This is a genomic window from Leucothrix arctica, from assembly GCF_003172895.1.
GTDB lineage: Bacteria > Pseudomonadota > Gammaproteobacteria > Thiotrichales > Thiotrichaceae > Leucothrix > Leucothrix arctica.
In genome coordinates, this window is record NZ_QGKL01000019.1 from 1 (window position 1) to 115343 (window position 115343).

A 115343-nucleotide genomic window follows, 5' to 3' on the forward strand; every position below is an offset into this window, starting at 1 on the left:
GTGTAACTAAGCTTCGCTGACCTGCTGACCCTCCACTTAGGCCAAACCAGCGCTTGAGCTCCGCGATCAGTTTAAGGCGTTGTGGTGAAACAGTTTTAGATGGTTTGCACCAGTAACGGTAACTACTTCGGTTGACCGCCAATACTCGACATAAACGGCTGACACTGTGGCTCTCTTGCTGCTGACGGATCAGCGCAAACCTTTGATTGAGTCCTGCATCAAGAGAGCTGAAGCCTTTTTTAGGATGTCGTTATCGCCTTCCAACCGTTTGATTTTACGTTCAAGCTCACGAATTTTAAGTTGATCAGAGGTCAGTGGTGCAGCGCTAGAAAGCTGACCGTTACGCGCTTGTTTAAGCTGTCTTGCCCATTTATCGACCGTCGATTTTCCTAATCCTAAACTCTCTGAGACGTCCTTAACATTGCGCCCTTTATCGACGACCTCTTGAGCAACTTCAAGGCGGAACTCGGGTGAGTAGGTTGGTCTGGTTCGTTTTGTCATATTTACACCTGCTTAGTTAAAGTGAGTTTATCACCTCTAATCAGGTGGCCAAATTTAGTGTGCCACTACAGTAGCGGTTTGTTATGCGCACTGAAGAACAAATTTAATTTTGCTCACCAGTACCAACAAATCCCACCATACGGGATACTAGGTCTCCGTCTTTTTCCACAAAATACTGACCGAGTTGAACTTGTTCTGAGCCATCAGGCCCCATTCCTCCGAATGCCACGGTGGCACGAGTGACACCCGCGACCGTATCAGTCTTAATAACTTTTGCTGACCAACCTGGGGCATTTGCGGTAAACATGCCTAAATAGTTATTTAATGCTGCGATACCATTTACAGTTTCGGATGTACGAGGATCATCGTACTGTATAGCTTCTGTCACAGAGCTATTTAATTGAGTAAGTCGTGCCTCAGTTTCCTGAATTTGCCAAGCGTCAAAAAAGATTGTGATGCAATCTGTCATATTCCTCTCCTAATTTTAGTTTGTGGGTAACACGGCAATATTACGCCTTAATAACTGGCGTGTAGGTTGGTATTATTTTTGCACCTTTTCTTTTGCAAAAATGATGACAACCGTAATATACCCAGTTGATTAACTTGTTAGTTAATTTTTTCCATGACAAAATTCGTCAGCTTTTCATCTTGAACTTCAAAATGTTTTTCCTCAACTACTTTGAAGCCAAGGTGCTCATAAAATGTACGAGCGGTAAGGCTCACTTCTGAATAAAAGCGTGAAATTCTTTCTAAACTTCCGATTGCAAAGATATGTTCCATCAATGCTCGCCCCACACCAATGCCTTGATATTCTGAATGGCAGAAAAAATGATCAATATAGCCATTATTTTGTAAGTCAGCGAAGCCAACAACTTTGCCATTCAATTCAGCTATGAAAGGATTCATATCACTTACGCGTTTCTGCCATAATTTCATATCGTAATTATCAGGAGCCCATGCTTTTGTTTGAGCAACGGTATAGTCTCGAATGTTAATATTCCGGATCGTATTGAATTTAATAGCCCACGTAATAGCAGCATCCCTAGTTTCATAATTTCTAATTTTAATCATAAATCCCCAGTGATTAGCTAACGCCCGCATTTGCGGCTGGTTTGGAGCGTAGCGGAAAACCAGTCCGGCAAAATGTCGCCTATTATATTTTTACCCACGCCTCATCTTCAACGTACTTATGAAGTTCTAACAGAATCTCCAAGTTCTCACCCCGTATATAAACTTCATGGTCTGGTGCGATATCTGGAGGCAGCTTCATTATTGATTGGATCACGGAGCTAAAATCCTCTAGCGCATGTAAGGTATTGAGGATAGCGTAAGAGATAACAGATCGAACAGAACCAAGCCCATTTGGCTTCAAATCTGCAGACTTCCAAATATGTAGATCCCTGAACGGCTCAACTTTAGTGGATATGGCAAACCCATCATTCATTATGTATAGAGACTGTATGCTATTGCCACCGTGCGAGATTTTGTCCCTATATGATCTAAGCCATGAGAAGAACATCCCATTTCGTCCGTAAAACTCGGCTAATGCCATTGGGATTTGAAACCTCTCGGCCAACTCTTCAGCAGTAGAAAGCTTGTTATCGAAGAATACCATCTTGGAAAACGTTGGTTTCAACTTCTTAGTTGTGAGACTAGTATCAATATACTTAAACCTAGACCATATCTTCATTATAACTTCTTGAAGAAGGTCAAATAGGCTCCTACAGACCTTAAAAATATACTCCATTTCTGTGGTTACAAACCTGCGTGCAACCTTTTTATTGTCACTGCGCCAAATTTCATGAAAGAGGTTTATTTTAGTAACGCTAGCAGATAAATTATTTATGTCTTCTAGAATTCCATTTTCAAAATGGACTAGATCTTTATAGTAAGCTCTCTTGATTATTAAGCTGATAAAGCCTATGTGGATATCTGTCGAACTAGCAGGCTCTTTAGAAAAGTAACACGCATCAGCCACGTCGACTACTTTCATGGGCAGCAAGCCTTTCTCAGTCGAAATCCATGCTTCCCAATTTGATTCACCCAAGTAGCATGGCTGCATTGGAATAACTCGATCATCAAAAGAGTCTACTTTTAAATATGACACTTTTTCTATGTCAGTCATTGATGCCTGCACACAATCTCCTAAAACATAACAGTTCATTAACAAGGTCTTAAACCCTTGTTTTTTTGGTAGTGCACTCTAGGAATACGCTATAAGTCATTAAACTATATCATTTTAAACGCCATAATTGACAATTAAGTGACCTATTATCAGGTTTCAAACCTCTATAATTATTCACTTTTTGTTATAATTTCAAACAACCTAAAACCTATTTCTCGGTAAAACAACTCTCTCAATTTAGCCCGCTAAATGTGGCCAAGTGGGAAGCCCCCACAAAGCCATCACCCCAGCTCATTTTACCACTGGTTATAAGCTAAAAACTTACCATTCATAGTAACAACGACACGATCACCCTTAGGGTTTTTCTCTTTATCTACACTCAACTCAAAGTCGATCGCACTCATGATGCCGTCGCCAAATTTTTCATGAATAAGCTCTTTAAGCGTGTCGCCATAAACACCCGTAATCTCATGAAAACGATAGATCAATGGATCTGTCGGTGCTTCTGTAGAAAAGTCTTTTCTAGGAATCGCCTGTAGTGCCACTGAAACATCTGGGCCTAAACCTAGAAATGCACATAATTTATCAGCAGCTGCCTCTGGCGCACTGTTCATACCAAGGCAGCAAGATGTAATAAATACCTCAGACATGCCAACAATGTTAGAAATCTCTCCCCACGTTGTGTTTTTTGCCGCCTTAGTTGCCATGATCACTTCAGTCATTTCTAGCTTATTCATCACTATTTCCTATAGGTTGGTTTTATCATTTAGACCACAAGCACCATAACCGTGCGTGCAGTTTTCACTGGATACATATTGGGATGAAGATCTTAGATAAATAGCGATCTAACAAGCTTCAACACCAGACCCTTTATCAGATGCAAGGGCTATGCCAATGAAACTGTTCCACTATTATCTTTCTGGAATACCACTAAATTATTGATACTAAATGCGTTATAAATAGAGTTATCCCATACTTATCGTTTAGGAAGTCTTTTAAGGCTTGCCGCTTCACACTGTTCCAAACACCTAAAGAGAAATTAAAATGGATATTGAAACAAATACAGCAGCGCCAAAAGCGACGGTCTACCATGACGGCGAGTGCCCTTTGTGCCAAAAAGAAGTGAAGCTGATGCAGAAAATTGACGTCTCTAAAGCGATTAGATGGGTTGATATCAACAAGGATAAACAGGCACTAGAAGATGCAGGGATCACCTTCCAACAAGCAATGGATCGGATACACGTTGCCGACGAGTCACAACAACTACATACGGGTGTCGCAGGCTTTATGACGGCATGGCAATACTTACCCTACTACCGACGAATAGTGCCCGTGATTAAACACACACCTTTATTACTGCCGTTAATGGAACGTGTTTATAACCTGTTTGCCAAGTACCGACTGCGTCTAACCCGAAGACACTCCTAAGCGGTGTTTAATGACTTATTTATTCCAATATTACCTTTCTGGAATAATGCTAAAACACTGATAGTCATTGATTTTTAATAAAACTATTACATAACTATAGTTCAGGAAGCCTCACCTTTCAGAGGTCATTTAAACTCCTTAAATCGTTAATTATTAAGGTGTACAAATGACCTCTCATACAAGCGCTAACCCTACAAAACCCAACGTCTCTTGGGCTGACCTACGTGCTTATAAGCACTGGGAAATCATTAAAGAATTATCACTACCGCTACCGTGGTTAGCCTTATCACTATGGGCGACGAGCAACGGCTGGTATCCGGTAACGATCATCGCGGCTTTCTATTTCTTTTTGACGGGGTTGCGTGTCACACACAACGCATTTCATTATTGCCTTGGTCTTTCTAAGCTCGTGACTGACTGCGTTATGTTTGTCTTGAGCGTGCTCATGTTGGGGTCACTACATGCCGTGCAATACACGCATTTGTTACACCACAGACACTGCCTAACAGCGCTAGACGTAGAAGGTGCAGTTGCAAAACAAGGCTTCTGGGAGACACTATATAAAGGCCCACTCTTCCCTATTCACACTCATAAGGCAGCGCTGGTAGGAAGTAAAGGCACACAAAAACGTTGGATCAAATTAGAGCTACTCGCCAACATACTTTGGCTGTGTACTATCTGGTTTTGGTGGGATAACGAGCTCCTTCAAGTTCACAGCGTATTGATGTTGGTGGCTTACTGCTTCTCAGCGTTCTTTGCAGTTTGGACGGTGCATCACGACTGTGACCATGAAAGCTGGGACAACTCGCGTACGTTACGCTCTCAGTGGAAGTGCTTGGTGTTTTACAATATGTTTTACCACATTGAGCATCACCTCTACCCACAAGTACCAACGTGCCACTTACCCGAACTGGCTAAACGCCTAGACGCAGCAGGTTATACAACGCACAAGCGAGTCATCTAATGAATGCGATCAAGCAATTATTGATTCAACCATTTATGACTTGGAGTCTGTCGTCGCTTCTTGTTTGTTGGATAGTCGGGATTGGCTTTCTACTCGATCAGCAGCAACACCTTAACTTATCATCGCTGTGTTACGCCTATTCACTGGCCAGTGTCTGTGGTGTATTGGCCGTGGTAATTTATAACCTGTTACGCACCGAGTGCTGGTTTAGGATAACGATGATCCTTGTGATTGCAGCGGTAGCTTGGCGAGTGAGTTTTTTTCCTATTATTGTCTTAGCAGGCTACATGACTACCTTGACTGAAAACGTGTTTTTCATGTTTTCAATAAAATCGCTGATCTACCCTGCACTACTGTTAAATGTGATGCTGCTTCATGCATTGGTTATGGTTGTTGCCATAGCCGTCGTACAAGGCTCGAGGAGTCGCCTCAAACGCTACTTACTCATACTAGTGGCACTGCCTTTCGGCTTACTCGCTGGTATCGTGTCTTTTGTAAATGATAATGACTGGGAAGTGTTGCCATTTAGCCTTGCTGGTGAGCAGTCGGTGACTGCTGAAGTCAGTTTGCCACATAGTAACCCTTATGCGCCCTTACTAGCGCAGGACGGATACAACTGGCGACAGATAACATTACTTTACGCAGCGTCAGCGACGTATAGTTTGATACCAAGCGACGGGCGTTGGACGCAGTCTGTTAAGGGTACTTTAGAGCAAGATTTACGAGGTGTTGAGGCGTTTGAAAGTCGGTATTTTACTTTGAGTCATTTCAATGCGTTTTGGTTGGCTGGCAGTGTTAACTGCTATGCCTAATACTATGCCCAAGTTAGAAGACCCATCGCATTTTTAGTTTGGCTCTCATACGCAAAGCGAGAGAGCCAAACATTAGCTTAGTGTGTTACGAGTAACTTAAGCTAACTGCTTATTTAGCAGTAATCACTTTCATTACCAGTTTACCGTTTGGCTTAATCGGGCCATCTTCTTTAGCACCTAGCGTGTATTCAAAGCGACCTGTTTTCATGCCACCTTTCTCTGCATGAACCATCAGCATTAGCATTTCACCAGGCTTCACAGTTTCAGTAAGAATAGCCACAACATCATTGTTTTTACCCATACGTAGCGGCGCGTAAGCAACCACAGGGCCCGGCTTCATCGTGCTATCTGTACGGTGTACGACTAACCAGCCGTTCTCACCTGCGACGATTTGCTTTGCGCTCACAATACCATTCGCCACTGACTGATCTTCTGCCATTACAGATGGCGTCATGTCATGCATTGCATGGTCAGTGCCTTCCTTCATAACAAGCTCAGCAGCCATTTCCATTTTATGAGCATCAGACTCACCCATTGAATGACTACCTGCTAGTGCAGATCCGCTGATAGTGATAAGTGCTGCTACGCTAAGTGTTGAGATTAAAGTTTTCATGGTGCCTCCGCGGCTTAATAAATTGGCTTACAACTTAAGGCACGAAGCGTCGGAGGAAATAGTTTCAAAAAGAATTCATTTATTTTGAATAACTTTGTTTTTTACTGATTTTGTAGCCGCCAAAAAACCAAGCCAACGCTGCACCCAACAAAATCACGGGGATGAGAACGAATACTTTCAGCTTTGAATTAATATCACTTAAACCTAGATAGCCCACAACTCCCTCAACATAGGGGAAGAAGGAAAAAGTTGCGATTAGGGTAAAAAGTAATATTACATAGACCAAAGCATTGGCTTTCAAAGCAGTATTGCAGTTTGAACAGTTAGTTTTGAAGGCACTAAGACCTTGAGCCCAAGTGATAAAGTTAATCGCCTTTATTCTACAGCTTGGGCATTTCATAATTTGAGACTCTGCTTGTGTGGGTGTTGGCTAGTTAAAAGTTAGATATAAATCTCTGTTAACATTATCCGCTAATGACTCGCCAAGCTCTCCGAATAAGCATCACTCTGCCTATACTCCCCAGGCGTCATCCCCGTCCAACGTTTGAACGATCTAAAGAACGCCGATGGCTCATCAAAGCCCATCAATCCAGCCACATCAGTAATCGATAGCTGTGGTGAGTTCATATAATCAATAGCCGATTGACGACGACAGTCATCCTTAATCTTTTGGTAGGTGGTGTCTTCTTCAAGCAAACGACGTCGCAGTGTCGACACCGACATATTCAGCGTCTTAGCGACTTGCTCAGCACTCGGTGGCGCTAAACTAAAGTCACGCCCGATCAGTGCAACGACCTGCTCTCGCAAGCTGCTGTCTTCACTCCCGACCATTACCAACAACTGGTAAGGCGCAGCTTTCAAAAAGGCGTGTAGTGTCTTTTCGTTTTGTACAATCGGGTAGTCCAAATAGCGTGATGGAAATACAATGACATTGCCATGCTGCTTAAACTTAACATCTGAGCGGAAACGTGATCGGGTATTTGACAGTGACTCTTTCTCAGAAAACTTGAAATAAGCCGCTTTCAGTATCACTCGTTCGCCAATCAACCAACTTATAAAATGATGCCACATGGACAAAGACGTGGTGATTTCTGCCGGTGACTGGCTGTTAAAAAACGCCTCAGACTTTTCAGGGTCACTGCTATTTAATGTAGAAAACGACACCTTGGCATAACGACCACGACGTACCATGTCCGGCTTAATACGTGCGCCACGACAGATCTCATGAAAGTCGCTGGCACGGGTAATCGCTTCACCCAAAGTACGACTGTGAATAATCGCTAAACACATCATGCGGAACGTACCGTTAGGTACTTTGCCCACGCTAATCATGCCGAAGTATTCGTCTTGTGCGATGTACATCACACGCAAATACAACGCACTGAATAACTCAGCAGATATGCTTTTAGACTGACGCACATCTTCAGGGTCGATGCCGACATAGGCCATCAATTCACTGGTGCTATAACCCTGCTCTCGAACTTGCGCCAACAGGTGCTTAACGTAACTTGCGGGTATTGTTGCTTGTGCCATATTACGGACGTCGCACTGGTCGAATGATTTTTGCATCGCTAACAATAACCAACATGTTGTTCTCCGCACAGTCCACATTCTCAACCGCACAGGTCGCACCTGATACACTACCAAGCTTATAAGTCAGTGCTACTTTCTTATCTAATAACTGACTTTCACGCTGACAAAAAGCACTCGACGATACTTCCGTAAAAGACTTACGTTTCTCATCTTTCAGGTCTAAGAAACACGCATTTTCACCCAGTGAAAAACCAATAATCGTTGCAATTTTAAGACCATTATCAGTGACAGCAGCTCCACCACCCGATTGCTTAGCTTTTGCGATAGCGCTGGCGTCCGGCAAGGTATCTAAGTAACTATATAGCTGCATCACTCGCGCATTCATCATCAAGCTTCGAAGCTCAACAATACGCAGATGTTCTTTACTCTGTGGCTCAACAGGCCCATAAGCGCGATCCATCCACTCATATTCGTTTTGGCGCTGCTTCTGCCATAGGTGCTGTGACTCAGTCATTTTGGCGCGCTGCGACGGTTTCATTTTCGTCATTACAAGATTAAATGCACGCTCCATCTCGCTATTTAACGCACGTTCAAGTGAGTTATAAGCAAATATCTGTGCAGGTGCACTGTCAGCACGGTCAGTAATCACTTCGCGTATTGGACTCATCCGCTCAAAGAAACCTTCCATTTCACTGTCGGCAGCACTTGCTACTTGAGCGTTAAAACTCAGTAGAGCGAGTGGCAAGATTGTTAACATTAACAGGCGACGCATAATGAATTCTCTTTAGTTATTTAGATTGGGGGATCTAGTTGTTTCCAGTATAGACGAAAAATACGTGAAAAAATTCCATAAAAAAAGGCGTCACCGCTAAAAACAGTGACACCTTTTTGAAACAACGCTCAAACAGCGTTGAATCCCTTATCTAATAACAGCTTATGAAGGCTGCTTTACATAACGTAGGTAAGGCTTAAGAGTCTTGAAGCCTGCTGGGTACTTTTCTTTAGCAGCATCGTCAGACACTGTTGGTGGAATGATTACATCGTCACCGTTAACCCAGTTTACTGGTGTTGCAACGCCGTGCTTCTCGCCAACCTGAATCGCTGTCAGTACGCGAAGGATCTCGTCGAAGTTACGACCAGCACTCATTGGGTAAGTCATCATTAGCTTGATTTTCTTGTCTGGGCCGATGATGAATACAGTACGTACTGTTGCGTTAGTTGCTGCTGTACGTGCGTCGCCTGACTCTTCGTCAGTCTCTAGCATGCTGTAAAGCTTAGCAACGTTTAGGTCTGTATCAGCGATCATTGGGAAGCCAACAGCAGAGCCTTGAGTCTCTTCGATGTCTTTAGCCCAAGCGTCGTGGTTGTCTACAGCGTCAATACTCAAACCGATAAGCTTTGTGTTTAGTGCAGCAAACTGAGGTGCTAGCTTTGCAGCGTAACCTAGCTCAGTTGTACATACTGGCGTGAAGTCTTTTGGGTGTGAGAAGATGATTGCGTAGCTCTCACCAATCCACTCGTGAAAGTTGATAGTGCCTTGAGTTGTTACAGCGTCAAAGTTTGGAGCTACATCATTAATACGTAAAGACATGTGATTTCTTCCTATAGAGCAGTTATTTCGTGGAAGCCATTCTACCGATAATTCGCATGCTGAAAAGCACTAGAATTATGATCATTCAGCAATTTAATATCTTATAAACTGATACTAAATATCGAAAACATGATTAAATTGGCTATACCATATTTAACGGCTGACCAACAGGTGTGGAAGTATCCAATGCGATGATTACAGATGAGCTAAAAGATGAAAATACCTTAGGTTTATCCCGATTAGTTGATTGTGAAAGAAGCGGCACATAGAAAGCTTGAACTGCTCTCATTAAAAGACTTTAAACATCAATTGAATGGGCCCTTATCATTAGATTTGGGCTTTTTTTGGCTTAAGCACATCACGAATAATCAACAAGCCATCACGCAACTGCTCCTCACTCAACAAAACGAAGCCCAACTTTATAAACCGTCCCCCTTGCTTATTATCCGCAAAAAACACCAGCCCCGGCTCAATCACAACACTGTACTCTCGCAGCGATTTTGCCAGCGTCTTCGTATCTATCGGTTCAGGCAGCTCAACCCACAAATTCAACCCACCGGTTGATTTTGTCACTGTCCACTCGGGTAGCAATTCTGCAATCAATCGCTGACAGGCTTGCCAACGTTGTTTTGCCACTTTCCGCATCGTGCGTATTTGCTGGTCATAGCCACCATTTTTAATGAAATGTGCCAGTGTACGCTGCTCATGACCTGATAAATTTCTCAGCTGATAACGACGAATATCTCTTAGTGCAGAGATAGCTTCCTCATGCGCTACAATAAAGGCGATACGGCAAACAGCCCCAAGGTATTTTGAAAAGCCACTAATATAAATAACATTATCCAAACCCTGTGATGCAACAGGCGGTGAAGAACGTCCAACAAACCTCATCTCTGCATCATAATCATCTTCAATAATACACGCACCTAAACGCTTAGCTAGTTGAAGTAAGCGCCCTTTTCTAGGTGTCGACATGCTGATATTGCTAGGCAGTTGGTGGCTAGGCGTCGTATAGATAAGTTCGGTATTGTCAGGAATATCTTCTAATTTAATTCCGCCTTTATCCAAACCGATTGGCGCAATCGCAGCACCCGCACGAAGAAAAGTATGGCGTGCATCAGGATAACCAGGGTCTTCCACCGCAACCGGCGTTCCCTCTTTAACTAACAACTCAGAGATGAGATACAAAGCGTGCTGAGTACCCGCAGTGAGAATGATATTCTCAGGTAACGCTACAATCCCCCTTGGCGCCAAAACCTCAGTGATAATTTTTTCTACCAAGAACGGATCATCAGCACCAAAGTTGTCATACAAACTAAATGAGCGGCTCTCAGCCTGTAAAGCTTCACGAGACGCTTTAATCCAAGCAGAGCTAGGAAAACTATCTTTTGGGATTGAGGCGGTTATAAAGGGATAAAGTAATTCTGAATCATTGGTCGAGCGCTTCACTTGCGCTGGGTTACCCGGTGTCGCTGTGTTTTTCGCACGACGCATCCAATCTTGTGATTTTCCTCGAGATGCCGGTGGCTCCGTGACCGTTTGTTGCACCGCTATCTCAGGGTTTACATAGCGACCTGAGCGAGGCTTTGTATAGACAATGCCTTGCGCTTCCAGCTCATCATAAGCCATCAGTACCGTATTTAAACTAACGCTTAATTGATCCGCGAGGTTACGTGTCGAAGGCAGCTTTGACTCTTGAAAGTATCCAGCGCTAATCGCTTTATCCAGCCCTTGCTTAATCTGCATAAACAAAGGCGTGCTAGAAGCTCTATCGGTTTGAATATAGTTTGCTACAACTTCAACACTCGGCATTAATATCTTCCCGATTCAGGTACTCATAGAAATCACTTTATACAGAAATTGAAGCGTACTTTCAGCACAGGAGTGACTAGATTAGCAATTCATGTGAAATCTGCTCAACCGCTTCCACGATCGCTAAAAGCATCCCGTCACACTCTTCAACACTAATATTCAAGGGAGGATTGATACGTATAACACCATCCGCAGCAGCCACAATACAGCCATTCTCCTGACATTGTTGCGCAACCTTCTCAGCAATATGAGGTGCGGTGTGACCATTGTACTCACAAAACTCTAACGCCCACATATGCCCAAAACCGCGTACTTCAAATATCGTTGGTTGATGAATAAGTTGCTCAAACTTAGCATGAATTAATTGAGAATTAACCGTGACCTGTTGACATAAACCATCACGCTCAACAATTTCGATCGCTTTCAACGCAATACTGCAACCAACAGGGTGCCCAGCCATGGTAATAACCATTTTAAGTGGCACTTTATGTGCCCTCAAATCATCATATATCGCTTTATCAACCGACACCGCAGCCAAAGGGAAACAACCAGCAGTTATACCCTTGCCCATTGTCACAATATCAGGTCGAATACCCTCCTGTTGAAAAGCAAACCACGTACCTGAGCGTCCAAAGCCAGTGATGACTTCATCAACCACCAACGTTATTTCATGCTTATCACACAAGGTGCGCAGTAGCTTAAGATAACCCTTAGGTGGCACGATCACACCACCCGCAAAACCGATTGGCTCAACGAATAAACACGCAATTTTATCAGCACCTATCGTGCTAATACTCTGTTCAAGCTGCTGCTCGATTTCATCTAGTGTATACGTCGCGCCAGTGTCCGCATTACGCGCACTTGAGACATGGATGAACTCAGGACTATCAGGCCTACCTTCGACGCGAAAGGCCTCAAAGCCTGTCACAAATTGCGCTTGCCCTAAATTACCGTGGTAACTACGATCCAAAGATAAACACACCGTCTTTTCAGGCTTACCCAATGCGCGCCAGCGTCGTCTAGCGATACTCAGTGCGGTTTCATTGGCAGACGAACCACTCAGTGAATACTTTGTCATGAAGTCCCCACCTAACAACTCATCTAACTTAGCTGACAAGGCAATGCTGGCTGGACTCAAATGCTCTGGCGAGCAATAAGACAATGTTTCCATTGCCTCCGTCATGCTTTTCACTAATTCAGGGTGTGCATGTCCTAAGTTTAAGCAGCTATGTCCCGACACTGCTTCATAGGCAGGCTTGCTCCCCTGAATATTGACCCAGCCACCCTTACCAGAAGTAATAATGGTTTCTGGCATTTCATTACCTTCAAAGTCCTCTATCCACTGTGACAATGCGCTCATGGTTAATCCTTACAACGTAATATTATTATGACTCTGCATGAAAATGAGAGAGAAACGCTTTAGTACGATCATCCTGTGGATTATCTATCACCTGCTTTGCCGGTCCATCTTCAACCACAACTCCATCTCTCATAAAGACCACTCGGTTAGCAACTTCTCTAGCAAAGGCCATCTCATGAGTCACAACAATCATGGTCATTCCTTCATTCGCTAGCTCTTTCATGACCGACAGTACTTCACCTACTAGTTCTGGATCGAGCGCGGATGTTGCTTCATCAAACAGCATCACATCTGGCTCCATCGCAATCGCACGGGCAATGGCAACACGCTGCTTTTGGCCACCTGATAAAGATGAAGGATACATATCAGCCTTATCACTCAGACCTACTTTCTCAAGCTGAGCTATTGCAAGCTCCCTTGCTTTGATCTTATCCATCTTAAGGGCAGTTTTCGGGCCTTCCATGACATTGTCGAGTACCGTCATGTGTGGGAAGAGATTAAAGTGTTGAAATACCATCCCTGTTTTCTGACGAAACACTGCCAAGTCTTTTGGTTTCAGTTTTGCGCTAGACTCACCAAACACCATTCGGTTTTTACCAATTTCTAAACGGCCATTGTCTGGCGGCACTAGCAAATTCAAACAACGTAGCAGCGTAGACTTACCTGAACCTGACGGCCCAATCAAAGCAACCACTTCGCCCTTTTCGATACGAAGCGTGATATTACGTAGCACCACTAAGTCATCAAATCGTTTTTCGATAGCGTCAATTCTAATCATAACTGGCATCCTTAGTGTTTTACGCCGTGCTTCGACTCTAGATGTCGAACCAGCATGGTTAAAGGAAACAGAATCGCGAAATAAAGCAATGCAACTGTCGTGTACACCTCTAATGGTCTGAAGTTTTCATGGGCAATAAGCTTGCCTTGATACAACAGATCAGGAATCGCTAATACCGATACTAACGAGGTATTTTTAAGATTAATGATCGACTGATTCATCAGTGGTGGAATCATTTTTCTTAAGGCTTGAGGCAATATAACGCGGTGTAAAATTTGTCCTGGCATTAAGCCAATCGCCTCACCCGCTTCGCGTTGACCAGGGTCAATACCTTGGATGCCCGCACGTATTATTTCTGAGTAAAAAGAAGCACCATACAAACTGATCGATAAGAACGCTGCCATCATCGCTGAAATTTCAACGCCAATTAAGATGGGCAACGCGTAGTAAAACCAAATCAACGCAACCAGCAGTGGTGTGCAGCGAAATAGCTCAATCATTGATATTGAAATAGCTCGAAATGCAAAATGGCGTGAAAGGCTACCGATTGCATTAATTGTCCCTAGTATCATGCCAGCAATGACAACTGCCACTGCTAGCATAACCGTTAGACCTAAGCCGTTGAGTAGGAGATCTCGATACTCCCAAACAGATGAAAAATCCCATTCATACATAGTCTTTAGGTCCTATAGTATTTTAAAATTTTACGTTAGAAGGAAAGTCTTCTGCTGTAACACCGACTAAAGACATATTTCGTTTAACTGTCTCATCTACGAAACCGCTTTCGCTATTTTTCGCAAGCCAATCGTTAACGTAGTCGTCAAGACTAGTCTCATCACGTTTTTGGAAGCCTGCATGAGAGGTTGTGTACTGAACCGGTGATGGTGCAACCACTGTTCCTAAACGGGAATTTTTCTTTACCGCAGGAAGACTCAACATCAATACAAAGCACTGTGCATCGGCTCGACCAGACTGTAATGCTATAGACGCTTCACTCACATTGTCAAAACGCAAAATGGTCGCCTTTGGCAGCATTTTTGTCACTGTTGCGTCATGTGCAGAACCAGCATCAACAGCGATCTTAACTTCTGGTTTATTGTAGTCTTCCCATGTTTCAAACACAGAGTCTTTGTTAGCAACTAAGGTGAATGCATTGTTAAACACAGGGCTAGAGAAATTAATGACTTTTGCGCGTGCTGGCGTTGGGTTTAGACCAAACATCAGATCAATTTTATCCGCCTGTAGGTCAAGTACTGAGTTACCCCAAGTCGTCGTGACAATTTCTAACTCAACACCAAGGTCTTTAGCAAGCGCAGTACCAATGTCGATGAACATACCTTTCCACTCGCCTGAGCGTAAGTCCTTCTGAAACGTTGGTGCAGCATCCGTCACACCGCCAATTCTCAGTTTTCCTGACTTTTTAACAGCCTCTAAGGTACTCATAGTTGTCTCTGCAAATGCACTGCTTGTGGTAAGTAGTGTTGCTGCAATCATGCTTGCCAATCCGGCTTTTAATATGTCACGTCTATTCATTTTGCTCTCCAGTAGTTAGTAGTGTTTAGGGCACTTATCAGGTGCCCTTCGGGTCTTACTTTTGCTGAATCTAAGCTTACTATAATGCAGATGTAACACTGCAAAAAGGTACAGAAACAAGTTTTTTGATGGTTACAGATTTATTTAGACAGAATCGTTAGCGCTGTTTGTTTCAGCTAAAAAATACTCTATTCCAGCACTAGCGCAACTCATGTCCTGCTGAGGCGTTCCAGAGCTTAGACCGATACCGCCAACAACCTCACCATCAACGTAAATGGGTAGTCCACCCCCCACGATACAAAGCCTTCCAGCCAGTGCCGTATGAATACCAAAGACAAGGCTTCCAGGTACACAAGCTTCGTTGTATTCATGAGTCGCTTTACGTGCTGCTGAAGCTGTAAATGCTTTATCCTGAGCAATGGTAATGCTGGTTACTTTGCCGCCATCCATGCGTTCAAAAGCAACCAAAGAGCCCGACTCATCAGTAATAGCAATACACATTGGAATACCTATTTTTGTGGCTTTTTCACGGGCACCTTGAATGAGTAGTTGTGCATCGGCTTGGTCTAAACGGTTAACAGATAACATGTCTTTTTCCTTAAAACTGAGGTGATATTATTTAAGCTTTAGTTTCACGACGCATTGCGTGAAGTAGCGGTTCGGTATAACCATTTGGCTGCTCACAGCCTTGGAAAACTAGTGCAGAAGCGGCTTTAAAGGCGATACTTGAGTTAAAGTCTGGCGACATTTTTTTGTAGTTTGCATCTGAAGCATTTTGACCATCTACCACGGCAGCCATGCGCTCTAACGACTCTGTTACTTGGCTTTCAGAACAAATACCGTGAAACAACCAATTGGCTAAATGCTGACTTGAAATGCGCAAGGTAGCCCGATCTTCCATTAGGCCCACATGGTTGATATCAGGTACTTTAGAGCAGCCAATCCCTTGATCTATCCAGCGCACAACATAACCAAGAATACCCTGCGCATTGTTATCTAATTCAAACTGGATCTGCTCTTCAGATAAATCCATCCCATTAAGTAATGGTGCTGTTAGCAATGGCGCTAAGTCTGTTTTCTCTCGTGTCGCTAACTCAGCCTGCCTATCAACAACATTTACTTGATGATAGTGCGTAGCATGAAGCGTTGCAGCCGTTGGTGAAGGCACCCATGCACAGTTTGCCCCTGACATTGGCGCAGCCATTTTAGTCTCCATCATTTCTAGCATTTCATCGGGCTTAGGCCACATACCTTTACCGATTTGTGCCTGACCTCGTAAGCCACACTCTATGCCAATATCCACATTACGATCTTCGTATGCAGTAATCCAAGATTGTTCTTTAATGAGCGCTTTAGGTAACACAGGGCCCGCTTGCATACAGGTATGAATCTCGTCACCCGTACGATCAAGGAAGCCTGTATTGATAAATACCAATCGCTCCTTAACTGCATGAATACAAGCTTTTAAGTTAACTGAAGTACGCTTTTCTTCATCCATCAAACCGACTTTTAAGGTATATGGTTCAAGCCCTAACACATTCTCAACTGCTGCAAATAAATCGTTAGTAAACGCTGCTTCTTCAGGCCCATGCATCTTAGGCTTAACGATATAAATGCTACCTTTTTTGCTGTTTTGAAATACGCTGTTTTTTTGCAAGTCATGAACAGCACAGAGCGATGTCACTAAGGTATCCAAAACCCCTTCTGGTATTTCATCATTATTACTATCAAGTACCGCGTCCGTGGTCATTAGATGTCCAACATTTCTAACGAGTAGCAGGCTTCTTCCAGATAGGTTGTACTCCGCACCATTAGCGGTTACATAAGCTCGGTCTGGGTTCAGACTACGCGTGATCATCTGTCCCCCTTTCTCAAACTTCTCTTCCAATGTACCTTTCATAAGGCCTAACCAATTACGGTAAACCACTACTTTGTCTTGTGCATCGACCGCAGCCACAGAGTCTTCACAGTCAATAATCGTACTAATGGCTGACTCAAGCAGTACATCTTTTAATGCTGCTTTGCCAGTCTCTTCTGAAGGATCAAGCAATAGCTCAATGTGAAGATCATTATTTTTAAATAACAACACCTGAGTATTATCACGCTCAGCAACACCAACAAACTTCTCTGGATCTTTAAGCTGAGTGATTGAACCATCCACTAGCTCAGCCAATATTGAACCAACACCCTGTCCCACCTTGAACTCGTAGTTAGATACATTTGCATGAACACCATCTGCCAATGGTATTGCCTTATCTAAAAACTCAGACGCCCATTGAATAACTTGACCGCCTCGTATCGGGTCGTACGCTTTGCCCGGTTTTTTATCTTTAGCGAACGGGATGACATTAGTGCCATACAAAGCATCGTACAAACTTCCCCATCGAGCATTTGTCGCGTTCAATGCAAAACGCGCATTATTCACGGGTACTACTAACTGCGGACCTGCAATAGAGGCTATCTCGTCATCGACCTTATTCGGTGAAATACTGAAGGGCGCAACCTCATCAGTGACTAGGTAGCCTATCTCTTTTAAAAATGCTTGGTATTCTTCGGTATCAATTGCCTGTCCTTGTCGCTCAACGTACCAGTTATCTAACGCTGTCTGTAGCTCATTTCGCTTAATTAATAAGGCTTTATTACGCCCGCTAAATGACTCAAGAATAGACGCTAAACCTTGCCAAACAGTCTCTTCATCGATACCTGTACCCGGCAAAACTTCACTATTTATCAGGTCATATAAACCTGCATCAATTTTAAGTCCGCCTTTGGTAACTCGCTTACTCATTACTTCTCCTACTTGCCGTTAATGGCTTAATTTTGATTAGCCTATTAGCTAAAACGTTCTGGTGAGAATCCAGCTAAATCAACCGATGGCTCAACACCATCAATTATCTCTGTTACTAGACGACCAGTAATTCCGCTCAGTGTTAGCCCGATATGGCTATGACCAAATGCTAAAACAACATTTGGATGATTTGCCATCGGGCCAATCACTGGTACTGAGTCTGGGGTTGATGGTCGGCTGCCAAGCCATTCTGAAGTGAATTCTAAATCACCACCTATCATCACTTTTGCTGATTGTTTGATATTATCAAGTTGTCGTTGCACGGGCGGTTTATCAATATCTGCAAACTCAGCAATACCCGCAATACGAAGTCCTTTGTCCATCGGTGACATAAAGACAGATTTGTCTAACCAAGCAACGGGACGGTTTAAGGGCATACTTTCATCATTATCTTTTATCATGACGTGGTAGCCACGCTCACTCACTAGGGGAAGCTTTAAACCTAACTGAGCCACCAATCGCTTTGATGCACTACCTGCCGCAATCACTAATTTATCAAAATGCTGAGCACCTTGTGTCGTATGAGCGGTTATATATTCATCATTATCACTGACCGCACTCACCTCGTCTTGAACAATCACGCCACCGTTTTCTTGGAAATATTTTGCGTAACTACGGCTAATATCGATCGGGCTAACCGTAAATTGAGTATCAGGGTAATAAACGCCGCCTGCATAAAAAGGGGCAAGCTTAGGCTCCATATCACGGATCTGAACTGCATCCATAAACTCTAGGTTTACACCTTGTTGCTGCCGCTCAAGCATATCGCCTGTTTTTGCGTTTTCGACACTTTCAGCATCCGAATACAAGGCGAAACTTCCCTCACTGCGTATAAACGATTGAGCACCTGTTAAATTCAAAATCGTCTGATCAGCATCGAAGGCTTTCATCTGTATTTGCGTCAGCGAATCACGACCTTGCTCATATTTAAAACATGACTTGTAATAATGCCAACCATAGGTACTCATATTTAAGCCGTAACTAGGTGCTATCGCTAAAGGACTTTCAGGATCCATTAGCATCTTAGGTACTTTTTTTAGCATTGAGAAACGCGTAAATGGTAAGCGAGAAAAACCAGCTAATACCCCTGCATTCCCAAAAGAAGCACCTTCTCCCGGTGCCTGCTTATCAATAATAGTCACCTTATAGCCTGCTCGTTGCAGCCATACCGCAGATGATAAACCGATGATACCTGCACCAATAACTAAAACATGAGTTCGCTTCGACATAGCTTTCGCTCTCTGTGATCAACTAACTAAATCATAGAGTTAGCGGGTCAGGAAAGACAAGTTAGTAATTCCTTTCACCCTAAAGCTTTTGGTTATACCCGAGTTTTTTTGACTTTATTTTAGGCTGAGTAAGGCTTCTCGCAGATATGCAACAAAAGTAGTTGCTAGCGTTGATAATGGCATGTGGGATGGCGTAACAATCGTAATGGAAAAAGTGACTTCAGGGCGAAATGGAAGGAAGACTACACTTGCTTGCTTAGCGCAGTTATTGCGGTAATTTTCGACAGTAATAGGGTCGATAATGGCACACGCTAAGCCATTTTCCACAAAGGTCAGTTGCGGCAAAAAATACTGTGTTTCAAACCGTTTCACCATGGTCAGTGTCTGCATTTCAAATAGATCTGACAACTGTTTAGTAATCGCATGGGACTCAGCTAATACCGCTAGCGGTTTGTTATGAAGGTCTTCGACAGTGACAAAAGGCTTAGACGCTAAAGCATCATTTGCAGGGACAGCACAGACGCATTGGTAGTCTATTCTTTCATGGTTGATTAGAGACGAGCCTGTATTTTCAGTCGGTAAAAAATCGGCAATACCGACATCATAACGCTGCGCCGACACGAGCTGCTGCACTTGCTGAGAACTATGAGAAAACAATGATACATCGACATGTTCACGCTCTTTTACAAACTGACTGATTAGTTGAGGCAGAAAGAATATTGAAGGGCTAAGCATCGCAACAACATTAATTCGACCGATTTCAAGGTTACGAATGCGTTCGACATTACTTTCTAGGTTTTCGATTTGATCTAGAATCTTCGTGGCTTCTTCAAGAATAAACTGAGCCTCTGGGACGGGATATAGACGACCATCACGTCTTTCAAACAGAGGCATGCCAACTTCTGCTTCCAAACTCGTTATTTGAGAGCTAATGGCAGGCTGAGTTCTAAATAAGTTATTAGCCGCCTTAGAAACTGAACCTGTGACTATCACTTCTTTAAAGGCACGAAGTTGCATTATATTCATCGCTATTAACCACTTAATTTAGATTTGATAATTGTATGTAGATGAGCTTAGTAATTTTCCAAACTCTCAGAATAAGCCTTGCTCTGCAGATACTCCTCAAGCGTCATCCACGTCCAGGGTTTGTACGACCTAAAAAGTGCAGAAAACTCATCAAAGTACTTACATAAAAATACTACATTCTCACTTAGCAATACATGAAATTAAAACTATTAAGTACTTTGTAAATTTTCTTAGCTTAGCAGGCATGCAGGATTTTATAGTGTGTCAATAGTCGATAAAAAAATCATCACCGTCAACCAAGTTTACTGAAGTTGCAACGCCGTGCTTCTCGTCAACCTGAATTGCTTTAAGTACGCGTAAGATCTCGTCGAAGTTACGACCAGCGCTTATTGGGAAACCAACAGCTGTACCTTGTATTTCTTCGATATCTTCAGCCCACACCTGGTGGTTGTAAACTGGGTCAATACTCAAGCCGATAAGCTTAGTATTAAGTGCAGCAAACTAAGGTGCTAGCTTTGCAGTGTAACCTAGCTCAGTTGTACATACTGGCGTGAAGTCTTTTGGGTGTGAGAAGATGATTATATAGCACTCACCAATCTACTCGTAATAGTTGATAGTTGATAGTTGATAGTGCCTTGAGCTGTTACAACGTCAAAGTTTGGAGCTACATCATTAATACGTAAAGACATGTGATTTCTTCCTATAGAGCAGTTAGTTCGTGAAGCCCTTCTACCGATAATTCGCATGCTGAAAAGCACTAGAATTATGATCATTTAGCAATTTCATATTTTATAAATTGATACTAAGTTTACTAAGCATCTTTTTATTGCTTATTAAAATTCAAAACTATCACAGCACTCTCTAACTGTTTCATTTTGAAAATATTCACTAAGTGTGTTTTTCAGTATCGAACCATGAATAGAAATGGTCGTACTTCATTCGCACTTTAGCTGGTGTTATATTGAGCTTCTTGAGGAGTTCTGTTGGTCTAAGCACTTCTACATCTATTTTAAGTTTTTTACTTTTATTTTTTAGAGAGTTTGTAAGTCTTTTTTCTAGGGTAAGAAATACATCCAAGTCATTTCTCTCTGCTGTCCAAACATGAAATGCATCAGGTAAATTTTCATCACTTTGAAGCTGATTGCAAAGGTCTTTGAAGTGCTCAATTTCTTCAAAACTCTTTTTCTCAAAATTTGTGAGACCTATTACATTAGCATTTTCTAAAATTAACTTAACTGATTCATCCCTAATAAATTTTAGATCTACAAAGAACGGAATCTGATTGAAGTTACTAACATTTTCATTTCGCTTCTTATCTTTCTTGCCACCCTTCAGAACATACTCATTAAAGTTGATTGTATGCTTAAGTTTACTTCTCTCTATCGGAGATGGACATGTTGCAATATCACAACCACGTAAAGCATTAAATTGCTCAATTGTTGGTCTTCTTCTAGACCTTTCCCAGATGAGTTCCGTTGAAGTATATGGGACTATTTTCCCTTCTTTTATCAGAAGGCCTATCGTAAAAATTGCATCTACTTCTTCCTGGAGGTCAAGATCTAAAAGTTGTGGCTTTTTCCTAAAGCCATCAATGACATCTTTAGACCCATTAAGAAAGCCTAAATCTACTTCTTGAGTGCTTCTCACTGCATATTCCGCATTACTCAGCACATTATTGTCTAATAATATTTTTATTGGCTGCTTTATGAGTGACATAAACCTTTCTCTTGTTTAGTACGTGTAATACGAGCAGAGATGCTACAACTATGGTACTTCTTAAGTTCTCACAAACTTTGTGCTACAACCAATCATATTTTGCATAAAAATCCTTCAACTAAACAAACTTGAGTAATAAAACTAAAAATACCATTCTAAGTATCTCAAAATCAATAATACACCTCTATATTCTACTTATTATCAATGATCACCAATACCTTCAAAAGGTATACGCCTAAATAAACGCTCACCTCATGATTCTGCTAATATCCGTCACAGTAAACACTTAGGAAGTCTCAATGCTACTCGTTGAAAGCAACATCTTTATTTATGCCATTTTACCCGAGCATAAAAAGCTTCTAAATTGGCTGGTGAAACAACACTTTGCCGTCGCTGAAACGACGCTAGTGGAAGTACTTGGCTTTCATCGTTTACCCGCTGAAGACGCACAGTCGCTAGAGCATCTATTTAATATTGCAACGATACTGCCAATGTCACGTGCGATTGTGGATCAGGCAATAGCGCTAAGACAACAACGTAAAATGTCATTGGGTGACTCACTCATCGCAGCGACGGCGCTAGATCATGGCATTTCATTGGTAACTCGCAACACGAGTGATTTTGAGTGGATTGAAAGTTTAGTGTTTGAAGATGTCAGTCACTTTTTTGAAAACTAGCAACACGTGTAACACTGGCCATCGAGCTTCATAGAAACGCGATAGCCAGTTTTGAGTAACCAATAGTCACGTTAAGGGCAAGCAGATACCAAGCTTAAATTACTCTCATACCAAGCACGATCACAGTGCTTACGTTCCTGCTTATTGACCCAACTCTTCCAGTTTTGTACTTCTGTTACACCTATCCGCTCCGCTGACTCAGCGTCATTCACTAAGCCTTTCACATCACCCAAAATATCCGCAGACATTTGTCTCAACTCATACAGCCCGACTCGGCTATCACTTGACTGTGACAATGCGACATTAGTATTAAAGATGATGCGCTCTACAGGGGTGACGGTGGCAACGCCGTAACTACAAAGTGCTGCAAACGCGATAAACTTGAAGACATCTTTGCGTTCTTTTGAAAAGCTTGCAGCGAGAAGATAGGCAAATACCAACAATGCAAATAACGAGGTGTAACTAGCAAAGTACTTCTCGTAGCTGAAGCCATACCAGTAAACATAAAGCCCCATGCGCCAAGCAGCTGACAGTAGCAATAACCCAGAAGCCACGATAAACACACGCAAGATAATCTGTGCAGCAGCGCCCGTGTTTTTATAAACAGCAAAGAACAACCCAGTATTTAGAATCGTTAGAAAGAACAACTGCCAAAAGCCCGACTTAACAATCTTCTCAGTAGCGGTAAAGCTTTCAGGCAAGCTGCCGATCAATAAATAGTCCAGTTGCAGCCATAAAAACAGACCATAAATCAGCAGCACTCCTCCCATCACGATACCAACCACCACGTCGTCGAGTGAAATAATGACCTTCTCTTCAGTAAACTCAAAAGGTGATTTCCAAGCGTGAAGCATGGCTAACAACAGCACACACAGGATGACAATACACAGCACCTTAGCAATCATGGCGAAGTTCAATGAGCCAAAGAAGTTGATGAATATATCGGACGTTAGCGATGCAAAATTATCATCCGCCGAGCCTAGTAATATCACCACAAATACGGCTAATGGCGCGAGTAATAACAACCCTTTGAAGATACGTTTGTTTAAGTTTTTGTCTTGCTTGCCTTTAACAAAAGCAATTCGACTTCTGCAATAATAAACCGCCTCACCGAGATGACGTAAAGGCGTGACACAACGCTTAACTAAAGTCTTTAGCAGTTGTAATCCCCAGAAGCTTTGCTTGCCATTAGTTAGTTGGCTGTATGCGTAAAAAACCCCAACTGATGCGGGTAGCACGATGCAGGTAATGATTTTTAACCACGGGTTTTCATAGAGTGAAAAACTCATCGCCATTAACGCTAATGGCACAACCCATACCCAGTCTCGTTTCCACCTTAGCAAAGGATTATTTGCCCATAACAAACCGCCGAGACCAAACCAAAAAGCGGTAGTATTGAAGCCGAGCGCATAGACACCTTCTGACCAAAAATTCCAGTGCCCTAACACTGCAAAAACAGCGATCGTCACGATGCTTAACATCGTCTGGTTATTAAATTTCATCACTCATATTTCCGATATGATTTTAGGAATATTTAGAGTAATGAACAGCTGTGCACATGCCGTGGACTAGATATGGCGATTCTTTGTATTTTTTGTGCAGACGGCTAGAAAAGCATTAATGAGTGTCACTATGATGAAGCGCAAGCACCTCAGAAACACCGGGTAAAGTTATGCCTAATGCCTTTGCGCGCTCACAACTGCACCGTAAATCCATTTGCATACCTTTGATCTCTGCACCGGATACTAAAGAAACGTTATCACCCGCTTCAATGCACCAGTGCTTCATCATCGCGAGTCCAAATACAGCGCGACTCATAACCTCATCACCCACCACATTCATCGTGCCTGTAATATCCGTAAACTCAGTGGCCAATCGACACAGTGCATGAGACAAACTATCCACCCAAACAGGCTGTCGTAATACGTCGTCAAATAAGGTTAACGGCTCCCCTCGTTTCAGCCGTTCACGAAAGCCCTGCGTGCCACGATCAATCTTATCCAGACCATAAATCAACGATGTTCTTACCGCGACTGACTCAGGCAATATTGATAATACAGCCTGTTCTCCTGCCACTTTTGATGTGCCATAAAGGTTGCTTGGATCAGGAATAGCATGATCAGAATACGGTGCCGCGTTACCGCTATAACCAGATTCGCTAGAGACAAATACAAGCCGAATACCTAATCGTGACGCCACTTCAGCCAACGTCGCTGATGCATGGTGATTCACGCCAACCATCATCTCATCACCACAGCCTGGGTTAATAGCTGCAGCGTGAATAATGGCGGTTGGACGTACTTTTTCAACTACGCGCTTGATGGCGTCTGCATCCAATAGATCAAGTGATAAAGCATCTGCGGGTTGATAAACAGACTCAGCCTTTCGTGCAGTACCCACCACTTCGCCATAGCCTGTGGCAATAGGAATTAGACGATGTGCAAGGTAGCCACTGGCTCCGGTGATTAGGATTTTATTTGGCATTCACTTAAACTTTATTTGGGTACTGGTAATGGGATTATTTTCACTTTAAGGTATAGCACTGATTGTAATTTATGCATATTAACATGCGATATATTCATTGTATAAACGCGGGTCAAACAACTGTGTGCTATGTAATTTCAAAGGGTAAAAAGGATGATTAAGCAGTTAACTACACTGAGCATGTTAGTGTTATTACTCAATGGCTGCGCGCTAAATGCAGTGCCTAAGCAGCCAGTGTCAGTGAGTAGCTTAGCGACTGCTTATGATTACCAATTGCTAGACCCTGAGTATCGTCCTATTTCCTTAGCTCAAATGACCGCGGCTGCCTCAAAAGCGGATGTCGTGTTTATTGGCGAGTACCACGGCAACCATGCTTCTCACTTACTGCAAGCTGAGTTACTAGCAGCGCCCGATGATTTTGTCGATGGAGCAGTTTGAGCGCGATCAGCAAGAAATCCTCGACTTATACCTCGACAATAAAATCGGTGAACGCCACCTCATCACTAAAGCTCCAACATGGAATAACTACAAAGCCAGCTATCGACCACTTGTTGAGTATGCTAAACAACATAAGATGCCTGTTATCGCAGCCAACGCACCCGGCGATATTATTCGCTGTATCGGTAAAACAGGGAGTAAGTACTTAGATAAACTGCCCGCTAAAAAGAGGCAACTTGTCGCAGCAGAAGCGTTTATTGACGTTGACGGCTATTCAGATAAGTTTTTTGGCGTAATGGGTCTAACGGGACATGTAAAAACGACTAGTCGCCTCTATCAAAGCTATCAAGCACAGTTGGCGCGTGATAACACGATGGCCGAGTCGATTAACCAAGCATTGAAACAATCACCAAATGCTCAGGTGATACACCTCAATGGGAGTTTTCATAGTGCTGATCACTTGGGTACGGTGGGTGCATTAAAGCGTTTAAACCCAGCGATTAATGTTGTTGTGATCACGCCCGTTCATACGGGGCAATTGGTTGACTACAAGAAAAAGCATCAACTAAAGAATGACTATTTTTACTTATTAAACCAGCAGCCAAAAGACTTTGTGAGTGTGAAGAATATGAAAGTAGCGCATAAGGCTATGTTTGCTAAGTCGGCAGAAAAGGCTAAGTTGTGTGAGTAATAGCAACGAATAAGATAAAATTACACCTCGACGCTATTCCCTAAGCTCAATAACAAGTCTCTGTCCAAGTTAGACGCCATTTTTGCGCCTATCTTTAAAAACTGAGTAAGTTCGTCATCGCTTATCCCTGCTTTCATGCCTGCTAGCATCTTTAAGTCTGAAGCTTCTAAAAGCTTAAAGCACTCCACGCCCTTTTTCGTCAACGTTAACAGCTGACTGCGCTTATCGTCGGGGTTCGGTGCTTTTGAGACTAGCTCCTGCTTGACTAACTGCTTTAACAATCGCGTTATTTGCGCTTTATCCTTTCTAAAATAAATGGCAAGTGCGTTAGGTGTGCAGTTTTCAACAGTGTGAATATTGCGCAAAACCACAAAGTGAGACGGACATAAATCCAAATCCAAGTCTTTCATCGCGTGAGTCATCGACTTTTTCAAGCTACCGACTATTTGAATAAAGGTATTTTGTAACTCTAATTCGTAATTAATCATTTTCACCCCTTTAACTAGTTATCCTGTCTACTAGGTTAGCTAAAGTTCTCACTGTAAGTAGTTGATAATATCAACTCTATCTCATAATTAAATACCGTGCTATCTCACACGGTATTTAATTCTTCACATATACACTAGTCGTCGAGCGCTGCGATCATGGCTTTTGTGATCAAGCAAATGCCACCTTCGGTACGTCTAAAGCGCTTGGCATCTAACTCAGCGTCTTCACCGACCACCAGCCCTTCAGGGATCTCAACGTCACGGTCAATCACAACATTGGTCAAGCGAGCATGGCGATTAATCACCACATAAGGCATCGCAATCACTCCTGTCAACACGGAGTAAGACCGAGCACGTACACCTGTGAAGAACAAACAACGCTCGATCTGTGCACCAGAGATAATGCAACCACCAGACACCATAGATGAGATAGCGTTACCACGACGCCCCTCCTCGTTATGAATAAACTTAGCGGGTGGGGTTAACTCAGAGTACGTCCAAATAGGCCAACTTTGATCATAAATATCAAGCTCAGGCACGAAGTCAGTCAGATCAATATTGGCTTGCCAAAACGCATCAATCGTACCCACATCACGCCAGTAAGGCTTAGGCTCAAACTCACTACGCACACATGAGCGACTAAATGGGTGAGCATATACCTTACCCTTTTTGACTAAGTCAGGGATGATATCGTGCCCAAAGTCGTGGGTAGAGTCAGGATCTGCCGCATCCTTGCGGAGTAACTCAAACAAAAATTGCGCTTCAAAGACATAAATACCCATACTCGCCAAAGCTTGGTCTGGGTCATTGGGCATTGCTGGTGGGTTTTCTGGCTTCTCGACAAAATCTAGCACGAGATCATTTTCATCAACACTCATCACACCAAAGCCACTCGCTTCTGAGCGAGGTACTTCAATGCACCCTACCGTCACGTCAGCACCACTTTGTACGTGCTGATGAATCATTAACGAGTAGTCTTGTTTGTAAATATGATCACCCGCGAGAATAAGTACGTATTTGATATTATAATCTTCAATAATATCAATATTTTGAGTGACAGCGTCTGCAGTACCTTTGTACCAGTTATTGTCATCCATACGCTGTGATGCGGGTAAAATATCGAGTGATTCATTGCGCTCTGCGCGAAAGAAACTCCAACCCCGCTGTAGGTGGCGGATCAGGCTGTGGGCTTTGTATTGCGTCGCAACACCGATACGTTTAATGCCGGAATTGACTGCGTTTGATAGGGCAAAATCAATGATTCTAGACTTACCACCAAAGTAAACGGCTGGCTTTACTCTTTTTGCGGTTAATTCCTGTAAGCGGCTGCCTCGTCCACCCGCTAAAACAAACGCCATGGTTTGTTGTGCGACACGCTGAGACTCTGTTCTCATGCTTATCTCCTCCTTGTTAGATCCGACTAGTAACCAGCTCGGCTATAAATATTGCTGCTACTTTGCATAGCAGTACAACCTCTAAAGCGCTTTATCTTGATCTATTGTCTTTCAATAATTCATAAGCTGTAGACACTTAAAGCATGAACTATGTACTTACAATAACGCCTTTTTAACTGGGAAAACAACCACTAAAAAAGATTTTAAAAATATGTACGATTTTTATCTTTAATTACTAAAAAACAAGCTATTAGCCAGAAACAGCACAATTTCGTGGCATAAAGCCTACTGTAATTTTTAAAAACAAGTCACCCAACTTATATAGTTGATAAATCTTAAATTCCATAATAAGATATATATATCTTAAAAAACGATAATTAAAAGAGACCACTATGAGACTTCTTACTTTTTCTGCCCTTCTTCTTTCAGCTGCTTTATCTGCTGGCTGCGCCAGTGAAGCCGAGAGCATTAACGATTCCAGCGCTGAAAAAGCACCCGAAGTAGTTAAAATGTCTCGTGGAAAAGAGGTTTACCAAACCAACTGTATCGCTTGCCATGTCAGTGAAGGTAAGCCGACTATTGCCCCGCCTATTTTTGCAGTAAAAAACCATGTTATGGATAAATACCCGGAGCGTGCAGATTTTGTAAAACGTGTTGCAGAGTGGATTAAAGCACCAGATGCAGACGATGTCATAATGCGTGGCGCTGTAGGAAAGTTTGGCCCAATGCCACCGTTAGCGCATCTCAGTGATGAGGATGCTAAGGCTGTAGCAGAATTTATATTCGATAGTGATATGGCGCTACCGGACTGGTATGCAAAGCACTATGAAGAAGAGCATGGTGAAGCACCAAAAGCTCATTAATTTAATAAGTTCTATTAATAACAGCTCCGTCAGGCAAGGTCTTCCTTGACGAAGCTTTTTTACTTATTCCAACCGATCAATTAGTTATTGAGGAAGCTCTTCAATAGGCTCTAGAATAACGGCATCTTTAACCAAAAGAACCGATAGACGACTGTCACTTTTGAATACATTTCTCGAAACACCATCTTGAAATAACGTCGCCCAAGCACGCCTGTTATCAACCTGACCTAAGTAAAGACGGTTAGGTGTTGACGACCATAACGTTGGAGAAATTGCTTCAATCGGAAATACGTTCAAGTTGATACTAGGGTTACCGCAAGAGTGCTCAACAATACTGCCAAGCTCCTTGATATTAGGTAAGCGCCAGCCTTCACTGACAGATTGAAGTGCGCCTTTCCAATTAACTGATATAGCATTGCCGTCGCACTGACTTAACTCAGTATTCCAGTTTTGACCTTCTAAACAACGCTTCCAAACAAGACCCGTTTTAGTGTCAAATGCTTGGTCATCGTTAATTTCAAAACGACTGCTCGGTGTCGTCACTTCAACGCTATCGTTACACATTTGTTCCGCATAACCCGTGTTGAAAGTGAGTGCTGCTAAAATTGCCACACTGATAGAATATAAAAACTTCATGTCTTTTTCCTTTGCTTATTGCGGCAAGTTAACTATGTTAATACTAAGACTCGATAGTGGCTTGCTGACTAAGCGTACTGAACTAAGCGAAAATTTCGGATGTAGCGGGGTATGTCCATCATAAAAAGCGACGGCTTTTATGTAGTTGTCCAGAGAAAAACCACTTGAACGAACGCTAATTGCTGACGTTGCATAAAGAGAATACGCCGTGTTCGGGAAGTAATCAGAGTCAATGGTCGGTACGCTACCATCGTAATTAATAATCGACTGTAAGTCAGATGGGTTAGGTAACTCCCAATTACTGATACCACAATACGATTCAGCATTTACACGGTTTGTGTACGCCTCAGTATTACAGTAAGTCTCTGGTTGGCCATCAACATATCCAAAGCAACGGTTAGGGAGTGAAGCATGCCTCAGCGAACCCGGAGTAGCTCCGCCATTTTCTGAATCGTCAGTATTGTAATAAGTATATTGATCATCTGCGCTATGTAAGCCAGCCGCACCAAAACCCGCTGACTGCCCTGCTTTGTTTTCCCAGATTAAGCCTGTCACATTATCTTTAACGCATGACCACGTTGTCGCACTCGCATCTAAGCTTTCACCCGTAGCGCTTAACTTGGTAAAACTAAACCCTGAATGACCATCACTATCGTCATTATCCGTAACATCACGACCACTAAGTGCATCTTGATTGGGTGGAATGATATCACCTTGCGCATCAGTCCCTGAGCAACTTGTCAGATCATTATTATGCTCAACAACCTCACCTTCTGGGAAGTCCCCACAAAGCACTGTACCCGTATCATTAAGCTGTCCGATAATGACTTCTGAAGGCTCAGTCACGTTTACCGTTACTTTTGCTGCATTGGTTTGCCCCAACACATTCGTCATCACATACCAAAACTCGTCCGTTCCCGTATAACCAGTGTATGGCGTGTAGTAAAGCTCATCACCTTGTATAGCGATGCGACCCCAGCCGACAGAGCTAGTGTTTACGCTTTTAATGGTTAGACCAAGCCCCGTGTCATTAGACAATACATCAATTTTTATTGGCGTATTGATCGTCGTATTAGCGCTGTCAGCAACCGACTGTGGCCAACCTTGTGATACTGGCTCACCCAAAATAACTTCTACTTTACCAGCGTTAGTGCGGCCAATAGCATCTGTAAATACATACCAAAAACTGTCTGACTCAGGCCATGTATCAGGGGTACCTAGTTTGGTGTAGCTTACTGTTTGATTGTCAGGGTTAATGGTAATTTGACCGCCATTTGTACTCCACGCATTCACAGACGTTAGCGTTAAACCTGCGCCGATGTCGTTCTCAAGTACTGAAATAGTGATTGGCTGATTATCAGACGTTGTAGCAATATCTTTTATAGCAATCGGCCATTCCGCCGGTGCTTCTTCTGCACTAGCTGTCAGGGGTGCTAAACCACAGAGTGAAGTGAGTATTGCTCGACACAATACTTTCTTAAGTAGCCTCATAGTAACGCCTTTGATTAATAATTCGGGGGTGTACTTTGAGACAATACTATTGAAGCAACTTTTACGTCGTAGGGGTAAATACCAAAGGTATGGTGAGACTGACTAGAGGTGATGGCTGATTATTTAATTATCTAGAAATACATACCGCTTATGCTTTTCTATAGATGAGCCGATAGACCACATTTAGCTCTTCATAAAACTCAAAACCTAGTCGCATATAAAAGTTATACGCAGCCGTATTAGACTTGAATACACACAGTTTTATTGTCTTTAGAGGTGTTGATTCAGCAACAGTCATTAGGTGCCTCATGATCGATGAGCCAAGACCTTGAGATTGGTATTCTGGCAAGATTTGCAGATCGTATAAATACAGATGTCTTTCCCTAAAAGCATAAGCAAAGAAACCAGCAACCGCACCTTCTCTTGTAATATGAAAGTGCTCAATAGTAGCTAATAATTCGTAGCGCTTCTGCCGCTTCCATTCTAAGTCATTCTCTTGGTAATACCCGAGCATGAGTTGCTCAGATATATTGAGGGATGTTTCGAAGTCATTGCTTGGGATGAAGCTCATGAACCTGACCTTAAATCAAAGAGATTCAGCCAAAGCTATTACTATTAAACTACACTTATAACTTAATCTTAAATATAGATACTAATGATTTTCATTAACTACTTATCAATAATGATCAACCATTTACCAAAATCTTAGCCAACTCGTTATGCCTTGATACCAACAGTCCCAAATCAACCGTCGTCAAACGCCCTTCATCAACCACCACTTTGCCATTCACAATGCTGTAATTCACCGTCGGCGTAGCGCAGAAAATCAATGCCGCCAGAGGGTCATGCAAACCACCTGCAAAACCAATCGCATTCAAATCATAAGCAATAATGTCAGCACTCATACCCGGTGCAAGATAACCAATATCATCACGGTTTAACACGCTCGCACTACCCCGAGTCGCAACAGTTAACGCTTCACGCGCTGTCATCGCTGCTGGGCCAAAACCGACACGTTGCAGTAGCATCGCTTGACGCGCTTCCGACATCATATGGCCACTGTCATTTGACGCACTACCATCAACACCCAACCCAACTTTGACACCAGCATCCAACATCTTACGTATAGGAGCAATACCCGACGCTAAGCGCATGTTAGAACAAGGACAATGCGCGACACCTGTGCCTGTGCGACTAAACAATTCAATCCCATGATCATCCAACTGTACGCAGTGCGCATGCCAAACGTCTTCACCTACCCAACCTAAGTCATCAACATATTCTGCGGGCGTCATGCCGAACTTTTCTTTACTGTAAGCAATGTCGTTGGCGTTTTCTGCAAGGTGTGTATGCAAACCAACCTTGTATTCACGGGCTAATAACGCAGCGTCACGCATTAACTCTCGGCTGACCGAAAATGGCGAGCATGGCGCAACACCAACACGTGTCATCGCATGTCGGTTTGCATCGTGATAACTCTCAATCACACGCTGAGTGTCTTTCAAAATAGCCGCTTCGTTTTCTACCAAATGGTCAGGCGGTAAGCCACCGTCACTCTCCCCGACACTCATGCTCCCTCGACACGCATGAAAGCGCATTCCGATAGTTTCAGCGGCTTCAATACTATCGTCTAGCGTACATCCGTTAGGGTAAATGTATAAGTGATCGCTTGAGGTCGTACAGCCTGACAGTAGTAATTCTGCCATTGCCGTTTGAGTCGATACATTAATCATCTCAGGCGTTAAGCCACCCCAAATCGGGTATAGGGTTTGCAGCCATGTGAACAGCTCCGCATCTTGCGCCAACGGTACTGCACGGGTCAGACTTTGATACATGTGGTGGTGGGTATTGATCAACCCCGGCAAAACAACATGGTCAGTCATGTCGATGACTTGATCAGCCTCTTGCGGTAAATCATTGGTTTTACCAACCTGCTCGATCACGTTGTCACGAATGAAAATCGAGCCTTGGCTAATCTCTCGTTGCTCATTATCGAAGGTAGCAACAAGCTCTGCGTTCTTTAAAAGTAGTGTCGACATGATTAGCCTTTTTTAAGAATTCTTTGGAGGTTTAATTATACTCATAAAGCTCAAGCGGCAAGCCATCTGGATCACTGAAAAAGGTATATTTTTTGCCTGTATATTCATCCACTCTTATCGGCTCAACAGCCACGCCACTGGCCACCAAATGATCAGCAAACTCCTCTACCGATTCAATAACAAACGCCAAGTGCCGCAAGCCCCTCGCCTCAGGGTAACTAGGTCTTTCAGGGCAACCTTGAAACGAAAACAACTCAATCTGGTTTCCATTGGGCAATTCAAGGTCTAACTTGTAAGAGTCTCGTGCTGCACGATAGTTTTCTGCAATTACCTTTAACCCCAATACCTCAGTATAGAAATGCTTAGACACTTCATAATCAGAACAAATAATGGCCGCATGATGAATACCTAATAGCTTGTTATTCGGCGATGACAGAGACATATTGAAAACTCCAACTAAATTTCAGTGGTTAGAAAATTAACATACAAACTCGGTTACATTGAGTCAAAAGAATAACTACTATAGACCGATGGACATTCTTATACGTGAATATGGTCGGATAATCTGGCAAAAACGCTTAGCAGCTTTCTTCATACTACTGGGTATTACGGGCGCTATTGGGTTGGATATTTTAACCCCGCTAATCTACAAAAATATCGCTAATGGATTGGCGCAGCCATTCACGCCTGAAATCCGCACAATGCTGATAGAAAACCTCATGTGGTTAGGTGGCATTTTCATTGTTGTCTGGCTCTGTTGGCGACTGGTTGAATTTAGCGTCATACCATTACTAGCTGGCGGCATGAAGATGCTAGACAAGCGCTGCTTCAATGTATTACTCAAACAACGCTACTCTTTTTTTGAGAGCAACTTCTCAGGAAGCATGGTTAAGCAGGCTGGCCGTTTTGTAAAGTCCTTCGAAACGATTATTGACTGGTTACTGTTTCAGTTATTCAGCAACTTACTGTCTATCACCCTCGCCTTTGTGGTTTTCTGGTATCAACAGCCAGAGTTTGCGTTGTACTTCCTTGCCTGGGCCGTCATTTTTATTAGTTGGAGTGTCGGCTTTTCTATTTGGAAATTGAAGTTTGATAAGCGCGTAGCCGAGTGGGACTCTAAAATTGGCGGCGCATTTTCTGACAGTATCAGCAATATATTTATCGTTAAAAGCTTTGCGTTAGAGCGTGAAGAGCAATCAAAGGTCAATCACTTTGCCGACGAGACCTTTTTAAAACGTCGTACTGCTTGGACAATGATGTTTATATCATTTGCCGTACAAGGGATTTTGGCGTTTTCAATCGAGTTGATTCTGATCTACTTAATGATTGGTAAATGGGAGTCAGGGGCATTCGAGATCGGTGTATTTGTGCTGTTTCAGGCTATTCTAATCAAGCTAATCCATAGCTTGTGGGACTTTGGTCGTAACTTCCAACGCTTCTTTAGTGCCTTGGCCGATGCCAGTGAAATGGCTGAAGTATTCCGCAATACCGAGCTAGATGTCGACGAGAACCAAACAGCCGCTCACCGCATCAATAGTGGTCATATTCGTTTTGAACAGCTTAACTTTAATTACTTAGGCGCTTCTGGTCAGTCAGGTGGCTTATTTAAAGGCTTCAATTTAGACATTAAAGCAGGCGAAAAGGTCGCCCTAGTTGGGCACTCAGGCTCAGGGAAAACGTCTTTGACGAAGTTACTGTTTCGTTTTATCGAGCCTCAAAATGGCAAGATCAGCATCGACGGAAACGACGTGCAAGACTTCACGCTAGAATCATTACGGACACAAATATCACTGATTCCTCAGCAGCCTGAGTTATTTCACCGCAGCATCCGCGACAATATCGCGCTGGGTAAAAACATCAGCGACGAGAAAATATTGGATGTACTTAACAAGGCTGGCGCATTGGAGTTTGTTGAGGCGATGCCTAACAAGCTAGATACCATGGTCGGTGAGCGTGGAGTCAAGTTATCGGGTGGTGAAAAGCAGCGGGTAGCGATTGCCAGAGCCTTTTTGGATGATGCAAAAGTGGTGGTGTTAGATGAAGCAACCAGTGCTTTAGACTCAATTACAGAGCAAGCGATACAGCAAGCTCTGTTTAAATTGATTGAGGGTAAAACGTCGATAGTCATTGCGCACAGACTATCGACTATTTTGCGTATGGACCGCATTATTGTTCTTGATCACGGTGAAATCATCGAACAAGGAACGCACCAAGAGCTACTGCAAAAACAAGGTCGTTATTACCTAATGTGGCAACACCAAAGTGGTGAGTTTATTGGTAGCTAATGCGAGAACGATTAATTTCTTGCTCTTGCCAACTGCTGCTGTCTAGCCTTTTGCTGAGCAAGGTATATCGCTCTTGCACGCTGGTGCTGCAATTGCTTTTGACGCACGCGTTCTTGTTGCTGCGCTAGGATTATTTGGCGTTTTCTGGCTTCAGCATTTCGCAAGTTCTGCTGTCTGATCTGCGCTTGCTTTTGCAGTTGCAACTGACGCTGCTGTGCTTGGCGCTGATTAGCGTTATTGTCATCAACCCACAGTGCTTGGTAAGCGTCTGGAGGAATAGCCATGATAGTGTCGCCAGTATTATCGGTTTGTACTGGACTAGGTGCAGCTGCTGGCGCTGCATTTTGCTGATTATCATCTGACCAAAGCGCTTGATACGATCCAGATGAGATATTCATTTTAGTTTCGCGAGTCACTGCCTGAACTGGCTTAGACGTGGTCGTCGCAATCGTATATGACTGCCCTGTTTTGAGCTTTCTAATCAACTTAAAACGTCGGTTAAAGAATTCAACCATTTGTTGGTTTTTAGCGGTCAGTACACCTGCTCCGCATTCAGACGCGGTATTCATTAGTGAAATAGTACTGTTTAAACCTGTTTCAAGCTGCTTACAATCAGTCTTACATTCTGAATACTGTTTAAGGCGAACGCTTGTGGTCTCAACGGTTTGACCGAGTGAGCCATTTGTCCATTCACAGCCAGCGTAAACGTTTGACGTTGCTGCAATCGTGATCGCACTAAAAAGTACGACTTTATTTATTTGGTATTTCATTTTAACCCCTGAAGAGAAAACGGCGTTGTTGTTGTAATTTCCGTTTATCTTAAGACATATTATGGCGCTTTATCATTGAAGGCACAACATTATACGATAATGTGTACCTTCTCAAAATAAGCCTAGATGAATGCCATTTTTTCCGATAATTACTAGCCTTTATTGCTATTTTATACCTCAATAATTAGAAGCATAGCGACAGTAAATTAATGGATGAAACCTATAAATTGACGACGTTATAGCGATTGATATAGAAGCCAAACTGCAATACCAATTAGCATAAGCCCAAAGACTTTACTTTGAACTTGAACCGCATAACTAGACGCAAACTTCTTAGCCATCCATGAGCCGCCAAACGACCACGTCATATGAGTGCATAAGTTAAGCACCAATAGCGCTAAACTCAGCGACAGCACTTCATAGATTATTGACTCATCTTTATCCAAAAACTGAGAGTACATTGTCATGACAATTGTTATTCCCTTGACGTTTAACGCTTGAGATATCACGCCATCCATAAAAGTGAGCTGACCTTCCAGTTCCTTTGTTTGAATGCCCTTTCGAATTAAAAACTTATAACCCAACCAAAGGATATACAAAACCCCGCCTATTTGGACGATGAAAAAAAGCTTGGGGTATTTCAGTACAATTGCTGACAAGCCGAAGCCTGCAAGCAACGCATAAGTCGTATAAACGAGATCAAGCCCTAGGATAAAAGGGATAGATTTTTTGAAACCATTTGACGCACCACAAACCGCGCATAAAACATTTCCCGGGCCGGCACTAAACACCAGTGGGAAGATAATCCCCAACCACAAGACAAACTCAGACAGTGAACCCATTGATCAAACCTTTAGCCTTAAAGTGACTGTCATTATTTCGGGATATCTAAGTGAACATCGACGTCAGGAAAGTGAAATTCCTCATAATTATTCCCTTCACCACCACGGTCAATCATTAACATTTTGATGCCATCAGCCAGTGGTGCCATCGGCATATGCCAGACGCTACGGTTGTAGTTGATCCCTTGCTTGCCATTGGTAATAAACGCACGAATATCGCTAGGCTCAATATGGTCTTGTGCAGGTGCTACCGCGACAATCATCGGTGTATCATCCATCGGAATAAACGCTTGGCTACCCAAAGGATGACGCTCCAAAAACACGATATGATATGGCAATGCTGTGGCTTTATTGCAGATCGCAATATTGATTAATGGACGCCCGCCCTCTGGCGTGACATCAATCGTTGCGAGATCATTAAACCGTTCAATCAATCCACCGTTGATACTAAAGTGGTTTTCACTGTTCGGGTCTGCTTCGATAACGTCGCCAAACGGGGCAAAGCCTTCAGCCGTTAATGGCTCAGCGACTAGCTGTATTTTCTTTTTTTCCATGATCAGTCACTCAAAATGGTGTTTGTTGTTTTTTCTGTTTACCAATGCAGGTGCGTCTACTCTGTATTAGCCACATGCATTGGCAATCTCGAAGCTGATGATGCAGCCGGACTAGTTAATCAGTCACAACCTTACCGAACATGCGCAAACGACTAATACCGCCATCAGGAAATGTGTTCAAACGAATGTGAGAGATTTTACCCAAGGCAATGATCTCTTTTTCAAAACGCGCAATCGCATCCATGGATAAGGACTGAGGGGGTAACAGTTCACGCCAGAAAATACTCTGAGGCACTAAAGACTCATCCGTACCATAGTCAACGAATGCCGCTTGTATCGAGCATTGATCAGGGAAATTACCTTTAAAGTGGGCGGTATCGACTTCAATCGTTTCAATTTCACCTGCACAGGCTAGTTCAAAGATAGCCCAGTCATTACCCGGCTCACGACGACGACGCGTTTCCCAACCATCACCCATATTGACACCACGGCCAGGGTTAATGATGTTTGTCGCAGCACCAAAATGCTCATCGTTAGTCACTACCGCACGGCCACCGTTGAGTGCCGACACTAAGTCAATACTGCCTTCTGCTGCTAACTTATCCCAATCATGCTGTAACTGACCGTAAACACGTAAACGTGCAATACCACCGTCTGGGTAAATATTAAGGCGAATATGCGTAAACGTAGCGTCAGTATCCAGCTCAAATTTACGTTGTGAGTTACCTTCTAATGGCGTTGAAACCACCAACTCAGTCCATACTATGTCATCACCCAACACATCATCGGTGCTTGAAGCGCAAGCATCAATAGACGCTGCCGCTGGGTAGTTACCTGTAAAATGAGACGTATCGACCAAAAACGAATGTAACGTCGCCTTACCGCCCAGTTTGATGATGCAGTAGTCATAACCTTCGTGACGCTTTCGACGCGTTTCCCAGCCGTCCATCCACTTGCCGTTGTCGTCAAACTTACCGTCAATAAATACCGCTGGCTCAGGCTTGATCAAACGGGCTTTATCCGCAAAAAAATCATCCGTAGCATAGATAACTTCAGCACCTAATCGTGGGTCAGCTAGGTTAGTGGGCTCTGAGAAAATAAGCGTATTTGTGTGTGAACTCATATTATTTTTGTCCTTCGCGGGTGTTATTCGTTTTAGCGCTTATGTGTTGGCAATATCGTCAAGTCGAAACAACGCAATCTTATTTATTTCGCTAATCGCTTGCTGATATTCAGCATCCCATTCATTGTGAATGCGTTCTTCAAAAGCCGCTAAAATGATGTGTCGGTTACTCCCCTTTACCGCTTTGATAAAAGGAAACTTAAATTTGTCTTTATAAGCTGTGTTTAATGCCTGAAAGCGCGCAAACTCTTCGTCGCTGCACTGATCAATGCCTGCACCTGACTGCTCTGAAGTCGACTCTTTAGTCAACGTTCCTTCCGCTGCCGCTTTACCCGCTAAATCTGGATGCGCATTTATCAACGCCAACTTTTGTTCTTTGCTAGCACTCGCCAACACCGTTTTAAAACATTGACTGAGTGACCCAACATCGTCTTGTTCAGCCGTGAGTCCATTTGCAAACACGGCCTCAGCAATCCATACAGAATGCTCATACACGCCACCGAATATTTCGATAAAACGCGCTTCAGTCATCAGGCTTGGTTTTTCATTAAATAGACAACTCACGATAAACTATCCTTTATACGGATGCTCTTGCATCCAGTGTTTTGCGATATCAACACGACGACAGATCCAAACACGCTCATGTGATTCGATATAATCTAAGATTCGTTGCAGCGCTTTAAAACGTCCCGGACGGCCCATCAAACGACAGTGCAAACCAATGGATAACATCTTAGGTGACTCTTCACCCTCTTCGTACAACACATCAAACGCGTCTTTTACGTACTGAAAGAACTGCTCACCACTGTTAAAACCTTGGGGTGTCGCAAAGCGCATATCGTTTGTATCAAGCGTATAAGGCACCACTAAATGCGGCACAGTTTTATCGTTACTTTTGGTGACTTTTGTCCAAAACGGCAAGTCGTCACCGTAGTTATCTGAGTCATACAAAAAGCTACCGTTATCTGCAACAAGTCGACGGGTATTCGGACTGTCACGCCCCGTGTACCAACCCTGTGGCGCTTCGCCTGTTAGGTCTTTTATGATCTGAATCGCTTTCTCTAAGTGCGCTTTTTCAGTCGTCTCGTCCATGTCTTGATAATGCAGCCAGCGATAACCATGACACGCAATCTCATGCCCTAAATCAACAAACGCTTTGGTCACTTCAGGGTGTCGTTCCAACGCCATCGCCACGCCAAAAATAGTCAGTGGCAATTCACGTTTTTCAAACTCTTTTAAGATACGCCATACACCTGCACGAGAGCCGTACTCGTAAATAGACTCCATACTCATATGACGATCAGGAAACGACTCTGCCCCAACGATTTCTGATAAGAATCGCTCAGAACCAGCGTCACCTTCTAGTACATTGTTCTCGCTACCTTCTTCGTAGTTCAGTACAAACTGCACAGCTATTTTTGCTTTATTAGGCCAGTTAGCATGCGGCGGGTTACGACCGTAACCAACTAAATCTCGTGGATATTCATTGCTCATTTCAATCAGTACTCTTCTTAATTAACGCGCTTGAGATAAAAACCAAGCATTAATAACGTCACGTTCTTCAGCCGTCATTTTCGTCATATTGGCGATCGGCATAACTTTAGTCACCACCGACTGTTGGTGTATTTTTATGGCATGAGTAGTAACTTGCTCAGCCGTGTCCATCAAGAAACCAGAAGGCGCAGAGCTAAAGCCCGCCATCGTTGGTGATGCGCTATGGCAGACCGTACAACGTTGTTGAATGATTGGCATCGCTTGGTCAAGAAGAGCCTCTGTTGACAGCGCAACAGTTCCATTCACATCAGACTTGCTCACCGCAACTGGTTTAGGTGGCGATGTGATTGCAAAACTAAGAATGAGCAAAATAGCAAATGCAATGGCTAATGGAATCAATGAGGCCGTCTTCTCTTCCCCACTCACAAAACCACGCTCAGCATTTTCTCGTGCGGCAAAGTGACGTTGCACAAAGTAAATTCGAATCAATCCACCGGCTAGCGTGATCCCCACCAATACGACCCAGTTCCACTCGTGACCAAACGTCATCGCATAGTGGTTACTGATCATGACAAACAGTACTGGCAAGGTGAAGAATGTGTTGTGTATTGAACGTTGTTTGGCACGCATACCGTGGATAGGGTCAACTGGCTCGCCTTTGCTAGCCGCTTCAACCATCGCACGTTGACCCGGCATGATAACGAAGAACACGTTACCCACCATGATTGTTCCTAAAATCGCGCCGAAGTGAATGTAAGCACCGCGACCACTAAATAGCTCGCACAAGCCCCATGAGGTAAAACATAACAGCACAAAAATTATTGCACCGAGTACCTTCTCGTTTTCTCCGAACTTTGATCGGCAAAGCACATCGTAAGTAATCCAACCTTGGACGATCACTGCAATACTTAAAACAATTGCGAAAGTTTTTGATAGGTCTGCAACAGATGAATCAATCAGGTAAAACTCAGCACCGTACCAATAGATAAGCGCGAGCATAAACATACCCGTGATCCACGTGGTGTACGCTTCCCACTTGAACCAATGCAGGTTCGCAGGCATCACCGAAGGGGCAACCTTGTACTTTTGTGCGTGGTAAAAGCCACCACCATGAACTGACCAAAGCTCACCACCGACACCTTTGTCGTTGTCACCGTCTTTTTTAGGCGACTCAAGATGGTTGTCTAACCATACAAAGTAAAACGATGCGCCAATCCAAGCGATACCAACGATCATGTGTAACCATCGGCCTAGAAGATTTAACCATTCAATAAGATGTGCTTCCACATTTCACCCTTTCAGCCCTGCTGATTTATACGTCTAACTTATTTAATAACAAATTTAAACTGCCACATCATCGTGGATGCGACTTGGCCTATTAGCTGCCGCGATACGTCGAATAACTCCACGGCGACACCAAAAGTGGCACGTGGTAATGATCTAGGTTTTGAATACCGAAGCAAATCGGTACGTCAGATAAAAATGGTGTGTCGCTGCTGTTATCTGCTGCAAAGTAGTCTGCAACTTTAAAGACGATCTTCCAGTAGCCTAGAGCAAATTCGTCTTCGTTTAATAGGGGTGTATCAGTACGGCCATCATCGTTGGTGATGACTGTTTTAACCAACTCGGCACTGGCATCATGTGCCGCACCTGACATTTTGTAGAGACATATTTCAACGCCTTTAGCAGGACAACCATTAGCCGTATCAAGTATGTGTGTAGTAAGTATGTTCATAGTCGCTCTATCATTTATAACCCTACTAGGATGGCCACTAAAACAGCGACCATCCCAATAGGAGTAAGGACTTAATTATCAGGCTTTTTCTTCGTCTGCCGCTTCTTCAGGAAGTACTAAATTAAGTATTATCGCGATGAATGCAGCAGGTAATAGACCTGAGCTTAGTAATATTTTAGCAGTAGCTGGTAAGTGCTGTAGTGCACCTGGCTCTAGCTGTAGACCTAGACCAATTGAGATTGCTAGTGCAAAAATCATCATGTTGCGCTTGTTCCATTTAACCTCAGACAACATAGAAGCACCCGCACTCACTACCATACCAAACATAACGATAACGCCACCACCCAACACTTCGATTGGGATAGATGAAATAACCGCACCGACTTTAGGAATGAAGCCACAGATGATAAGGAAGATCGCACCGATTGTTGCAACGTGACGACTCATCACACCTGTCATCGCAATCAAACCCACATTTTGTGAGAACGATGTATTTGGTAATGCGCCAAAGAAACCAGAGATCATTGTACCTAGACCATCAGCATACGTTGCACCTTTGATTTCAGCTTCTGTTGCTTCACGACCTGCACCACCTTTAGTGATACCTGTGACATCTCCAACTGTTTCGATCGCAGAGATAACACCCATCAAGCAAAAACCGATAACCGCTGCAAAGCTAAACTCAAAGCCAAACTTAAACGGTACTGGCATTGCGAAATCTGCTGCTCGGCTAACATTGTCTAAGTTAACCATGCCTAAGAAGTAAGCGACTATGTAACCAATAATCAAACCGACTAAAACCGCTGCTGAAGACAAGATGCCTTTGGCAAAAAACTTTAATCCGTAAGTACTAACGATGACAATAATCGCGACAGACCAGTTTTGTAAGCTCCCGTACTCTGGCTTACCAATCGCAGGAACACCACCCGCCGCATACTGAATGCCGACCTTAAGCAGTGCCAAACCGATCATTGTTACCACCAAACCTGTTACCAATGGCGGTAATGCAAAACGGAAGCGTCCAATGAAGGGTGCCAGTAAGGTATGAAATAAACCACCGGCTATGACACCGCACATTAAGACGCCCATCCCATCGACGCCCTTACCTGCTACTAGCGGAATCATGATTGGGATAAACGCGAAGCTAGTCCCTTGAACGATAGGCAGTCTTGCACCGACAGGTCCAAAACCAATAGTTTGAAAGAGCGTTGCGATACCGGCGAATAGCATCGACATTTGAATCATGTAAATAAGGCTTGGGAAGTCTGCGGAGTTGGACCCAAACCCGAACCCTGCTGCACCCGCAACAATAATGGCAGGTGTGACATTACTAACAAACATGGCTAGAACATGCTGTATCCCCAATGGTACGGCTTGAGCCATACCCGGAAAGTAATTGGGATCACGTAGCTGTGCTGGCGTCCCTATTGATGAATCTGCTTTTGACATAACGGCTCTCTCAAATAGTAATAAGTCTGTTAATGCTTAAGGTAAATACTACCTAAGTATCGAAATGCAAAAACCAAGCCAAAATTTGAATTTCACTATAAATGAGCAATTAACCGCTTGGGATTTAGCTGCTCACGCTAACACCATCTATCAGATACGTATATATATTAGTAACATAAAGATCAAAACAGTGCGCAACGCACCAAACAAGAGCAAAATAAATAGATTGACAATATATCTTAAGCGTTCGATATTAGGTTAAATAAATTCATTATGAAATTTTAATTTCACTATATATCAAGAGATCTTAAACCATAGGATGTCGTACAATCATCGGTCGGATTATTATTAAAGATAGCCATGACTAAAAAGAAGCACATCACTCTAGAAAGTATTATTGCGCAGCACTACGACACACTGCCAACAGCAGAGCGTAAGTTGGCTGATACTGTACTCGAGTTTCCTGGGGAGCTAGCATCCTATACGGCGACAGAGTTAGCTGAGATTGCTGGGGTTTCAAAAGCCGCTGCAACGCGCTTTTTTCAACGCTTGGGCTTTAGTAATTTTGAAGAAGCTAGACGACTTGCACGTGACTCTAAAAACTGGGGCTCACCACTCTACTTACAGACCAAAAATGAGCTGAATGAAACGACTGACCAGCACATTCCGCAGTACGTTGAAGAGGAGACCCAAAACCTCCAACAAACCTTCAACCACGCTGCGCTGAATGATCTTGATGAAATTTGTCATGCCCTTATCGGTGCAAAACGCGTTTGGTTATTAGGCTATAGAAATAGTCACTATGTGGCTGCTTATGCGCGCTGGCAGTTTATTCAGTTTAGACCCAATGTATTCTTACTACCGTCCAATGGTGGCGAAACAATGGCTGAGCATATCGCTGACATCCAAGAAGACGACATTGTCATTGTGATTGGTGTGCGCCGACGGGTTAACCAACTATTGAATATTATGCAGGCGATCAAAAACACCAAGGCCCCTATTCTGTATTTGACAGACCCTACGGCCAGCAAAACATCCGCTTATGCTAAATGGACGATTAAGATCCCTGTTTCTAGTGGTTTTCTGTTTGATAGCTACACTTCATTAATGAGTTTTACACGATTTCTAGCGATTGAGAGCTTCCGCATTTCTGGCGAGAAAGGCCGCAATCATTTAAAAAACATTGAAAACATTCACGACGACCTAAACGAATTTGAATAGGTTGATAGAGGACTAAATTATGCAAACCATCCAGAAGAACGGCTTAACCGTCGCGCAAGTACTGTACGACTTAATCAACGACGATATTTTGCCAGGTACTGATATTCGTACGGATGATTTCTGGCTGTCATTTGAGACAATAATTAATGACCTCTCCCCCATTAATAAGCAATTATTAGAGAAGCGTGAACACATACAGCAGCAAGTTGATGGGTGGCATCGTGAACATAGTGGGCAACAACACGATAGCGTCGCTTATAAGCAGTTCCTCAATGATATTGGTTATATCGTTCCAGAAGGCGACACGTTCTCTATCACTAGTGAAAACGTTGATGCGGAAATTGCCACAATTGCTGGGCCACAACTGGTAGTACCTGTAATGAATGCGCGTTACGCACTGAACGCGGCTAATGCACGCTGGGGAAGTTTGTACGACGCGCTTTACGGCACTGACGTCATTGATGATAGTAATGGTGCAGAAGTCACTAAAGCTTATAACCCTGTTCGTGGAGAGCAAGTTATTGGATATGCCAAAACATTTTTAGATGAAGCGGCTCTGCTTGTGACTGGCTCGCATAAAGATGCAACGGCTTACAGCGTCGTTGACGGCAAACTACACATTACCCTGACTGACGGCACTACAACATCGCTGACTGATGAAGAGAAATTCGTGGGTTATAACGGTGCTACAACTTCACCTAATACGGTTGTATTAAAAAACAATGCCCTACACATCGAGCTTTCAATCGACCCGAGCAAGCCGATTGGACAACAAGACTCTGCTGGCATTAACGACATTATCTTAGAGTCTGCTATTACCACTATTCAAGATTGTGAAGACTCAGTAGCGGCGGTAGACGCGGAAGATAAAGTACAAGTCTATAAAAACTGGCTGGGCCTAATGAAAGGCGACCTGACTGAGGTGATGCAGAAGAATGGCAAAACCATCACTCGTGCCTTACACCCTGACCGTGAATACCTATCACCGACTGGCGACTCATTCACTGTATCTGGACGAAGCTTGCTTTTAGTACGCAACGTTGGCCATTTGATGACTAATAACGCCATTATCGATAAAAATGGTAACGAAGTGCCTGAAGGCATTATGGATGGCATGCTCACTAGTTTGATCGCCATGCATGACTTAAAGGGTAACAGTCCTTACAAGAACTCTACCGCTGGCAGTGTTTACATTGTTAAACCCAAAATGCACGGGCCTGAGGAAGTTGCGTTTACTGACACCTTATTTACACACGTAGAAGATGCGTTAGGACTTGCCAGAAACACACTTAAAATGGGCATCATGGACGAAGAACGACGTACCACAGTGAACCTTAAAGAATGTATTCGTGCCGCTAAATCTCGCGTTATCTTCATTAATACTGGCTTTTTAGACCGCACAGGTGATGAGATTCACACCAGTATGGAAGCAGGTGCGTTCGTACCAAAAGCTGAAATGAAAGATCAGGCGTGGATTAGCGCTTATGAAGATTGGAATGTTGATATTGGTTTAGAGTGCGGCTTAATGGGACATGCGCAAATCGGTAAAGGTATGTGGGCTAAGCCTGAGGAAATGCAGCAGATGATGGAAGCGAAGATAGCGCATCCATTAGCGGGTGCAAATTGTGCATGGGTTCCCTCTCCAACGGGCGCAACCTTACACGTGATGCATTACCACAAAGTGAAAGTATCTGATCGCCAAAAAGAGCTAGCAACACGTCCGCGTGCCAGCCTAGATGACATCCTCACTATTGCGACCATGCCTAGCACAAGAATGCTAAGTGCAGAGGAAGTCCAAAAAGAGCTGGATAATAATGCTCAGAGTATCTTAGGTTATGTGGTTCGCTGGATTGACCAAGGCGTAGGTTGCTCTAAGGTGCCTGACATTACCGACACTGCACTCATGGAAGACCGTGCGACATTGCGCATTTCTAGTCAGCACATGGCTAACTGGATACACCATGGTATTTGCACTGAAGAACAAGTGACTGAAACACTTAAGCGTATGGCGGCGATTGTTGATCAGCAGAATGCCGATGATGCTGAGTACACAACTATGGCACCGGACTTTGAAAACAGCATTGCTTTTCAAGCGGCGGCGGAACTGATTTTTAAAGGTAAGGAGCAGCCTAGTGGATATACGGAGCCGATGTTGCATAAAAGACGGTTGGAGAGGAGGCAGAGTTTATAGCTAGCATCAGATGTACTAACTCAGATTTGATCTGACAGTTACCCTCTTTTATGGGTACCTGTTAGATTGGACTTAATCTAGTACAGCATAATAGTTCACGACCTTAGTGCTAGTAACAATACTATGAGTCAGACCATATTACTCACTTTAAGCCTAGTTGTTTTTATCAGGCCACTTCCACATCGGCTCATCTAACATACCTTGACCAACCACAGTGGTTTGCCCCAAGTCCTTCTCTAAAGCAATCGAGTTGCAGTCTTGTGCTTGTTCTAAGGCAGCAATCAACCTTGGCGCGTGTGACACTACCCAAACCTGAGTCGACTCAGACGCTTTGATAATGAGGCGTGCTAATGAAGGCAATAAATCAGGATGCAAACTAGTCTCTGGCTCGTTTAACACCATCAACGGGGGTGGGCGTGGCGTTAACAATGCAGCCACCCACAGCAAATATCGAAGCGTGCCGTCAGACAGCTCAAAACCCGATAACGGACGCAATAATCCATACTGGCTAAACTCAACTGAAAAGCGACCACCCTCTTGCTTCAGAACACTTAACTCCGCCCCTGGAAACGCGTCGCTAATCGCATCGGATAAGGCTTGTGAATCACCTATTTCCTTTATCGTTTGAAGCGCTGCCGCCAAATCATGACCATCACTCGCTAGTACAGGTGTCCGCGTACCCAACTGAGATTGCCGCGCAGATGCATCGACATCCGTTCGGAAGTGATCGTAGAAACGCCAGCCACGGATATTCTCTCGTAAAGTCACCACTTCTGGTGTTCTAACAGGGTCAGCTACTTGACTAAATAAGCTATCAAAGGTGTTTGCATGGCGAGTAATAACATCCCAGTTACGGCCAGATCGAGACTTGATAACTGAGCCTTCTCTCTCTATTAGCGAGCTTGCTGGACGATACGAATGGCCTGCCCAAATACACTCTTTCTTGATCTCAGGGTCTAGCGAAAAGCAGAAAGTGATGGGGTCGGTAAACCTAAAGAAATCGAATAGCCAAAATCATCACCTGAGAAGCCTAATCTCAGTCTAGCTCTATTTTTCATAGGGCCGCCCTGAACGGGCACTTCGCCGCTTTTCATTCTTTTATTGATGTTTTCAGGGCCAGCCCAAAAGGTAGAACCTAAGCCACCCTCTTGTGCTAAGGCGCTAACAACGCCACCTTGCGCGGTTTCGGCTAGTAAACGAAGGGCTTTGTAGAGGTTAGATTTTCCACTCGCGTTCGCGCCTGCGACCACGTTTAAGTTACTTAGTGGGATGACTAGGTTTAGTAGTGATCGGTAGTTGCTGATTGAGAGTGTTTTTATCATAAGGCTTGGCCGAAACAACATTTATTACTTTAATAAATATAACTTACTATGAAATCAGCTTTGCCCCTTCCAGCTTTTAATTGCTCCTATTATGAAGCTTGCGGCTGGATGGTTAAGGGCTTGACCCAGCGCATCAATACTCCCATCCTTAAGTGAACCCATAATTTTTTCAGCTAATGATCGATCATTCTCTATATGCTCAATTACCTTAGTCGCTGCTTCCATGTGAGCGAGAGATGTGGAGCTTTCTTCTGGTATCAGCTTCCTAATTTCTAATGCAATTTCATTAATTTGTTGGTTATTTGTAGTCGTATCATTTGTATGCGTAACACCACCTTGAACATTTCCGACGACAATATTTGAATTATGTACACTGCCTATTTTTACTTTACTCATTATCCGCCCTGATTTATATATTATTTACAACATCACCATCCACATTACCACCAACAAAGTTAGAGTTATTAACTGACTCAATAGTAAAGTTATTTTCCTGGATTACTTCAGTCGTTTTAAAATTATAAGTTACCGCTCTTTTTCTGCTTTCATCATCAGATATGACTTGATACAAACTTGTAACAATGTCTTTTATAAAAAGCTCATTATTACTAATAAAAGTCTGATTTTTACCGCTATTTAGTTCGATACTTAATCCATACTTAAACGTCTTTGTGTATGGCACATGGGATTTATGGCAAAGGTATGATACCAGAATGAGAATAATGCCTATAAGTCCAGCCATGAGCATAACGTAGTCGTTATATAAATCCTTGAACTTATAAACTAATAGCGCAACCAAAAATAGGATTATTACACCAAGCACCCACAATAAATTAACCCATTCTGGTAACGGGTTCTCATGGCTTTTACTACTTGAGCTTAGCTGCACAGAGGTTATATTTGAAATTTGGTATATTGTATTATCGAAGATCAATGCATTACCCCTTACCTTAAGGACATTGACCTCTAAAATACTTTCTTTATCGTGTTGATTTGACATTAGACTGTTTTTCTAACAGCTGAATTAAGCTGGGCAGTATAAGACAATACAGACAATGTGTAACCAAAGAAAACACTAACCCATGCTTTTTGGCTTACTTAACGATCGATAAAAATATATGTTTGAACACTACCCGCCCTAAATAATTGACTATCATCTAGAACAGATAAGCTGTGAAACTCTATAGAAGCATCTGTTAGATTAACTATGAGCTTCTTCTTTGGGTCTTCGTACGGTGATTTATCAAGCTCATTACTATCATCACCGTCTTTTCTATGGCTAAACTTCTCCACCAGCTTTTCCGTACCCTCATAACACAGGTAAGCACCACCAACCATTAGCACTGGCGCAATCAAGAAGGGAAGAAAAGCACTTAGCAACAATGCTAGCGGCAGCAGTATCACGACTTTGCTAAACAACGACCCCTTTGCGATACGCCAGATAATCGGAAGCTCACGTGCTGGATCAAGCCCAATAACGTAGGCGGGTGTTACCGCCATCTATCACTACGCTAGCAGATTTTGACCCTGCCCGCATAACAGCAACGCCAATATCATCGAGAGAGGCAGTAGCCAGTTTGGCTATCGCTGCTACATCGTCAAATAATGCTAAAATTCCACTGGCCATTTCTATTATTCGCCTTTGAACTAGTTATTTGTTCAAGCACATACTGACTGATCAGAGCGCATGAGTTGACGTTGTAAAACCGCAATACGATCAGCAGTACTGCTGGTGCTCCACTCTGACAGTAACCACCCATAAAGCCCCAAAAAAGCCAAATAAATTTTATGTCGCCTGTTGAGCATCAATAGTTACTAATACCTGTGAGAAAGTATTGTAGACATTAATGATACGTTATAACATATCATTAATGTCGCCCCAAAGTGCAATCAAGACAAACCATTTCGTTTATCTCAAAAAAGGACAACAACGATGTCAGCAACGAGTTCCACTATCCCAGTCACTGTACTCACAGGATTTCTAGGTTCAGGGAAAACCACCCTACTCAACCGTATTTTATCCGAGAACCACGGAAAACGAATCGCAGTCATCGAGAATGAGTTCGGTGAGATCGGTGTCGACAACGACTTAGTCATCGGCGCTGAAGAAGAAATATTTGAAATGAACAACGGTTGCATTTGCTGCACAGTCCGTGGCGACCTGATCCGCATTCTTAGTAACTTGCTGAAACGTCGTGACAAGTTCGACCACATTATGATCGAAACCACAGGAATGGCTGACCCTGGCCCAGTCGCACAAACATTTTTCATGGATGATGAGTTGCGTGAAGCAATGAGCCTTGATGGCGTGGTGACCTTAGTTGATGCTAAACATGTTTTACTCCACATTGACGACAGTGACGAAGTCAAAGAGCAAATCGCCTTCGCTGACGTGATCTTGTTGAACAAAGTTGACCTCGTTTCAACGACAGAGCTAGATCAATTAGAAGCGCGTATTCACGCGATGAATTCGGCTGCAAAGATCTATCGTACACAAGACGCAGCCATAGATATGGATAACGTGCTGAACCTCGGAGGCTTCGATCTAGATCGTGCCCTTGAAGTCGACCCTAAGTTTATGGAACCCGAATATCCGTTTGAATGGAGTGGATTGTATGCGCTTGAGGCCGGTGACTACCGATTTCTTCTGGGCGCAGGTCCAGACCCAGCAATGAATATGAATTTTCGTTCCGCAGAAGCCGCAAGCGAGACTGCGATGCGAGAAACAGTCGAGAAAGCCGTACTCGTTTTCTCCGATAATGAAGTCGAGCTGCAAACAGGTGCGGTGATCGAACCCAGCGAACAATTGAGTCAAATCAATCTAGAAGGCGATCAACTAGAGTACATACTGCGCGTACCCGCAGCTGGCGCTTATACCCTGTTTACTGAGCATCATCCTGATGAATTTGAAGCCTACATTACAGATGCTCAGGGTAATCGAGTAGAAGCGAGTTTTGAGCGTGAGTACAAGCCAGACCATGAACATGATGAAGACGTTACATCCGTAGGCATTAATACACAGGGTGATTTAGACCTAGACAAGTTTCAAGAATGGTTGCGAGTATTACTGGCTGAGCAAGGCGCTGATATCTTTCGCATGAAGGGTATATTGTCTTTTTCTAATTCAGAAAAACGTTACGTATTTCAGGGTGTTCATATGTTGTTCGATGGACGCTCTGACCGTCCTTGGCGCGAAGGCGAGCGTAACAATTCACTCATATTCATTGGGCGAAACCTAGACCGCGAAGCGCTAAATGCAGGGTTCAATTCATGTCTGACATAGATCTTTCAGAATATGATAGCGAGTTGGTCTCAGAATTGTGGAGTATAGAATTAGACGATTACATTATCGACCTAGCGATATCGCCTGATTCAAACAAACTGGTCGCAGCGACCGTCGAAGGCTCGGTTTTTCTAATCGATAATCAGGGTGATTCTGCTCAGTCGACGTTGATTGGACAACATGCTAATGGCATCAACTCGGTATCTTGGCGTAGTGATGGCGCCGAGTTCGCAACAGCAGGACAAGACGGGCTGGTAAAAATTTGGGATGGCATTTCAGGAAAAGTACTCAGCACCCTCGAGGCTGGCAACAGTTGGGTTGGGAAAGTTGTTTACAATCATCATCGCAATATATTAGCCACAGCTGCTGGCAAGCACCTGAAGTTATGGGATGAACAATATGAAATCATCTACGAATCTTCTGATCACGCGAGCACTATTGCTGATGTCGCATGGAGCCCTAATGGGTCAGAAATAGCAGTCGCAGCATACGGTGGCGTTACTCGACACAAACCTGACCAAAAGAACTCGATAAAAAAGTACACGTGGAAAGGCTCAAGCCTTGCGATGGCTTGGAGTCCTGATGGAAAGTACATTTCCACTGGCGAACAAGATTTGACCGTTCACTTTTGGAACGTTAAAACCGGAGAAGATGCTCAAATGTCTGGGTTTAGCAGCAAAGCACTTGAGTTAAGTTGGAGCACCAATGGCCGATGGTTAATAACCGGTGGTGGTATAGATATCTGTTTGTGGGACTGTAGTGGTAAAGGGCCTGTCGGTCGAACACCTCGCCAATACGCTGGACATTACAACAAAGTCACTCAGCTAGGTTTTCAACCTGATGGTGATTTGCTGGCTTCGACCGATGCCGATTCGTTTCTCTTTATGTGGGATCCAATTAAACACGAAAAAATCATTGGAGGCGCTAAGTTTTCAGCCCCCGCAAGCTCCTTGCAATGGTCCCATGAGGGCAAGCTTGCCATAGGGCATGAGAATGGCAAAGTTAGACTCCTTGAGGTCAATTCGATCGCTGAAAAATAGCATTTATCCCAACCACTGCTGACACACAAATACTAGGTTATACCCTATGCTAAAAATACCCTCTAAAACCTCAAGTGTAAGTATTGAGTCAGCCGCTACGCTATCGGTTGAAAATGTCAGTTGGTCATCCGCAAAAAGCGAGCGGATGATCCTTTCTCCGATCAGTTTCAGTTTGGAACCGGGCCGTATTCTTGGGGTGACAGGGCCTAACGGTGCGGGTAAATCAACACTACTTCGGCTGCTCTACCGTTACCACATGCCCAATACAGGCTCTGTAAAGATCAATGGTGTAGACATTTGGTCTATACCCGCACGTGAAGCTGCGCGTACCGTTGCGGCTGTTTTACAAGAACAACCAACAGACTTTGCTTTAACGGTACATGAAATCGTTTCACTGGGTCGCATACCTCATCGTAAAGGTTTTAGTGCTGCACATGGAGCGCACGATACCAACATCGTACTCAACACCTTGGACCGATTAGAACTAAGTCATTTTGCAAACCGTCAATTCGGCACACTATCGGGTGGAGAGCGTCAGCGTGTCATGGTTGCTAGAGCATTAGCGCAAGAGCCAAAACTGATGGTTCTGGATGAGCCGACCAATCATCTTGATATACGCCACCAACTAGAAGTACTGGAACTCATCCGTGACTTGCCATTGACCATCGTGACTTCACTACACGACTTAAATATGGCCACCTCAGTCTGCGACGATGTCTTGATTTTGAAGGATGGCCGCTCATTAGGTTTCGGCACACCAGAAACCGTTTTCTCAGAAGAAACAATTTCAAACGCATTCCGTGTCACGGCAAAGCGAGACCGTCTTGTCTCTAGCAATGCCAAACACCTTAGCTTCAATCTTTAAATAAATAGGAAAAACTTATGAAACGCTTAATGATAGGGATGATTTCATCCCTCGTTGTCTGTGCAGATTTAGCGATGGCAGCGACAACTGTCAATAGCTGTAACCGAACGGTGACATTCGAGGAACCACCTAAGCGCGCCATCTCAAATGATGTAAACCTTACTGAAATGATGCTGGTGCTAGGCTTAGCTGATCGTATGGTGGGCTATACGGGTATTTCAGGCTGGAAAACACTGGATGAAAAAATGCGAGCAGGCGTTAAGGCACTCCCCGAGCTATCGGCCAAGTACCCTACAAAAGAAGTACTAATAGGCGCCGATGCAGACTTTTTCTTTGCAGGTTGGAATTACGGCATGAAGGTCGGCGGTGAAGTCACGCCTGAAACGCTCGCGCCTTTTGATATCAAAGTGTATGAGCTGACAGAAAGCTGCACACACATCATGGAAAAAGGTAAAGCGACTATCGATGATATGTATGCCGATATCACCAACCTCGGTGCGATTTTCGATGTAGAGGAGAAAGCGGCGGAATTAGTGAAAGGTTATAAGTCTGAGATTGCGTCATTCACTGACAGTCTTGAAAAAGCAGACAAGCCACCACGCGTGTTTGTTTATGACAGTGGAGAAGATGCCCCCTTCACCGCTGGACGATACGGGATGCCAACGGCGTTAATCGAGGCCGCTGGGGGACGTAACATCATGCAAGACTTTGACAAGAGCTGGGCAACCGTTACTTGGGAAGAAGTGGTCGAGCGTAACCCCGAGATTATTGTGATTGTTAATTATGGCAAAGTGACCGCTGAACAAAAACGCAAATACATGATGTCTAACCCTGCCTTTGCAGAACTAGATGCAGTTAAAAATGATCGTTTCGTGACACTTGAATATGTGGAAGCGACACCAGGGCCTCGTAACATTCAGGCCATTAAAACCTTAGCAAAAGCGTTCTCGAGTAAATAACCCATGACTGAGAGAGCAATAGAAACAAATAAATCCACTCGACCCATACTTGCTATTGCTGGGGTGCTAATACTATTGATCTCTCTCTCCATCGCTGTGTCTGTGGGAGCCGTTTCAATCTCTACGGGCACAGTGTGGGGGATTTTTCTCAATAAAATTTCTCCAGAACTGGTCGAGCAGACATGGAGTAAAGGTCGAGAGTCTATCGTGTGGGAAATTCGTTTTCCACGTGCGCTATTAGCCGTGATGGTGGGAAGTGGGCTTGCTTTAGTGGGTGCAAGCCTACAGGCTGTGAGTCGTAATTCTTTGGCTGACCCTCACCTGCTTGGCATATCCTCAGGCGGTGCCTTTGGGGCTATTTTCGCACTGTTACATGCTGGAATGTTTTTAGGGTTATTGACTGTTCCACTGATGGCGTTTGTTGGCGCGCTATTAGCCACGCTTATTGTATTTAGCGTATCAAGGCTAGCTAATGCCTCCAGCGCTGATCGATTAGTACTGGCAGGTGTCGCTGTGTCCTTTATTGTCATGGCGGGCGCAAACGGCCTTATTTTTCTAGGTGATCCAAAAGCAGCTCATACCGTCATTTTCTGGATGCTGGGTGGTCTTGGTCTCGCACAATGGGATCAATTGATGTACCCACTGGTCATATTGATTGCTAGCGGCGCATGGCTAACGAGTCGTGCTAATTCACTCAATGCAATGACCGTTGGTGACAAGACAGCAACGACGCTTGGCATCTCTGTGGCACAGTTCCGTATTACCGTCTTCGTGGTTGGTGCATTGATTACAGGGGTGATGGTGGCCTTTTCTGGGATTATCGGCTTTGTAGGTTTGATGGTGCCTCATGCCGCTCGGATGTTAGTAGGGGGTGACTACGCACGAGTGCTCCCTGCATCAGCATTGATCGGTGCAATCTTTCTCCTTTGGGCAGATATTATCGCACGAACGGTGATGGCTCCCGAAGACATGCCAATAGGCATTGTCACAGGACTTATCGGTGGTGTGTTTTTTGTTTGGTTACTAGGACGACGAAAGGCCTAATCGCCAAACAAAACACTTTACCGTCTTATCGAGAACATATTCTAGGTTGATGTAGGGGAAATTTTAAGGCCAAAAAACAACCCAATAGTTATACTGCGTCGCTATGACACAACAACTATTAGATAATGAAAAAGCACTTAAATAAATATCCACTTTCATTAGACATCTAAGTAGTTCATGATTTGTATAACGCCCATATTGTTAGCTAATTGGTACCCTTAAAATGAAGCAACCCGAATATTGGAATGATGTTCTTGTCTCTTTGCGGCAAATTATCAGAGCGACAGACATTCATTCGAAACAAATGATTAAGAAATCGGGACTCACCATCCCTCAGATCATGGTACTTAAAGCGGTCGATGAACTAGGTGATGTTACTATCAAACGCATATCTGCCGAGGTTTCACTGAGTCAGGCCACTGTCACAACCATACTAAATCGCCTAGAAGAGCGTAAAATCGTTGAGCGTGTTAGAAGCTCTATAGACAAGCGCATAGTCAATGTCAGACTTGCAGAGAAAGGCTCACTGGCTCTGGTTGATGCTCCCTCGCTACTGCATGAAAAGTTTATTGAAAACTTTGAATCACTTGCGCAATGGGAACAAACCCAGATTGTATCCTCACTACAAAGGGTCGCGAGCATGATGGATGCCGAAGAAATTGACGCTGCACCGATGCTTGATATAGCAAATTCAGACAAGTTAAGCGCACAATAATCAATTTTCATACGGGTTTATAAATTATATCATGTTGAACCAATAGATTAATTTGAACACTAATGATTAGACCTGTAACCTACAGAACAATTTTGATCAAAATGGAGTTCTTATGCGAAATAAGCTTTTACTTTCGATTTCACTAATTTCAATGCTTTCTTTTTCTGGTGCATACGCAGCAGACACTGAAAAGAAAACAGCTACAGAATGTGGTGATGTAACGATTGCTGAAATGAACTGGAAGTCCGCTTCTTTAACTGCTCATATCGATAAATTCATTTTGACTAACGGTTACGACTGTAAAGTTGAAATGGTTCCTGGTGGAACTGAAGCAATCGGTACATCTATGGTTGAGAAAGGCGAACCAGACATCGCACCTGAGCTTTGGGCTAACGCGATGAAAGAAGCTATCGACAAAGGTGTTGCTGAAAAACGTCTTCGCTACGCAGGTAAGTCTCTATCTGACGGGGGTGAGGAAGGTTTTTGGGTTCCAAAGTACATGGTCGATGAAAACCCTAAGATGGCAACTATCGAAGGTGTTATCGAAAACGCTAAGCTATTCACTCATCCAGAAGACAAAAGTAAGTCAGCATTTTATGGCTGCCCTGCTGGTTGGAACTGTGAAATCTCAAGCGGTCACTTATTTAAAGCGCTTAAGCTAGGTGATGCTAACTTTGATCTAGTTGATCCCGGTTCTGCTGCTGGCTTAGACGGTTCTATCGCAAGAGCATTTGAGCGTAAAATTCCTTGGTTCGGTTACTACTGGGCACCGACAGCTATCTTGGGTAAGTACGAGATGGTCAAAGTTGACTTCGGTTCTGGCATAGATAAAGAAGAATTCTTAAACTGTACTTCTTCTAAAGATTGTAAAGACCCTAAAGTAACAATGTACCCACCATCTTTGGTTACTACTGTTACTACTGAAGGCTTCGCAATACGTGCACCAGAAGCATTTGACTACCTTAGCAAGCGTTCATTCACTAATGCTGACATGAACGTTGTACTAGCTTGGATGGAAGAGAACCAGGCAGATGGTGAAGTTGCAATGGAGCACTACCTAGAAGAAAATGAAGCGGCTTGGACTGCTTGGGTTTCTGAAGATGTTGCTACAAAAGTAAAGAAAGCACTTAAAGCACTTTAAGTAACAATGAGAGCCGGTGATTATTCACCGGCTTTTTTGTTTCTAAATTTTGGTCTTTTCAATCACTGAATTAGACACCTATATATACCTCTAAGGATTACGTTTCATATGGCTGAAAAATCTTGGCTTACTGACTTCCCTCAAATGGATCGCGATGATCTTGTTGCTATTAGAAAATCCTTAGACGGCACCTACCGCGATTTTTCTCGTGAATATGGTGAAATGATAGAAGGGTTCTTCGACCCTCTCCTACAGTTTCTAGTTGCGTTTGAAAAGCTACTCGTCAACTCACCTTGGTGGGCTGTCCTAATCGCTATTATCGGACTTGTGTATTTGGTGAGTCGTTCTTGGAAACTAAGCGTCGGTATTACTGTTGCTATGTGCGCAGTCGGTTACTTTGGTATGTGGGAAGACACAATGCGTACCCTGAGTATTATTACCGTCTCCACCCTAACCTCTATTGTATTAGGTATCCCCATCGGCATACTGATGGCGCGGTCAAACCGAGTACAATCGATCGTGACCCCCACTCTGGATATCATGCAAACCATGCCCGCGTTCGTTTATCTCGTTCCAGTGGTTATGCTATTAGGTATCGGAAAAATTCCGGGCCTGATCGCTGTTGTTATCTATGCGATTGCCCCAGTTATTCGCCTAACCAATCTTGGTATTCGAATGGTTGACTCAGAAGTACTGGAAGCCGCTACTGCTTACGGTGCTACACCTTTTCAACGCTTGATACGTGTACAGCTTCCACTGTCTTTGCCTAATATTATGGCGGGTGTTAACCAAACGATTATGATGGCACTGTCTATGGTAGTTATCGCGTCGATGATCGGTGTTAAAGGTCTTGGCCAGCCGGTACTTAAGTCGATTACAAACCAGTACTTCACAATGGGTCTACTGAATGGTCTAGCCATTGTTGTTTTGGCTATTATGTTTGACAGAACGTCGCAGGCTTATGCAAAACGTACTAACAACCGAGTGAGCAGCCACTAACATGACTCAAGCAACTGAAGTAAAACCACTGATTCGTGTTAAAAACCTTTACCAGCTTTTTGGTAAGGATGCTAAAAAACACATACACCTTGTCCATGAAGGTAAGAGCAAAGACGAGATCTTGGCGCAAACTGGCCACACGCTAGGGCTTAAAGATATCAACCTTGAGATCAACAAAGGCGAGACTTTTGTGATCATGGGCTTATCTGGCTCGGGTAAATCAACATTGATTCGTCACTTCAATCGTTTGATCGATCCTACTGAAGGCAGTATTTTAATTGATGATGATCAGGATATTTTGACACTATCAACTAAAGAACTGCAGCACCTAAGACGTAAACGTATGTCTATGGTGTTTCAGCGCTTTGGCCTAATGCCTCACCGCACGGTACTTGAGAACAGTGCTTACGGCCTGTCCGTACAAGGCGTAAGCAAAGCTGAACGCAACAAGAAAGCGACAGAATGGTTAGAGATCGTTGGCCTTAAAGGCTACGAGAAACAGTACCCGTCACAGCTATCGGGTGGTCAGCAGCAGCGTGTTGGCTTAGCGCGAGCATTTTGTACCGATGCTGACATTCTACTAATGGATGAGGCTTTCTCAGCACTTGACCCCCTGATTCGAAGCGAGATGCAAGATCAGCTGGTAGAGCTACAAGAGACGTTGAATAAGACCATTATATTCATCACTCATGACTTGGACGAGGCGCTACGCCTTGGTGATCGAATTGCTATATTGAAAGATGGTGAGCTGATTCAAGTCGGTACGCCAGAGAAGATCTTACTTGAGCCAGCAACAGACTATGTTGAAGCGTTCGTTAAAGACGTTAACCGTGCACGTGCATTAACCGTAGAAACGGTTATGAAGCCTGCAAAGCATCGTATTACTGAAGAGTCTATTGCTGGTGCATTGGCTCAGATGAGAAAGATGCCTGAAGATTATGGTTACTACTTTAATGATGATGGTTATCAGGGTGTCATTCTTCAAGAGACCCTTGAAGCAGCAACTAAAGATGGTAATACGGGTAACGTTAGTGATGAGTTTATGGAAGATATCGACAACATCTCACCTAGCGACATTTTAGAGTCGGTTATTCCTGAAACGTTGAATACTGACTACCCACTTCCGGTAGTTGATGACAAGGGCAAGCTACAAGGCCAGTTATCTCAGTCTAGTGTTGCGGATGTTTTATCTAATCCGTAAGTGATGTTTGGGCAGTAATAATTTGTTCGTTGCTGCCCTACTCATCAAAAAAAGCCCGCAACTGCGGGCTTTTTTATACCTTTATTTTTAACAGCTTAACTGGTTTGTTTGATGCTGTGCAAAGTAACTTGAGGGTCATTACCCACACTGTGCATAACCTTTCTGGCATGTAGGTCTAACTGAATATTTACATTGCGCGAGCTATCTTGCAGGTAAATAGACCAGTCATCTCGGGTTATTTCTTTGTAGGAGGAAATATTTTCCCCTTGTTCATTTTTTTCAATCCAGACTTGGTTTCTGGTTTCTCGAAAGGTCCCACTTTCAGTACGCACCAAATTGACATTTTGGCCAGTGACTATCTCAGTACTGGCAGGAAAGTAGATCGTACCGAAAAAAGCGTAATTTGCAGGAAAAGCATTCATAATGTTTACCTCAATAGTTTGATTTCAGTGATCAGCGTTGTTGGCTGATATGTCCATATTACGAGGCAGCAGAATTCAGCCACAGAAAAGTAATAAGGCTCTAGTAAAGGTAACATACCGCAAGTTACATCTTCATTTAATTAAGACATTTAATATTTAAATATTTATAAAATAGTATATTAATACAACAAAAAAAACATTAATAGTAATTTATCCCCTATTATCTATAATTAACCTGAACACACTCTTAAACTGAGTAAAAAGGTTGCTGAATGAAATGATCAAGCTATTTAGTGTGACTTCAGTATCCAAGTAATTAACGACCTGGATCAAGCAACAATACTTAGCAATTCCGAAAATGAAGTAATCATAGTGACGTCTGAGTGCTGAGTAGCACGCCCATGAAGGTTATAAAATATAGGTCGCATATTTGCTGCCTTAGCCGCAGAAATCCCTGTATCACTGTCTTCTACAACGATGCATTGATCAGGCGAGTAGCCTTCTGTAGCTGCTGCATGAAGAAATAACGTTGGGTCAGGTTTCCAAGCATTCACATCGTATGCACTATAAATACGGTCATCGAAATAACCCGACAGTCCACAACTTTCAAGAGACCGCGAGGTTTTAGCTTTAGGTGCGTTGGATGCGATACAACTATGGTTTTTTAACTGCTCGAGAACATCAGCCACTTCAGGGTTAACCGTGATCAAAGAGCCTGACAACTCAGTCTCACGCTGTCGAAACTGATCGACGATATCAGCAGGTAATTGTAGATTATAACGTTTACCAATATCAGCAATAATGAAGGCTAGCTTCATACCACGGTATTGATTGAGTATTTGCTTGGGAGATATAGCGGTCGTTTGAATGACATCATGAATAGCTTGAGCAACACAGTGTTCGCTATCAACCAAGGTGCCATCCATATCAAAAATAACAATTTTCTTATTCATGCAAAAACCTAGTGTGGTGAATGACTATTCTCATAGACGAATCACCACTCTACCAAACTTTCCACCATTTTTTTTCACTAGGTAAACAAGCTATCAAAGGAGCGGTATCAACATCATCTATTTTAAAGTTAGTCCACTCAGCGGGTGAGTTTTGGTAAACCTCAACGCCTAAACCCAGCTTATGGTTATATAGATCCATATCATCTGCTCCAAAGACATAACACTCTTCTTCACCAGCCTCAGAAATATCAGTGCCAATTTTGTCTGCTTCAAAGTCAAACTTCACACCCGAATCAATGGAAATCTCTCCGTCACCAAACTCAATTTCTCTTAACAGCTCACCCTTGTCGTGACACAACCAAGACCCTGCGGAGGCTGTACTCTGATAGATATTGACGATAACGATTCCGTTAATTTTTTCAGAAAGAATAGCGGATAGTTTTTTCATTTTATTAAAACTATTGAAATGTATTTCTGTTGTTTTATAGGTAGCTTGAGTACACGAAAAAATCGATGGGTGTTCAACACCCACTAAAAAGCTGTCACGTTCGATCTGAGTGAGAGCTTGGCCTGTAACATTGATGGTGAACTCATGATCCATGTCGAATAGAGTTTCTTCTAAAAAAGTGACGATATCATCTTCTTTAGCTTTTACGCAGATCTTACATACCGTTGACATAAGGTAAGTCCCAATAGTTTAAGCTGAGGATATTTCCACCACTTACTACTAAGTTAAGTGATGTCCTAAGAATAATTTGGGCTTTGTAAAAGGCGACTAAGTTCGCGTCAACCCTACCCATAAAACCCTATTCATGAAAAGCTGGATACTATCATTACAATATGACTTAATCAGGAAGGTGTAAGTAAAGCTTTGTAAAGGCTTAAACTTTTAACTGTCACGCTAGTCGCGCTATATTTAGATAATTAAAAATGCCACGGCAAGCACACCACCAATGCATTGAGACCTACTTACTTTTCCCCAAAAATACCTTAGATGGATCAACCAAAAACTGCGAGCCTAGTGCTTCTCGACCAAACAACATCAAATTACTCATATCCGAGCGATCGGTCAGCGTAATCTCAATAGACCACTCAAGGTCACTAAGTACTACTAGCGTTTCAATCACATAACGCTGCTCAGTCTCACCATTAGACGACTTTACCTTTCTAATATCGCTAATAGGCGCTTGGCAATTAATAACCGTCTCGACATTGTGAACATCAGGATGAAGGTCAAAGCTCACAAATGGCTTCCCATCCTTCACTGTTTTAACAATATTATCTGCATGTAAAGACGATGTTTTAGCGCCCGTATCAACACGTACCTGTAAATCTGAAATATTAAGTGCAGGCAAGCCAATTGACTCTAATCGCCCAATGATTATTTTATCTTTAGATTTCATATTAAGACCTATTATCACCCGCATCAGGCAACAGTAACTCCTGAACGTTTTCTATATGCTCTGCGATCTCTTGATCACTTTCATCAAAATACGCAATATGGAACATCGCTTCCCCTTCTTGAACAAGAGGAATGTTTTGTTTACCGATCAATATACCTGAACGTGATGCAATCACTGAATCAAGCACCTCACCATACGGGCTGCCAATTTCAGCTAGCACCTGCCCTTTCGTAATTTGATCACCCAAGTCCACGATATTATTCACAATACCACTGGCGTTAGCTCTCACCCACTGACTGCCGTTAGCAATAAAAGGCGTTCTCTTTTTCTTAGCGGTACTTTTTCTCTTCATGCCAAGGTGCTGCAAGATATTAACAATCCCCTTCATACCCGCTCGAATAGAAAACTCATCAAAACGTAATGCTTCACCTGCTTCATACAGCAAGATTTTTGTTTCATTCTTCACCGCTGACTCTCTCAGTGAGCCATCAACAAGATTAGAATTTAACACTACTGGTACACCAAAAATCTCAGCCAATTCCTTAGTCTCAGAACAGGACATATCTGCTCTGATCTGAGGTAGGTTGGAGCGATGAATCGCACCAGTATGCAAATCAATACCGTAATCACAGTGCTTCACAATTTCATTCAAGAAAATATGAGCCACCCGCCCCGCTAAAGAACCTTTAGCGGAGCCAGGGAAGCAACGATTTAAATCACGTCGGTCTGGCATATAACGACTTTGATTAACCACGCCATAAACATTCACCATTGGCACTGCAATAAGCGTACCGTTAGAAATTTTCAGCTTATTTTGGCTAATCAATCGTCTAATAATCTCAATACCGTTGAGCTCATCACCATGAACCGCAGCACTAATAAAAATAGTAGGCCCCGGCTTTTTAGCACGAATAATATGAACAGGGAGAGACACCTCAGCATCTGTGTACAACTTCGCTACAGGTAGCTCAATTTTTCTTTGTTCCCCCGGTAATATTTCAAACTCACCAATACGTAAAATGTCCATCATTCAATATCCTGTTATTAACCTGTACCGCGAGTTTTTGTGCTGTGTGGCTTTGCATTCTTTTCTAAGAACTCAAACACCATTTTAGCCACATCTTTACCCGTCGCTTTTTCAATACCTTCCAAGCCTGGAGAAGAGTTAACTTCCATCACCATCGGACCATTTTGCGAGCGAAGTAAGTCTACACCACATAAATTTAGCCCCATGATTTTAGCAGCATTAACCGCTGTTTCACGCTCTTCTTTAGACAACTTAACAACTTCTGCAGAACCACCACGATGTAGGTTTGAACGGAACTCACCTTCAGCACCTTGACGCTTCATCGCAGCAACAACCTTACCGCCAATAACTAAACAACGAATGTCTGCACCACCTGCTTCTTTAACAAACTCTTGAACCAAGATATTCGCCTTTAAGCCCATAAATGCTTCGATGATTGCCTCTGCTGACTTAGCAGTATCAGCCAATACCACACCGATACCTTGAGTACCTTCTAATAGCTTGATAACGACCGGCGCACCACCTACATTCTTAATCAAGTCTTTAACGTTGTCAGACTTACTAGCGAAACCCGTACGTGGCAAACCAATACCTTTTCGAGACAACAACTGCAACGAACGAAGCTTGTCACGTGAGCGACTGATTGCCACAGACTCGTTGATATTAAACGTACCCATCATCTCAAACTGACGTGCAACGGCAGTACCGTAGAAAGTCACTGACGCGCCAATACGAGGAATGATTGCATCGTACTCAGGTAGTTCTTTACCGTGGTAACGTACTGTTGGACGACTACTTGTGATGTCCATGTAGCAACGTAATGTATCGATAATATCAACTTCATGACCCATTGCTTCACCTGCTTCTTTCAAACGGCGAGTGGAGTAAAGGTTCTTGTTTCTAGATAAAATTGCGATTTTCATAACTGCGTCCTTGTTGGGGTAGTGGAAGATTTGCGCGCAGTGTATAGTCGAGATCATGATCAGTAAAACGCTATATTTCGTTAAGTTTGATAGAATTAATCGATTAGACTACCTTAAGGATTTTTGATGAAAATTGAGCTATTGCAAACCTTTTTGGAAGTGAGCAGGACACTGCATTTTCGTCATGCGGCTGAAAATCTATTTATTACACAATCAGCAATCAGTTCGAGAATTAAGCTATTAGAAGAAGACCTTGGCGTACTTCTATTCGACCGTAGCAAGAAGCATCTCAAGATCACTCCCGAAGGCCATCGCCTAATCAAGCATGCCAACGAGATGCTACTCGTCTGGCAAAAAGCCAAGATGGATGTTGGGATGGCCGACCACGATTCACATCAGTTAGTGATCGGTTCAATCATGTCTATCTGGGATATTGTGTTGCAGGACTGGCTGAAGAAGATTCATCGCAATTACGATGATATTAGCCTATTTACCAATACCTACTCGCCTATCGAGTTACGCAAGAGCGTATTGAGTCGAGTGATTGACGTGGCGTTCCTGTTTGACCCACCCTTTGTAGAAGACTTAATCACCGAGAAAGTAGCGACCGTACCGCTGCAATTGGTCACAACGGACGAGAAGCTGGCGTCGACGCTATCGTCGCAAGATAACTACATTATGGTGGATTATGGGGAATCAATAAATGCGCAATATAGACGTGACTTTCAGAGTGAAGTCGCGTCAAAACACTATATTAGCCAACCCCGCATAGCGCTAAACTTCCTGCTAGATGCGGGGGGGAGTGCTTACTTGCCTCGACAAATGTCGTTTGAATATATCCAAAGTGGTAAGCTGTTTGTCGTAGAAAATGCACCAAAATACGAACGGGAAGTGTTTGCCGCGTACCTTGAGAAAAGTCATAAGGTGGAGCTGATAGAGCGGACTATTCAGCTGTTTCCTCATGTAGCGGTTTAATCTTAACAATCTTAGTCAATTTCAACTTTTTCTCAAGCCCAGTGAAGCTTTTCGGTAGTTTAGCAATGATTTTTTCGACCTCCGATAAGTCAGATATCCCTTGATGGGACCTAAACTCATCGCTGTCCTTTATCTTGATCGGCATATCAATCGTGACAAGATCAAATTCATCGACAATAAACTGAATGGTTTGACCTTCGCTATCCACTAAACCAAAAAAATCATCTTTTTCTACCAACACCAGTCGTGCAATTTTAGATGCGGCATACGGATTAACAACGATATAGTCAGGGGCAGATACATCTTCGTCCGTTCCGTAATTGCAGTAAAAACAATTCAATTTCATACCGTACCTCTCACATCTTTAAGGAGTCATTAATGAGTGTAAATCCGCTGTTAGTTTAGCACTCTATCAGAACTAGATTGACGCCTAACGCGTGTTTGCTTCTCGTTGTCTAGAATCGCCTGCGACTCTAACCCAGACAGTGGCACTCTATGATCACGTATAATCTCACCATCTGCGATTAACGACAAATAGCGAGAACAACATACTCTTAAAAAAGATGTAAAATTACCAATATCATGATCAGCATCCAATGACTCAAGGTATAACTTAGTAATCATTTGGTTGACGGTCATGTGGTCGCGACCTGCCATTTCTTCCAATGTTTCCCAGAAAAACTCTTCTAAGCGAATTGACGTTACTACACCCTCTATTCGTAACGATTTAGTTCGACTCGTCCAAAGGTAACTGTCTGCATTGATAAAAAGTTGACACATAACGACTCCATAATTGATTAAAACAAAGCAACAAATTGTCTAAGCATAGCAGGATGAGCAGGCCATGCGGGAGCTGTCACTAGATTTCCATCAGTCACAGCGCCATCCATTGGCAAAACGACATAGATTCCACCCGCCATTGTTACTTCAGGTTCACACGCTGGGTATGCTGATACTTTCTTACCTTCAATCACTTTTGCCGCAGTCAATAACTGTGCACCATGACAAACTGCCGCAATAGGTTTGTTATGAATTGAAAAGTGCTGAATAAGCTCGATCACTGCGGAGTTTAAGCGAAGGTACTCAGGCGCACGACCACCGGGGATATACAGTGCGTCGTAATCATCAACTAAAATATCATCAAATGTAGCGTTTAATACAAACTTATGACCTGGTTTTTCAGTGTAAGTCTGGTCGCCTTCAAAGTCATGAATGGCTGTTGAAATAGTATCGCCCGTTTTTTTGTCTGGGCAGACTGCATCAACATCATGACCCATCGCAAGCAAGGCTTGAAACGGCACCATGTTTTCGTAGTCTTCAACAAAGTCACCCGTAATCATTAATACTCTAGCCATGTTCCTCTCCTTGTCAGTAAAACTATTCCTAGTAAATAGTAAAACATAGACGAAGATTCACTGGGTATTAGTGGGCTACTACTCGACTAATATAATCACTTCTTACCGATATAAAACAAAATTTCGGCACGCTTCGGGTGATCTTTAACCCAAGCCTTTATATCGTCCAACCTTGCCATATCCGTCTCTCCAAAAATCGTAGTGAAGCGATCTTTTAGGATATTGGCACTGACTTCTTTGCGCACTTTACGCTGCCATGAATCGGTAAATACTGACGGGATTTTCTTCGATAGCTTGAGTGACTTAAGCAACTCCCATTCCCCACCATCCACCCATGCTTCATCACAACTACTACAAAGATCTAGACGATTTTTACTGTGTCCAGAAATCTTGTATTTAGTCATCAGTTTCGAACACTTAGGACATGACATAGCCGCAAAACTATCTGAGTCTGGTTACTTATCGTCAACGTAGTATAACAACTTACACCATCAACCCTTCCGCTTTGAGCCACTCCATTGCCTTAATTGATCCTAGCGAGCAACGGTGTCTATCTTCAAAAGCAATAAATGCGATCTCTTCAATCTCAGCATCGGCTACAAGTTCGCCAGTATAGTCAGCGTAATAGCAGGTCAGCTTAACGTCGATATCCGTATTTTTCCCATCCGCAGGTGCTTTAAACGTTTCAGCATATGTAATGGTATCGGTAACCAGATCTACCGTTATTTCTTCTTGAATTTCACGCACCAGTGCTTGCTCATCAGTTTCACCCTGCTCTCGCTTACCACCGGGAATATAAAACAATGTTTTATCTTTTGAACGCGCAGTCAGTAATTTGCCATCACGAACATACAACCACGCTAACTTATCTATTTCCTTTTTCACAAAAACGCCCTTTTATAAATATGTGGTTTGTTATAGTTCGTTAAACTCAGCGACATCACTATAAATAACCTCCCATTCGCAGGCTGACATTTCAGCATACAAGTCAGTACTTGGAGATAATTTGCTATACAACTTAGGTTGATCAACCTTCATTCGCTCAAACAGCACTTGTTCAGACTTCTTAATCTTGTCCTTCGTAACGGCCAATAATTTTTCAGTGGATACTGCGATACCAAAAGCACTAAAACCCGAAGCACAATACAGCGTAAAGGCGTAGAGACCGTCCTTGTGCAGTGTGTCTTTAACCTCGTTATATTTGTTCTCTAACCCAGCCGCAAGACACTCTACAAACTGAACTTTAACTTGTTCAATGTTCATGACATGCAGCCGCCGCAATACTCAAAGACTTCAATCGACTTTGTGTATCGTGAATATCACATGCCAACATAAACTCATCCGCACCGGTCAAATCCAACAAATTCTGCAACCCTTTACGCACCGTCTCTGGACCACCAATTACCGCTGCTGCTAAAAAATCATCAATAGCCGCTTTGGCTTGTGGCGGGATACTCTCTGCAAAATTTTCCACCGGCTTAGGCAGTGAACCTAACTGTCCCGTCAATAAATCAAGAATTCGCTGGTATGTACTGCTGGCTAAAAACTCGGCTTCTTCATCAGTATCAGCCGCAATCAACGGTACACCAATAATCACATAAGGCTTGGCTAAGGTAGCCGAAGGTTTAAATGACTTACGATATAGCTCTACCGCTTGAAGCAACATACGCGGTGCAAAGTGTGAGCCAAAGGCATAAGGAAGACCACGCTCTGCGGCCAACTGAGCGGAAAACAAACTACTGCCCAATAACCAAATCGGAACATTCGTCCCTGCACCCGGCATTGCAATAATGCTCTGCCCTGGTTTTGGCTCTGCAAGTAGCTGCTTTAACTCACTCACTTCACGAGGAAAGTCTGCGTCCGTTTCTACTTTGTTACGACGCAACGCGCGCATCGTATTCTGATCTGTTCCCGGTGCACGCCCAAGTCCTAGGTCAATACGGTCAGGATATAGCTCTGCCAATGTACCAAAGGCCTCAGCCACCACTAAAGGCGCGTGATTCGGAAGCATGATGCCGCCCGAGCCAACCCTCATGGTGTTAGTTTTGCTGGCAATATGCCCCACCAAAACAGCCGTTGCTGAGCTAGCAATACCGCGCATATTATGGTGTTCAGCTAACCAATAACGTTTGAAACCAATGCTCTCTGCATGTTGGGCTGTTTCTACACTCACTTGTAACGCTTGAGCCACAGTGCCACCTTCACGAATGGTGACTAGGTCCAACATAGACAGCGATGTATTTGATAATGAATTTGCCATGCGTTACTCCAACCAAGACCAAAAAAAAATCCCCACACTGTATTAACAGTATGGGGACATTTGAGCGTTTAACTAGAGCGGTTTATGCTAGATCAAAACGATCCGCATTCATCACCTTAGTCCATGCTGCAACAAAGTCTTTTACAAACTTTTCTTTGTTGTCGTCTTGCGCATAAATCTCAGCGTAAGCACGTAGGATTGAGTTAGAACCAAACACTAGATCAACACGTGATGCAGTGAACTTAACTGCGCCAGTGGCACGATCACGGATCTCATAAACACCCTTACCAGAAGGAACCCATGAATAGCTCATGTCCGTTAGATTAACGAAGAAATCGTTAGTTAACGCGCCTTCGTTTTCAGTGAATACACCCAACTTAGTGCCACCGTGGTTAGTACCGATAACTCGCATACCACCAACAAGAGCCGTCATCTCAGGTGCTGTTAGGCCCATCAACTGTGTACGGTCAAGTAGCAACTCTTCAGCACTTACTGAGTAGTCAGCTTTCAACCAGTTACGGAAACCGTCATGAATAGGTTCAAGTACTTCAAATGCGTCAAAGTCAGTCATCTCAGCAGTCGCGTCACCACGACCAGGCGCGAATGGTACCGTTACGTCAACACCAGCCGCTTTTGCAGCCTGCTCGATACCCACACTACCTGCTAGTACGATAACGTCTGCAACACTTGCACCCGCATCTGCCGCAATAACTTCTAGTACAGCAAGTACCTTCGCAAAACGTGCTGGCTCGTTACCTTCCCACTGACTTAGTGGCGCAAGGCGAATACGTGCACCGTTAGCGCCACCACGGTTATCAGAACCACGGAACGTTCTAGCGCTATCCCATGCTGTTGTTACCATTTCACTCGTCGTTAAGCCACTGGCAGCGATCTTCGCTTTAACAGCATCAACATCGTAGCTAGTGCTTCCAGCACCGGTAGGATCTTGCCAAATCAAATCTTCTTGAGGCGCATCAGGACCGATATAACGAACCTTAGGACCTAAGTCACGGTGAGTTAGTTTGAACCAAGCGCGAGCAAATACTTCAGAGAAATAAGCAGGATCTGCATAGAACTTCTCAGAGATCTTACGGTAAGCAGGGTCAACCTTCATCGCCATGTCCGCATCAGTCATGATCGGGTTAAGACGCGTCGTCATGTCTTCAACATCAACTGGCTTCTTATCTTCCGCAATCTCAACTGGCTCGTACTGCCATGCTCCTGCTGGGCTCTTCTTAAGCTCCCAATCAAGGTTTAATAGTAGGTCAAAGTAACCGTTATCCCACTCAATTGGGTTTGTTGTCCAAGCACCTTCAATACCACTAGACACTGTGTCACGACCGTTATTACCCATCCAGCCAAAACCTTGCTCGGCTATATCAGCACCTTCAGGAACAGCACCCAGTGCTTTAGCGTCACCATTACCGTGACACTTACCAACCGTGTGACCACCTGCTGCCAATGCAACTGTTTCTTCGTCGTTCATCGCCATACGTTCAAACGTTACACGAATGTCGTTAGCTGTTTTTTGTGGGTCAGGGTTACCGTCAACCCCTTCTGGGTTTACATAGATAAGACCCATCATTACTGCTGCTAATGGATTTTCTAGGTCACGCTCACCAGAGTAACGACTACCTTCTCCACCACTTGGTGCTAGCCATTCCTTCTCAGAACCCCAATAAATATCTTTCTCTGGGTGCCAAATGTCTTCACGACCAAACGAGAAACCAAATGTCTTCAAGCCCATTGACTCATAAGCCAAAGTTCCGGCATACGCTAAAATGTCAGCCCAGCTTACTTTGTTACCGTATTTCTTTTTGATAGGCCAAAGGATACGACGTGCTTTATCAAGGTTAACATTGTCAGGCCAGCTGTTTAGCGGCGCAAAACGTTGGTTACCTGTGCTAGCACCACCACGACCATCAGCCGTACGGTAAGTACCTGCTGCATGCCATGACATACGAACCATTAGAGGACCATAGTGTCCCCAGTCAGCAGGCCACCATGGCTTGCTGTCAGTCAGAATTGCGATCATGTCTTTCTTAAACGCTTCAACGTCTAAGCTTTTTACTGTTTCACGGTAATCAAAGTCTTCACCCATTGGATTAGTCTTTGTATCGTGCTGGTGCAAAATATCTAGGTTAAGTGACTTAGGCCACCATTCCATGTTTGACATACTGCTTTCTGTTGCACCACCGTGCATGACTGGACACTTACCACTAGACATATTTGAATCTCCTAAATGTGTTGAAAGGACGTTGCTAGCTACTCAACGTCCTAAGGTGTGACTACTATTAACTATACGGCGCTATTTGTGAAACAGTTGCCTTGTATCGTTACAATAGACCTTATCTATCAAGGTAAGTATTGTGATAGATAAATCATTTATCTGTCGTGAACGAAGCGCTATTTACCGGAACAATTAACACATCACAACGACTATGGTTTTGAACATAGTGCGTGGTAGAACCCATTAGCTTGTTTAAGCCCTTCTTTTTCTTCGCCCACATGATCACTAAATCAGACCGGTGTGCTTCAAGAAAAGAAACGATGCCAGAGTCTGTATTACCTGAAATCACTTTAGTTTTTAGTGCAAAGTCAGTCTCTAGCTCACTCACAAATAATTTCATCTGTGCTTCAGCGGCGTCGATATGATGCTGGCTTTGCTTCTCAACGATGTCTTCACCAATGAGTGAACTACCAATCGCATCACCGTATAGTGCCAATGCACTGTCTTCTTGAACAACATTTAATAACGTCAATGTCGCGTCGTAGTTACCTGCCATTTCGATGGCACGCTTACAGGCATGTGCTGAATACTTAGAAAAATCGACTGCAACTACAATATGTTGATAAGGCAGTAATTTGTCAGCCGCCACCTCGACGTCTTCTTTATTACGAAGCCAGTCCCATGCATCTTGCAGGTTTTCACGGTTAAAATAACGAACTTCGCCTGGCGCTATGAATGGTTTAGCAAACCAAGCCATCCAGTGCTCCCACGACTTATCACCAACAAGCGCAATACGCTCAAAGCTGGTTGAGTGCTCCATACCAAACTTGTAGTCATCCTTTGCTGCCGCCAGATCCCAACCTCTAAAATTTTCAAACTCGAATAAAATGGAGACCTTTTCAAACTCATTAATTTGCGCTTCTAATTTTGGTAAAAAGTTCTGATAATCTTCATGACTTAACCTACCTGAAGCACGAACCGCAATGGTGTTGTCGTCAAATACAGGGATAAATTGCAACATACTAATACTTCCTTAAATCGTTAATAATTAGAGAGCGTTGTTATCTGAACAACGATGTAGTTTAACTACATATTGAACCTATTATTCGATATGTGTAACTGTTAGCGTCTATTGCAGCGATAGACATTTCCTATCAAACTTGAGGTCATCTAAAACTTATATAAAGGATTACAAGCACTTCATGTGGCTCGCATTGGCATGGTATCGACTACCTAATCAGGGCATAATATTGCACATTCTAAAATCATTATAGTTATCTAAAACAGGGGAAAACCATGGGTTTAAAAGGACTTCGTTCAACTACAGCGCTTATCTCAGTAGCCGTTTTACTAACTGCTTGCGGTGGTAATGGAAGCAATGACACTAAGTCAATGGAAGCGGCTGCACTGGCGGCCACTCAAGCTGACGTTAGCTTTCAAAAGATTGATACTGTTGTCGGTACGGGCGCTACAGCTACGGCTGGTCAAACAGTAACAGTACATTACACCGGTTGGTTGTATGACACGTCTGCGCCTGAGAACAAGGGTAAGAAATTTGATAGCTCGGTTGATCGCGGTCAGCCGTTTGTATTCCCATTGGGAGCTGGCAAAGTGATTAAGGGCTGGGAAAATGGTTTTTCAGGGATGAAAGTTGGCGGTAAACGTACGCTAATCATTCCATCTGAAATGGGCTATGGTTCACGTGGTGCGGGAAGCTCTATCCCAGGTAATGCGACGTTGTTATTTGATGTTGAGATGCTAGGCGTTAAGTAACACCCAGATCTATGGAGCTGCACACTGTGTACGCTCCATTTTTTGCCGCTTGTTAGCGCCTGCTAACATTGGTGGCAAAGGTTGTGCCGTAAAAGACATGTGCTGCTAGTAAGCAAAGCCCCAGAGTGCCTATAGAGGTTGATGTCGCCCATAAAAGATATATGGCATACACGTGACCGATGACAAGTACAAACCAGAGGATGAGTCCAATATCGCCTAGCAGCTTGCTATGCGTCTCTCTGAAGTTACTGATCCCAAAACCCCAAGCTAGGAACGTCCACATGATTAGCCAACCAATGACCATGGTGAAAAATAGGTTTGTGAAGATTTCAGACCAGGGCATTTAGGCTACCTTTGATGGGTTAACGTAAGTTATTGACCTTTTAAAATAGCCTTTTTAATAATTGTTGCAACTGTTTTTGATGAAATATTGCGATCTTGGCAGTATTTTGATTTTAACCAAACAGACAATGGCTTTTGCCCTTTACTCTGCTTACAGCCCCAACAACATATTGCAATATTATCACTGCTTAACATATCTGCACCCTTACTAATCTTACCCAAGCTAGCACATGAGTATTTAGACTCTTTCACAGGGGTAAATTCGGTACGACAGTAGACGCAGACTTTGTCTCTAGCCCTGAGTTCCTGCTCTAGCGCATCAGGAATATTCCAAGTATTTGCCATGATTGTTCCGCCTTAGGCCTAAAGGTAGTTAATACATTAAATACGTAACAACCTATGGTGTCTAAAACACATACTTTGAAAGTAGCATTGTTGCAAAAAGGTAAATAAGCGTTGAGTCGTCACATTATTCTCAACCATGACCTTCGGGGCTTGAAAGCAGCCATCGCCACAAAGGAACAATATCAATACGCTTGCCGTCGATTTCAATCTGCTCATGGCGATGCTGGGTCACTAGCTCTGCCCTATCCAGCTTCATGTATTTCATTGCTTCCAGCAAACCATTAATTTCACGATCATAAGTCTTAGTCCCTTCAATATTCACACTCACATTAACTAAGCGAGCCTGAGTACCGGGCACATAAAAATCCACCTCCTGAACTTCCTTATAGTAATAAACCTCTCAATGATGACGGCGTAACTGTAAGAAAACCACGTTTTCATAAAGCTTACTAAAATCACTGGACAGCGAGGTATCCAGAAGTGTTTTAAAGCCATTGTCTATCGCATAAATTTTGCGAGGCTTGCGCTGCTCTTCTGGCGCTGAATTTCTAAAAATGGGCACTGAAAACAACGCGTAGGCATCTTCAAGATAGGTAAAGTATTGATAAAGCGTGTCTTTACTAATCTTATGCCCTAAGCCTTTGTACTCATTGAACAGTTTATTGATGCTGGCCGGCATACCAATATTACTCAGTGAATACTTGATCAGGTGTCGCAGTAAGTGCGTGTTCTTAATGTCATATCGTTCGATTAGGTCACGATAGATAATTAAATCCAAATAGTCGCGCCAGATGCGTTAACGTACGACCTCTTAAGCTAGTCGCAATCTCTTTGCTTAACAGACGTGAAGAAGAGCCTGTCACAAAAACACGGACATTCAAGGTGTCATGAATACGGCGTATATAGCGCTCCCAGTTTGGAATATTTTGTACTTCATCCAGAAACAAATATACCTGCTCATCACGCTTATCGGGGTAAACCACGTTATGCGGATCGACTGTTTTTCTCAGTTCATTGATTAAGCCGTAGCATAAATGTGTCTTACCGCAACGACGTACACCAATGAGGGAGACTATTTTTGGGCTGTCTAATGGGATTTTATAATCGCGCTCCACAACTGATTTTGGTTTAGTTTCTTGGAAGTCGGTGATTAAGCGCTGAAACAATGCTTTCATTGCTTCCTCCCAGAGAAGGAAAGAAAGGCAAATTATAGACTTTTAGGAAGAGAAAGATTAGCCTCCAGCTAACCCTCTTATGCATCTTACCGTCAGTCGAAGATCCCTTATTGCTAAGTGGCGCGGGACAATTTATTCGTACCCCATGCCAAGCTCTTGAGCTTGATCAGCCAGCTCCTCCAACACTTTAAGCCGAGACTGATCTTCCTGCTTTTTATAGCCGATTACATCTTTAATTTTAACCACTACAAGGCTTTCAGCACCTACCCTACGAAATGGAATTTCACCCTTACTCAACAACTCGTCGAGATACGGCTGACTAACATTTAAGAAATCAGCCGCCTGTTGAGTGCTTTGATAGTGCTCAATTTTTTGGGCAGTTGGAAATTGAACCACATTTGAACGAGCCATACCCTTTCCCTTCTAAAGCTTATAAATAACCTTTGAATCAAGCACTCAATATAACTTTGAACTCAGGCGTTAGATTCAACTTGTTAGCAGCCTTACAAAAAGCGGTATCAAATGTATGTAAAACACTATCTCCACAAATGCACAGATGAATAGCATCAGCGAAATCTGCACCTAAGCGATACCAACTTAAAGATAGCTCAACCTCATGAGCGTTTTCTATTGTGAGATTTTCAGTCAGTGCCGCTTGTTCAAAAAAATCGGCAATATCTGAACGCGCTAGTTTATAAACAGAACGTAGTACCCACTCAGTCTCTAGTAGCACCGTGCGAGAAACAAACACCTCATTTTCCATCAGTAGCTTTTCAGCAATATCAGCTTGTTGCTGATCATCGTTTGTTGCAATACGGACGAATAAGTTTGTATCAAAAGCGATCATTGCTGTACTCCACTGGCTTACAAAGTTGCTCAGTAGGAATAGCCTCACCACTATATTTAAGAAAACCTCGCAGTGATTTAACGGGTTGCTTTTTTGCCTGAGTTTTCGTGCGAAGCATGACGCCTTGCTCTGTCATAACTAGCATCAATTCCACACCATTACCCCAATGTAGATCATCTCTGACCTCTTTTGGAATCACTATTTGTCCCTTGCTGGACACTTTAACTGTTGCTAATTTCATACACAAACCCTTAAGTAAGTCAAAATGTAAGCTTTCATGATGAAGCTAAATATAACTATAAATCCTCTATGATTAATTATCAATTAAAGACTTACTTTTCGTCTTACTTTTTTAAACGGCTATGTAATCTCACATTTTGATATTATGAAATCAAACATTGGTCTAAAAACTTCAAATGCTTCGGGTGGTAAACTGGGAACAACTTCTTTTTAAAAAGAGGTTTTATCTCCATCGAATTTAACTTGCTCACCACCAGGTGATGGCTCAGTTTTAAAGTATGTACCCTGATTCACAGCGCCATAAAATAAATATTCTATTGCACAATTGGAGCTTCCCCAAAAAGTTGTTTTGATCTGGTAGTCTCTATAAACTTGACGGTGAATCACATCATTTTTTGGGATTGGTAACATAAAGGCATAAGACGTATCACCATCTTTATTTTCCCACTTTTTGAGCATTCCGGCATCAGGGTCGTCTTGCAAAGTATCCCCATTTAAGCGATTCCAATGGTTATAAGCTTGATCAAAATCAAACAATGAAAAAATAGGACGCCCACTCATTTCAGCATGAATACGTTTATCTTTTTCTTCAGGCCCCGTGAGTCCCTGATATAAACCGAGATAGATCTCATAGGCTGGGTCTATTTTGCGGTTCTTGATTTTGGTCATGACTGAGCCAAACGGCTTGAAGTCATTCACCTGTGTTTGGTCGGCGAGTATGTTTCTATCGACTAAGAATAAAACACGTTTAACGCGCTTGGCTTTCCATAAGCGCCAGATAATCTGGAACGTGGTGTAGGTTTTGCCAGTGCCTGTAGCCATAACGAGCAGTAGACGTTTCTCTCCCTTTGACACTTTCTCTATCACGCGATTGATCGCTTCGGCCTGATAGTAACGAGGTTCTTTGCCCGACCCATCATCAAAGTAAGGCTGAGTGACCAGCGATTCGTGTTCGTCTTCAATGCCACGATAACTTTTGTATCGCTCCCATAGTATTTCTGGGGACGGGAACTCATCCATTGAAAGCTCAATTTCAATATTTTCACTTTGCAATGGGAATTTATTGTGTGAGGCAAAACCATCGCCATTGGAGCTGTAAACACTAGGTACTTCAAGAATATCGGCATAGCCCAGTGCTTGTTGCATACCGTCGCTAATGGTCTTGTTATTTTCTTTGGCTTCCACAACGGCAACGGGCACGCCTTTCTCTTTTTGCAGCACGTAGTCAGCGAATTTTTTCTTCTTTTTATTTCGAGACGATAAGTTACCTCGGACAATCACTGGGCCTGGAGTTAGTGTCACTTCTCGTCTAATTTGAGTCATTTCATCCCAGCCAGCTTTAACTAAAGCGGGAGTGATGAACTTGGCTTTGATGTCAGATTCACTGAGTGTTTTCTTTTCCTTACTGTCCATTTACGCTTCCCTATTTAGCCAGTTGGACTTTGAATGATGTTATATATAAAACATCAATTTTGAGTAGTGTTGTGCAATATAACACCCAAACAGACAACAAGGGAGTGGCTGGATAACAATAGTAGGTGCGGGTATCGTTTCATTCTTGCTGAGCTGTTGCTGTCTTTGACTTGAACTGTAACAACGTATTCTGCTTGCTAGAACTAGCCAAAAAGCCAATTAGTGTTGGCTTAACCAAAAAAAAGCCATGAACGAGTCATGGCTTTTTTCTAACTATCTGCTATCAATGGCATAAACTAGGGTCACTAACTCAACCATCTGAAGTATCAATTGGACATATGTCTAACTAAGGCTCCAATAACGCTATTTAAGCTTCGATGCCCAAATAGCAATACGATGTTTCATGCTTAGCTGAGAGATCTGATCTTGTGGCAACGGCTGTATGATTTTATCATGTACCAACAACCGATATATGTACTCTATTTTGTCGGCAGCAGAGTCAGTGGGTTCAAACTCAACCACCCCTCTTTCTTCCCCGTACTTCATTCCCTCAAGTATTGCCTTTTTCACCATCTCTTTTTCATTTTTCATTTTTTTCATAGTTAGATTGGCCATTGATTAATGTCGCTACAGTATGTGCATAAACACTAAGCAATGGCAAATTCAACCTACTTTTTATAGTCCTCTAACGGGATCAATTCTAGCGGCTCTCCGCCTCTCAGCGGTGGCCAACGACACTCGTCAAATACACGGAACTGGCAGGACTGGCATTTCACGTGATCAAGCGCCACAGTCGTAATCTTTTTTATCGCTTCACTCTTCTTTTCAAAAAAGTACTGCGCACCAATGTGCTCATCAAAATGCCCACGATGGATAAAGTTGTTTACCGTTGGTTTTAACTCAGCAAAGTACAGTCCACCACCCTTCTCTTGAATACGGTCGGACTCTTGCTCAATCATCTCTGCGCCCGTCATATCAATGAAGTTAACGCCCGTACCGATCACCAATATGTGTTTAATACCCTGCTTTTCAGTGATATTAAACAAGTGGTTTTGAATATGATTGGCTGAACCGAAATAGACTGACATATCAATACGAATAATTTTTAACTGAGGACACTCATCCAAGTTTCGACGATCGTTATTAACCAGCGTACGTTTCTTACCTAGAGGGTCAAGGTCCGTTGCAAGGCTCACAATATGCGGTATAGACGTTCTTGCGAGGAAAATCACAAGTGACATCAACACCCCCAAATAGATTGCAAACTCTAGCTCTAAGAACAACGTCGACAAGAAAGTCGTCAATAAAATACTGCTTTCAGAACGACTTGTTTCAAACACTTTCTTAATCGTTTTCAAATCAACTAAGTTATAGGCCACTAATAAAATAATGCCGCCCATTGCCGCCGTGGGGAGAAAACGAGTCAGTGGGGCAATCAATAGAATAATCAAAGCCAATATCACTGCCGCAAAAATCGCCGACAAAGGTGTTTGAGCGCCCGCACTGTAGTTCACACCCGAACGTGTAAAGGAGCCTGAACCCGCATAACTAGAAAAGAAACTACCCACGACATTCGACATGCCCTGCCCAAAAAACTCTTGGTTTCCGTCAATACGCTGATGCGACTTGGACGCTATCGCACGACTAATCGACACTGCTTCAATCAAACCTAGCAACGCTACAGCAAAGGCTTGGGGTGCAAGGTTCTTGATTGACTCAAGTGAAAAGTCAGGTGATGAAAAAGGGGGTAAATGTGCAGGGATTTCAGCAACAAAATCGATACCTGCTGACTCGCCACCCAAGGCCATAGCCACTAAACCACCAATGATCAATGCATTTAGCATATTGGGCAGCTTAGGAACGAAGAGCTTAATCAAAATGGCGCTGACTAACGTCACGATACTCACAAGGAGAATGGATAGATTCACAAATGGCAACTGTTTGAATATCGCTATCCACGTATAGATAAACGACTCACCACGATCGACGTTAACTCCAAGCACATACTTCATTTGGCTACTTGCAATAAGAATAGCCGCACCTGCAGTGAAACCAATGACCACCGTATGCGAGACAAAGTTAACCAATACACCCAGTCTTGCGAGTGCAAATGCCAACTGGTAGACACCCGCCAAAAACGTGATGGTTAATGCATTTTGAATGTACTCAGGGCTACCTGGCTCAATGCCACCACTGTTTAAAGTGGAGAATATAACGATAGAAATGGCCGTGGTCGGCCCCGATATCAGATGGAAGGACGAGCCAAACAAAGCCGCGATGATGGGCGTCACCATGGCGGTATAGAGTCCATACTCCGGTGGTAAACCAGCAATGGTTGCAAAGGCAACACCTTGTGGCAAAACAATAACCGCGCCAGTAACGCCTGCTAACAAGTCAGCTTTTAAGCTTTCTTTGGTAACGCGTGGCCATAGAATAAATGGGAATAGGAAATTTAGAAGCGCAGTCATAACAAGAATCTGATAACAAAGTAAATGCGAAAGTAGTCTACGCCCATCAAGTATGGAATGTTAGGTCAAATAACACGTTTACCAATACTTAAACATTGATTTAGTTACGAGAGGACTTTTTATTTAAAATTTTGTAAAAAATAAATCCAATCTTTTCGAGATAATCGTGCACCAGACAAGATGTTGCCATTCACAGCGCCAGAGTCGATTGCTATAGCTGCTGAATAACCATTAGAGGTTAGGCAATAATAAAGCCGATGATTCTTTAGTGAGTCATCGGCCTTTGTGTGTTCACGCAAGTATGCTGTTGCAAAACTACTTAGCAGCAGCTTCCAACTCATCAATCTCTGTTTTAATCTTTTCGGCTTCAGCGGTTATTTTTGAATAGGTACGAATATCCCCTCCACGCTGCGCGTGCATCGCCTCTTCTAGCTTTGCATTGTAACTCTTACGAAGTTTCTTCAGTGGATCAGACTTGAACATTGAAAACATGGCTTATCTCGATAGTTAGTTTTCTTATGTTATACAGATAATTACTCAACAACGACAAAGACCGTACTGACAGTACCTACACTTAGTACTAACTAGTACTGACACATAACTAGAGACGCTTGGAACAGTACCAATGCCATTCGAGTCGTTGCATAAATGATGCGTATAAGTAAATAACATGCAGCTATTGTTGCACCTCACTCGTCTAGTTATTGAAACTCAAAAATTACATAACTGGAGTATTAAGCCTTGATAAGTTCCTCTTTACGCTACATTTGCAACCAAGACGCCACTTCTAGCGTTATTAAGATTAGCACTTTTTTTGGTAACAATATGCTTGTATTGCCCTCGCTGCCTGTGGTGGAACACGACCAATGCTTGGCGGAGGCGCACTGTTTACCCTGACGGACCTTGCCACAAGAACCCAAAACGATTGGGCCGAGATCCACGGGAACAAAGTCATAGCGTAATTATTATGCTGTGAGCGATAGGCTGGGGGTTCTGCCTCCCCTTTTTCCCCAGCCTGTCATTTCATTTATCAACTGGCTACTACAAATGCTTGATAAAAAACAATTAAACCAGCTTTACCGTTTCGCTATATCGTTAACCCATCAAGATGATCAAGCGTATGACCTGTTACAAAGCTGTGTAGAAAAGTACTTAAAGCAAAAACACCGTGAAATAGCTAACCCTATGGCTTATATGAAACAAACCATTCGTAATGAATTTATTGATCAAACACGAAAACAGCGTTTTCAGTTTGAGCTTAGACCCGAAGTCATTGAATCCATTGATTACGAACAGTCGCAACAAGAAACATCGTTAGAAGACCTTCACATTCAACAAGAAGAAGTTGAGTCTTTACTGTGTACGTTGTTGCCAGATGAACGAGAGTTATTATATTTGTGGGCAGTGGTTGAATACACGATTGATGAAATAGCCATACTCAAACAAGTGCCACGTGGGACGCTATCGTCTAAACTGCATCGCTTAAAGAAGCGCATACAGTTGCAGCAAAGCAGCGACAATGTCCTGCACCTCAAGGTAAAGTCATGAAACACTCTCAAAAAAACACATTGGATAAGGCGTTAAAAACGCACTATGAAGCGAAGTCGCTATCCGCTGATCAGCTAGATACCTTGATGACTATGCAGGCGACTGCAGAAGAGAATTTGCTAACCCGTTTATTGAAAGATTTTAGAGGGTATCGTTACGCATTTTATGCAACTGCGTGTTTGTTACTCATGACCTTAGTCGTGTCATTTAGCTTGCTAAACCGCCCACCGCTAGCAGAGCGTATTATGCATGAGATTGCCTATAATCATCAGCAAGAAATGCCCATAGAAATAGCTTCTAACTCACTAATAAGCATTGGTGAATACTTAAATAAACTTAAGTTTCCTTTAATTAATTCAAGCTCTCTAAGTCCACAAAACTGGCAATTATTAGGCGGTCGCTATTGCTCTATTAATGGCAAGCTCGCCGCTCAGCTAAAGGTTAAAAACCTGCAAGATAATAAAACCTACACCCTGTACCAAGCTGCGGTAGGTAGTGATATTTCGAAGGTATTAACCGCTGCCAAAGAGCAAGCGATTGAAGGGATCACTGTATCTATTTGGCAAGAGAAAGGCTTATTGCTAGGACTTGCTCACTCTAACTAGCGCTGTAGTCTTTCGCCAATAACTCATAAAACTCAATACTCGCAAACTTGTCGCCGCAGCTACCCTCTCGGCGCTCGGTGTGCTTCATCCCCAGCTTTGTGATGACGTTGCCAGAGCTAGGGTTTGCCGTCAGGTGTCTTGCATAAACACAGGTTAACTCAAGGTCGATAAAGCCATGCGCTATCATTGCCCTGCCTGCCTCGGTACAGTATCCCTTACCCCAAGACTCTACACCTAACCAATAGCCTAACTCTGCTTCGCTATTTGGCAATAGCTTGTACGTCATCGCACCGATCACTAGGTTCGTGTCTTTCTCCACCAAAGCGAAGATAACATTTTCAGCGTTTTCATATCGTTGCTGACTATCCTGAATCCAAGTAATCGCACCATTCTCTGGATAAGGGTGCGGGATATTAGAAACCATGTCTGAGATGCGCTTATCATCCACAATAGATTGCACGCGAGGTGCGTCTTCATCTGTAAATGCTCTAAGGATTAGTCTTTCTGTATTTAATGTTGCTTGTGGCTTCATTTTCGCGCTCTATAGTCTCGATTATATAATTCACTATAGACTGAAGTCTTTGGCCGTGGAAGCCAAGCTGTATAATTTTACAGCTGAATAATTTAATAAAACTGTCATAATCCTAACTTAATCCAAATTGAACACTAATTAAGCAATTAGCTGAAAGGCAAGTGCTACCGAGCTGCACACCCCTAGTATTGATGCTATCAACACGCTTATCCACAGCTACTGTGCATAACCTTGGATAAGCTATTTCACCAATCTTAGGCCAATTAAAATCAGACTAATCAATACCCACCAAACACCATCAGGCTAACTTTCGAATAGGGATTAACACAAAGACTGACACTAGCATTGCAGCAGAGGCTATGTATAAACCAATACTGTAATCACCGCTGTCTTTTGCTAACCAACCCACAACCGAGGGCGAAATGATCTGAGCAATACCGTAGGTAATCGTCATTTTACCCATCATTTTAGCGGGCTTAGTCGGGTAGTAACGCCCTGCCATAGACAATACCAAGCTCACCACACCGATAAAGGTAAAGCCAAATAACACGGCACCAGAGATTGCCATGAATAGGTTATTTTCAGCTAGAGGCAGCAAGATACTGACCGCCTGAAGCAGTGAGGCTGCAATCAAAGCATTCACATCACCAATGCGACGTGCCACCAAGTCCCAAACGATACAGGCTGGCGCTGCACCGATACCAAGGATCATAAACGTCCAAGCGCCTAACCCTGCCAAACTAGGCTGCTGGTCAATGATGGATACGATAAACGTCGAGCTAACCACCATGCCTACGCCAGCACAAAAGTAAGACAGCATAAACAAGCGCATGAATAAGTCGCTAGGCGGCGAGTCAACCAACGTCTGGCCACTGTTGCTGACACCACTAGTGTCAGGTCGAGGTAACCATGCCCAAGCCGGTATAAGCAGCACCACGCCTAATACAGTTAATAGATACCACTGTGTTTGCCAGTCAAATGAGCGACTAGCCAACTCGACAAGTAGTGAACAAATGATGATACCCAAGCCCATGCCTGAGAAATGAATGCCTAACTCCGAGCGGTGACCGTTACGAATCAACCAATTCATAATAAGGCCAGAGGCTAGTAACAAGCCTGCTGCACTTGAGAGGCCTGCAAAGAAGCGCAGTATTGACCATAGCCAAATATTGTCGGTGAGGCCCATGCCTAAAGTAGATACGACTGCCACGATTAGACCAATGCGGTAGAGTTTATCTTTCAGCACTAAACTACTGATTTGTGATGCAATGATGGCACCAGAGAGGTAGCCTACATAGTTGATCGTCGCCAACCAACCTGCTTCATAAATGCCCAAGCCCGCCTGCTGCTGCATGATGGGCAAAATGGGGGTATAGGCAAAGCGTGCAATGCCGACCAATACAATTAAACTCATGATACCTGCGGTAAGTACCCGTAAACGCTCGACACTAGCTGACATAACCACCTCTTGATACAGACAACCGAGCGTGCTCGCGTAACTGCAAATAACCACAAGTGGCAAGCCTGAAGTCAGGCTTGCCTATTTTATAAGGTGCTAAGCAACCATCTGAGTTTCATCAGGCTCCTTTTCACCAATTTCAACGAATCCAATATCTTCCATAATGCCGTAAAGTGCTGGAAGTACTAATAAAACTAGTAGCGTTGCAGACATCATTCCGAACACAACACTTGTTACCAGAGGCACGAGTATCTGCGCTTGAAGACTTGTCTCAAACAGTAACGGCATCATCCCTGCAACAGTGGTAACAGAGGTCATAAACACCGCCCTAAAGCGATCATGCACCGCCTGTGTCGCAGCTTCATGCAAAGACATTCCCTCTGCACTTCGGTACTTCACAAACTCTACGAGCAAGATCGAGTCATTCACTACGATACCTGCAAGCGACACGAAACCGATCATGCTCGGCATCGTGAAGTCGAGGCCCATAAAAATATGCCCCCAAATCACACCGATCAAAGCCAATGGAATATTGATCATGACCAACAGTGGTTCTCGGTAGTTTTTAAACTGCAAACTCAACAGCAAATACACCCCGAGTAATGCCAGCACAAAACCAACGAGCATCGAGCTATTAGTCTCTTTACCGCTTGCAACCTCACCTTCCAAACTCACCGTTACACTCGGAAAACGTTCTTTAAACTCAGGCAAGAAACGTGTCGTTAAGTCAGCAAGCACTTCCGTGGTATTTGCCTTAACGGCGTCAATATCACCGTATACATTAATCACTCGATTACGATTCACATGACCGATACGCGCATATTCGCGCTTCTCTTCTATGATAACCAAACTATCCAGTGGAATAGCATCGCCAGAACTAGTAATGATCATGAAATTATCAAAGTCGGCTAATGCATGGGCCTTTTGGTTATCCATTTTCACTTGAATTTCGTAAGCTTCGCGTCCTTGAAAAATATCATCAACCTTGACGCCTTCGTAGGCGGCACGTAGCTGCGATGCGACATCTTGCGAAGTAACTCCCGAGCTCAATGCGCCCGGCTTTAAGGTAAAGGTAAATTGCGGCTTACCCGGACGTAGATTATCCGTGAGGTTGTAAACACCGTCGTAACCCGACAACCAATTTTGTATATCCCAAGATGCTTTTGACATTTCATCAAGGTCATTACCAATCAAACGTATATCAATCGCTCGACCTGCAGGGCCGGTGCTGGGCTCTTTAAACTGCATACTGATGGCAATTGGTACATCACCCGTATTTTCCCGCCAGCGTGGAATAAACTCTCGAAGAGTCGTGTTTCGAAATTCCGTTTCTAAGAAATCCACACTAATGGTCGCAATGTGCGTACCACTCTCAGACGAGTCAGCATTGGTGTTGTAAGAGACTTTAATGTTCTTCACCAAGCTCTGGTCGTTCTGATCTGCGAACTCTTGCTGTGTCTCCTCTAAGCTCTTCAGTAAAATATCCACCACTGATTCTGTTTTAGCAAGCGGTGCGCCCTGTGCCAATAGAATACGCGCTTCCAGAATATTGCCTTCCAAGCTAGGGAACGCCTTAAACTTCAAGTTACCTGTAGCAATCATCCCTATAGAGATAATCAGCAAGCCAATGGCAATACCGACAGTGGCATAACGGAAGCGAATGGCAAATGCGCCAAGCTTTGTCGCGCTATTACGAAGCTTCAAAAAGTTATCTTCAAACCAGACGCGCCAACGCATTGGCTTCTTTTCGTGCGCATGTTCGAGTGCGTGCTTTAGATGATGCGGTAAGACTAAAAAGGCTTCGAGCAAACTGACGGTTAATACCGACAACAGCACGACAGGCAATACCCCGAGCACTTGCCCAATATCCCCCTTCATAAACAGCAAACTACCAAACAACAAGGCAGAGGTTAGGAACGATGAAAACACACCGCCAATGACGCGCTGAGTGCCCACAATAACCGCCTCTTGCGGGTCATTGGTTTTCTTATATTCGTGGGCAATACTTTCGGATAACACGATAGCATCATCCATCAAGATACCAATCGCCATCAACAGCGCGACCATTGAGATCATATTGATACTCACACCCAGCCAGCTCATCATCGCTAAGCCACCCAAAAACGACACGGGTAAGCCGAGTGCTATCCACATGGTATAGCGCCAAGTGAAGAACAAAAACAGCACGAAACTGGCTAAAATCAAGCCCTGCCAAGCGTTCTTACTCAAGAGCTGTAAACGATCATTCACCACCGACGCACGATCATTACTGAGAATAATTTTAGTAGACGACGGAAGAATCTCATTCTCCAAATCCACAAATCCTTTTACCGAGTCAAATACCTTAATGGTGTCATCAATTCGGTTCTTGCTGACCTGTAAAATAGCCGCTCGTTGACCATTAAACTCTATACGCTCTTCTTCCAAATCAAAGCGATCTACGACGCGCGCAATATCACCAAGACGAACCTCGCCCCCTTTATCAGTATTGAGGATAACTAAGTCGGCTAACTCTTCAACGGTCTTTCGCGCGTTAGAAAAGCGGATCTGGTAGTCCTTATCCACACTGTTGATCGTACCTGCGGGCAAATCAACCGCTTGCGCTTGAATAAGACTGGCAACATTTTGAATACTCAGCCGATATTTCAACATCGTATTGGCGTCAATCAACACATTTAGCTGATGCGTTGAGAAACCCTGCACTTTAACAATCGGTACACCCGGAATGGCTAACAAGCGATTACGATAATCTTCAGCAAGTGCCTTTAGCTCCGATGCTGTTAGGCCTTCGGAAGTAATCGCCACATCAACTACTTGATCAGTACGCCCAACCTTGACCACCGTTGGATCTTCTACCTCTGAAGGAAAGTCACTGATAGTATCGACAGCCGAAATGATATCATCTTCAAACTGCTTTATATCGCCACCTTCCTGCATGGTGAGGGTCAACACACCTAGGTTGTCTCGTGCTTCACAGGTCTGTTCATCGACGAAGCTAATGCCATCGGTCGCATCTTCAAAACGAGTACAAATAGCTTCTTCAACATCCGCAGTACTCGCTCCGGGATACACAGCCGTGACATTAAATGTATTCAATTCCAGCGCCGGAAAGGTCTCTTTATTGAGTCCTGGCAGTGTCGCCAAACCAACCGCCACAATCGCGACCATGAGAATATTGGAGGCGGTAGGATGCTCCGCAAAAAAGCGAATCATGGTGTAACCTCACCTGACGCTTCCTTACGAAGTTGAGCAACTTCTTCAGGAACTTCAATGGCTTTGATAGGAACCCCAGAAATCACTGGAATCAAATCACTCACAATAATGCGATCGCCTACTGACACACCACTTTCAATGACAACCAAATTACCTTGCGTGGTTGCAACCTTGACGGGACGTATTTCAAGCTTGTTTTCCGTGTTAACCAAATAGACACGACCTTCATGAATCGCCTTACGAGGAATCACAATACGCTGCTGCGCACCCGCCTTGAAATCAACCGCAACATACAAACCTTTCAGTAGCGGTGGTTTCTTACCCGGCACAATGCCTTGGTAAGGGTTTTGAACTTGCACCGTAAAGCTCACGGTATCCGTCGTCGAATCAACAGATTCACCGATGCGCACCAACTTAGCTGGCCATGACGAAACCATCGCCCCGCTCGCCAAATGCACCGTCGCCTCAAGGTTGATATTATTCATCGCAGCCAATCTTTCCGGTGCTGTCGCGATATTGTCTGCAAAACTCACCGTGCCCCTTAACAGTTGCCCAGCATGTTTAATCGATAACTGTGCCTCGACCTCAATCGCATTCGTTCCCAAGGCCTCAAACAACTGCGAGCCTGCCGAAACAAAGGCCCCTTCTTCCGCTAATACCTCGCCTATTCGTGCATCAAAGGGAAGCGTCACCGAGGTACGAGAAAGTGTATCGGTATTTTCAGCAATGGTACTTTTGGACTGTGATATCTGAGCATTGATAGCCGCACGACGACTGGTAAAGGTATCTAAGTTGCCTTGAATATCCTGTACAGAAGCTTGAAGTTGCAACACTTTTTGCTGCTCAGCATCCAAGGTTGAACGTGCAACGACTCGTTTCTTCCATAAGGTATTCACTCGGCCGTATTCTTGTTGCCCTAACGTCAGGTTTCGTTTAGCAATGTTCAGCGAGTTCCGAGCACTTCGCTCTTCCGCCGCTAACTGCGCTAAAGAGGACTGAGTATTAGCCAGACCCGCCTTGCTTTGCCCTAACGAGATCTCATAGCTAGTCGGCTCGATACGAAGCACTATCGTCCCTTTGGCAATACTGCCACCCTGTTTTAAATCGGGATGAATATAAGTAACCTTGCCGCCCACCTCAGCCTTATAATTTAGATTCACCGACGGTTCGACGCTGCCATATCCCACCGCTTGAGCACGAAATGGCAGCGACTCAACCGTGATGACATGAGCTAGTTTTTCTGGGAACGTTCTAAGCTCATGCTCTAACGGCTTTTTACTCTGCGCCATCCCTCGAACTATTAACACTGCGGCAATAATTGCCAATGGTAGTAATAGCATTTTTAGAGAGAATTTCTTCTTCGATGCTATTGGCTGTTCATTTTCACTACTCATAAATTCTTCTTTATTTTTAAGTATTAATTGTTAGGGAATATAACCGCTTAATGAAGCTTCATCTTAGGCTTCACCGTATTACCAATTTTATGTGCCAACCAAACTGCCGCACCACCAAACCAACCGTGAATAGCAATCTGATGCATGCGATACAACGACACGTAAACCAACCGTGCAAGGTGCCCCTCAACAAACATCGAGCCTTTCGACAAGTTGCCCATCAAGCTACCGACGGTACTGTAAGTACTAAGATTAACTAAAGAACCATAATCACTATAAACAAAGTCTTTTAACGCTTTATTTTTACGGGATAACATTATGTTTTTACAAACGAGAGAAGCCATCTGATGTGCTGATTGTGCGCGTGGTGGCACCCAGCTTTCATCCGCCATTTGGCAGCCACAACAGTCGCCAATCACATAGACACTATCGTCATTGGTACTCTGTAGTGTCGACTTAACCACGATCTGACCCATTCGATTAGTCTCGAAAAAGTCCATTTCACGAATGAAGTCCGGCGCTTTTACCCCGGCCGCCCACACCGTCAAATGCGCATCAATGCGACTGCCATCAGCAGTAATAAACCCATTCTCATCCGCTTCAACAATGCGCGTATCTACCTTAACCGTCACACCCAGCTTCTCAAGCTCAAGACGAGCACTTTCAGCAATACGCTCAGGCAATGCTGGCAATATGCGTGGACCTGCTTCAATCAAAGTAATCGTGGGTGGTTGTGGTGCAGTCGTAGACAGATCATACATTTTCATCAAATCAGCCACGTGATGTAGCTCGGCAGATAACTCAACGCCTGTCGCGCCGCCACCCACAATCGCTAATTTTAGCTGCCCTGCTTCATCGGGCTGATACACACGCATGAACTGATCCAGCATCGACTCATGAAAGTACTCAGCCTGTCTGTGTGAATCTAGGAAATAACAGTTATCTGCAACACCTTTAGTACCAAAGTCATTACTGACACTTCCCACAGCCATCACTAGCGTGTCATAGGTGACTTCACGCTCAGGCAATATCAATTTACCTTTATTGCTCATCAGAGGTGCAAGCTTAATCGACTTGGCCGCTGGATCCATGCCTATCATCGTGCCAAGTTGGAACTGATAGTGGTGACGCGTCGCATGAGCATGGTAAACCACACCGTCAGTACTACGGTCCAAGGCACCTGTTGCAAGCTCATGTAACAAAGGCTTCCAAATATGCGTACGGGTTTGATCAACCAATATGATATTGGCCTTTTTCTTTTTACCGAGCTTGTTGCCGAGACTAGTCGCTAGTTCAAGTCCACCCGCTCCGCCGCCTACAATGACGATAGTTTCCATTATAATTACTCATAAGTTTTTAAGAATTCTCATTGATCGACAACGCCATCGCTTCAGCGATTTTAATGCCATCAATTGCAGCTGACATAATGCCACCTGCGTAACCTGCACCCTCACCCGCGGGGAATAGGCCTTGTGTATTTATGCTTTGGAAATTAGCATCACGCTTGATATTGATAGGTGCAGAAGTACGCGTCTCAACACCTGTTAACAACGCATCTTCAAGTGCAAAACCCTTTATTTTTCGGTTAAATGCAGGAATTGCTTCACGTATTGCTTCAATACAAAAATCAGGTAATGAGTCTGCCAAATCCGTTAATTTAATGCCCGGTGTGTAGGATGGTTTTACCGACCCTAACGCCTTTGAAGGAACGCCTTTCATGAAGTCACCGACACGCTGAGCAGGTGCATCGTAGTTCTCTCCACCCATCACATAGGCACGACTTTCTAACTCACGTTGGAAGTCTAAACCGGCCAATGGCCCACCCGGATAATCTGATGGGTCGATACCAACTACCACCGCACTATTCGCATTACGCTCGTTTCGTGAGTACTGACTCATACCATTGGTAACAACGCGCCCAACCTCAGACGTCGCTGCCACCACTGTGCCACCTGGGCACATACAGAAGCTATACACCGAACGACCATTTTTGCAGTGATGCACTAACTTATAGTCAGCCGCACCTAAGATTTCGTTACCCGCATTCTTTCCAAAACGTGCCGCATCAATCGCAGACTGCTGATGCTCGATACGAAAACCCACTGAGAATGGTTTCGCTTCGATATAAACACCACGGTCATGCAACACTTGGAAAGTGTCACGTGCACTGTGACCAATCGCCACGGCAATGTGCTTAGACTTAATCACCTCACCTGATGACAAGGTCAGCCCTGTGACTTGGCCGTCTTCTATATGCAGATCATCCATTCTAGAACTAAAGCGAATTTCACCACCTAACTCGATGATCTTAGCGCGCATTTTCTCAACCATAGTCACCAATTTGTAGGTACCAATGTGAGGCTTACTCACAAACAAGATCTCGTCGGGTGCACCCGCTTCTACAAATTCATCCAGCACTTTTCGTGAGTAATGCTTAGGATCTTTGACTTGGCTATAGAGTTTTCCGTCAGAAAACGTCCCAGCACCACCTTCACCAAACTGTACATTTGACTCTGTATTAAGCTCTTTTTTACGCCAGAAACCAAACGTATCTTTGGTACGCTCTCGCACTTCTTTCCCACGTTCTAGCACAATCGGTTTGTAACCCATCTGCGCCAAAACTAACCCTGTCAACAAACCACAAGGTCCAAAACCTACGACCACAGGACGCTCTTTTAAATCTGTCGGCGCTTTCGCCACAAATTTATAAGTCATGTCAGGGCTTTCTTTTACTAATTGGTCAGCAATGAATTTTTCGATGAGAAACGCATTATCCGTCGTATCTACATCCAACGTGTAGATAAGAAAAATATTGGTCTTTTTACGGGCATCATAACCGCGACGAAACACATTGAAGCTCAACAACTGCTTTTGCTGGATTCCCAACGTTTTAAGCACAATATCGTTCAATGCTTGTTCATCATGGTCTAGGGGTAGTTTTACATTGCTCAGGCGGATCATTCGGACTCTCATACACTCATAGGCTAGACGCGTAGAATATACCTATGCGCGTATGATTAAAACTAATAAGCGTGTTGAAATTTGAGACAAGCCAGTACAAAAAAACAGTAATTTATACTTACTTTAAAGTTTTGCCGAACATAGAGCTCTTCTCGATCAAATAATGAGTTACTGAGGAGAAGTGCACTAAAGCAGGATTTTTTGTGCAGATTGAGATTTCAAATTGAGTCATCCAAAACTTTTGCATTACAATAGCCCTTTATATACAAATAACTAGCAGTTATACATTGAAACACTAGAACCAAAGATTTCAGAATAATTATTCTAGATAGGTAGAATCAGCAAAATGTCATTACAGAAAAAGATAAAAATTTGGCTCTCTCTTTTTATATTAGGCCTATTCATCAGCGGTATCACGGCAATCTCACTAGATTTGGAGATGCAAATTGCTAGCAAGCTATTTGGTTCTGGCACCATGATGGACAGCTACTTTCCCGATTTTTCACAGTGGATAGATAGAATATCAGCAGGACTCACTGACACGTATTCAAAGTATCCTTTTATTGCTTATGGTACTGACTGGTTGGCGTTTGCTCACGTTGTATTAGCAATACTGTTCTTTGGTCCTCTTAAAGACCCAGTGAAAAACATCTGGGTGATCGACTTCGGCATTATCTGCTGCATTTTAGTTGTGCCATTCGCCATCATTTTTGGGCAAGTCAGAGACCTTCCTTACGTATGGACAGTCATTGACTCTTCATTTGGTGTATTTGGAATTATACCGTTGTTGATTGTCCGCAAGTACATCAAGCAATTAGAAAAGTAATGTTCAAAACATGAAGTATGAATACAGTGATAACTTAGAAGAGTTAGTAACCTACGGTTTTGATGAAATTGACTCCAGTGAACAGGTCGAGGTGAATCTTAAAGACCTGATGTATGTCTTTTCTACGCTTCAAGAATACCAACGTTTTTTTCATCAACCATCACACTACCAAAGCATTGATGACATTGAGAACTTTCTTGGCTCTGTTAAAGACCAAAAGGCTTATAGACTGCTGCATAATTCGATACATAAAAAAATGCAATTAATGCTACCGACACACATAAGTGATAAATATGATGAAGGTAGCTTTGATAGTCCTAAATTACCGTTCTACTTCAAAATGCAAAAATAAATAGAACGGTTACTCAATCAACCCGAGCGCAAAACCCGCTGTCTCGGCGGCAAGATAACATTAGCAAATATCAGTCCGGCCACGATACCCATAAAGATCATCAGTGCCTGACTGCTGCTACCCGAGTTAGCAACTATTTCTTGTCCTGTCAGCACACTATTCAAGCCGATGAAAACCTTACTACCCGGCACTAGTACCAAAATTCCTGGTAACAATGCGATGTGCGACGGTGTCATTTTAATACGTGCATACATATTGGCGTACAAACCTGCAGCCATCGCACCGATCAAACCACCTAGCTCCGTGCCAAATAAGTCACTACCAATAATCACTGCGATATACGCAACCACACCACAAAGTAGCGCCCAAAACGCGTCAGACAGTCGCACATTAAAGATAACCACAAACGACGCAGACAATCCTAGTACCGCACTGTAGTGAACCCATAACGGTAAATACGGCACACCTGGGTGAACATCTATCTGCCAAAAAAGCGTCCCTAGCGCTAAACCAAACGCCGCGCCGAAGTACAGTTTAAATAGCATCATCACCGAGTCCATAATGCGCGCTGTACCTGACAGTAAGTCACGCGCTGCAAGCTCACGTAACCCCAAGGTCAACGACAAACCGGGAATAAACGCTATGATGCTGGATAACACCACCACGCCAATATTTATCTGTAACCCATACCCTGCCACTGCACTCGCTAAGAAGCCAACTAATAACGCAGCCAATGGTTCTAGTGTTTCTTCAATACGTTGGTTCTTATTGGACAGCAATACCAAGAGGTAAACAAACCAACCTAAGAAAAGCGATACCACGATATCCAAAAAGCCTGTCCCACACACACCCGCAAAACTAGCAGCGGTCGCACCACGCGCTAAAAACTGCACGGCAGGATGGTAAACATTCGGTGAATTACGAATTGCGTCTAACTGTTTAACACCTTCATCAAGGTCAAGCTCATGCGTGATCACCTGCTCCGCAAGGTCATGCGACAAGGCCAAACGATTTAAATCAATATCACCCGGCTTGACTCGTGCAATGTGTGTCGTTTGACTTTCATTGATATCGTCATCTAACCAGAAAATGAAACTCATGGATGTTGGGTTAATCAGAAATGATCCATTTAAACCCAGCAAATAAGTCGTTTCACTAAGCAACCGCTCAAGATGATGCGAATGTGTCCCGTAAGCGTGCATGGTTTTACCCAAACGGATAATAAACCGTTGAGTACGCGCAATATCGTCAGGGTGTATGAGTGGCGTTCGTAGTGGTTGCATTGGAAGTATCTGATTAAACGTAAAAAAGAAGCGCATCATACTCATACAAGCTGCTAGCAACTAGCAAAACTTTGAGTATCAATGCGCGACTATTTTTAACACACAAACACTTTTTTAAAACTTAACCAGACGTCAAAATTCGCTGTCTAGGCGGCAAAATCACATTCGCAAACATCAATCCCGCGATGAGTGCCATAAAAATCAGAAGCACTTGGCTACCGCTAGCGGCATTCGCCACGATATCTTGACCTGACACCATGCTGTTCAAACCGATAAATGCTTTACTACCGGGGACTAAAATGACGATTCCGGGTAATAATACGATGTGCGACGGGGTATGTTTAATGCGTCCATACACGTTAGCGTACAAACCAACGATCAACGCGCCAACCAGCCCACCGAGTTCAATCCCAAACAGATGGTTACCCAGCAATAGGCCCATATAAGCAATCACACCGCACAATAAAGACCAAAAAGCATCGGAAAGACGCACATTGAAAATAACAAGTAGCGTCGCTGACAGTGGCAAAACGGAAAGATGAATCATCCATGTGGGTAAATACGACTCTGCTGCGTGTGGCTCTATCACCCAAAACAAAGTCCCTAGCGCAAGACCGAAAGCCGCGCCAAAGTAGAGTTTAAATAGCATCATAACCGCGTCCATAATCCGCGCAGTCCCTGATACTAAGTCACGTGCCGCAAGCTCTCGCAAGCCGAGAGTCAACGATAACCCAGGAATAAAGGCGATAATGCCCGATAGCACAATGACGCCAATATTGACCTCAAAGCCATAGCCCGCCAAAGCGCTCGCGAGAAAGCCTAGCAACAATGCTGACATAGGCTCTAGCATCTCTTCGACACGTTTATTTTTACTGGCCAGTATTACTAAGAAGTAGACGATCCAACCAAAAAACAGTGATGCGATAATGTCTAAATAGCCTGTCCCGCAGATAGCCGCAAAGCCTGCCGACGTAAAACCCCACGCTAAAAACTGCAACCAAGGGCTATAAACATTAGGCACTCGCTGAATACTCTCTAACTGCTTAACACCTTCTTCTAGATCTATTTCACCATCAAGAACCTGTTCTGCAAGGTCATGCGTCAAGGCCAAACGGTTTAGGTCTACGCCACCGGGTTGAACACGCGCGGTGTAAGTGGTTTGGTGATGCTCCTCATTATCTAGCCAAAAAATGAAACTCATCGCCGTTGGACTAATCAGAAATGATCCGTTTAGCCCCAGCAAATAAGTGGTTTCATTGAGCAACTGCTCTAAATGATGTGAGTGTGTCCCGTAAGAATGCATGGTTTTACCCAAGCGGATAAGAAACCGCTGGGTACGTACAATATCGTCAGGATTAGTTAGGGGTTTGCGTTGATGTTCCATGCGAGTAATTAGTTAGATATTTCAAAGAAAACATCATACTCACCATAAGCCCCTACTATCTAGCATTTTTTCAGCAAGACAAGCTGCAAAAGTTAAGACGCGACCCAACGTCCTTCAACCAATAGTTGGTCACCTGAAAAGACCTGCCCTACAAAACGCGCACCCTTTTCAATCACACCAACACCCTTTGGCGTACCCGTCATGATGACATCAGTATCTTGAAGCGTTAGAAAACTAGTCACTTCCGCCAAAATTGTTTCAGGCTTATACATCATCAACTCGACACCGCCCTGTTGAATCAACTCATCATTAATAAACAACTTAAGGCTTAGCGTTGAAATATCATCAGAATAGCTCACAAAATCACTAAACACCGCAGAGCCATCAAATGCCTTAGCGCGTTCCCACGGCAAACCCTTGCCCTTCAAACGTGACTGCGTTTCGCGCTTGGTTAAGTCCAAACCAAAACCCACCGCCGCCAACTGCCCGCTCTGCACCATAAAGCACAACTCACCTTCATAGTGAATCGGCTCGTCAGTGCCCGAGATTAAGTCTTTTGAAATCGCAGAGTTAGGTTTGAGAAAGACCACTGGCTCTGTCGGTATTTCGTTATTTAACTCTTGGATATGTTCCACATAATTACGACCAATACACACGACTTTCGTTGGACGCACCACGTAGTTATCAAGTGTTAACATATTCATTATTGTGACTCCGTATTGGGAAAAGTAACTGCATCATGGCTCTCTTGCCATTGCTCATATTTAGGCATAATACTAAGAAACATCTCGGAAGCTAACCAGTGTGACAACCAACGCTGTACGGCGGGGTAATCTGCCTCATCAAACCAACGCTTATCAACATGAGCGAACTGCCTTACAAACGGCATGATCGCGATATCCGCAAAACTTGGTTTGCTGCCAAATAAGTAAGTCGTCGCTGCTAAACGTTGCTCTAGCTTGGCAATAAACAACTCACCCTGCTGACGGTAATCCGTCTCACTTTGCTCTGGAAAACGATTGGCATACTTATAACGGTCTAAATTGTCTTTAAACTCGCCATCATTCTCTTTTACCATTACCAACATTTCTGCGAGTTGATTTTCATCAGCGAGTAACTGCTGCGGATCGTTTAATCGCAACGCCCACAACGCGATATCCAAACTCTCTTCCAGCAAGCCACCCTCAGCCAACTGCAACACTGGCACAGTGCCTTTCGGACTAAGCGCCAGCATCTGTTCAGGCTTATCACGCAACACCACTTCACGCAGCTCGACTTGTTGCCCTGCATAGACAATAGCCAAACGCGCCCGCATCGCATAGGGACAACGACGGAAAGAATATAAAATAGGTTTCAAAACACGGTACTCGTTATTCAAACAACAATTAAGCGACTAGCCCAGTAAGTTACGTGGCTCACCACGCTCAAATGCTTCGATATTATCAATCAATTGATCAGCCAATGTCTGCATCGCACCCTCACTCGCCCACGCCACATGCGGTGTCAGCAATACCTGCGGTAAGTCAGCGATTTGCATAATAGGTGAATCAAGCGGTGCAGGCTCTTGCTCTGTCACGTCAATACCTGCCCCAGCAATACTGCCTGAACGAATGGCATCCGCCAAGGCTTGTTCATTGACCAAACCACCACGTCCCGTATTAATCACTAAAGCGGTGTTTTTCATGCCGCTTAGGAAGTCAGCATCAATGATATTTTTCGTTTCATCAGTTAGCGGGCAATGCAACGTTAGCACGTCCACCTCATCTCGAAACTGCTCCAGCGATACTACCTCACCATGATCTGGCGCTTGGCGAATATGTTGGTTTAGGTACATCACATTCATACCAAAAGCCTGAGCAATACGACCCACAGATTGTCCCAATATTCCTGCACCAATAATGCCGAGGTTTGAACCCGCTAAGTCTAAAATCGGTCGATTGAAGAAACAGAACTGTTCAGAGCGAACCCACTCACCATCAATCACCTGTTGGCGATATTCAACCAAGTTACGGCGTAACGCTAAGATCATCGCGAAGGTATGCTCAGGTACTGTATTAGTCGCATAACCACGGATATTACACGCAGCCACACCCTGTGCTTTACACGCAGCAAGGTCAATAATGTTATAGCCCGTTGCTGCGACTGCAATCAGCTTTAGCGCTGGTAGTTGCGCTAACATATCGGCAGTGATCACAACCTTGTTACTAACCGCAATGGTTGCACCTTGAAGTCGCTCAACCACCTGCTCAGGCGCTGTCTTTTCAAACGACTGCCACTCGTGGGCAAAGCTTGGACGTCTGACACTAATGCTAGGCGCGATAGTAGCGCTGTCTAGAAATACAATTTTTGGGGTCATATTTAACTCTAGTAATTAGGATGATTTTTTCTTGATATCAACTAACTCATGAGCCCCAAAATAACACATTTACTTTGAAGTAAGCTTATCTTTGAATCGTCACTGCACGTTTATGTCAAAAAGACTCCCACCACTTATCAACCCAAGTTTGTTCATTTGACTCGTCCTTTTTGGCCGCTGACTTTGCCCGTGGGTTTCCAGCCGCACGTCGTCGCATGAGACTCGCATTCTTTTTATTCAGTGTTTCTACTTCTTGTTTTAACGTTTCGTTCTGCGCTTGTGAAGCTTTCAGGTCTTTTCTCAGTTGCCTGACTTGTAACTTCAACTTATCAACCTCACCCACTACTATCTTTGATGTAGCTGTCGTTCTAGCTTTAGTCGTTACAGGCTTCCTTGTACGTGACTTAGCCGCTGGTGCAGCTGTCGTGCTAGCTCTAGTCGCTGCTGGCTTTCTTGTACGTGACTTAGCCACTGGTGTCGTTGTCGCTTTAGCTTTAGTCGCTGCGGGCTTCCTTGTACGCGAATTAGCCGCTGGTTTAGTCACTGGCTTTTTTGTATCAGATGATTCAGTTGCAACCTCGGGCGCTTTCTTTCTCGTGGGTTTTGTCATACGAAATTCTGCCTTTATTCTGAAAAGAGCATTTGCTCAGGAATAAAAGCATCAAATACGACTTCGACAATATAGAAAAAAACTCAAAGACTATGGGTCTAATTAAACAGACACAAGGTCACAACTACCCATTCAATTACATAAAATTCAATATGATAGCCATTTTTTAGACATTCTCAGCATAGACTCTTCTTGGGTATATTCCGAGATACGACTGGTCTCGACCCAACTCAAGTCATGCGACTCATCGCTCACAATGTAGTCGTCACTGCCTATGGCTCGCACCGCAAAGCGAACATCATAATGAAGATGCTCTGGCTCATCACCGCGCGCAGGTATCGGGTGAATATCAATATCAAAAATAGCCGGTGAAACAGCCTCAAACTCAGCCAAGCCAGACTCTTCTTCCACTTCCAATAATGCCGCTTTCAAAATATCCGTCTCGCCATCGGCATGACCACCGAGTTGAAGCCACTTATTTAGCTTTTTATGGTGCGTCAATAACGTGTGCGTACCCGCTTGATTAACCACCCAAGCAGACCCCGTTACATGACCTATTAACAAAGTACGTTCAAAGCAGTCAGGGTTATTATTGACGAATACAATTAGCTGGTGAATGGCTTCCGCCTCTTCTGGGCAGCGCATACGGTAATCGACAAGTAGCTCTAACAATGGCCTTCTATGCAAAATTAAATCCTTTTAAAAAACACATAATAATCAAACTTAAAACTAACTCTTAATCTTCCAAAAACGTTGCATCTCAATAAAGATAAACGATGCCGTCCAAGTAATCAGCACCAAGCCCGTTAGCGCCTCTAAGCCGACCAAATAACGAATATCCCCCATCGGCACAATGTCACCAAAGCCCAGCGAAGTGTAGGTAGTAAATGAGAAGTAGCTTGCGTCCATCACGCTACCTCCAAAGTTACCTTCTAGTGTCCCGTAACGGCCACTTTTAACCATAAAATAGTAAGCAAAAGCAAACATCCATACTTCAATAACATGAGCGGTTAGCGCCCCAAAAACACTAATTACAATACGCGCTCTAGGTCGCAGAAAAGTCAGCTTCGGTATTAATCTCGTTAAACGATAAAGCCCTTCATAGTGCACCAGCACCACACTCGCAATGAGTAAGCTATTTATTATAAGAATTTCAATCATATCTAAAGACTACTCACATCCACTTATAAAGTCATCAAGCGCACACCTACATTACAGACGCTAAGACAGCCTGAAAACGCTCGGTTAACGGCTTAGGATGCGCCTTAATCAAGGAAACCGAGTCACATTGTTGAAACTGACAAAAGTCCTTAATGGCTTTAGCAAATGCGTCAATCACTTGCTCGTCATCAAACTCATGCGACTCAAAGTGTAAAAAACGAATCTCTAAATGACGGTCTTTACGGTGTGCTTTGCAATCCATTCGCCCAATAAACTGGTCACGATAAAGTAGCGGCAATGAGAAATAACCATACTGACGCTTAGCCGCAGGCACGTAACACTCAATCAAATACTCATATTGAAACAGCGCTTTAAGTCGGTCACGCTGAATCACGCAATTATCAAACGGTGACAAGATAACCAAGCGGTTACTCACGCGAGGAAGCAGACGCTCAAGCGCACCAGAGGCTAAGAAATACACCTCGCCACTACTCAACTCGACTTGCTCTAAAAGCCCCTGCGCCAGCCTGTCATTCATCAACGCTTTTACCGCATTGCGCAGCACCGTATTTCGACGAAGATAAGTCACTCCTTTAACGGACACCAACCCATGACAGCGTAACTGTTGATCTAATAGGTGCGCTGCGAACGCTTCGACACTAGGTGACTCCGTGTTGACGTGTGATGGCAATACCCGCTCAGTGAGATCATATTTCTTTTGAAAACCTTCACGGTCACACACCATGAGGTCGCCCTGCATATACAACTGTTCCAGCGCCTTTTTAGCGGGCTTCCAGTCCCACCAACCTTCACGCTTCACCGTGTTTGTTTCCAAGTCACGTGAGCGCAATGGCCCTTCCGCTTCTATACGCAGCAACAACTCCGCCATGAGTTTAAGGTCTGGGTCTTTGTACCAATGAACTTGACCACTTTTAAGCGCCTGCTTATAAGGCAAAGAAAAGCGAAAGTCATCAATCGGCAAAAATGCAGCGGCATGTGACCAATACTCAAACACATCACCATCGACCAATAATTGATTAGTCATGTCAGGCGTAAAGTTAGGCACTCTTGAGCGCAGCACATGATTATGCGCGCGCTCCACCACAGAGATCGTGTCGATCTGAATATAACCAAGATGACTAATCGCCTTGCGCGCGCCCGCTAACCCTAGCCCATAAGGTTTCGCTTGCAGCAAACCCTGTGACGATAACGCGAGGCGACGTAAACGCGTCTTCATTTGGTTATTGGCAGTCATTGTTATTACTTAATGGCGATATAAATTTCAACTTCATCAGCGCCTTTGTAAAACTCAAAGTCCGTAGTAAAGCTACGCTCTTCCTGACAATCACTCGCCGTAAAATGCGCCCAAACCTCACCCCAAAGACCGATTACCGCCTGAGGCATTTGCCCCTGTGCTGAAAATATTAGGTACTTTCCAGCTTCAATCTGTACTTCCACCGAGTCAGCTAAGCTGTCTTTTGACAAAGTATTGGCACAGGCAATCACATCAAACGCGCCCGTGTGGTCTGACTCGTAGTTGGTGTATACCCCGTAAACCTTCGACTGAGCCGTTAGGTTTGGTAGCGCGACTGTGAAGAACTTCTCCCAAACTTTTCCTAATTTGGCGGTCGATGGGTCTTGCTCATTGGCATTGGTCGTTCGTACGGAAAAACCAACCGCATTGATTTCTGGGATAGTTTGAGTGTTCATAATTTTCCTTGTGGCAGCAGCGCTAGTAACTTAATAGGGGGACAGATTATAACCGATGGCAACATTATAAAGTGAGTCTTATATGGTTAGCCTAAGTGTGCCGAAAAGAGTTGGCAGTGAACATGGTATTACAGGTGCTGCAAAGGTCTTTCTGTTTCTAAGCTGCCTGTTCGGCAGTGAACGGTAAAGATCAATTTTTAACTGCTGAAGTTAATTTCTAAGCTGCCTGTTCGGCAGTGAACCACAATCAGTAGTGATCGTTGGATCTGGCTCATTTCTAAGCTGCCTGTTCGGCAGTGAACATCCCAGTGGTGCGGCTCATGTTCGGTGACGCTTTCTAAGCTGCCTGTTCGGCAGTGAACGCTATCTTCATCCTGTCCAAACTCCCCCCTTCGTTTCTAAGCTGCCTGTTCGGCAGTGAACAAATCATTCCGTTTGAGCGTCCTGACGAGGTGTTTCTAAGCTGCCTGTTCGGCAGTGAACGAAGCGATAAAGCGCGATAGGGATCAGTTGTGTTTCTAAGCTGCCTGTTCGGCAGTGAACAGTTGTGGAACTTTGCAGCTGAGTTAATGCGTTTTCTAAGCTGCCTGTTCGGCAGTGAACGCCACGACAGCACTTGCTGTTATAGATTGGGATTTCTAAGCTGCCTGTTCGGCAGTGAACAAACAAATGGAATTCAAGCGCGGCTGGTAAGTTTTCTAAGCTGCCTGTTCGGCAGTGAACGTGACCATGAAATTACTCTTGCCGTTATGGGCTTTCTAAGCTGCCTGTTCGGCAGTGAACGAGGATATGAAAGAATGGGTTGCTGATATGACTTTCTAAGCTGCCTGTTCGGCAGTGAACTGGGTGCTTCAACGGCTGTTCCCAATAACGACTTTCTAAGCTGCCTGTTCGGCAGTGAACACGTCAAACACAACGAACAACAATTTTGATGATTTCTAAGCTGCCTGTTCGGCAGTGAACGTTTTAAATACGACATCAAGCTTTCGCTCTTCTTTCTAAGCTGCCTGTTCGGCAGTGAACTCATCTTGAATAGCGTGATAGCCCATTTTGGCTTTCTAAGCTGCCTGTTCGGCAGTGAACGGTATTACTGGTGATGTGGTTCAGGTGAAAGTTTTCTAAGCTGCCTGTTCGGCAGTGAACATGAGTCAGCGAGTGCAGTCATTCATTACGACTTTCTAAGCTGCCTGTTCGGCAGTGAACACTCAGAAGATGATAAACGGACTGCGTTGATAAATTTCTAAGCTGCCTGTTCGGCAGTGAACCTTTTTTAGATGCAGCACAGAAGGTGCTAGGATTTCTAAGCTGCCTGTTCGGCAGTGAACTAAAGCGCAACGCTGCTAAGCCTCGTATAACGTTTCTAAGCTGCCTGTTCGGCAGTGAACACCAAAGTATCAACTGGCGCTTTTCTTTCCCTTTTCTAAGCTGCCTGTTCGGCAGTGAACCATAAGACGGCCCTGTACCGAACTGTGTCTTATTTCTAAGCTGCCTGTTCGGCAGTGAACATTGCCGCTCCCAGTAGTTACGCTTCTTTTCATTTCTAAGCTGCCTGTTCGGCAGTGAACTAGTATTCATCTATTGGGTTTCCTCTTGTCGGTTTCTAAGCTGCCTGTTCGGCAGTGAACGTCATTGGAGTTTAAGTACCCATCTATGAAGATTTCTAAGCTGCCTGTTCGGCAGTGAACTTGCATCTGCCCCGCCTGCACCTTGCAATAGTTTTCTAAGCTGCCTGTTCGGCAGTGAACCTTTAGTACGGCGAAAACACGGCAAACTTTTATTTCTAAGCTGCCTGTTCGGCAGTGAACCAAAAAACATTGCAAAGTAATACTTGGGGATGTTTCTAAGCTGCCTGTTCGGCAGTGAACTCAGAAGATGACAAGCGCTCTGCGATGGATGCTTTCTAAGCTGCCTGTTCGGCAGTGAACAAATATGCCAGTGTGGTGTACCGTCGTGGTGTTTTCTAAGCTGCCTGTTCGGCAGTGAACATCGGTACAACTAACCAAGACGAATATCTGAATTTCTAAGCTGCCTGTTCGGCAGTGAACTTAGTGAAGATGGCTTTAGAGTTTCAGCGTCCTTTCTAAGCTGCCTGTTCGGCAGTGAACTGCAATTATTTCACAATAATCACAGTTAAAACAATCAATTAAGCCAGATTAACACTGTTTTACCAATGTAAATCTGGCTCAAGCTAAGTTACTGATTTTTAAAGAACTTAATTTACATCAAAAATTAAGGGTCAAAACAAAGGTACTGAACTCTTTGAAGCTAGGCCATAAGTGCTAAAGCCTTCGCTCATTGTTAAATCACTAGTCTCAGAAAAACCAATGGTTAAAGGGTACTTCTCCCCTGAACCTAAGCTCTTCATAGTAATAAAAGGAAAACGATAAACCTCTTTTTCACTTTGCTTACGTTCTTTATCACTCTCGAAGTATGCTAAAGCCATGTCATAACTAATTGATAGCCTTTTAGCTCTACGTCTAGCAAGACGCTCGTTTGATCCTTTTTCAAATAACCTTTTGAAGCAACCATACCCCTTCAACTCAGAAGGTACTTCCTTAACATCTTTACAATGTACATAGTCTGTTAAGCGCGCTAGCCAACGTGAAAGATCTAAAGAACTTAGCTGCTCTTTAGTTTCAGCAAAGACCCTCAACTTGCTTCCAAGGCTATGTTTCTCCAATCGATAATCTGGGAATGACACACCTATTTTGAGCCTATTATTAGCCTCTTTCTGCTCAACAAGTGCCAAATGAACTTGTTGGTAAACACGTTCCCACAAGTAATAAACACTCATATCAGCATCGGGCAATAAAGTAAGTTCCACATAATATTTCATGCGATTACTCCTTACCGCTTTCACCAAAGACACCACCACGAACTAATACACCCATTACATAATGCTCTTCCTCTTGGCTTTCTAGCTTTTCACCTTGAGCAAACTTATCAAACAACGTGAAGAAATCAGCCTTCACTTTAGGGTTACGATAAGCCTTACCTAAGTTAGTTACTGCGCCATACGGCTCTATAGCTATCGGCCCAACATTCAGCGTTTCAAAGTCAGGGTACCAAGTATCAATAGTACGTAATGCATTACCAACCTTCTGTGAGTGCATCCCTGCAACATCATTTATATGATAAAGAATTTTACTTTTTCCACCCTTTGAGTTGCCCTTATCAAGCACTAACTCTTCACTTGGGTACACGTCTTGAGCTTTACCTATTTGCGCAAACGCATTAATTTCTAGCAGTAAAAAACTAGTTTTCCCTGATAGTGCATCAGCAATTTTAGCCGCTAGTGCTTCAAGTTCGGTAGTGCTAGCATCAAAGTTACGCGTGCTGAATGCTGTTGAGTCAAACACCCAAGCCTCATCACTATTAGACACCTTAACGTGTACCTCTAGCTTTTCCGAACCAACACGGTTTCTCCACAAAAAGCGACCACTAGCAATATTAGTTGCGTAACGACGAGCAAGCTCAGTAAAGCCCTTTTCTTCAATATAACCTTTCGCCGCAGCACTATAACTAGCTAAAAACACTTCGCTGTTACAAGCAGATGGCTGCTCAACACCACTTAGTACCTTAAGTGTAAAACTCAACTTAAGCGTGTCTTGCTCTGGTGCTAGTGCACAGCTATCTACACGCTGTAAGTTAGGTTTTTCAACTTCAGCATTTAGCTTCAAAGGATCGTTTTTAATAGCCGCTTTCAAGCGATTTGAAATAGTTCCCCTAACTGATTTCTCCTTAAGTTTTAGTGGAGATACAGTATCGTTACGCCCCTCCCAAGTAGTCCCATACATGAAGCCATCAGAAGGCACTAATTTTTTTTCAAATGCGAGTACAGATGCAACGTTTTCTTTCTTAGCCATGAGATATTCCTTTATAAATTAATGAGTCGGTTTATTTTGTCGACAAAGATATAAATTATTTTCAGCATCAACATCGTAATGCCACAAGATTTGATCAAGTTCGCTCAACCGATACGGCATAACAAACTCGCCTAAAGTAATAATGCTTTCTGCAAAACGATGGGGTGTATCAGCATCGCGCTGTTGCAACGCTTGCCCCAGCTCTGAAATGCCATGAAAACCTGTCGCAACAGGAACAATCCAGCCTTTAGTTTCACGGCTGCTTTCCCAAGTCACTTTCTCTTTTTCATCTTGTTGACTCGCATGAGTCACTTTCAAGTAATCTAGTAACGCATCAATGCCGTCTTGCCCTTCTGCCATTGATTGTTCCATCAAGTCTTTACGCTCTAATAAGCAATGACCTGGCATTAAGCGGCGAAGTAATTGGCGCTCTTCAGTATTGCTATCAACCGTCACTAACTCACAAGATGATGACCAATCAGAAGTTAAAATATCCCCCCCTGCTAGCTTCATCTTCCCTTGCAGACAAGCATCAACAACATCTCGCAACTCATCAAAATCAACAAAGCCCAAGTCATCAATTTCAATCAACAATGAAACAGTCAAATGAATACGTGCTTCTTCGATAAACGAAGGACGGTTACCTGCTTTATCTAAAGGGTTTCCCGTTCCGATAATGGAGTGAACATAATCGTTTTCTCCTTTATGAGTTTGTAGGTCGAAATCATGACAAGAAACAGCCATGCTTTTGAACTCAATATCCTCAAAATCTTGCGCTTGAACGTGACGTTGCAGGGCGTGCATCGCTCCTACCCACGCCGTCATAGCAGGGAACCCTATGGTATAAGGGCTAGAAAGTGCATTCGCGTTATGAATACGAATATTGGGAATCAGTAAGAAATCTCTACTCACAACAACGCCTCCTTACATTGATCAATAATAGATTCAAAGTGTGGCAGTTGGTCATCTCCCAGACCCACTTCTTTCTTCTTTGTCACTACATCTTTATAGGCTTTAGATAACCACTTAGCTAACTCAAAACTGATCACATCAAAACAAGCTTTGTCGTCTTTTCGGTCTCCGCCATATTGTTGATCCAGCCATATTTTTTGTGGCTTTGGCAACGCATCGCAACTCTCTGAGTTTGACCAGCCTGCATCTAAACTTCGTAGTGTCCATACCTGATCGACTACTTGGTAAATGATACTTCTTAGTACTGAATCACGCTTATGTCGTATATGAACATTGTTAGCATCACTAACAAGCAACTTATGCAAAGTTTGAAACTCTTCGGTGTACCTTTTTGCCCACAAGACTTCTTTGAAAAAGCTCTCTTTGGGTCGTCTAATCTTTCGTTTTTCAAGCTTAGGCGGTAACGAAGGTAGCAAGTAAGCTGCACCACCATTTTGACTATTCAGCACGCTAATGTTTTGCGGCTTTGTACCGCCAAAACCAATCACACTCAAATCAAAGACATCCGACAATGTAAGTTCACTGTATTGATTTTTCTTACGTGCTTCCCTTGCCTCTTTTGCCTCATCAGAGAATCGCAACGTATTAATCCGCTCCTTCAATTTGTACATAACATTTGAAGGCGTAAGGATCGACAACAGGTGATAGTCATCGTCAACAGGAAAGTAAACTTGCTTCACTTTTCCGCTTGTCTTTACCGCGTTTTCATCGCTTTGTTTTATGGCTAGTAGACCATCAGATATTTCAAGAAAAGTTGTATCAGGAAAACTGAACTGCGTTTCTATCTCAGGCGTTTGTGCTTCAAGATGCTCTAAGACTGTTTGTTTATCCTTAAGCTCAATACTCAAAAACTTATAAACATCCATTGCCGCCGCATTCCCAAAGACGTCTAGTCCCACTTCCACATTGCCTGTACGAAGATAGCCATCTGCTTTCCTCTCTGCTGTGGCAATAACAGGGCTAATCTTGGCGCTTGGGTGACTAAACTTCCCTGGGTGGCTCACCAAAGAAAGTTGCTGCGCTCGCTTAGCAGCATCAGGCAACCAACTACTGAGGGAAAAAGTACTGGCCGCCTTTCTCTCAAAATCAGCTTGCTCTTCTGCTGAGGTATTACTTTTAATTTTCTTCTTCAGCCAAACTTCTTTTCGTTCATCAAGAAATTGCTGAATCGCAGGATCTAACATTGAGACTCCTTGAAACTATTAATCATTTAATATCCTTTTCAACTAGCAGCCTTAACCATTCCAAGTTGACTACAGTAAACATAACCCGCTTCATTCACTTCATCGCCATAAATAGGAAGACTGATTTCGCCAAATATCAACGCTGCTTTTTCTGGACTGCGAGTGGTCACTTCCCCAAGCAATTTCTCATAGTCACGTATCAGCCATAACCGCTTTTCTTCTTCAGGACTCAGCTCTTCCCTTCTAATGCCATATTCTTTTTCTCTAACAATTGGCTCTTCGTCAAAACGTAAACTCTTTTCAGCAAAGACCCATTTGTCATCTTTAGGAATTTGATACAAAGTAATCTGGTTCCCTCCTTCACGAAATGGCGTGAAGTGTTGCGGCATTCCCGTCAACCACCAACAGCCACGTAACCAACCTTCTAACGCTTCAGGCCCTAATTTTTCATAAGCAGTAAGTAGCTGATGAATAGCTTCATGCTCTAAATCTGCGAGATTTTCTTTAGGATTAAGCTGCTTACTCCTAGTTATTCTTGGTTGCGCATCGAGCTTTTTCTTAAGCTCTTCAACATCAACCAACTGCTTTAAATCATGAAATGCTAGTAGGTTGTCAATTGACTCGTAACCCGGATAACAGAAAGCAGGTTTGCCATTATCAACCAAGCCTTTGAAGTTATATTGCATTAACGCAATGTTATCTTGCTCAATATCTTGGCCTGAATCTCTATGACGCAGTACTCGACCTGCTAACTGAATGATAGAGCGATAAGAAGAAGGCTCTACTACCGCCCAGTCAAAGTCATGATCTCGCCCAACCTCTTCGACAGGCGTTGCCACCAAAATGAAAATCACATTAGGCGCGGTAATATGCTTTAAATGTTGCTTGATAATAGGGTTTTGGAAAATTGCTTGAGGATTATCTTTGTCACGCTTCAACACAGCATCCAAGTGTTTTTCTTGCTCACTGCGTATCAATAAAATTTGCTGACTGTGGTAAGCCATTGCTCTGACCTCTACGCCATCTGGCCATTCTTCACCTAACAAATACTTAGTCAAATCAACACATGGTTTAATGTTGGCCACTCTTACAACACCAAAGCTCACCTGTTTTTGTGATTGTTCATCTAAAACAGAATGCTGTTGATGCTTTGTCGCAATGGCCTTTTGTACTTCACCATAAGCTTGCTGTCTCGCGGCATCGCTATCATCTTCAGTTGTCTGAACAGGTATGACGATAGCTTTACGTTTTACTTTTTCCGCACTCAGTTTTGTGACTCGTTTGCTAACAAACTTTTCATGAGCAACCTTATAATCACTCATTCCATGATCGTCACTAGCACCATTCACACTGACTACCTGAGTTACAAATTCATCAACCCATGCACAGCCTATAATTGGACTGATATTTCTAGTGGTGGAAAAGACAGCCCAACCTGCTTGATAAGCATTGTAATAACCTTCAGCTAAATCAGGAGGAATTGTTGCAGAGGAAATCATCACCTTGCGCCCTAACATCCCTGCTAAGTGAATTAAGCGCCCAATGGCGATTAGATCTTTTCCATCAAAATCGTCAATTTCATCAATCACTAAATCTGACGACATCAGACGCAATGTGGGAAGGATATAGCGTCCGCCACGTTTGGTTTCTGTCGCCGCCATCATGTGATCAATCGTGCAACTCAATACGGGCGCGTATAAAAACTGACGATCTTTCTTGGTTGTTAAAACGGTCTGTAAATCGTCTTGAGGAATAGTGGTTTCAAAATCTATTTCATTATCTAAAAGTGCTTCCAAAGACTCTGAGCCGTAATCATCAATTGCCTCCTGATCTACTCCGCGCTTATTTTTATTGTGCAAATCAAGAACGGCTCGTGATCCAATTAAAACAGCTAACTCGTCATTGCTAAGACCAATACGTTCACGGTACTCATCGCCCGTTTGAAGTGTTAGCGTTCTAAGGCCCAACGCAAGAACAAAACGTAAGCTGTCCATCTGAGGAGACAGTGCCCGCATGATTTTTCCATTGGCAAATGTTTTTCCTTTACCCGTACTCGCCATATTTACCGCAAAAAAACCAAAATGATCAGGATCTTGTTTCTCTTGAGCACTGCGCCATGACATAATTTTACTTGCCGCCGTATCCTGCCAACGAAACTTATCAGGACTTTTCTGCTTCAACGCTTTTACGTCATAAGCTCTTTCTAGCTCACTGTTCTTACTTTCAAATGCAGGAAGTAAATGAGCGGTTCGTACTGCCTGCTTTGCTACTCCAACTAAGTGTTCATCCAATTGCTGTTTAAGTTCTTTGGTTTCTCTATCTGTATTCGCAAAGAGCTTTAGGTCACTCTTCCACTTTGTAGATGACGGTTGCGAAGAGTAATAGTGATCACCCAGCATTAATGCTAAACGCGATTGATTTAAAATAAGGCGCCAACTTCCATCCACTAATGCAGACTCCAATAGTGGTAAACAATCTAAAAGTTTTTTTGCTGTTTTCTGGGTGTAACTGAGCCATGCTTTGGAATCACTTGGTAAGCCATTTTCATATTTGAAACATTCAGCTAAACCTTCTGAAAAATCTTCCTCATCAAACTTATTTTCATAACCCCATTTTTGCGTGATAGCGCTAAAAAGCTTTTGGATATCTGACTGAGGAAGCGCCTTATCTTTGTAATTTCTTTCTGAATGCTTCTGTCTATCATTTAGCAAAGGCAAACGGTGATGAGAGACTATCAACCACCCTAACATTGAGGCTGCATTGGGTAATTTGGCTAGTGGCTTTAGCTTTGCCAAATCCTTCTCAGACTTCTTATCACCGATCGAGCTTAAGTCTTGAGCGTATATTTCCCCTTTTGCCAAACGGCTGAGCCACTCTTCATCTGAAGCTTCTTTATCTCCCATGTTTATGTAGAAGTTAAGAAACAACAGAGAAATCCATTCATGACGTAGCGGGTCACCAATGATTTTGTTTTCTTTCAACTTGTTCTGGAAAAAAACAGAAGCCTTACCCCAGTCATGAAACAGGGCCGCCATTGCAGTCAAAGACTTTATCAAAGGCAAATAATGCCAATCATTCTCCCACTGGGTATTCATAATTGTTTTACGCGTACGGTTGACTGGAACATTGCCGTAATAGTCAAAACGACTCCGATTCCCCACAATCCAAACCAACTCACTACGACTACGCGACCGTATCCAATGACAACTCACCGCCGTATTCTTACTCGCGGTCTTACGCAGCAGCTTCTTAACCGCATCCAGCCCCTCATTAGTTATCACCGTTTGCCATGTGCGCATCCCAATACGGTTGGCAAACGCATCTAACACCCGACGTGTTTTGGGTAGTGCTTTCTTTTCGCACTCACAAACAAATGTGACCATCATGAGGCAGCATCACCTTGGCTAATCGTTTTCACACAATCAAACATAAAGTCCAAAGTCTTGTGCTGGGTGAAGTTCTGCAAACATTGCTGACGAAACTCTTGTTCAGTTGCGCCTTCTTTCGCGCAAATAAACGCCCACGGTAGTATCAGGGTATCTTTCACCAAATCAGCCACGTCAAACACCAACGCGCCACGCCGTGTTTTTCCATGAAGTACCGCAAAGCCGTGTGGAATACCCAACACCCAAAGCGTTGTCGCGGCTAGGCCATAAGCGAGGTAGTTACCGTGATTTAAAAATGCGTTCGCGTCATCAACACTGTCATGCTGGCGAACGAAGTCTTTTTGTTTGGTACGGTTTGCGGCTATTTTGTAGAGGCTTTTGGTGAGCTGGGCTTCGATAAGCAGTAGGTTTTGTACACTGTCACTATCCGCTATTTTAGAAGAAAATCGTTCCAATGCTTTAGCAATATCTGGGTCTTCAACATTGAATCCTTCATTTTTCAAATCGCGGTCTTTTGACCAGACTTGCTGCATGTAGGTGATACGAAACTGCTGGACTTGTTTTGCGGCGGCGAGTCGTTTTTCATCATCAAACCAAAACTTCATCCACCCTTGAATGTATTCTGTGGGTCGGTATTCGCTTTGTGGGGATAACCACTCGACTTCGCTTGCCGCTATTAACGGCGTTCCCCCACTACCACTAAAACCGATCAACACACCAGCAGATGCCAACATGCGCACCGCTGCTTGCGTGATGGATGTACCTGTTCCAAGTAGGATGCAGGTGGTGTTGGCAATGGGGATATTCCAGTACTGTTTTTCTACTTTCTCTTCCGTGAAAAATAAGACACGCCCGTCTTTTTGCATGACACGGCATTTTTCCAAATAGTAGATATTGACGCGTTTTGAGTGCAGTATTGCTTTTAAGTCTGTAAGGTAATCCAAGATTACACCCATTTATCTTGATTTAATATCAAGCCATTTTGGCATAACTAAAAACATTATTGAATTAATTCTAATCAACAATTAAATTTATATAAGTGTTGTTCGTTCGAGCACTTTGAAATGCAATTATTAGAGCACTACTTTGACATGGTAGGGGTCAGTAAGGGAAATTCTTAAGCTGCCTGCACGGCAGTTAACGGTTCTCCTTATACATACCTGACGATTTTTGAAGATAGCCAGTATGGCGCAGTTGTTTCACTCGATCGTCACCTTGGGAAAAACTTCAAAGCCGGTAAGTTCTAAGACTTACCTATCATCACCCTTAAACAATAAATTTGGTCATGCTGGGGTCTTTGGCTTGCAAGCCTTCTGCTATCGCTGAGGCTGGATCAATCAACTCAAAGTCTTCAAACTCAAACCCTGGCCCAACCGAACACCCCACCAACACCTTCTTACCCATTGGCTGTGCTGCCTGCCAATAGCCTGCCGGTACCACATAGCAAAAAGCACCTGACGCCGCTGACAACTCAATCTTTTCAACAACACTCTCCGAGCCATCCCAAATATAAAGATAAAGCCCAGTGCCTTGATACAAGTTCCAAACCTCATCAGCTTGTACCTTATGAAAGCGACTCACCTCGCCTTTATTCAATGAAAAATAGATATGGGTTAACGCAGAGCGCCCAACACCATCGGCTCGGGTAATACGCTCCACAGAACGGAAAACTTCTTGGAAGCGTCCACCTTCGGTGTGTTCGATTAGATTATTTGGCTTCATGAGAGTTTGCTACTTAGTTTATTTATGTTGATGGTACATTATTTTTACTACGCAATAGGCCAATGTCTGGCTTGTTGTTTGGTAAATTCGAGTACCTGACTATCTTTATAGTTGTGTAAAAAACTAACTTACCATTTCTTTACATCCCCATAACAGACACTTACATGGTTTCGCTGCAAACTACATCCATCGACTAAGCAAATGACTTAGACGAACAACTTAAATATTAAAAACAACATACTTAAATAAGGATATAACCATGAAAATTTTAAACGCAGCAATCGTAACAACAGTTCTAGCACTTGGCCTTGCAGGTAACTCAATGGCAGCACCAAGCCATGCTGATACGCTTAAAATGCAGAAGTCTGCACAGAGCAAACATCAGAAAGCGAAGCAGCCAGCTAAGAAAATCATTGTTCAAAAGAAAGCGCAGAAGCAAGTGGTTAAGCGCGTTGTAAAAGTTGTATCTAAAAGAGCACCGGTCAAGAAAGTAGCAAACCGCTCTTACCGTGTTCGTCCGGGTGACACGCTGTCTCGCATAGCGGCTCGTAACCATGTATCAGTACAAAAGCTGGTTAAGTTAAACCAACTTTGGGGCAAGAAAGCGAACAACCTACGTGTAGGTATGTTTATCCGCCTCGCTTAATTAAGAATTAAGCCACTCAACAAAAAGGCAGTAATCGTCGGGGGATGATTACTGCCTTTTTGTATCTGGAGTAAACGTATCCGATAACGCACATCCATGAGCTCAATAGTAAAACGGAAAAATTAAGTCAAACCTTCATATAAAACCACTATTAGTGATATATTAATTCCTTATTGCATAAGGAGTAGACGTCATGGAACAAATAATAAAAATTTCCACACCCTTGATTCTTTCTTTCCTGCTGGCCGCGTGTGGCAGTTCAGATAAAGCAGCAGTTGATACAAGCGACGAAGATAATGACTCTAGCGGTGGAACGCTAACGCTTAAAACCGCTACTTCCGATGCAGCACTAGAAACACAAATAAAAGCGTCGTTATTCACCAGCTACGGCACCATCAATAATCCCTACACTTACGCTTTAGAAAGTGGCACCGTCGCAGAAGCGGTTGCCGACTCGTTAGACAGCGCAGTACCAGACACCTCATCAACCAACACCCAAGAATCCTCAGTCGATGAAGCAGACCGTGTAAAAACAGATGGCAACTACCTCTACGTCAGCTCTGTCACCCAACCTAGCATTAGTATATTTAAAGCTGAAACAGGCGCTGCACCACTGGTAGCCAAGCAGTCACTCGCAACACTCAATGACGTCACGATCTCTGGACTTTATTTACGTGACGCTGAAGATCAGATAATCGCGATTTCGGGCGATGGACAAAATCCATACTTTCTCGGTGATATGTGGTTCGGCCCTTACTACTGGCAAAGCCGCACAACGGAAGTGTTTGACCTTGATGTTAGTGATCCCACAGCCCCTGCTCAACAATCCAAGCTAAGCATTGACGGTCAGCTCATCAGTAGTCGAAGAATTGGCTCTTATTTGTACCTGGCCACGCGCCACACGCCTTATGCAGACGGCCTTATTGCTTACCCTAGCTCTGAAGATGACGTTACAACAAACAAAGATATTATTAATACGGCTAGTTTGAGCGACCTACTTCCAAGCTACCAAATAGACGATGGCGCTAAGCAAAATTTGTTTGAAAGTGGCGATTGCTTCTTAACTGACTACGACGATGCAAACAACTCACAAAGCAGCATTATCAGTGTTGTTGCCATCAACCTAGACGCCGCATCGCCTGTGCCTGAAGCGACGTGTTTTGTGGGTGACGCAGAAACGCTTTACGTCTCAGAAAAGGCGTTATACCTAGCGACCACAGGCTTCCGATACGACACAACTGATGGTGTTTCGACTTATAGCGGCGTACAAACAACGGAAATCCATAAGTTTGCGCTTGATGGCACCGACGCTGACTACAAAGGTTCAACAAGCGTTTCAGGGCACTTGGGCTGGCAGCAAGACTTAAAACCATTCCGCATGAGTGAATACAACGATGTGTTACGCATCATCACATATACCGGCGCTCAACAAAGCAGCGTTGACTCCCCCGCTCACCTTTACACCGTGGCAGAAAATGCAACGGGCGATGCGCTTGAAGTGATCGGTGAGTTACCCAACGAAAACCGTCCCGACCCACTTGGCAAAACAGGCGAGCAGATTTACGCGTCACGCTTTATTGGAGACAAAGGCTATCTCGTGACCTTCCGCGCTACCGACCCACTCTATGTGATTGACCTGTCTAACCCTGCTGATCCATTCATTGCTAGCGCACTTGAGATTGACGGTTACTCCGACTACTTGCACCCAGTGGGTGAAAATTACCTGTTAGGCATTGGCAAGGATGCGATTGCAGATACGTCATCAAGTACGGGCGGTAATACTGACGATGGTCGTGGTGCGTGGTATCAAGGGGTGAAGCTGTCATTAATTGATATCAGTAATCCACAAGACCCTTTTGAGAAAGAGACGATCATTATTGGTGGCCGAGGTACTGAAACGGCGGTGTCACAAAGTCATCATGCATTGACGACATTGCAGTCGGGTACAACGTTGAAAATGGCGCTGCCCGTTAGTGTGCATGAGACTGAGAGTTCAAATACTTACTATGATGAAAGTGACCCGCGTTATTTCTATCGATGGACACGTGACGAGCTTTATCGTTTGAATATCGATACGGAAAATGGCGAGATTTCTTTACTGCCTAGTATTGTTGGGCAGAGTCGTGATTCTGAGAATTACTATTACACACAGTATGCGTTGGATCGCTCGGTGATGATTGGGGATGAGGTTTATTATCTTCATGAGGATGAGGTTTTGACTACGGCGGATGTTGTTGAGTAATAGGGTCTATGTGGTGCTTTTTAAAATCAGTCTGCTTTTAAAACATTGCAGACACCAGCAACAGATACACCTACCTGCTTTGCTATATCCACTTTACTAACACCCTGCTCTACCAGTGCCAGTATCTCAGGCTTCTTTGCCTGTGCTGTTGGCTTGCGTCCAGTGTATGCACCTTTAGCCTTAGCCGCTGCAATACCTTCAAGTTGTCGCTCTTTTCTAATATGAGTTTCAAACTCAGCAAAGGTTGCAGCATTCCAAGGAAGGCGCGACCGTGTGGCGTACTGGTATCTAGACTTTGATCAAGTACCATAAGGTTAATTTCTCGCGTCCCTTAGTTGTTGTCCCGCTTTGCTTGTCGCTGAATACCTTGTCACAACCTGCGCCCTGTACTCTTTTTAACTGAGTAGTTGAATCTTGATCTAATGATGAAACGCGAATATATTCAACTAATAACATTATAAAATATTCTAAATAAGC

General features: G+C 43.6%; 122 protein-coding genes, 1 pseudogene and 1 CRISPR repeat array. Of the genes and pseudogenes, 27 read left to right on the plus strand and 96 right to left on the minus strand.

Features of this window, described 5'->3' with window-relative positions; all coding sequences use genetic code 11:
* Positions 1-189 precede the first annotated feature (189 nt).
* The 5 genes from DKT75_RS05890 to cynS form a co-directional block, all read right to left on the minus strand.
* Positions 190-501 (minus strand): transposase, encoded by a 312-nt coding sequence (locus DKT75_RS05890; RefSeq protein ID WP_109821425.1) that lies wholly within the window; start codon positions 499-501, stop codon positions 190-192.
* A gap of 103 nt (positions 502-604) precedes the next feature.
* Positions 605-970: a hypothetical protein gene (locus DKT75_RS05895; RefSeq protein WP_109822500.1), complete on the minus strand. Its 366-nt coding sequence runs from the start codon at positions 968-970 to the stop codon at positions 605-607.
* Positions 971-1107: 137 nt separating this feature from the next.
* Positions 1108-1572: a GNAT family N-acetyltransferase gene (locus tag DKT75_RS05900; protein WP_109822501.1), complete on the minus strand. Its 465-nt coding sequence runs from the start codon at positions 1570-1572 to the stop codon at positions 1108-1110.
* Between the two features lie 82 nt (positions 1573-1654).
* Positions 1655-2638 carry a hypothetical protein gene (locus DKT75_RS05905; RefSeq protein WP_109822502.1) on the minus strand — a complete coding sequence of 328 codons (984 nt, stop codon included), beginning with the start codon at positions 2636-2638 and terminating at the stop codon, positions 1655-1657.
* Positions 2639-2922: 284 nt separating this feature from the next.
* On the minus strand, positions 2923-3366 hold the full coding sequence (gene cynS / locus DKT75_RS05910) for a cyanase (protein ID WP_484166826.1): 444 nt from the start codon (positions 3364-3366) through the stop codon (positions 2923-2925).
* A 304-nt stretch (positions 3367-3670) separates the two neighbouring features.
* Between cynS and DKT75_RS05915 the strand changes: the two genes are divergently transcribed.
* The 3 genes from DKT75_RS05915 to DKT75_RS05925 all read left to right on the plus strand — a co-directional run bounded on the left by DKT75_RS05915 (position 3671) and on the right by DKT75_RS05925 (position 5830).
* Positions 3671-4054 carry a thiol-disulfide oxidoreductase DCC family protein gene (locus DKT75_RS05915; protein WP_109822504.1) on the plus strand — a complete coding sequence of 128 codons (384 nt, stop codon included), beginning with the start codon at positions 3671-3673 and terminating at the stop codon, positions 4052-4054.
* A 166-nt stretch (positions 4055-4220) separates the two neighbouring features.
* The gene (locus DKT75_RS05920) at positions 4221-5018 is read left to right on the plus strand and encodes a fatty acid desaturase (RefSeq protein ID WP_109822505.1); all 798 of its coding nucleotides are present in this window, start codon (positions 4221-4223) and stop codon (positions 5016-5018) included.
* Positions 5018-5830, plus strand: a complete 813-nt coding sequence (locus DKT75_RS05925; protein ID WP_109822506.1) for a hypothetical protein — start codon at positions 5018-5020, stop codon at positions 5828-5830. The genes DKT75_RS05920 and DKT75_RS05925 overlap by 1 nt, the downstream gene beginning before the upstream one ends.
* A 109-nt stretch (positions 5831-5939) precedes the next feature.
* Here the strand turns inward: DKT75_RS05925 and DKT75_RS05930 are convergent, their stop codons facing one another.
* From DKT75_RS05930 to DKT75_RS06005, 16 genes are all read right to left on the minus strand, one after another.
* Positions 5940-6443, minus strand: a complete 504-nt coding sequence (locus tag DKT75_RS05930) for a DUF7282 domain-containing protein (protein WP_211665208.1) — start codon at positions 6441-6443, stop codon at positions 5940-5942.
* A 79-nt stretch (positions 6444-6522) separates the two neighbouring features.
* Positions 6523-6843 carry a hypothetical protein gene (locus DKT75_RS05935; protein ID WP_109822507.1) on the minus strand — a complete coding sequence of 107 codons (321 nt, stop codon included), beginning with the start codon at positions 6841-6843 and terminating at the stop codon, positions 6523-6525.
* 71 nt (positions 6844-6914) lie between these two features.
* Positions 6915-7976, minus strand: coding sequence for an AraC family transcriptional regulator (locus DKT75_RS05940; RefSeq protein WP_109822508.1), 1062 nt, complete (start codon positions 7974-7976; stop codon positions 6915-6917).
* Position 7977: 1 nt separating this feature from the next.
* Entirely contained in the window at positions 7978-8748 is a 771-nt protein-coding gene (locus tag DKT75_RS05945) for a DUF1311 domain-containing protein (RefSeq protein WP_109822509.1), read from the minus strand.
* A 162-nt stretch (positions 8749-8910) separates the two neighbouring features.
* The gene (locus tag DKT75_RS05950) at positions 8911-9567 is read right to left on the minus strand and encodes a peroxiredoxin (RefSeq protein ID WP_109822510.1); all 657 of its coding nucleotides are present in this window, start codon (positions 9565-9567) and stop codon (positions 8911-8913) included.
* A 327-nt stretch (positions 9568-9894) separates the two neighbouring features.
* A complete protein-coding gene (gene pdxR / locus DKT75_RS05955; protein ID WP_109822511.1) occupies positions 9895-11379 on the minus strand; it encodes a MocR-like pyridoxine biosynthesis transcription factor PdxR in 1485 nt (494 codons plus the stop codon).
* 76 nt (positions 11380-11455) lie between these two features.
* Positions 11456-12739, minus strand: coding sequence for an aminotransferase family protein (locus DKT75_RS05960; RefSeq protein ID WP_109822512.1), 1284 nt, complete (start codon positions 12737-12739; stop codon positions 11456-11458).
* A gap of 25 nt (positions 12740-12764) precedes the next feature.
* Positions 12765-13517: an amino acid ABC transporter ATP-binding protein gene (locus DKT75_RS05965; RefSeq protein ID WP_146201326.1), complete on the minus strand. Its 753-nt coding sequence runs from the start codon at positions 13515-13517 to the stop codon at positions 12765-12767.
* 11 nt (positions 13518-13528) lie between these two features.
* Positions 13529-14191, minus strand: a complete 663-nt coding sequence (locus tag DKT75_RS05970; protein WP_109822514.1) for an amino acid ABC transporter permease — start codon at positions 14189-14191, stop codon at positions 13529-13531.
* 22 nt (positions 14192-14213) lie between these two features.
* Positions 14214-15050 (minus strand): transporter substrate-binding domain-containing protein, encoded by an 837-nt coding sequence (locus DKT75_RS05975; protein WP_211665210.1) that lies wholly within the window; start codon positions 15048-15050, stop codon positions 14214-14216.
* A gap of 144 nt (positions 15051-15194) precedes the next feature.
* The gene (locus DKT75_RS05980) at positions 15195-15638 is read right to left on the minus strand and encodes a GlcG/HbpS family heme-binding protein (RefSeq protein WP_109822515.1); all 444 of its coding nucleotides are present in this window, start codon (positions 15636-15638) and stop codon (positions 15195-15197) included.
* 31 nt (positions 15639-15669) lie between these two features.
* Complete coding sequence (locus tag DKT75_RS05985) at positions 15670-17838, minus strand: malate synthase G (protein ID WP_109822516.1); 2169 nt, start codon at positions 17836-17838, stop codon at positions 15670-15672.
* A 44-nt stretch (positions 17839-17882) separates the two neighbouring features.
* The gene (locus DKT75_RS05990) at positions 17883-19127 is read right to left on the minus strand and encodes an NAD(P)/FAD-dependent oxidoreductase (RefSeq protein ID WP_109822517.1); all 1245 of its coding nucleotides are present in this window, start codon (positions 19125-19127) and stop codon (positions 17883-17885) included.
* A 114-nt stretch (positions 19128-19241) separates the two neighbouring features.
* A complete protein-coding gene (locus tag DKT75_RS05995) occupies positions 19242-20153 on the minus strand; it encodes a LysR family transcriptional regulator (RefSeq protein WP_109822518.1) in 912 nt (303 codons plus the stop codon).
* 264 nt (positions 20154-20417) lie between these two features.
* On the minus strand, positions 20418-20624 hold the full coding sequence (locus DKT75_RS21940; protein ID WP_211665211.1) for a thioredoxin domain-containing protein: 207 nt from the start codon (positions 20622-20624) through the stop codon (positions 20418-20420).
* A gap of 417 nt (positions 20625-21041) precedes the next feature.
* The gene (locus DKT75_RS06005; protein WP_109822519.1) at positions 21042-21869 is read right to left on the minus strand and encodes a hypothetical protein; all 828 of its coding nucleotides are present in this window, start codon (positions 21867-21869) and stop codon (positions 21042-21044) included.
* A gap of 299 nt (positions 21870-22168) precedes the next feature.
* On the opposite strand from DKT75_RS06005, the gene DKT75_RS06010 reads away from it, so the two are divergent.
* Complete coding sequence (locus DKT75_RS06010) at positions 22169-22546, plus strand: type II toxin-antitoxin system VapC family toxin (RefSeq protein WP_109822520.1); 378 nt, start codon at positions 22169-22171, stop codon at positions 22544-22546.
* Between the two features lie 71 nt (positions 22547-22617).
* Here the strand turns inward: DKT75_RS06010 and DKT75_RS06015 are convergent, their stop codons facing one another.
* A complete protein-coding gene (locus DKT75_RS06015) occupies positions 22618-24048 on the minus strand; it encodes a DUF4153 domain-containing protein (protein ID WP_109822521.1) in 1431 nt (476 codons plus the stop codon).
* A 115-nt stretch (positions 24049-24163) separates the two neighbouring features.
* Positions 24164-25030 (minus strand): SDR family oxidoreductase, encoded by an 867-nt coding sequence (locus DKT75_RS06020; protein WP_109822522.1) that lies wholly within the window; start codon positions 25028-25030, stop codon positions 24164-24166.
* A 153-nt stretch (positions 25031-25183) separates the two neighbouring features.
* On the opposite strand from DKT75_RS06020, the gene DKT75_RS06025 reads away from it, so the two are divergent.
* Positions 25184-25468 (plus strand): hypothetical protein, encoded by a 285-nt coding sequence (locus DKT75_RS06025; protein WP_109822523.1) that lies wholly within the window; start codon positions 25184-25186, stop codon positions 25466-25468.
* On the plus strand, positions 25443-26159 hold the full coding sequence (locus tag DKT75_RS06030) for a ChaN family lipoprotein (protein ID WP_109822524.1): 717 nt from the start codon (positions 25443-25445) through the stop codon (positions 26157-26159). The genes DKT75_RS06025 and DKT75_RS06030 overlap by 26 nt, the downstream gene beginning before the upstream one ends.
* Before the next feature lie 20 nt (positions 26160-26179).
* Here DKT75_RS06030 and DKT75_RS06035 read toward each other — a convergent pair whose 3' ends face one another.
* Both DKT75_RS06035 and glgC read right to left on the minus strand, forming a co-directional pair.
* Complete coding sequence (locus DKT75_RS06035; RefSeq protein ID WP_109822525.1) at positions 26180-26647, minus strand: MarR family winged helix-turn-helix transcriptional regulator; 468 nt, start codon at positions 26645-26647, stop codon at positions 26180-26182.
* Positions 26648-26781: 134 nt separating this feature from the next.
* Positions 26782-28047 (minus strand): glucose-1-phosphate adenylyltransferase, encoded by a 1266-nt coding sequence (gene glgC, locus DKT75_RS06040; RefSeq protein WP_425451396.1) that lies wholly within the window; start codon positions 28045-28047, stop codon positions 26782-26784.
* 386 nt (positions 28048-28433) lie between these two features.
* Between glgC and DKT75_RS06045 the strand changes: the two genes are divergently transcribed.
* Complete coding sequence (locus tag DKT75_RS06045) at positions 28434-28904, plus strand: c-type cytochrome (RefSeq protein WP_109822527.1); 471 nt, start codon at positions 28434-28436, stop codon at positions 28902-28904.
* Positions 28905-28988: 84 nt separating this feature from the next.
* Here the strand turns inward: DKT75_RS06045 and DKT75_RS06050 are convergent, their stop codons facing one another.
* The 5 genes from DKT75_RS06050 to gloA2 form a co-directional block, all read right to left on the minus strand.
* Entirely contained in the window at positions 28989-29540 is a 552-nt protein-coding gene (locus DKT75_RS06050; RefSeq protein WP_109822528.1) for an Lcl C-terminal domain-containing protein, read from the minus strand.
* Between the two features lie 15 nt (positions 29541-29555).
* Positions 29556-31031: an Ig-like domain-containing protein gene (locus DKT75_RS06055; RefSeq protein ID WP_109822529.1), complete on the minus strand. Its 1476-nt coding sequence runs from the start codon at positions 31029-31031 to the stop codon at positions 29556-29558.
* Positions 31032-31179: 148 nt separating this feature from the next.
* Positions 31180-31602, minus strand: coding sequence for a GNAT family N-acetyltransferase (locus tag DKT75_RS06060; RefSeq protein WP_109822530.1), 423 nt, complete (start codon positions 31600-31602; stop codon positions 31180-31182).
* Between the two features lie 115 nt (positions 31603-31717).
* Positions 31718-33070 carry an 8-oxoguanine deaminase gene (locus DKT75_RS06065; RefSeq protein WP_211665213.1) on the minus strand — a complete coding sequence of 451 codons (1353 nt, stop codon included), beginning with the start codon at positions 33068-33070 and terminating at the stop codon, positions 31718-31720.
* A 31-nt stretch (positions 33071-33101) separates the two neighbouring features.
* Positions 33102-33512, minus strand: a complete 411-nt coding sequence (gene gloA2 / locus DKT75_RS06070) for an SMU1112c/YaeR family gloxylase I-like metalloprotein (protein ID WP_109822532.1) — start codon at positions 33510-33512, stop codon at positions 33102-33104.
* 88 nt (positions 33513-33600) lie between these two features.
* On the opposite strand from gloA2, the gene DKT75_RS06075 reads away from it, so the two are divergent.
* Positions 33601-35355, plus strand: coding sequence for an ABC transporter ATP-binding protein (locus DKT75_RS06075; RefSeq protein WP_109822533.1), 1755 nt, complete (start codon positions 33601-33603; stop codon positions 35353-35355).
* A gap of 11 nt (positions 35356-35366) precedes the next feature.
* Here the strand turns inward: DKT75_RS06075 and DKT75_RS06080 are convergent, their stop codons facing one another.
* The 9 genes from DKT75_RS06080 to DKT75_RS06120 form a co-directional block, all read right to left on the minus strand.
* On the minus strand, positions 35367-36125 hold the full coding sequence (locus tag DKT75_RS06080; protein ID WP_109822534.1) for a hypothetical protein: 759 nt from the start codon (positions 36123-36125) through the stop codon (positions 35367-35369).
* Positions 36126-36361: 236 nt separating this feature from the next.
* The gene (locus tag DKT75_RS06085) at positions 36362-36967 is read right to left on the minus strand and encodes a LysE family translocator (RefSeq protein WP_109822535.1); all 606 of its coding nucleotides are present in this window, start codon (positions 36965-36967) and stop codon (positions 36362-36364) included.
* 32 nt (positions 36968-36999) lie between these two features.
* Positions 37000-37521, minus strand: coding sequence for an ureidoglycolate lyase (locus DKT75_RS06090; protein WP_109822536.1), 522 nt, complete (start codon positions 37519-37521; stop codon positions 37000-37002).
* A 115-nt stretch (positions 37522-37636) separates the two neighbouring features.
* Complete coding sequence (gene alc / locus DKT75_RS06095; RefSeq protein WP_109822537.1) at positions 37637-38644, minus strand: allantoicase; 1008 nt, start codon at positions 38642-38644, stop codon at positions 37637-37639.
* A 39-nt stretch (positions 38645-38683) separates the two neighbouring features.
* Positions 38684-39208 (minus strand): 2-oxo-4-hydroxy-4-carboxy-5-ureidoimidazoline decarboxylase, encoded by a 525-nt coding sequence (uraD, locus tag DKT75_RS06100; protein ID WP_245923106.1) that lies wholly within the window; start codon positions 39206-39208, stop codon positions 38684-38686.
* A 6-nt stretch (positions 39209-39214) separates the two neighbouring features.
* Positions 39215-40138 (minus strand): allantoinase PuuE, encoded by a 924-nt coding sequence (gene puuE / locus DKT75_RS06105; protein ID WP_109822538.1) that lies wholly within the window; start codon positions 40136-40138, stop codon positions 39215-39217.
* Positions 40139-40159: 21 nt separating this feature from the next.
* Positions 40160-41425, minus strand: a complete 1266-nt coding sequence (locus tag DKT75_RS06110) for a urate hydroxylase PuuD (protein ID WP_109822539.1) — start codon at positions 41423-41425, stop codon at positions 40160-40162.
* Positions 41426-41516: 91 nt separating this feature from the next.
* The gene (gene uraH / locus DKT75_RS06115) at positions 41517-41873 is read right to left on the minus strand and encodes a hydroxyisourate hydrolase (protein ID WP_109822540.1); all 357 of its coding nucleotides are present in this window, start codon (positions 41871-41873) and stop codon (positions 41517-41519) included.
* A 78-nt stretch (positions 41874-41951) separates the two neighbouring features.
* Positions 41952-43322: a uracil-xanthine permease family protein gene (locus DKT75_RS06120; protein WP_109822541.1), complete on the minus strand. Its 1371-nt coding sequence runs from the start codon at positions 43320-43322 to the stop codon at positions 41952-41954.
* Between the two features lie 360 nt (positions 43323-43682).
* Between DKT75_RS06120 and DKT75_RS06125 the strand changes: the two genes are divergently transcribed.
* On the plus strand, positions 43683-44543 hold the full coding sequence (locus DKT75_RS06125) for a MurR/RpiR family transcriptional regulator (protein ID WP_109822542.1): 861 nt from the start codon (positions 43683-43685) through the stop codon (positions 44541-44543).
* A 19-nt stretch (positions 44544-44562) separates the two neighbouring features.
* A complete protein-coding gene (locus tag DKT75_RS06130; protein ID WP_109822543.1) occupies positions 44563-46734 on the plus strand; it encodes a malate synthase G in 2172 nt (723 codons plus the stop codon).
* Positions 46735-46887: 153 nt separating this feature from the next.
* On the opposite strand, the gene DKT75_RS22485 is transcribed toward DKT75_RS06130, so the two are convergent.
* The 5 genes and pseudogenes from DKT75_RS22485 to DKT75_RS06150 form a co-directional block, all read right to left on the minus strand.
* Positions 46888-47505 carry an AAA family ATPase gene (locus DKT75_RS22485; RefSeq protein ID WP_245923108.1) on the minus strand — a complete coding sequence of 206 codons (618 nt, stop codon included), beginning with the start codon at positions 47503-47505 and terminating at the stop codon, positions 46888-46890.
* 185 nt (positions 47506-47690) lie between these two features.
* Positions 47691-48056, minus strand: a complete 366-nt coding sequence (locus DKT75_RS22490; RefSeq protein ID WP_245923110.1) for an AAA family ATPase — start codon at positions 48054-48056, stop codon at positions 47691-47693.
* Positions 48057-48110: 54 nt separating this feature from the next.
* Entirely contained in the window at positions 48111-48452 is a 342-nt protein-coding gene (locus DKT75_RS06140) for a hypothetical protein (RefSeq protein WP_109822544.1), read from the minus strand.
* Positions 48453-48465: 13 nt separating this feature from the next.
* Positions 48466-49056 (minus strand): DUF6232 family protein, encoded by a 591-nt coding sequence (locus tag DKT75_RS06145; protein WP_109822545.1) that lies wholly within the window; start codon positions 49054-49056, stop codon positions 48466-48468.
* A gap of 98 nt (positions 49057-49154) precedes the next feature.
* Positions 49155-49683 (minus strand): annotated as a pseudogene (locus tag DKT75_RS06150) (DUF808 family protein).
* A gap of 306 nt (positions 49684-49989) precedes the next feature.
* Between DKT75_RS06150 and DKT75_RS06155 the strand changes: the two are divergent.
* The 9 genes from DKT75_RS06155 to DKT75_RS06195 all read left to right on the plus strand — a co-directional run bounded on the left by DKT75_RS06155 (position 49990) and on the right by DKT75_RS06195 (position 59303).
* Positions 49990-51339 (plus strand): CobW family GTP-binding protein, encoded by a 1350-nt coding sequence (locus DKT75_RS06155; protein WP_109822546.1) that lies wholly within the window; start codon positions 49990-49992, stop codon positions 51337-51339.
* Positions 51327-52379 (plus strand): WD40 repeat domain-containing protein, encoded by a 1053-nt coding sequence (locus DKT75_RS06160; RefSeq protein ID WP_109822547.1) that lies wholly within the window; start codon positions 51327-51329, stop codon positions 52377-52379. The genes DKT75_RS06155 and DKT75_RS06160 overlap by 13 nt, the downstream gene beginning before the upstream one ends.
* 46 nt (positions 52380-52425) lie before the next feature.
* Positions 52426-53244 (plus strand): ABC transporter ATP-binding protein, encoded by an 819-nt coding sequence (locus DKT75_RS06165; protein ID WP_109822548.1) that lies wholly within the window; start codon positions 52426-52428, stop codon positions 53242-53244.
* Between the two features lie 17 nt (positions 53245-53261).
* Positions 53262-54203 (plus strand): ABC transporter substrate-binding protein, encoded by a 942-nt coding sequence (locus tag DKT75_RS06170; RefSeq protein WP_109822549.1) that lies wholly within the window; start codon positions 53262-53264, stop codon positions 54201-54203.
* Between the two features lie 3 nt (positions 54204-54206).
* Positions 54207-55247 carry a FecCD family ABC transporter permease gene (locus DKT75_RS06175; protein WP_109822550.1) on the plus strand — a complete coding sequence of 347 codons (1041 nt, stop codon included), beginning with the start codon at positions 54207-54209 and terminating at the stop codon, positions 55245-55247.
* 223 nt (positions 55248-55470) lie between these two features.
* A complete protein-coding gene (locus tag DKT75_RS06180; RefSeq protein WP_109822551.1) occupies positions 55471-55962 on the plus strand; it encodes a MarR family winged helix-turn-helix transcriptional regulator in 492 nt (163 codons plus the stop codon).
* Between the two features lie 112 nt (positions 55963-56074).
* A complete protein-coding gene (locus tag DKT75_RS06185; protein WP_109822552.1) occupies positions 56075-57103 on the plus strand; it encodes an ABC transporter substrate-binding protein in 1029 nt (342 codons plus the stop codon).
* Between the two features lie 108 nt (positions 57104-57211).
* Positions 57212-58102, plus strand: coding sequence for an ABC transporter permease (locus DKT75_RS06190; RefSeq protein WP_109822553.1), 891 nt, complete (start codon positions 57212-57214; stop codon positions 58100-58102).
* A 1-nt stretch (position 58103) separates the two neighbouring features.
* On the plus strand, positions 58104-59303 hold the full coding sequence (locus tag DKT75_RS06195; RefSeq protein WP_109822554.1) for a quaternary amine ABC transporter ATP-binding protein: 1200 nt from the start codon (positions 58104-58106) through the stop codon (positions 59301-59303).
* Positions 59304-59398: 95 nt separating this feature from the next.
* On the opposite strand, the gene DKT75_RS06200 is transcribed toward DKT75_RS06195, so the two are convergent.
* From DKT75_RS06200 to rimK, 6 genes are all read right to left on the minus strand, one after another.
* Positions 59399-59725 carry a hypothetical protein gene (locus DKT75_RS06200; protein ID WP_109822555.1) on the minus strand — a complete coding sequence of 109 codons (327 nt, stop codon included), beginning with the start codon at positions 59723-59725 and terminating at the stop codon, positions 59399-59401.
* A gap of 329 nt (positions 59726-60054) precedes the next feature.
* Positions 60055-60678 (minus strand): HAD family hydrolase, encoded by a 624-nt coding sequence (locus tag DKT75_RS06205; RefSeq protein WP_109822556.1) that lies wholly within the window; start codon positions 60676-60678, stop codon positions 60055-60057.
* Between the two features lie 49 nt (positions 60679-60727).
* Positions 60728-61357, minus strand: a complete 630-nt coding sequence (locus DKT75_RS06210) for a hypothetical protein (protein ID WP_109822557.1) — start codon at positions 61355-61357, stop codon at positions 60728-60730.
* A gap of 286 nt (positions 61358-61643) precedes the next feature.
* Entirely contained in the window at positions 61644-62081 is a 438-nt protein-coding gene (locus DKT75_RS06215) for an ATP-dependent zinc protease family protein (RefSeq protein ID WP_109822558.1), read from the minus strand.
* Position 62082: 1 nt separating this feature from the next.
* Complete coding sequence (locus tag DKT75_RS06220) at positions 62083-63111, minus strand: succinylglutamate desuccinylase/aspartoacylase family protein (RefSeq protein ID WP_211665224.1); 1029 nt, start codon at positions 63109-63111, stop codon at positions 62083-62085.
* A 14-nt stretch (positions 63112-63125) separates the two neighbouring features.
* Positions 63126-64031: a 30S ribosomal protein S6--L-glutamate ligase gene (gene rimK / locus DKT75_RS06225; protein WP_109822560.1), complete on the minus strand. Its 906-nt coding sequence runs from the start codon at positions 64029-64031 to the stop codon at positions 63126-63128.
* Positions 64032-64157: 126 nt separating this feature from the next.
* Here rimK and DKT75_RS06230 point away from each other — a divergent pair, with 126 nt between their 5' ends.
* Positions 64158-65006, plus strand: a complete 849-nt coding sequence (locus tag DKT75_RS06230) for a LysR family transcriptional regulator (protein ID WP_109822561.1) — start codon at positions 64158-64160, stop codon at positions 65004-65006.
* Here DKT75_RS06230 and DKT75_RS06235 read toward each other — a convergent pair.
* The 9 genes from DKT75_RS06235 to DKT75_RS06275 form a co-directional block, all read right to left on the minus strand.
* Positions 64975-65352, minus strand: a complete 378-nt coding sequence (locus DKT75_RS06235) for a hypothetical protein (RefSeq protein WP_109822562.1) — start codon at positions 65350-65352, stop codon at positions 64975-64977. The genes DKT75_RS06230 and DKT75_RS06235 overlap by 32 nt on opposite strands.
* A gap of 50 nt (positions 65353-65402) precedes the next feature.
* The gene (locus DKT75_RS06240) at positions 65403-65786 is read right to left on the minus strand and encodes a ribbon-helix-helix domain-containing protein (RefSeq protein ID WP_109822563.1); all 384 of its coding nucleotides are present in this window, start codon (positions 65784-65786) and stop codon (positions 65403-65405) included.
* A gap of 17 nt (positions 65787-65803) precedes the next feature.
* Positions 65804-66361, minus strand: coding sequence for a DJ-1/PfpI family protein (locus DKT75_RS06245; protein WP_109822564.1), 558 nt, complete (start codon positions 66359-66361; stop codon positions 65804-65806).
* Positions 66362-66456: 95 nt separating this feature from the next.
* Positions 66457-66765 (minus strand): hypothetical protein, encoded by a 309-nt coding sequence (locus DKT75_RS06250; protein ID WP_109822565.1) that lies wholly within the window; start codon positions 66763-66765, stop codon positions 66457-66459.
* Positions 66766-66844: 79 nt separating this feature from the next.
* The gene (locus DKT75_RS06255) at positions 66845-67246 is read right to left on the minus strand and encodes an NUDIX hydrolase (protein ID WP_109822566.1); all 402 of its coding nucleotides are present in this window, start codon (positions 67244-67246) and stop codon (positions 66845-66847) included.
* A gap of 30 nt (positions 67247-67276) precedes the next feature.
* Complete coding sequence (locus DKT75_RS06260) at positions 67277-67624, minus strand: hypothetical protein (RefSeq protein WP_109822567.1); 348 nt, start codon at positions 67622-67624, stop codon at positions 67277-67279.
* Positions 67614-68621 (minus strand): LLM class flavin-dependent oxidoreductase, encoded by a 1008-nt coding sequence (locus DKT75_RS06265; protein WP_109822568.1) that lies wholly within the window; start codon positions 68619-68621, stop codon positions 67614-67616. The genes DKT75_RS06260 and DKT75_RS06265 overlap by 11 nt, the downstream gene beginning before the upstream one ends.
* An 82-nt stretch (positions 68622-68703) precedes the next feature.
* Positions 68704-70848, minus strand: coding sequence for a catalase/peroxidase HPI (gene katG / locus DKT75_RS06270; protein WP_109822569.1), 2145 nt, complete (start codon positions 70846-70848; stop codon positions 68704-68706).
* Between the two features lie 154 nt (positions 70849-71002).
* Entirely contained in the window at positions 71003-71872 is an 870-nt protein-coding gene (locus DKT75_RS06275) for an STAS/SEC14 domain-containing protein (protein WP_109822570.1), read from the minus strand.
* Positions 71873-72147: 275 nt separating this feature from the next.
* On the opposite strand from DKT75_RS06275, the gene DKT75_RS06280 reads away from it, so the two are divergent.
* On the plus strand, positions 72148-72624 hold the full coding sequence (locus DKT75_RS06280) for an FKBP-type peptidyl-prolyl cis-trans isomerase (RefSeq protein WP_245923112.1): 477 nt from the start codon (positions 72148-72150) through the stop codon (positions 72622-72624).
* A 52-nt stretch (positions 72625-72676) separates the two neighbouring features.
* On the opposite strand, the gene DKT75_RS06285 is transcribed toward DKT75_RS06280, so the two are convergent.
* The 12 genes from DKT75_RS06285 to DKT75_RS06335 form a co-directional block, all read right to left on the minus strand.
* Positions 72677-72967, minus strand: a complete 291-nt coding sequence (locus tag DKT75_RS06285) for a hypothetical protein (protein WP_109822571.1) — start codon at positions 72965-72967, stop codon at positions 72677-72679.
* Between the two features lie 29 nt (positions 72968-72996).
* Complete coding sequence (locus tag DKT75_RS06290) at positions 72997-73311, minus strand: HNH endonuclease (RefSeq protein ID WP_109822572.1); 315 nt, start codon at positions 73309-73311, stop codon at positions 72997-72999.
* Between the two features lie 130 nt (positions 73312-73441).
* Positions 73442-73681, minus strand: a complete 240-nt coding sequence (locus tag DKT75_RS21955; RefSeq protein ID WP_211665225.1) for a hypothetical protein — start codon at positions 73679-73681, stop codon at positions 73442-73444.
* Between the two features lie 30 nt (positions 73682-73711).
* Positions 73712-74089: an ATP-binding protein gene (locus DKT75_RS21960; RefSeq protein ID WP_211665226.1), complete on the minus strand. Its 378-nt coding sequence runs from the start codon at positions 74087-74089 to the stop codon at positions 73712-73714.
* Positions 74067-74486: an ATP-binding protein gene (locus tag DKT75_RS21965; RefSeq protein WP_211665230.1), complete on the minus strand. Its 420-nt coding sequence runs from the start codon at positions 74484-74486 to the stop codon at positions 74067-74069. Before DKT75_RS21965 ends, DKT75_RS21960 begins: the two co-directional genes overlap by 23 nt.
* Before the next feature lie 132 nt (positions 74487-74618).
* Positions 74619-74897 (minus strand): excisionase family DNA-binding protein, encoded by a 279-nt coding sequence (locus tag DKT75_RS06300; protein ID WP_109822573.1) that lies wholly within the window; start codon positions 74895-74897, stop codon positions 74619-74621.
* A gap of 37 nt (positions 74898-74934) precedes the next feature.
* Positions 74935-75333 carry a type II toxin-antitoxin system VapC family toxin gene (locus tag DKT75_RS06305; RefSeq protein WP_109822574.1) on the minus strand — a complete coding sequence of 133 codons (399 nt, stop codon included), beginning with the start codon at positions 75331-75333 and terminating at the stop codon, positions 74935-74937.
* Entirely contained in the window at positions 75320-75574 is a 255-nt protein-coding gene (locus tag DKT75_RS06310; protein ID WP_109822575.1) for an AbrB/MazE/SpoVT family DNA-binding domain-containing protein, read from the minus strand. Before DKT75_RS06310 ends, DKT75_RS06305 begins: the two co-directional genes overlap by 14 nt.
* 209 nt (positions 75575-75783) lie before the next feature.
* Entirely contained in the window at positions 75784-76986 is a 1203-nt protein-coding gene (locus DKT75_RS06315) for a DEAD/DEAH box helicase family protein (protein WP_211665231.1), read from the minus strand.
* 363 nt (positions 76987-77349) lie between these two features.
* Positions 77350-77601 carry a DUF5062 family protein gene (locus DKT75_RS06320; protein ID WP_211665232.1) on the minus strand — a complete coding sequence of 84 codons (252 nt, stop codon included), beginning with the start codon at positions 77599-77601 and terminating at the stop codon, positions 77350-77352.
* Positions 77602-77654: 53 nt separating this feature from the next.
* Positions 77655-79454: a SulP family inorganic anion transporter gene (locus DKT75_RS06325; RefSeq protein WP_109822576.1), complete on the minus strand. Its 1800-nt coding sequence runs from the start codon at positions 79452-79454 to the stop codon at positions 77655-77657.
* Between the two features lie 315 nt (positions 79455-79769).
* A complete protein-coding gene (locus DKT75_RS06335) occupies positions 79770-79946 on the minus strand; it encodes a DUF6435 family protein (RefSeq protein WP_109822578.1) in 177 nt (58 codons plus the stop codon).
* A gap of 555 nt (positions 79947-80501) precedes the next feature.
* Here DKT75_RS06335 and DKT75_RS06340 point away from each other — a divergent pair.
* Complete coding sequence (locus tag DKT75_RS06340; protein ID WP_109822579.1) at positions 80502-81002, plus strand: RNA polymerase sigma factor; 501 nt, start codon at positions 80502-80504, stop codon at positions 81000-81002.
* Positions 80999-81607 carry a hypothetical protein gene (locus tag DKT75_RS06345; RefSeq protein WP_109822580.1) on the plus strand — a complete coding sequence of 203 codons (609 nt, stop codon included), beginning with the start codon at positions 80999-81001 and terminating at the stop codon, positions 81605-81607. Before DKT75_RS06340 ends, DKT75_RS06345 begins: the two co-directional genes overlap by 4 nt.
* On the opposite strand, the gene DKT75_RS06350 is transcribed toward DKT75_RS06345, so the two are convergent.
* From DKT75_RS06350 to DKT75_RS06375, 6 genes are all read right to left on the minus strand, one after another.
* On the minus strand, positions 81600-82139 hold the full coding sequence (locus tag DKT75_RS06350) for a GNAT family N-acetyltransferase (RefSeq protein WP_109822581.1): 540 nt from the start codon (positions 82137-82139) through the stop codon (positions 81600-81602). The two genes, DKT75_RS06345 and DKT75_RS06350, sit on opposite strands and share 8 nt — an antisense overlap.
* 298 nt (positions 82140-82437) lie before the next feature.
* Positions 82438-83598: a YbfB/YjiJ family MFS transporter gene (locus DKT75_RS06355; RefSeq protein WP_109822582.1), complete on the minus strand. Its 1161-nt coding sequence runs from the start codon at positions 83596-83598 to the stop codon at positions 82438-82440.
* A gap of 96 nt (positions 83599-83694) precedes the next feature.
* Positions 83695-86811 (minus strand): efflux RND transporter permease subunit, encoded by a 3117-nt coding sequence (locus tag DKT75_RS06360; RefSeq protein ID WP_109822583.1) that lies wholly within the window; start codon positions 86809-86811, stop codon positions 83695-83697.
* The gene (locus DKT75_RS06365) at positions 86808-88205 is read right to left on the minus strand and encodes an efflux RND transporter periplasmic adaptor subunit (protein WP_211665233.1); all 1398 of its coding nucleotides are present in this window, start codon (positions 88203-88205) and stop codon (positions 86808-86810) included. The genes DKT75_RS06360 and DKT75_RS06365 overlap by 4 nt, the downstream gene beginning before the upstream one ends.
* Positions 88206-88252: 47 nt before the next feature.
* Complete coding sequence (locus tag DKT75_RS06370) at positions 88253-89542, minus strand: NAD(P)/FAD-dependent oxidoreductase (RefSeq protein ID WP_109822584.1); 1290 nt, start codon at positions 89540-89542, stop codon at positions 88253-88255.
* A 19-nt stretch (positions 89543-89561) separates the two neighbouring features.
* On the minus strand, positions 89562-91166 hold the full coding sequence (locus DKT75_RS06375; protein WP_109822585.1) for an NAD(P)/FAD-dependent oxidoreductase: 1605 nt from the start codon (positions 91164-91166) through the stop codon (positions 89562-89564).
* A gap of 346 nt (positions 91167-91512) precedes the next feature.
* Between DKT75_RS06375 and DKT75_RS06380 the strand changes: the two genes are divergently transcribed.
* Positions 91513-91992: a hypothetical protein gene (locus tag DKT75_RS06380; RefSeq protein ID WP_170310657.1), complete on the plus strand. Its 480-nt coding sequence runs from the start codon at positions 91513-91515 to the stop codon at positions 91990-91992.
* A gap of 10 nt (positions 91993-92002) precedes the next feature.
* Positions 92003-92344, plus strand: coding sequence for a hypothetical protein (locus DKT75_RS06385; RefSeq protein WP_109822586.1), 342 nt, complete (start codon positions 92003-92005; stop codon positions 92342-92344).
* A 17-nt stretch (positions 92345-92361) separates the two neighbouring features.
* On the opposite strand, the gene DKT75_RS06390 is transcribed toward DKT75_RS06385, so the two are convergent.
* The 17 genes from DKT75_RS06390 to DKT75_RS06470 form a co-directional block, all read right to left on the minus strand.
* Positions 92362-93672: a threonine/serine exporter family protein gene (locus tag DKT75_RS06390; protein WP_109822587.1), complete on the minus strand. Its 1311-nt coding sequence runs from the start codon at positions 93670-93672 to the stop codon at positions 92362-92364.
* A gap of 76 nt (positions 93673-93748) precedes the next feature.
* Positions 93749-95011, minus strand: a complete 1263-nt coding sequence (locus tag DKT75_RS06395) for a threonine/serine exporter family protein (RefSeq protein WP_109822588.1) — start codon at positions 95009-95011, stop codon at positions 93749-93751.
* Between the two features lie 92 nt (positions 95012-95103).
* Complete coding sequence (locus DKT75_RS06400; protein WP_109822589.1) at positions 95104-95715, minus strand: fumarylacetoacetate hydrolase family protein; 612 nt, start codon at positions 95713-95715, stop codon at positions 95104-95106.
* On the minus strand, positions 95715-96368 hold the full coding sequence (locus DKT75_RS06405) for a glutathione S-transferase (protein ID WP_109822590.1): 654 nt from the start codon (positions 96366-96368) through the stop codon (positions 95715-95717). Before DKT75_RS06405 ends, DKT75_RS06400 begins: the two co-directional genes overlap by 1 nt.
* A 36-nt stretch (positions 96369-96404) precedes the next feature.
* Complete coding sequence (locus DKT75_RS06410) at positions 96405-97367, minus strand: D-2-hydroxyacid dehydrogenase (RefSeq protein WP_109822591.1); 963 nt, start codon at positions 97365-97367, stop codon at positions 96405-96407.
* A gap of 115 nt (positions 97368-97482) precedes the next feature.
* Positions 97483-97977, minus strand: coding sequence for a hypothetical protein (locus tag DKT75_RS06415; protein WP_109822592.1), 495 nt, complete (start codon positions 97975-97977; stop codon positions 97483-97485).
* A 147-nt stretch (positions 97978-98124) separates the two neighbouring features.
* Complete coding sequence (locus DKT75_RS06420; protein WP_146201327.1) at positions 98125-98664, minus strand: NUDIX hydrolase; 540 nt, start codon at positions 98662-98664, stop codon at positions 98125-98127.
* 42 nt (positions 98665-98706) lie between these two features.
* Complete coding sequence (locus DKT75_RS06425) at positions 98707-99138, minus strand: potassium channel family protein (RefSeq protein ID WP_109822594.1); 432 nt, start codon at positions 99136-99138, stop codon at positions 98707-98709.
* A gap of 46 nt (positions 99139-99184) precedes the next feature.
* A complete protein-coding gene (locus tag DKT75_RS06430) occupies positions 99185-100393 on the minus strand; it encodes a winged helix-turn-helix domain-containing protein (RefSeq protein WP_109822595.1) in 1209 nt (402 codons plus the stop codon).
* A 5-nt stretch (positions 100394-100398) separates the two neighbouring features.
* A complete protein-coding gene (locus DKT75_RS06435) occupies positions 100399-100848 on the minus strand; it encodes a GyrI-like domain-containing protein (RefSeq protein WP_109822596.1) in 450 nt (149 codons plus the stop codon).
* 154 nt (positions 100849-101002) lie between these two features.
* Positions 101003-102953: a CRISPR direct-repeat array (repeat unit 28 nt; unit sequence TTTCTAAGCTGCCTGTTCGGCAGTGAAC).
* Between the two features lie 131 nt (positions 102954-103084).
* Entirely contained in the window at positions 103085-103684 is a 600-nt protein-coding gene (gene cas6f / locus DKT75_RS06440) for a type I-F CRISPR-associated endoribonuclease Cas6/Csy4 (protein ID WP_109822597.1), read from the minus strand.
* Between the two features lie 4 nt (positions 103685-103688).
* A complete protein-coding gene (gene csy3 / locus DKT75_RS06445) occupies positions 103689-104714 on the minus strand; it encodes a type I-F CRISPR-associated protein Csy3 (protein WP_109822598.1) in 1026 nt (341 codons plus the stop codon).
* Between the two features lie 18 nt (positions 104715-104732).
* On the minus strand, positions 104733-105626 hold the full coding sequence (csy2, locus tag DKT75_RS06450) for a type I-F CRISPR-associated protein Csy2 (RefSeq protein ID WP_109822599.1): 894 nt from the start codon (positions 105624-105626) through the stop codon (positions 104733-104735).
* The gene (gene csy1 / locus DKT75_RS06455; RefSeq protein WP_109822600.1) at positions 105623-106870 is read right to left on the minus strand and encodes a type I-F CRISPR-associated protein Csy1; all 1248 of its coding nucleotides are present in this window, start codon (positions 106868-106870) and stop codon (positions 105623-105625) included. Before csy1 ends, csy2 begins: the two co-directional genes overlap by 4 nt.
* Positions 106871-106908: 38 nt before the next feature.
* A complete protein-coding gene (cas3f, locus tag DKT75_RS06460) occupies positions 106909-110256 on the minus strand; it encodes a type I-F CRISPR-associated helicase Cas3f (RefSeq protein ID WP_109822601.1) in 3348 nt (1115 codons plus the stop codon).
* Positions 110253-111200: a type I-F CRISPR-associated endonuclease Cas1f gene (gene cas1f, locus DKT75_RS06465; protein ID WP_109822660.1), complete on the minus strand. Its 948-nt coding sequence runs from the start codon at positions 111198-111200 to the stop codon at positions 110253-110255. The genes cas3f and cas1f overlap by 4 nt, the downstream gene beginning before the upstream one ends.
* Positions 111201-111522: 322 nt before the next feature.
* The gene (locus DKT75_RS06470) at positions 111523-111978 is read right to left on the minus strand and encodes a cupin domain-containing protein (RefSeq protein ID WP_109822602.1); all 456 of its coding nucleotides are present in this window, start codon (positions 111976-111978) and stop codon (positions 111523-111525) included.
* Between the two features lie 259 nt (positions 111979-112237).
* Here DKT75_RS06470 and DKT75_RS06475 point away from each other — a divergent pair, with 259 nt between their 5' ends.
* Both DKT75_RS06475 and DKT75_RS06480 read left to right on the plus strand, forming a co-directional pair.
* Complete coding sequence (locus DKT75_RS06475; RefSeq protein WP_109822603.1) at positions 112238-112624, plus strand: LysM peptidoglycan-binding domain-containing protein; 387 nt, start codon at positions 112238-112240, stop codon at positions 112622-112624.
* A gap of 193 nt (positions 112625-112817) precedes the next feature.
* On the plus strand, positions 112818-114866 hold the full coding sequence (locus DKT75_RS06480) for a beta-propeller domain-containing protein (protein WP_109822604.1): 2049 nt from the start codon (positions 112818-112820) through the stop codon (positions 114864-114866).
* Between the two features lie 26 nt (positions 114867-114892).
* Here the strand turns inward: DKT75_RS06480 and DKT75_RS22415 are convergent, their stop codons facing one another.
* The gene (locus tag DKT75_RS22415; protein WP_342767322.1) at positions 114893-115087 is read right to left on the minus strand and encodes a helix-turn-helix domain-containing protein; all 195 of its coding nucleotides are present in this window, start codon (positions 115085-115087) and stop codon (positions 114893-114895) included.
* A gap of 67 nt (positions 115088-115154) precedes the next feature.
* Complete coding sequence (locus DKT75_RS22215) at positions 115155-115322, minus strand: recombinase family protein (protein ID WP_245923113.1); 168 nt, start codon at positions 115320-115322, stop codon at positions 115155-115157.
* Positions 115323-115343 lie beyond the last annotated feature (21 nt).

Bases quoted from the DNA above. Each gene is read 5' to 3' on its own strand.
- DKT75_RS05890 (WP_109821425.1), bottom strand. From the start codon at position 501: ATGACAAAACGAACCAGACCAACCTACTCACCCGAGTTCCGCCTTGAA.
- DKT75_RS05895 (WP_109822500.1), bottom strand. From the start codon at position 970: ATGACAGATTGCATCACAATCTTTTTTGACGCTTGGCAAATTCAGGAA.
- DKT75_RS05900 (WP_109822501.1), bottom strand. From the start codon at position 1,572: ATGATTAAAATTAGAAATTATGAAACTAGGGATGCTGCTATTACGTGG.
- DKT75_RS05915 (WP_109822504.1), top strand. From the start codon at position 3,671: ATGGATATTGAAACAAATACAGCAGCGCCAAAAGCGACGGTCTACCAT.
- DKT75_RS05920 (WP_109822505.1), top strand. From the start codon at position 4,221: ATGACCTCTCATACAAGCGCTAACCCTACAAAACCCAACGTCTCTTGG.
- DKT75_RS05925 (WP_109822506.1), top strand. From the start codon at position 5,018: ATGAATGCGATCAAGCAATTATTGATTCAACCATTTATGACTTGGAGT.
- DKT75_RS05930 (WP_211665208.1), bottom strand. From the start codon at position 6,443: ATGAAAACTTTAATCTCAACACTTAGCGTAGCAGCACTTATCACTATC.
- DKT75_RS05935 (WP_109822507.1), bottom strand. From the start codon at position 6,843: ATGAAATGCCCAAGCTGTAGAATAAAGGCGATTAACTTTATCACTTGG.
- DKT75_RS05940 (WP_109822508.1), bottom strand. From the start codon at position 7,976: ATGGCACAAGCAACAATACCCGCAAGTTACGTTAAGCACCTGTTGGCG.
- DKT75_RS05945 (WP_109822509.1), bottom strand. From the start codon at position 8,748: ATGCGTCGCCTGTTAATGTTAACAATCTTGCCACTCGCTCTACTGAGT.
- DKT75_RS05950 (WP_109822510.1), bottom strand. From the start codon at position 9,567: ATGTCTTTACGTATTAATGATGTAGCTCCAAACTTTGACGCTGTAACA.
- pdxR (WP_109822511.1), bottom strand. From the start codon at position 11,379: ATGCCGAGTGTTGAAGTTGTAGCAAACTATATTCAAACCGATAGAGCT.
- DKT75_RS05960 (WP_109822512.1), bottom strand. From the start codon at position 12,739: ATGAGCGCATTGTCACAGTGGATAGAGGACTTTGAAGGTAATGAAATG.
- DKT75_RS05965 (WP_146201326.1), bottom strand. From the start codon at position 13,517: ATGATTAGAATTGACGCTATCGAAAAACGATTTGATGACTTAGTGGTG.
- DKT75_RS05970 (WP_109822514.1), bottom strand. From the start codon at position 14,191: ATGTATGAATGGGATTTTTCATCTGTTTGGGAGTATCGAGATCTCCTA.
- DKT75_RS05975 (WP_211665210.1), bottom strand. From the start codon at position 15,050: ATGAATAGACGTGACATATTAAAAGCCGGATTGGCAAGCATGATTGCA.
- DKT75_RS05980 (WP_109822515.1), bottom strand. From the start codon at position 15,638: ATGTTATCTGTTAACCGTTTAGACCAAGCCGATGCACAACTACTCATT.
- DKT75_RS05985 (WP_109822516.1), bottom strand. From the start codon at position 17,838: ATGAGTAAGCGAGTTACCAAAGGCGGACTTAAAATTGATGCAGGTTTA.
- DKT75_RS05990 (WP_109822517.1), bottom strand. From the start codon at position 19,127: ATGTCGAAGCGAACTCATGTTTTAGTTATTGGTGCAGGTATCATCGGT.
- DKT75_RS05995 (WP_109822518.1), bottom strand. From the start codon at position 20,153: ATGAATATAATGCAACTTCGTGCCTTTAAAGAAGTGATAGTCACAGGT.
- DKT75_RS06005 (WP_109822519.1), bottom strand. From the start codon at position 21,869: ATGTCACTCATAAAGCAGCCAATAAAAATATTATTAGACAATAATGTG.
- DKT75_RS06010 (WP_109822520.1), top strand. From the start codon at position 22,169: ATGCTACTCGTTGAAAGCAACATCTTTATTTATGCCATTTTACCCGAG.
- DKT75_RS06015 (WP_109822521.1), bottom strand. From the start codon at position 24,048: ATGAAATTTAATAACCAGACGATGTTAAGCATCGTGACGATCGCTGTT.
- DKT75_RS06020 (WP_109822522.1), bottom strand. From the start codon at position 25,030: ATGCCAAATAAAATCCTAATCACCGGAGCCAGTGGCTACCTTGCACAT.
- DKT75_RS06025 (WP_109822523.1), top strand. From the start codon at position 25,184: ATGATTAAGCAGTTAACTACACTGAGCATGTTAGTGTTATTACTCAAT.
- DKT75_RS06030 (WP_109822524.1), top strand. From the start codon at position 25,443: ATGATTTTGTCGATGGAGCAGTTTGAGCGCGATCAGCAAGAAATCCTC.
- DKT75_RS06035 (WP_109822525.1), bottom strand. From the start codon at position 26,647: ATGATTAATTACGAATTAGAGTTACAAAATACCTTTATTCAAATAGTC.
- DKT75_RS06045 (WP_109822527.1), top strand. From the start codon at position 28,434: ATGAGACTTCTTACTTTTTCTGCCCTTCTTCTTTCAGCTGCTTTATCT.
- DKT75_RS06050 (WP_109822528.1), bottom strand. From the start codon at position 29,540: ATGAAGTTTTTATATTCTATCAGTGTGGCAATTTTAGCAGCACTCACT.
- DKT75_RS06055 (WP_109822529.1), bottom strand. From the start codon at position 31,031: ATGAGGCTACTTAAGAAAGTATTGTGTCGAGCAATACTCACTTCACTC.
- DKT75_RS06060 (WP_109822530.1), bottom strand. From the start codon at position 31,602: ATGAGCTTCATCCCAAGCAATGACTTCGAAACATCCCTCAATATATCT.
- DKT75_RS06065 (WP_211665213.1), bottom strand. From the start codon at position 33,070: ATGTCGACACTACTTTTAAAGAACGCAGAGCTTGTTGCTACCTTCGAT.
- gloA2 (WP_109822532.1), bottom strand. From the start codon at position 33,512: ATGTCTCTGTCATCGCCGAATAACAAGCTATTAGGTATTCATCATGCG.
- DKT75_RS06075 (WP_109822533.1), top strand. From the start codon at position 33,601: ATGGACATTCTTATACGTGAATATGGTCGGATAATCTGGCAAAAACGC.
- DKT75_RS06080 (WP_109822534.1), bottom strand. From the start codon at position 36,125: ATGAAATACCAAATAAATAAAGTCGTACTTTTTAGTGCGATCACGATT.
- DKT75_RS06085 (WP_109822535.1), bottom strand. From the start codon at position 36,967: ATGGGTTCACTGTCTGAGTTTGTCTTGTGGTTGGGGATTATCTTCCCA.
- DKT75_RS06090 (WP_109822536.1), bottom strand. From the start codon at position 37,521: ATGGAAAAAAAGAAAATACAGCTAGTCGCTGAGCCATTAACGGCTGAA.
- alc (WP_109822537.1), bottom strand. From the start codon at position 38,644: ATGAGTTCACACACAAATACGCTTATTTTCTCAGAGCCCACTAACCTA.
- puuE (WP_109822538.1), bottom strand. From the start codon at position 40,138: ATGAGCAATGAATATCCACGAGATTTAGTTGGTTACGGTCGTAACCCG.
- uraH (WP_109822540.1), bottom strand. From the start codon at position 41,873: ATGAACATACTTACTACACACATACTTGATACGGCTAATGGTTGTCCT.
- DKT75_RS06120 (WP_109822541.1), bottom strand. From the start codon at position 43,322: ATGTCAAAAGCAGATTCATCAATAGGGACGCCAGCACAGCTACGTGAT.
- DKT75_RS06125 (WP_109822542.1), top strand. From the start codon at position 43,683: ATGACTAAAAAGAAGCACATCACTCTAGAAAGTATTATTGCGCAGCAC.
- DKT75_RS06130 (WP_109822543.1), top strand. From the start codon at position 44,563: ATGCAAACCATCCAGAAGAACGGCTTAACCGTCGCGCAAGTACTGTAC.
- DKT75_RS22490 (WP_245923110.1), bottom strand. From the start codon at position 48,056: ATGATAAAAACACTCTCAATCAGCAACTACCGATCACTACTAAACCTA.
- DKT75_RS06140 (WP_109822544.1), bottom strand. From the start codon at position 48,452: ATGAGTAAAGTAAAAATAGGCAGTGTACATAATTCAAATATTGTCGTC.
- DKT75_RS06145 (WP_109822545.1), bottom strand. From the start codon at position 49,056: ATGTCAAATCAACACGATAAAGAAAGTATTTTAGAGGTCAATGTCCTT.
- DKT75_RS06155 (WP_109822546.1), top strand. From the start codon at position 49,990: ATGTCAGCAACGAGTTCCACTATCCCAGTCACTGTACTCACAGGATTT.
- DKT75_RS06160 (WP_109822547.1), top strand. From the start codon at position 51,327: ATGTCTGACATAGATCTTTCAGAATATGATAGCGAGTTGGTCTCAGAA.
- DKT75_RS06165 (WP_109822548.1), top strand. From the start codon at position 52,426: ATGCTAAAAATACCCTCTAAAACCTCAAGTGTAAGTATTGAGTCAGCC.
- DKT75_RS06170 (WP_109822549.1), top strand. From the start codon at position 53,262: ATGAAACGCTTAATGATAGGGATGATTTCATCCCTCGTTGTCTGTGCA.
- DKT75_RS06175 (WP_109822550.1), top strand. From the start codon at position 54,207: ATGACTGAGAGAGCAATAGAAACAAATAAATCCACTCGACCCATACTT.
- DKT75_RS06180 (WP_109822551.1), top strand. From the start codon at position 55,471: ATGAAGCAACCCGAATATTGGAATGATGTTCTTGTCTCTTTGCGGCAA.
- DKT75_RS06185 (WP_109822552.1), top strand. From the start codon at position 56,075: ATGCGAAATAAGCTTTTACTTTCGATTTCACTAATTTCAATGCTTTCT.
- DKT75_RS06190 (WP_109822553.1), top strand. From the start codon at position 57,212: ATGGCTGAAAAATCTTGGCTTACTGACTTCCCTCAAATGGATCGCGAT.
- DKT75_RS06195 (WP_109822554.1), top strand. From the start codon at position 58,104: ATGACTCAAGCAACTGAAGTAAAACCACTGATTCGTGTTAAAAACCTT.
- DKT75_RS06200 (WP_109822555.1), bottom strand. From the start codon at position 59,725: ATGAATGCTTTTCCTGCAAATTACGCTTTTTTCGGTACGATCTACTTT.
- DKT75_RS06205 (WP_109822556.1), bottom strand. From the start codon at position 60,678: ATGAATAAGAAAATTGTTATTTTTGATATGGATGGCACCTTGGTTGAT.
- DKT75_RS06210 (WP_109822557.1), bottom strand. From the start codon at position 61,357: ATGTCAACGGTATGTAAGATCTGCGTAAAAGCTAAAGAAGATGATATC.
- DKT75_RS06215 (WP_109822558.1), bottom strand. From the start codon at position 62,081: ATGAAATCTAAAGATAAAATAATCATTGGGCGATTAGAGTCAATTGGC.
- DKT75_RS06220 (WP_211665224.1), bottom strand. From the start codon at position 63,111: ATGATGGACATTTTACGTATTGGTGAGTTTGAAATATTACCGGGGGAA.
- rimK (WP_109822560.1), bottom strand. From the start codon at position 64,031: ATGAAAATCGCAATTTTATCTAGAAACAAGAACCTTTACTCCACTCGC.
- DKT75_RS06230 (WP_109822561.1), top strand. From the start codon at position 64,158: ATGAAAATTGAGCTATTGCAAACCTTTTTGGAAGTGAGCAGGACACTG.
- DKT75_RS06235 (WP_109822562.1), bottom strand. From the start codon at position 65,352: ATGAAATTGAATTGTTTTTACTGCAATTACGGAACGGACGAAGATGTA.
- DKT75_RS06240 (WP_109822563.1), bottom strand. From the start codon at position 65,786: ATGTGTCAACTTTTTATCAATGCAGACAGTTACCTTTGGACGAGTCGA.
- DKT75_RS06245 (WP_109822564.1), bottom strand. From the start codon at position 66,361: ATGGCTAGAGTATTAATGATTACGGGTGACTTTGTTGAAGACTACGAA.
- DKT75_RS06250 (WP_109822565.1), bottom strand. From the start codon at position 66,765: ATGACTAAATACAAGATTTCTGGACACAGTAAAAATCGTCTAGATCTT.
- DKT75_RS06260 (WP_109822567.1), bottom strand. From the start codon at position 67,624: ATGAACATTGAACAAGTTAAAGTTCAGTTTGTAGAGTGTCTTGCGGCT.
- DKT75_RS06265 (WP_109822568.1), bottom strand. From the start codon at position 68,621: ATGGCAAATTCATTATCAAATACATCGCTGTCTATGTTGGACCTAGTC.
- katG (WP_109822569.1), bottom strand. From the start codon at position 70,848: ATGTCTAGTGGTAAGTGTCCAGTCATGCACGGTGGTGCAACAGAAAGC.
- DKT75_RS06275 (WP_109822570.1), bottom strand. From the start codon at position 71,872: ATGTTGCAATTTATCCCTGTATTTGACGACAACACCATTGCGGTTCGT.
- DKT75_RS06280 (WP_245923112.1), top strand. From the start codon at position 72,148: ATGGGTTTAAAAGGACTTCGTTCAACTACAGCGCTTATCTCAGTAGCC.
- DKT75_RS06285 (WP_109822571.1), bottom strand. From the start codon at position 72,967: ATGCCCTGGTCTGAAATCTTCACAAACCTATTTTTCACCATGGTCATT.
- DKT75_RS06290 (WP_109822572.1), bottom strand. From the start codon at position 73,311: ATGGCAAATACTTGGAATATTCCTGATGCGCTAGAGCAGGAACTCAGG.
- DKT75_RS21965 (WP_211665230.1), bottom strand. From the start codon at position 74,486: ATGAAAGCATTGTTTCAGCGCTTAATCACCGACTTCCAAGAAACTAAA.
- DKT75_RS06300 (WP_109822573.1), bottom strand. From the start codon at position 74,897: ATGGCTCGTTCAAATGTGGTTCAATTTCCAACTGCCCAAAAAATTGAG.
- DKT75_RS06305 (WP_109822574.1), bottom strand. From the start codon at position 75,333: ATGATCGCTTTTGATACAAACTTATTCGTCCGTATTGCAACAAACGAT.
- DKT75_RS06310 (WP_109822575.1), bottom strand. From the start codon at position 75,574: ATGAAATTAGCAACAGTTAAAGTGTCCAGCAAGGGACAAATAGTGATT.
- DKT75_RS06315 (WP_211665231.1), bottom strand. From the start codon at position 76,986: ATGGACAGTAAGGAAAAGAAAACACTCAGTGAATCTGACATCAAAGCC.
- DKT75_RS06320 (WP_211665232.1), bottom strand. From the start codon at position 77,601: ATGGCCAATCTAACTATGAAAAAAATGAAAAATGAAAAAGAGATGGTG.
- DKT75_RS06325 (WP_109822576.1), bottom strand. From the start codon at position 79,454: ATGACTGCGCTTCTAAATTTCCTATTCCCATTTATTCTATGGCCACGC.
- DKT75_RS06335 (WP_109822578.1), bottom strand. From the start codon at position 79,946: ATGTTTTCAATGTTCAAGTCTGATCCACTGAAGAAACTTCGTAAGAGT.
- DKT75_RS06340 (WP_109822579.1), top strand. From the start codon at position 80,502: ATGCTTGATAAAAAACAATTAAACCAGCTTTACCGTTTCGCTATATCG.
- DKT75_RS06345 (WP_109822580.1), top strand. From the start codon at position 80,999: ATGAAACACTCTCAAAAAAACACATTGGATAAGGCGTTAAAAACGCAC.
- DKT75_RS06350 (WP_109822581.1), bottom strand. From the start codon at position 82,139: ATGAAGCCACAAGCAACATTAAATACAGAAAGACTAATCCTTAGAGCA.
- DKT75_RS06355 (WP_109822582.1), bottom strand. From the start codon at position 83,598: ATGTCAGCTAGTGTCGAGCGTTTACGGGTACTTACCGCAGGTATCATG.
- DKT75_RS06360 (WP_109822583.1), bottom strand. From the start codon at position 86,811: ATGATTCGCTTTTTTGCGGAGCATCCTACCGCCTCCAATATTCTCATG.
- DKT75_RS06365 (WP_211665233.1), bottom strand. From the start codon at position 88,205: ATGAGTAGTGAAAATGAACAGCCAATAGCATCGAAGAAGAAATTCTCT.
- DKT75_RS06370 (WP_109822584.1), bottom strand. From the start codon at position 89,542: ATGGAAACTATCGTCATTGTAGGCGGCGGAGCGGGTGGACTTGAACTA.
- DKT75_RS06375 (WP_109822585.1), bottom strand. From the start codon at position 91,166: ATGATCCGCCTGAGCAATGTAAAACTACCCCTAGACCATGATGAACAA.
- DKT75_RS06380 (WP_170310657.1), top strand. From the start codon at position 91,513: ATGTCATTACAGAAAAAGATAAAAATTTGGCTCTCTCTTTTTATATTA.
- DKT75_RS06385 (WP_109822586.1), top strand. From the start codon at position 92,003: ATGAAGTATGAATACAGTGATAACTTAGAAGAGTTAGTAACCTACGGT.
- DKT75_RS06390 (WP_109822587.1), bottom strand. From the start codon at position 93,672: ATGAGTATGATGCGCTTCTTTTTTACGTTTAATCAGATACTTCCAATG.
- DKT75_RS06395 (WP_109822588.1), bottom strand. From the start codon at position 95,011: ATGGAACATCAACGCAAACCCCTAACTAATCCTGACGATATTGTACGT.
- DKT75_RS06400 (WP_109822589.1), bottom strand. From the start codon at position 95,715: ATGAATATGTTAACACTTGATAACTACGTGGTGCGTCCAACGAAAGTC.
- DKT75_RS06410 (WP_109822591.1), bottom strand. From the start codon at position 97,367: ATGACCCCAAAAATTGTATTTCTAGACAGCGCTACTATCGCGCCTAGC.
- DKT75_RS06415 (WP_109822592.1), bottom strand. From the start codon at position 97,977: ATGACAAAACCCACGAGAAAGAAAGCGCCCGAGGTTGCAACTGAATCA.
- DKT75_RS06425 (WP_109822594.1), bottom strand. From the start codon at position 99,138: ATGATTGAAATTCTTATAATAAATAGCTTACTCATTGCGAGTGTGGTG.
- DKT75_RS06430 (WP_109822595.1), bottom strand. From the start codon at position 100,393: ATGACTGCCAATAACCAAATGAAGACGCGTTTACGTCGCCTCGCGTTA.
- DKT75_RS06435 (WP_109822596.1), bottom strand. From the start codon at position 100,848: ATGAACACTCAAACTATCCCAGAAATCAATGCGGTTGGTTTTTCCGTA.
- cas6f (WP_109822597.1), bottom strand. From the start codon at position 103,684: ATGAAATATTATGTGGAACTTACTTTATTGCCCGATGCTGATATGAGT.
- csy3 (WP_109822598.1), bottom strand. From the start codon at position 104,714: ATGGCTAAGAAAGAAAACGTTGCATCTGTACTCGCATTTGAAAAAAAA.
- csy1 (WP_109822600.1), bottom strand. From the start codon at position 106,870: ATGTTAGATCCTGCGATTCAGCAATTTCTTGATGAACGAAAAGAAGTT.
- cas3f (WP_109822601.1), bottom strand. From the start codon at position 110,256: ATGATGGTCACATTTGTTTGTGAGTGCGAAAAGAAAGCACTACCCAAA.
- DKT75_RS06470 (WP_109822602.1), bottom strand. From the start codon at position 111,978: ATGAAGCCAAATAATCTAATCGAACACACCGAAGGTGGACGCTTCCAA.
- DKT75_RS06475 (WP_109822603.1), top strand. From the start codon at position 112,238: ATGAAAATTTTAAACGCAGCAATCGTAACAACAGTTCTAGCACTTGGC.
- DKT75_RS06480 (WP_109822604.1), top strand. From the start codon at position 112,818: ATGGAACAAATAATAAAAATTTCCACACCCTTGATTCTTTCTTTCCTG.
- DKT75_RS22215 (WP_245923113.1), bottom strand. From the start codon at position 115,322: ATGTTATTAGTTGAATATATTCGCGTTTCATCATTAGATCAAGATTCA.